The organism is Burkholderia sp. 4NA327C6 (assembly GCF_005502655.1).
Classification (GTDB): domain Bacteria; phylum Pseudomonadota; class Gammaproteobacteria; order Burkholderiales; family Burkholderiaceae; genus Burkholderia; species Burkholderia contaminans.
Genome location: NZ_SCNZ01000023.1, coordinates 1 through 111,426, shown reverse-complemented (window position 1 = coordinate 111,426; position 111,426 = coordinate 1). Strand labels below are relative to the sequence as shown.

Sequence of the window (111,426 nt, the reverse complement as noted above, 5' to 3'; positions counted from 1 at the left end):
AGGAATATGACTACGACGACTTCCTGCCCGGCCGCCGCGCGGTCGCGAGCTACAACGGCGTCGCGTACTTCGCGCCGCTGATCGGCGGCGGCGACTTCCTGTTCTATCGCCGCGACCTGCTCGACGCCGCGCACATTCCGGTACCGAAGACGCTCGACCAGCTCGTCGCCGCGATCAAGAAGCTCAACGCGCCGCCGAAGCTGTATGGCTGGGTCGCACGCGGCCAGCGCGGCTCCGGGATGAACGTGTGGCGCTGGTCGCCGTTCATGCTCGGCATGGGCGGCGCCTGGACCGACAAGGGCGGCCAGCCCGCATTCAACTCGCCGGGCGCCGTGAAGGCCACGCAGCTCTACAGCGACCTGTTCAAGTACGCGCCGCCGGGCTCGGCGACCTACGACTGGAGCAACGCGCTCGAAGCGTTCCGTTCGGGCAAGGTCGCGTTCATGATCGAATCGACGCCGTTCGCGGACTGGATGGAGGATGCGAGCAAGTCGAGCGTGGCCGGCAAGGTCGGCTACACGCGCCCGCCCGCGCCGCTGCCGTCGGCTGCCTACGGCCACGGCTTCGCGATCTCGGCGGTCGGTGCGAAGGACGACTGCACGCGGACGGCCGCCGGCCGCTTCATCGCGTGGGCGACCAGCAAGGACCAGGAGCAGGCGCGGCTGCGCAACGGCGTGTTCAGCGACTACAACCGGTCGAGCACGATCGCGAGCCCGTACTTCAAGCAGCACGTCGCGCCGCAGATCCAGGCCGGGCTGAACGACACGAACCCGGTCACGCAGGTGACGATCTGGCGCACGCCGCAGTGGCCGGATATCGGCGACAACCTCGGCATCGCGCTCGAGCAGGTGTTCACCGGCACGCAGACGGATATCCGCGGCACGCTCGACGATGCAGACCAGTACGCGAAGGACGCGCTCGAACATGGCGCTCGCAAATGACGGCGCCGACGGACGCGCGCTCGGCGTCCGTCCGGCCTCTCCCGCAACGTCGGCCCGGCGCGGCCGCGCGCGCCGCGACCGCACGAGCCTGCCGTGGGTGTTCCTCGCGCCGACGCTCGCGCTGCTCGCGGTCCTGAGCCTTGTCCCAACGGTCGCCGCGATCAACCTCGCGCTGCGCAACCGCGTGCTGCGCTATCCGGACAGCGAATACGTCGGCCTGCGCAACTTCATCCGGCTCGCGTCGGACCGTCGTTTCCTGAACGCGATCGAGGTGTCGGTGCTGTGGGAAGTCGTCACGGTGGCGGGCGCGGTGCTCGTCGGAATCGCGCTGGCCGTGTTCCTGTTCGAGCGCGTGCATGGCCGCTGGCGCCGTTTTGCATCGCTGGTGCTGATCATGCCGGTGCTGCTGCCGCGCGTATCGGCCGCGTTCATCTGGAAGTTCATGTACGCGCCGCTCACCGGCATCCTGAGCTGGCTGCTCGGCATGCTCGGGATCGAGAACACCGCGTTCCTCGCCGATCCGCATCTCGCGCTGTACGCGGTCGCGCTGGTCGACGTGTGGCAATGGGGGCTGTTCTTCGCGGTCGTGATCCTGAAGCTGCTGGAGACGCTGCCGCCCGAACCGCTCGAAGCCGCGCGGCTCGACTACGCGACGACGTGGCAGGTGCATGCGTACATCGCGCTGCCGATGCTGAAGGCGCCGCTCGTGAGCCTCGTGTTCATCAAGATGGTCGAATCGCTGCGCTCGTTCGACCTGATCTACGTGATGACCAAGGGCGGCCCCGGCATCGCGACCGAAACGCTCGACCTGTACGCGTACCAGCAGGGCATCGGCCTCGCCGGCAAGGTGTCCTACGCGTCGGGCATGGCCGTGCTGATGATGGTCGCGACCACGCTCGTCTTCACGCTCATCTGGAAGAGGGTCAACAAATGGGACGACTGATGGCCCGCCGCGGCCCCGCCGCGACCGTTTCGCACCTGTCCACCGTCGCGATCGCCGGCGCGATCCTGCTCGTCGCCGCGTTCCCGCTGTTCTGGGCCGTGCTCAATTCGCTCAAGCACCTGCTCGACATCGTCACGCCCGTGCCGCGCTTCGTCTTCACGCCGACGCTCGCGAACTACGAGCAGGTACTGTCGAGCCCCGAGGTGGTGATCGGGCTCGGCAACAGCATCGCGATCGTCGGCGCGGCCGTGCTGATCGGCGCGGTGCTCGGCGTGCCGGCCGCGTATGCGATCGCGCGTTACCCGATACGCGGCAAGCGCGACATCCAGTTCTTCCTGCTGTCGCTGCGCTTCCTGCCGCCGGTCGCGGTCGCGCTGCCGCTGATCGCGATCTGGGTCGATCTCGGGCTGTACGACACGAAGCTGTCGATGATCGTCACGTACCTGCTCGTCACGCTGTCGACCATCACGTGGCTGTCGATCCCCGTGTTCCGCCGGCTGCCGCGCGAGATCGAGGAAGCCGCCGCGCTCGACGGCTACGGGCCGTACGCGGTGTTCTGGCACATCGCGCTGCCGGTGTGCGCGAGCACGCTGCTCGGCGGCATCGTGTTCAGCTTCGTGCTGGTGTGGAACGAATTGATGATCGCGCTCGCGCTCACGTCGTCGCGCAGCGCGACGCTGCCGGTGGTCGCGTCCGCGTTCACGTCGCTCGGCCAGGAAGTGCCGTGGGGCGTGATCAACGCGTCGACGGTATTGCTCGCGCTGCCGCCGCTCGTGTTCGTCGGCATGCTGAGCCGCCTGCTCAATTCGATGGTCAAGGGAAAATAAGGAGGATGTGTTGAAAGCACTCGTACTCGAACGCACGCGCGAACTCGCGCTGCGCGACATCGACCTGCCGCAGGCGGTCGGCCCTGGCGACGTCCGGATCAAGGTGCATACGGTCGGCGTCTGCGGCAGCGACGTGCACTACTACGTTCACGGCGGGATCGGCCCGTTCCGCGTCGACGCGCCGATGGTGCTCGGCCACGAGGCATCCGGCACCGTCGTCGAGACCGGCGCCGGCGTCACGCACCTGCGCGTCGGCGATCGCGTGTGCATGGAGCCCGGCGTGCCGCGCCTCGATTCGCCCGCGACGCTGCGCGGCCTCTACAACCTCGATCCCGACGTGCGCTTCTGGGCGACGCCTCCCATACACGGCTGCCTGACGCCGTTCGTCGTGCATCCGGCCGCGTTCACGTACCGGCTGCCCGACAACGTGTCGTTCGCCGAAGGCGCGATCGTCGAGCCGCTGTCGATCGGCCTGCAGGCCGCGAAGAAAGCGGCGATGAAGCCGGGCGACCTCGCGGTCGTGATCGGCGCCGGCACGATCGGCGCGATGACGGCGCTCGCCGCGCTCGCCGGCGGCGCCGCGCGCGTGATCCTCGCCGACGTCGTGCCCGACAAGCTCGCGCTGTTCGCCGACAACCGCGCCGTCACGACCGTCGACGTGCGCACAGAGTCGCTCGCCGACGCGGTGGCCGAAGCAACGGACGGCTGGGGCGCGGACGTCGTGTTCGAAGCGAGCGGCAGCGCGAACGCGTATGCGGGCCTCGTCGACCTGATGTGCCCGGGCGGCTGTGCGGTGCTGATCGGCATGCCGGTCGCGCCGGTGCCGCTCGACGTGGTCGCGCTGCAGGCGAAGGAAGGCCGCATCGAATCGGTGTTCCGCTACGCGAACATCTTTCCGCGCGCGCTCGCGCTGATCGCGTCCGGCGCGATCGACGTGAAGCCGTTCATCTCGCGCACGTTCCCGTTTTCCGAAGGCGTGCGCGCGTTCGAGGAAGCGGCGAGCGGCCACCCGCGCGACGTCAAGATTCAGATCGAAATGGATTGAGCCATGGCACAGATCACCTGCAAGGCTTTGTCGAAGCACTACGACGGCGGCCCCGCCGTGCTGCACCCGCTCGACCTCGAGATCGCCGACGGCGAATTCATCGTGCTGCTCGGCCCGTCCGGTTGCGGCAAGTCGACGATGCTGCGGATGATCGCGGGCCTCGAGGCGATCACCGGCGGCGAGCTCGTGATCGGCGACGCGGTCGTCAACGACCTGCCGTCGCGCGAGCGCAATGTCGCGATGGTGTTCCAGAACTACGCGCTGTATCCGCACATGACCGTGTACGACAACATCGCGTTCGGCCTGCGGCGGCTGAAGGTGCCGGCCGACGAGATCGACCGCCGCGTGCGCGACGTCGCGCGCATCCTGAGCCTCGACGCACTGCTCGACCGCCGCCCGCGCGCGATGTCGGGCGGCCAGCAGCAGCGCGCGGCGATCGCGCGCGCGATGATCAAGACGCCCGCCGTGTTCCTGTTCGACGAGCCGCTATCGAACCTCGACGCGAAGCTGCGCACCCAATTGCGCGGCGACATCAAGCGGCTGCACCGGCGGCTGAAGACGACCACGCTGTACGTCACGCACGACCAGCTGGAGGCGATGACGCTGGCCGACCGCGTCGTGCTGATGCGCGGCGGCCACATCGAGCAGATCGGCACGCCGGCCGAACTGTACGGGCAGCCGCACACGGTGTTCGCCGCCGGCTTCGTCGGCACGCCGGCGATGAACTTCGCGGCGGGCACGATCGAGCGCCTCGGCGAGAACGTGCTGCTCGACTGCAACGGCGCGCGCTGGCCGCTCGCGTCGCCGCGCTTCGCCGGGCTGCACGACGGCCAGAAGGTCAAGGTTGCGATCCGCCCGAACCACCTGCGGCTCGTCACCGAACCGGATCCGACCCCGGGCACGCTCGCGCTGACCGGCACGGTCGAGCTCGTCGAGCTGCTCGGCGCCGAGGCGCTCGTCACGCTGGACTGGCACGGCCATCGGGGCCGGCCCTCGTGCCGGCCCCGATGGCCCCGGCGCCGGGGGCCGTGGTAGCGTTTCGCTTCGACGAAGCAGCCCTGCATCTGTTCGACGCCGGCACCGAGCGCAACGTCACGCTGCCGGACGCGAACCCCATCGCGCACGCGGCACCGCCGGCGGCCGCGACGCGCACCACGCCGCCCGCCGCGACGGGCTGGTCGATGTCCCGTTCGTAGCACGCCGGCACGCCCCCGACGGAGCACACGATGAACCCGGATCTCGAGATCGTTCCCACCCACCGCGACGAATCGTTCCGCGCGTGGATCCACGACTATCCGCACTCGGTCGCGAAGTGGCACTTCCATCCCGAGTACGAGATTCATCTGATCCAGTCGTCGCACGGCAAGATGTTCGTCGGCGATCACATCGGCGATTTCGGCCCCGGCAACCTGATCATCACGGGGCCGAACCTGCCGCACAACTGGGTCAGCGAGCTCCCCGACGGTGAGCGCGTGCCGTCGCGCGACGTCGTGCTGCAGTTCTCGCGCGATGCGATCGAAAAGATGGTCGGCGCGTTCAGCGAGCTGCAGCCGGTGATCGACCTGATCGACGATGCGGCGCGCGGCGTGCAGTTTCCCGACCGCGTCGGCCGCGACGTCGCGCCGCTGATGCTCGAACTCGCGAACGCGCACGGCTGCCGGCGCGTCGAGATCCTGATGTCGCTGTTCGACCGGCTGTCGTCGTGCCGCGAGCGGCGCGTGCTCGCCGGCCCCGGCTACCGCAGTGACGCGCAGCACTACATGTCGTCGACCATCAACCAGGTGCTGTCGTACCTGCAGCAGAACCTGCCCGGCATGCTGCGCGAGACCGACGTCGCCGCGTTCGCCGGGATGAGCGTCAGCACCTTCACGCGGTTTTTCCGGCGCCATACCGGCTCGTCGTTCGTGCGCTACCTGAACCGGCTGCGCATCAACGAGGCCTGCGAGCTGCTGATGTTTTCCGATCTGACGGTGACCGACATCTGCTACCGGGTTGGCTTCAACAACCTGTCGAACTTCAACCGTCAGTTTCTCGCGATGAAGCAGGTGCCGCCGTCGAGGTTCCGCGCGCTGCACCGGCTCAACGAACCGCACGGCCGCGACGACGCGCCGCCGCTTCGGCGTGCGCCGCCGCGCGCCCCAGACAGGATGCTTCACACGTGACATTTCTCGGCATCGATCTCGGCACGTCCGAGGTCAAGGTTCTCCTCACCGATTCCCGTTCGGTCCCGCTCGCGTCCGGCTCGGCCGCGCTGTCGATCAGCCGCCCGCATCCGCACTGGTCGGAACAGAGCCCGCAGGCGTGGTGGCACGCGATGCTCGATGCGATCGCGGCGGTGCGCGCCGCGCATCCGGCCGGCTTCGCCGCGCTGCGCGGCATCGCGCTGTCCGGGCAGATGCACGGCGCGACGCTGATCGATCGCGCGGACCAGGTGCTGCGCCCCGCGATCCTGTGGAACGACACGCGCGCCGGCACCGAGTGCGTCGAACTCGAGGCGCTGGTGCCGGAATCGCGCGCGATCACCGGCAACATGGCGATGCCCGGCTTCACCGCGCCGAAGCTCCTGTGGCTCGCGAAATACGAGCCCGCCGTGTTCCGCGCGGTGCACAAGGTGCTGCTGCCGAAGGACTACCTGATCTGGCGCCTGTCCGGCGAATTCGTATCCGAGATGTCCGATGCATCGGGCACGCTGTGGCTCGACTGCGCGCGCCGCGACTGGTCCGACCGGATGCTCGCCGCGACCGAGCTGTCGCGCGCGCAGATGCCGCGCCTCGTCGAGGGCAACGCCCCCGCCGCGCAGCTGCGCGACACGCTGCGGCGCGAATGGGGCATCGCGGGGCCCGTGACGATCGCCGGCGGCGCCGGCGACAACGCGGCCTCCGCGATCGGCATGGGCGTCACGGGCGCCGGCAGCGGCTTCCTGTCGCTCGGCACGTCGGGCGTGCTGTTCGCCGGCAACGACCGCTTCGCGCCGAACCCGGACGCCGCCGTGCACGCGTTCTGCCACTGCATCGAAGGGCGCTGGCACCAGATGAGCGTGATCCTGTCGGCCGCCGCGAGCCTCGACTGGCTCGCCCGCGCGCACGGCACCTCCGCCGGCGTGCTCGCTGCACGCGCCGAACGCGCGGAGCCGGCCCGCGCGCCGCTGTTCCTCCCGTATCTCGGCGGCGAGCGCACGCCGCACAACGATGCGCACGCGCGCGGCGTGTTCTTCGGGCTGTCCAACGAGCACGATGCGGACGATCTCGCGTATGCGGTGATGGAAGGCGTCGCGTTCGCGATGGCCGACGGCTACGACGCGTTGCGTGCGGCCGGCACGACGCTCGACGCGGTGTCGTTCATCGGCGGCGGTTCGAAGAGCGCGTTCTGGGCGCGGCTGTGCGCGAATGCGACCGGGCTCGCGATGCAGCGCCATGCGGACGGCGCGGTCGGTGCGGCACTCGGCGCGGCACGGCTTGCACGCCTCACCGCAACGGACGACACGCTCGCGGAAGTCTGCGTCGCGCCGCCCGTCACGGAGACGGTCGCGCCCGATGCCGCCACGGCCGATTTGCTGGCGGGGCGGCTCGCCCGCTACCGGCGGCTGTATCGCGTGTTGCGGGAAGAGTTCGCGGCCGCCGACTGACGCGCGGCGCGGCATGCGTCTTCGTCGATTCGCGCGTGGTTGCGCTTGACCCGGCCCTTGGGATCGCCTTTATGCTCGTCGTCACGAATCGACGACCCGAAGGTGACCCATGAACGATGTCACGCGCGGCCTGAGCGCATCGGAAGCCGCTATGCGGCTCGGCGTATCGGCCAAGGCACTGCGGCTGTACGAACGGCAAGGACTGGTTACGCCCGGGCGAACGGTGGCCGGATACCGCGCCTATGGCCCGGACGATCTGGCGCGTGCGGCCGAAATCGCGGCGCTGCGCGCGCTCGGCCTGAGCCTGGCCCAGGTCGCGAACGTGCTGGGCGGCGACGCCCGCAGCCTGAGCGACGCATTGGCCACGCATGAAGCGGCGCTCGAAAGCGGTATTCAGGATCTGGTCGGCAAGGTCGACAGGGTTCGCGCGATCCGCGCCGATCTCGCGCGCGGCCGAATGCCCGGCGACGGCGAATTGACGCGCCTGCTCGCGCCGGCCGCCGCGGGCGTTGCGTTCAGCCTCCCCTGGCCGTGGGACGGCGAATGGTTCGAATTTCGCGATATCCGTCCGCTGAACTACATCATCGGTTCGCTGGGCAGCGGCAAGACGCGGCTCGCGCATCGGCTGGCCGAGGCATTGCCCGGCGCCGCGTTCATCGGGCTGGACCGGCTGGAAGATGGCGGCGCGGCGGCTTTCGCCGCATTGCAGGCCGATCCGGCGCTGAAGGCGCGCGTCGAACGCACGTCGGCATGGCTCGCCGACGAAGGCGCCACGCCGTCCCCGGCGCTGACCATCCTGCTCGCCGGCCTTGAGGCGGACGGCACCGGCGCGTTGGTCGTGGACATGATCGAGCAGGATCTCGACCAGCCCACGCAGGAGGCGCTGATTGCTTGCCTTCGCCAGCGTGCCGGAGCCGGCGGCATGCGGCCGCTGTTCATGCTGACCCGCTCGTCGGCCGTGCTGGACCTGTCGGCCGTCGGGCCCGACGAAGCGATCATTCTGTGTCCCGCGAACCATAGCCCGCCGGCCCGCGTCGCACCGTACCCCGGCGCACCGGGCTACGAAGCGGTGGCCACGTGTCTTGCGTCGCCGGCCACCCGCGCGCGGATCGCACGGCGGCCGGAGGCGGGGTAGCGGCTTCGCCGCGGGTTGGTGTCACGGCCGACGATGGCCGGCGCGTGCGGCTCGGGCTGCCGGTGCGGTGGGGCGCCGGAGTAGTGCCATTTCGTTGCGCCCGATTGACTGCAGCCGACCCTGAAGAAACAGTCAGATCTCCTGCTAGCGGACACCCGGCGCATGTTCATTGGCGCAGTCGCCCGCCATCCACACGAAGGATTCTTTGCTCGCGATCATGGCATGCCGCTAGCTTTAGTCAGCATCTCGCCGAGCCGTATGGAGACTGGGTCTTCCGCTGAACGCCCTTCGAGAAAGCGATCCAACTCTCGACGCGCATCATCAGCGTTGCCTGTCCTCGCGAGCACAAACGCGAGCGCGATCGGATGCTGGACATAGTTGTAAAAACCCAAGCCTCCGCTCGACAGATAGCTTCGCAGCCATTCGAATGCCCCGACGACGTCCTCGACCGAATTGACCCGTCGCCAAAATTCGTCTGCCCGTGCGATCGCATCTTCCACAATCGGCGCCGATTTCTGAGCGACGACCTGTTCTCCACAAATAAGGCTCACGTCTAAATCCTTGTCGCGTGCATCGACAACGAGGTCAAAGATCGCAGTTTTGTTGGTTCGGTGCCAGCGAACAGAACTGCCCGACACATGCGGGACAAAGTCAAAGGACAAGCCCCATCGAGGAGCGATGACGCCGCCTTTCCATGCGGGAAATGCAAATATCTGACGGATGGGTGACCCGTCGTGTCGCACCCACTTCAGAGGCGCTACTGTCTCGAACCCCCGCGCGTTCAAAGCCGCATCGACCACGGGAGACATCACGCGATGCGCAGCCTCCAAGGTCACCATGTTGAATGCTTCGCCATTTTTAGAATCCTTCCGAACGTGCGCTATCCGCTTGCTGATGCTCATCGTCGCAACACCATTGTCAGGCTTGGAAGGCCGCCGCCGTCAGTCTGATTTTGACGGGGCGTGGCCGTGGTTTGGGCTTGCATTGTCGACGATTCAGATCGCCCTGTCGAACGGCCGTTCCTGGCCGAGAACCGCCCTCGGAGTTGCGAGCCAGGCCGGCTACTTCGACTCGGTCGAAAGTCGGAACAGCATGATGTCGGCCGTGCCCCCTACTCGAACACGCAACCGATGACGCATGAATCCGGAAAGCGACATCACGGGGTGTTTTCGACAATGCGCAGAACAGTCGCAGAAATCGGTCCCACAGTCGCAAACCCATGCCACCAGCCGCACGCACTCCAGCCCCCACGGCTGCGTAATCCACCACGCCCGCTTCACCCGCAAACGAGCCGATACAAGCGCCGAACCAGCGTCAACGCCTGCTGCGCCGACGTCAGGTTCGTGAAGCCGAGCAGCATGCCCGGCGGCATCCGGCCGCCCGGGCTCCAGTCGTTCAGCGGCTGAACGGAAAAGCCCTGCACCTCAGCCATACGTGCGACGGCGCGATCGTCGACCGCCGTGCGCCAGTAGGCCACCACATGCAGGCCGCCCGCGCGGGGCGGGATATCCAGCGTATCGCCGAAGACCTTGCCCAGCGCATCGATCAGCCACGCGCGGCGGGTGGCGTAAAGCGCACGCATTTTCTTCAGGTGGCGCGCGAAGTGCCCTTGCTCCATGAAATCGGCGACGACCGATTGCATCAGCATCTGGCCGCTCCCGCCGAGCCATCCGGCGGTATCGCGAAAGGCGGCGACCTGCTCGTCGGGAACGACGAGATACCCCAGCCGCAAGCCCGGATACAGCACCTTGCTGAACGATCCGGTGTAAAGCACGCGGTGGTGGCGATCCAGGCTCTTGAGCGCGGGCAGCGGGCGGCCGTGGTAACGGAACTCGCTGTCGTAATCGTCCTCGACGATCCAGGCCCGCTGCTGACGAGCCCAGTCGAGCAAAGCCAGGCGTCTCGGCAGCGACAGCGCGACACCGAGCGGGCTTTGATGGGTCGGCGTCACCACGGCAAAACGTGCATCGGCCGCCCGGCGCAGCCCCGCTTCCACGCACAGGCCGTCGTCGTCGACCGGCACGGGCACGAGCCGCATCCCCGCGTGCTCGAGCACGCGGCGTGCGTGGATATAACCGGGATCCTCGAACCAGCCGGTGTCGCCGGGGCGCAGCAAGGTCCGGCAGATCAGGTCCAGCGCGCCGCGATACCCCGCGGTGATGAAAATCTGCCCGGCCGAACAGTCGATGCCGCGCGACACGCCGAGGTACGCGGACAGCGCACGCCTGAGCCCGTCATGCCCTTGCGGCGGCGCATAGTCCAGCGACGGGGTCGCCATCGCCCGCACATGACGGCCGGTGAGCCGTATCCACGGCATGCGCGGAAACGCATCGAGCGCGGGAATGCCCATCTGGAACGGCTTCGGCCCGCTCGCCGCCGAATCGCCGCGCGGCGGTTCATCCGGCCGCGGCGCCGCGGCGCGCGGCTGCCGCCCATTCGGCAGCTGGGGTGACACGACGGTGCCCGCCGGCCCGCGTGCGACCAAGTACCCTTCGCCGATGAGGACCTGATAGGCCGCTTCGACGGTGCCGCGTGCCAGATTGAGTTCGCTGGCCAGGCTCCGTACCGACGGCACGCGCTTGCCCGGCGCCAGCTTGCCCGTCTCGATCGCATCGCGGAAGCGCCGGACCAGTTGCCGATAGACCGGCATGTCGAGATGACGGTCCGGCATCAGATCGTCGAATTTCATGTCCCAGTCAAATAGTCACTTTTTGGACCTTCAGGATACGCCATCCGATTCGTACAGTAACGACATTACCGTGGAGCAATCGTGATGCCAGAGATCCATTTGAAACGCGCCGTGACGGACGCGGATTACCGGTCGACGTTCGACGTGATGCGCGAGCTGCGCCCGCACCTGACCGATGCCGATGCGTTCGTGCAGCAGATGCGCCGCCAGGCCGAACAAGGCTATGTGCTGCTGACCGCACGGCACGGCAGCCCGGACGGTGCGGTCGTCGCGCTGGCGGGATACCGTCACCTCGAAAACACGCTGTACGGGCGCTTCGTCTATGTCGACGACCTGGTCGCGACCGCACACGCGCGCAGTCAACGGCTGGGCGAGCGGCTGCTCGATGCGGTGCGCGACGACGCGCGGCAACACGGCTGCGGGCACCTCGTACTCGATACCGGGCTCTCCAACGCGCTCGCACAGCGTTTCTATTTCCGCCAGGGGCTGCTGTCCCGCGGCATGCATTTCAGTCAGTCTCTTCAGGCGCCCTGATGAACAATCTTCTTTTTGTCGATGCCAGTCCGCATGGCAGTGATTCGCTGGGCGCACGCATTGCGCACGAAGCCATCGCGCAATGGCAGGCGGCCCGCCCCGATGCGCGGGTCGTGTCGCGCAGCCTCGGTCAACCCGGCTTGCCCTCGCTATCGGCCGACTATGCGCGTGCGGTGGTCGCGAGGCAGCCGGATTCCGATCCCGCATTGGCGTACTCCGAAAAACTGATCGCGGAAGTGGAACACAGCGACGGCATGTTGATCAGTACACCGATGCACAACTTCACGGTCCCAGCCACGCTGAAGCTGTGGATCGATTTCGTGCTGCGTATCGGCCGCACGTTCACGGCCACGCCGGAAGGCAAGTTCGGCCTGCTCGCCGATCGCCCCGTGCTCGTGCTGGTACGCTCGGGCGGCATCTGCACCGGCGCAGCGGCACGGCAGCCCGATTTCCTGACTCCGTACCTGAAGCAGGTGCTCGCCGTGATCGGCCTGTCGACGGTCGATTTCGTCTACCTCGAAGGCCTTGCGCCGAGCGACGCCGCCATCGATGCGGTACGCGCCCAGTTGGCCACCTCGGCCCTGCTGGCGCGACGCACGATGGAAACGGCATGAATTCGCCACGCCCCGGTACGCATGCGCGGCCCGATGCGTTCCGGGGGCAGCGGATATCGCGCATCCCGAGCCGGGCACGTCGCCGTCAGGATTCCAGCCGCCCCATCCGGCGCGCCATCGCCGGGCTCACCGCATGCGCCGGATCGAACCCGAAGAAGTCGAGCACGTGGCGCGCGACGTCGTCGCGATCGTTGTCCGCGCAGATCATGTGATAGCTGTTCTCGAGCACGATCCCGCGCGCGTCGGGCATTTTCTCGAGCAGGAAATCGGCCGAGCGCAGGCTCGTCAGTTCGTCCTCGCGCGCATGCAGCACGAGCGTCGGGCACGGCGTGCCGGCCGCGGCCTCGAGCGCCCAGTCGCGCATCCGGTCGACCTGCCGCACGCACGAGAGCGGCACCCACGCATAGTGGAAACTGTCCTCGCGCTCGAACTTCTTCTTCACGATCGCGCGGATCGTCGCGTTCTTGATGCCGAACGGATCGCTTTCCTCCACACGCATCCGCTCGGCCACACCCGGCACGCGGTACAGCACGTGCCGCAACGCGCGATACCAGGGCGTCGACCACCCGTCGATGAACACCGGCGTGGCCAGCAGCGCCAGCCGGCCGCGCGCATGCTGCACGCGATGGCATAGCAGCAGCGCGACCAGCGCACCCATGCACATGCCCGCGACATGCAGCGTGTCGTACTCGTGTTCCAGCGCGCGATACTGCTCGGTCACCGCGTCGAGCCACGCTTCCGCGCGCATGCCGACCAGATCCTCGGGGCGCGTGCCGTGCCCCGGCAGCGTGGTCATGTGCGTGTCGGCGCCCGCGCGCCGCATCGCCTTGTGCAGCGAACCGAGATCGTATTGCGTGCCGCCGAGCCCGTGGATCAGCAGGACGCCCGTGCGGCCCGTCATGACGCGCGTCCGCTCATTCGTCCGCCGGCCACACGCGCTCGAGCTGCCAGACGCCCGCCACCACCGTCACGTCGACATTCGAATCGAGCAGCGGCGCGCCATGATCGGTGATCGTCTGGGTGCCGCCGTCGCGCTGCACGATGCGCAGCGACAGCGGCGCACGATCCTCGCCCGCGATCTCCGCATCCCAGTAGTCGCGCAGCGCCTCGCGGTCGCCTGGTTGCACACGTTCGAGCACGAGCGGCACGCTCGCGATCTGCGATGCATCGACGCCGACGCCGAACACGCGCTCGACGTCGCCGCTCCACTCGATCCGCCCCGATTCCGGGTCGAGCACGTACGCGATCTGGCCGGCGCTCGCGAGCGCGAGCTCCATGTTGTTCTGCAAGACCGCCGCATGCTCGTGCACGCGTTCGCGCGTCGTCTTCAGCGTGCTCACCGCCAGCACCAGCAGCGACGCCACCGCCAGATAAAGCTGCGCCTCGAGTAGCGCGTTGCCGTAGTGCTCGTGCAACGACGAGAAGGGACCGTCGCCCTGCGCGGTCTGCTCGATCACGATCAGCGCGAGCACCAGCACCGACGACGAGCCCGCGCGGCCGCCGAGCAGCAGCGTCACCGCGACGGTGAGGAACAGCGGGATATACGTCAGCGCGAAGCCCGCGCCGGTGCCGAATTTCTGCGACGTGTCGCCGTCGAAGATCACGAGCGCGACGCCCACGACCAGCACGAACGAGACCATGCCGAGCACGAGATCGAAGCGCTCATGATCGCCCGAGCGGTGCGCGCGAAAGCGCGACCATGACGCGAGCACCGGCGTGACCAGCAGCACGCCGACGAAATCGGACGCGGCCCACACGAACCACACGTCGAAGAACGGCGCGTCATTGACCACCGTGTACCAGGCCGCGCCGCCGATCGCGCCGACCACGCCCGCGATCAGGCCGGCGAGGATCACCGAGCGCAGGAAATACAGCCCTTCGAGCGAGAAGCGCACGCGCTGGACGAGCCACACCGCGAGCGCGGCTGCACCGACCTCGTCGACGGTGAACAGCACCGCGTTGACCAGGTTGCCGTGTTCGATGCCGCTCAGCGCGAGCTGCCCGACCAGGAACGCGCCGGCCAGCATCAGCCATTCGCGCATCGGCCGCAGCATGAACGCGCCGACGGTCACACCGGCCGGCAGCCAGATGTAACCCGTCAGCCGGACGGGGCCGTTGAACTGGTGCGAGATGTAGCCGGTCGCGAGATACAGCGCCGCCCAGAGCAGCGCGGCGACGAGGCCCGGCCGCGATCGTTTGGTGTCCATCGAGAATCCCTGTGTGCTGCGCCTGCGATCGGCGGGGGCGCGATGTGCGAATGATATGCGGACGGGGCGGCCCGGGGAACACTGGGGCCGGAAGCGCGTACGGGGCGCCGGCGCGCCCGCAAGCTGGCGGTTGTGACCGGGAAGTTATCGAAAAAGTTCGGTGTGTGCCGGGTTCGGCCGGGACACGTCAGCGCGCCGTCCCGGCCGGACGGCCAAAATCGTCAAAGTCCGCACGCAGCAGTGGCAAACCTCGGACGGAGCAAAAACCGGATACGAAGTGACGGATGTCCTCGACCATCGCCCGGCCGGCCTGCAGACTCGGTTGCCGGGGCTTTGACGCCCTCCCGCCTCAATCCACGCGCCGCCACACCGAGATCGGTATGTCGCCGTTCGCACGCGGCGGCACCCGGTAGCTCAGCTCGCCGTCCTTCAATTGATAGCTTCGCGTCTGCGTTTGCCCGATCCAGTTCGGGTACGACGAATCGATGATGTGAAACGCGAGCTTGTGTTTCGCGGGATCGACGGTCAGCGTGCCGTAGTGGGTGCTCGAGCCGAGCACGGCTTCCCGGAATTCGTCCGGCGTGCCGGTCGCCTTGTCGTTCGACGCGAAGCGCGGGCGCTCCGACTTGAAGATCTGCAGCGAGTAGTTCCCGTGCGCGTCGATCAGCAGCATCCCCTTCGGGTCGGCGCCATAGTCGCGGCCGATCGTGCCGTCGGGATGTTGCACGTCGGCCGCGACCAGCGTCCACGTCCCCGCGAGCGACGGCGCGGCCGATGCGTCGCCGGGAATCATCGATGCGGCCAGCAGCATGCCGGGAAAGCCCTGGCGGAATATCGAGCGGATGTTCATTCACTGTCCTCGTGAGAGAAAGAAGGGAAGCAACCTCACGGGCATCCGCAGCTGCGTATCGCGTGCATCCCCGTGAACCGGAACGACCGGTTCACTTGATGGTAGCGACGGGAATGTCCAATAAATACGATAATTCGAAATCGACTTATAAGAAAAACCGAATCATGACGCTTCCGAATCTCGACATGGATGCGCTGCGCACGCTGATCGCCGCGGATCGGCTCGGCAGCCTGAACCGCGCCGCCGACCGGATCGGCCGCTCGCAGTCGGCGGTCAGCCAGCAGATGCGCAAGCTCGAAGCGCAGATCGGGCAGCCGCTGTTTCGCCGCCAGGGGCGCGGCCTCGTGCCGACCGAAGCCGGCGAACTGATGCTGTCCTATGCGCGCCGCATTCTCGAACTGAACGACGAGGCGGTCGGCGCGATCCGCGGCGCGGCGATCGAGGGGGCCGTGCGGTTCGGGCTGCCCGGCGACTTCGCCGAATCGTGGCTGCCCGTCGCGCTCGGCCAGTTCAAGCGCACGCACCCGGGCGTGCGCGTCGACATCGTCGTCGACGGCAACGGCGCGCTGCTCGACCGGCTCGATGGCGGCGAACTCGACATCGTGCTCGCGATGGGCCGCGGCCATCGCACCGACGCCGAACATCTGGTCACGCTGCCGATGGCGTGGATCGGGCCGCCAGGCGTCGACGTGCGCCCGCGCGCCGGCGTGCCGCTGGATCTCGCGTTGTACAAGCCGCCGTGCCTGTTCCGCAAGGCCGGCACCGATGCGCTCGACAAGGCCGGGATCCCGTGGCGGCTCGCTTACACGACCGGCAGCCTGCAAAGCCTGTGGGCCGGCATCGCGGGCGGGCTGGGGATGACGGCGAGAACGATGGTGGGGGTGCCGCCGACGCTGCGCCAGCTTGGCGAGCGCGACGGGCTGCCGCCGCTGCCGTCCGTCGACGTGTGCCTCCATGCGAGCGAAGGCGATGCGCCTGCCGCGCTCGTAAGCCTGAGACGCGTGGTGGTCGACACGCTGACCGCCAATCTCGCCGGTGCGCACCAGGTATCCGGCCGGCACGCCGCATGATCGGCCGCGCGTGCGTGCCGGACTCGGCGCTGCGCCCCTTTTGACCGGCTGCCCGCCATCGGTAATGATTCGCTGCGGGGTTCGACCTTCCCGTCGACGATCCCGCCTTCCTGAACGAACGCCTCCGCACGATGACACACGCAATCCGCCTGCGCGCGGCGTCTGCCGCCGACCTGCCGTTCCTGTTGAACCTGCGCCGGCTCACGATGACCGAGCACCTGCAACGCGCCGGCATGCCGATCGATGACGAAGCGCACGACCAGCGCATCCGCGCGCATTTCGACGATGCGATGATCGTCTGCGAAGGCGACGACGCCATCGGCTTGCTGAAGGTGACACGCGCCACCGACGCGTGGCACGTGCACCAGATCCAGATCCTCCCGGCGCACCAGGGCCGAGGCATCGGTGAAGCCGTGCTGAGCGCGCTGCTGAACGACGCGGCACGCGCGCACGTGCCGGTGTCGCTCAGCGTGCTGCACGGCAACCCGGCGCGGCGGCTCTACGAACGGCTCGGCTTCCGCAGCGAATCGGACACCGAAACGAGCGCGAGCATGGTCTGGCGCGCGTGACGTCCGGCGTTTTGACGCCGCATTACTGCGTGATCTTCGCGTCCTTCAGCAAGTTGCCGATCATCTGCGCACTCGCCTTCTCCACCGCGGCCGCCTGCAGTTGCTGCTGAAGCCCCGGCTTCGCGGTCGCGAAGCCCGGCACCTGCGTCGGCCGCTTCGCGTCCAGCTTCACGATCGCCCGCACGCCGTCGACCGAGATCGAATCGCTCGTCACCGCACCGACCTTCAGTTTCTCGAGCGCCTGCGCGACCGGCAGCGGCAAGCCGGACGTCTTGCCTTCCGTCGCCGGCGTGTGGAAGCTCACCCACGGCAACTCGCCGCCGCTGTCGCGGCTCGGCGCCATGCTGTACTGGCGCGCGAGCCCTTCGAACGACTTGCCCGCCTTCAGCTCGCTGAGCACCGTCGCGGCCGTCACCGGGTCCTGGACGATGATCAGGCGCGGCTTGTACTCGTTCTTGCCGAGCGTGGCCACGAGTTCGTCGTAGCGCGCCTTGACCTGCTCTTCGGTCACCGGCTCGGGCTTCACGTTGTCGCGCAGGTAAAGCTGCACTTCGGCATTCGTTTTCGCCTGCTGCACCGCTGCCTTGACCTCGGGCTTGTCGCCGTAGTTCGCCTTCTCGGCGGCCTGCTGAACCAGCACGCGCGTGATCAGCTGATTCTTGATCGCCTGGCGGATTTGCGGCGAGTCGGGTTGCCCGGACGCGCGCAGCAGCGTATCGACGTCGGCCTGCGTGATCGGCGTGCCGTTGACCGTCGCAACGGTCGCCGTGGTCGCCGCCGTCTCTGCATGGGCAGTCCCGCTCAGCGCGCCGGCGAGCACAGCGATCAGCAACAGGCGGTTCGGTGTGGTTTTCGTCTTCATCTTTTCGTCAATTCGGCTCAAGAAACGCGGCAGGGGTTGCCGCGCAAATTCACCGGCGCGGCAATGCGCCGGTGCAACCATTCAGTCGATTCGGTTCATCGTCGTGAGCACGCGCGGTGCCGCCGACGCCGCTGTCATTGTGCCCGTATCGGGTTTTTCGCGTCGGGAGGTTCAGGACAGCCGCCCGGCGGGCGGTGCGGCGCGCGTTGCGCACGCCGGTCATTACGAACGCGTGATGTGGAAATTGTGTGGAAACGCGATGGAAATCCCGCGGAGTCACGATGAATCACATCATGGCTTCGCGAGCGCGGCCGCCGAACGAGGTCGAGGCGGCCGCGCATGCGTCATCAACGTCAGGGCGCCCACCGGTACACGGTGATGCTGTTCCCTTTCACGTTGTTCTTCATCACCACGTACTCGCCGTTCGACCGGCGGTATGCGCGAATGCTGTACATCGCGTCGATCGCGCTGCTGGTATCGACGGTCGCCGGGCTCGCATTGACCAGCGTGGTGTCGAGATTGCCGGTGGTGAGATTGAACGCGTCGACGTTCGGCCACAGCGGCCCGCTGCTGCTGAACCAGTAGCCGACGAACAGATGGTTGCCCACCGCGTCGATCGATTTCGCGCCGCTGTGCGGCAGCGTGATCACCGGGTCGGGCTTCGTCGTGTTGCCCGCGCTCCAGCCGTGATACACCTCGATGCGCGTGCCGATCGACGTCCAGTCGTTGCTCCCGATGGCGCCCTGCGCGAGCACCATCGTGTCGCTGTCCGCGAGATAGACGATGCGCGTGAGCGGCTGGATGCTGTCGGGCACGCGGGTCGCGACGCCCGGCCCCCACGACGGCTTGCCGCTCGCGTCGAAACCGGCCAGCGGGTAGTGCGTAATCGCGCCGGTCTTGTCGAGGCCGGCCCACACGCCGCCCTTGCTGTCGATGCTGAAGCCGCTCGTCACGCGCCGCGTCGTATTGAACGCGGGGCCCGGGATCGAGCCGTCCGGAATCGCGATATAGCCGTTCGCCGCGTTGAAGTGGAAGAAGGTGACGACGGGCGGATTCTGGCCCGCCGCGACGAGAATCCGGTTCGCGCCCACCGACGTGAGCAGCCCGAAATGCTCGTCGCGCTGCGTATCGCTCATGTTGATGCGCGGATCGGCCGGATACGTGAACGGATCGACGGTGTTCGCGACGAACTTGCCGCCCGCGCTGCCGCTGTACACATGCGTGCCGCCGTAGAACAGCGCGCCGTCCGTAACCGGGTCCGGTGCGGCGATCCCTTCGAAGTTCAGCGACTGCAGCGTCCACCGCAGGCTGCCGGTGCTGCTGTACGCATGAATGTCGGTCGCGCCGTTGCGGCCCAGATCCCAGCTGCCGCCCCAAGGATTGTTGAGCACATAGAGATTGCCGCCGGTGTCCTTGCCGAGCCCGACGATGCGCGTAAAGCGCTGCGCACCGACCTGCCCCTTGATGCCCGTCGTCGTGTCGAGATAGCCGCCGCGCACGCCGAACGTGCCGGCCAGCGCGGGCCGGCCCGCCACCGTATAGCGCTTGATGTTCTGGTCCGGGCCTTCGTCGCCCACCAGCAGCTGGCCGGCCGCCGCATCGAAAACCAGCGCCGACGGCTGCGACCCGGCCGGCATCCGGATCGTGTTCAGCAGCGCACCCTCCGGGCTGAAGCCGACGATCGTGCCCGCGCTCTTCTGCGCGATCCACACGTTGCCCGCGCCATCCACCGCGAGCGCGCCGGGCGCCGATACGCTGATGTCGCGCTGCCACACGCCGTTGGTGGTGAACACGCGCACGCGATTGCCGTAGAAGTCGCTCGCATAGAGCAGCGAGCCGGCCGTCGCAAGCCCGGTGACGACGTCGATGCGCGGCTGATTGGTCGCAGCGCTGACCTGGATGACGAGGTCGCGATACTTCGTCGCGCGGTTGTAGCGCCCCACCGCGCCGCTGCCGTACGTCTTGCCGGGCTGCAGCGCGACGAACAACGACGTCGCGTCACCGGTGATCGCGCTGCCCTGGAACTCCGAGTGCGTGCCGATCGAGCCGACGCTCTTGCCGTTCTGGTAGATCGCGACGCCGCCTTCGTCCTCGTCCCACATCGACGCCGTATAGATCACGCCTTCGGGCGCGACCCACATCGCGCGCGCGACGTTGCCGACGTGGGCCGCGAGCGTGCCGTACGTATTCGCCAGCCAGTCGGTGGTGTTGCCTGCGTGAACGGCGGGGGTCATCGCGGCGATCGCCGCGGCGAGAAGCGCAGCCTTAAATCGTTGTCTGGCGACCATGACGGATGCTCTCCTGAATGGTGCGAACATTCACATGAAGGGCCGGCCGGATGGCTTGAAAACCGTGATGCGTAAATTCTTCCCCTGAATCATCCGGCGCAGTCAGTATTACGTGCAGCATGCGTTCGATAATGCGCAGCGCGAGAATAGCGTTATATAAATGGAAAAAAATTGCGAATCGTTCGCGCCATTGCGCTTTTCTCGGATTCAGCTTTGATGGTATCGACCGTCGCACCCAAGCACGCCTATGGCAAGCGCGACTGCGCGACAGTGAATGGTCACTTACACGTCGAATCGGAGATCGGGAAAATCAGGCGCGTGCCCGTTTGCGGGAATATCGCCGCGTGTTCAACGGCGACGGATTGAAACGGCGAGCGCCAAGTATCAATCGGGGAATCAGGGAATCGAGGGAAAACGCCCGAATTCAAGGCGAAATCATCGCCCCAAAACAAATCGCCGGCCTGAATCCGTTTCGAATCCAGGCCGGCGATTATTCACTACCGGGAAGCAGGCAACGCGCCACTATCGTGGCGCTGCCGCACTGCTGCACCTCATGCCGATGCCGAGGTCTCCGGCACCTTCACCTTCATCGCGCGCCCATTGTCCGGATCGTTGTCGTCGCGCGGATCGTCGAGCTGCCCTTCCCACTTCGCGACCACGGCCGCCGCGATCGAGTTGCCGACCGCATTGGTGGCCGAGCGCCCCATGTCGAGGAACATGTCGACGCCCATGATCAGCAGCAACCCGGCTTCGGGCATGTTGAACTGGTTGAGCGTCGCCGCGATCACGACCAGCGACGCGCGCGGCACGCCCGCCATCCCCTTCGACGTGACCATCAGCATCAGCAGCATCGTGATCTGCGTGCCCAGCGGCAGATGAATGCCGTACACCTGCGCGATGAACAGCACCGCGAACGTGCAGTACATCATCGAACCGTCGAGGTTGAACGAATAGCCGATCGGCAGCACGAAGCTCGAGATCTTGCGGTTCACGCCGAAGCGGTCGAGCGCGTCCAGCAGCTTCGGATACGCGGCTTCGGAACTCGCCGTCGCGAACGACAGCAGGAACGGCTCGCGGATCAGCCGGATCAGCGTGAACGCACGCTTGCCGAGGAACGTCACGCCGGCGAGCGTCAGCACGCCCCACAGCAGCGCCAGGGCCAGATAGAAGCTCGCCATGAACTTCGCGAACGTGAGCAGGATGCCGAGCCCCTGGGTCGTGATCGTCGACGCCAGCGCCGCGAACACCGCGACCGGCGCGAACCACATCACCGCGCCCGTTACCTTCAGCATCACCTGCGCGAGATCGTCGATCACGCCGGTCAGGCGCTTGCCCGACTCGCCGAGCGCGGACAGCGCCGTGCCGAAGAAGATGGAGAAGACGACGATCTGCAGGATTTCGTTGTTCGCCATCGCTTCCGCGATCGACTTCGGCACCAGGTGGACCACGAAATCCTTCAGCGTGAAGGCGCCCGTCTTCAGGCCGAGGGACGCATCGGACGCCGGCAGCGGCAGGCTCAGATGGCTGCCCGGTTGCAGGATCGTGGCGGTCAGCAGGCCGAGCAGCAACGACGTGAACGACGCGATGAAAAACCAGCCGAACGCCTTGACGCCGACGCGGCCGACCGCGCTGCCGTCGCCCATCTGCGCAATGCCGACGGTCAGCGTCGCGAATACCAGCGGCGCGATGATCATCTTGATCAGGCGCAGGAATATGTCGGACAGCAACGATACGTAGCCGGCGACCTCCTTCGCCATGTTCGGGTCGGGAAACGCGCTATGACAGGCGTAACCCACTGCGATTCCAAGAATCATCGCGACAACGATGTACTTGGTGATGTTGTGCTTCTTCTTCATTAGTAATCCAAATCACAAAGCGTATGTTGCTAACGGCTGGCACATCTTCCGCGCCCGGCTACGAATCGAAACCCACGTCTCTCTGGGTGCGACGAGCCCGCCTTTGGCGATCGCCACGGCGGACAAGGGGGGGCATTCTAACGCAAATGGCCTCCCTGCTTTCAAATCTGAAAGTCGCCCGAGTTGATCTCCGTCCGGATGTCGTCGAAAAGTCGGGTTTTGTCGCGATCCAGCCCGCTTCCTGCGCGACCAGGCGGGTAATCGGGCCACATTGCCGGTCGCGCCGGGCTTGCCACGTTTCACGCGCCGCCCGGCGACGGCAAACCGCGCCACCGGCCCCCTCCTCCCCGGCGACACCGCATTGCGTGACGAGACCGTGAACGATCGCGACACATCCTCACAAAGATGCGCAGACATTGACACTACGGCACGTAATGCTTCTGTAATATTTTGAAACGATTCGCGGTGACGCCCTGCCCGGGCGTCGATGCGCGATCCCGCATCGAGAACGCGGGACCAGGTTCGAGTCATTGCTTTCAACAGGCGGACGCACTCATTTTCTCAGCAGTCCTGCCCAATGAATGATCGAGGAAAGGCGGCATCGTGATGAACATTCTGTATACCAACTTCCACGGCGACTACGGCGGCGGCCAGGACACCTACGTCCGCGATCTCGCCGCCGCGATGAGCCGGCATCATCGCGTGACCGTCGCGTCGCCGGAAGGCAGCCGCCTGTCGCGGCTGTTGAAGGACAGCCCCGACGTGGCCATCTTCGACATGGAATTCAAGCCGCGCTGGAACCGGCTGTGGCAGGAAATCGTCCGGCTGCGCCAGCGGATCGTCGCCGAGCGCTTCGACGTCATCCACGTGAACGGCTCCGCCGATCACCGGCAGGTGATGCTCGCGCTGCTCGGCTGCCGGTATCGGCCCGCCGTCGTGCTCACCAAGCACAACACCTATCGCGCCGACAGCTTCGGCAACGTGCTGCGCGCACGCCTCGCCACCGATCACACGATCGCGGTCAGCGACTACGTGGCGGGCATGCTCGCGCTGCGGTCACCGTACGGAAACGTCACGGTCGTGAAGCACGGCGTGCGCCGGCAGGCCGCGGAGCGTCTCGCCAGTGACGAAATCCGGCGCCGCAAGATCGCGTTGTTCGGGCCGTCCGCCGCGGACGCGATCGTGCTGGGCAGCAGCGCCGGCACCGCGCCGGAAAAAGGCTGGATGGACCTGATCGCGGCGCTGGGCCGCCTGCCCGAACACGAGCGCGAGCGGTTTCGCGTGCTGCTGGTCGGCGCGGAGCCGACCGCCGAGCAGCGCGAGCAGATCGCGCTGCACCGCATGGCCGCGCGCACCGCGTTCACCGGCCGCCTCGACGACGTGCGGGCGCCGTTCTCGATCATCGACGTGTCGTTCGTGCTGTCGTACCACGAGAGCCTGTCGTATGCGTGCCGCGAAGCGATGTCGCTCGGCTGCCCCGCGATCGTCACGCGCGTGGGCGGGCTGCCCGAGAACGTCGAGCCGGGCGTGGACGGCTGGGTCGTCCCGCCGCGCGAGCCCGAAGCGATCGGGGAAATCCTGCGCGCGATCGTGCGCGAGCCCGCGTGCGTGCGCGCGATGGGACGCAGCGCGCGGCTGAAGGGCAAGCGCGAATTCTCGTTCGAACGATTCATCGACGCGACGCTGTCCGTTTATCAGAAATCGATTCGCCACAACCCCAATCGTCGGGTGACATCCTTGAGGTCCGTTTAATGGCAATGAACATCTGGAAGAAGTACTGGGATCTGCGCACGCAGGAGTGCCCGTGTGACGTGCACTTCGTCGAATGGCTGGAAGCCGCGCGCCTAAACGGCATCCGCATCTATCACTTCGGCACCGGCGGCCATCATCATGTCGGCGTGGAATGCGCGCGGCCGCACCTGAACAACACAGTCTTCGGCGTGACGGCGTCGCCGAAGGAATACAAGTCGTACGTCGATCTCGTCACGCGGCAACCGGAGGTGAGCAAGACCTATCTGGCCTATTTCGGCGATATCTATACGAGCAACTCGGACCTGCTGCCGGCCTTCGACGTCGTCACGCTGTTCCATCTGTGCGAATTCCGCGACGAGACGAACAGCCGCTACGGCGCGAAGACCGACGCCGAAGTGCTCGACCTGTTCGCACGACACACCGCACGCGAAGGCCACCTGCTGTTCTACAAGGGCTCGTCGGCGTACCGGAAGGCCGAGCCGATCATCGAGCAATGGGCGGCGAATGCCGACTTCGTCGAAATCGGCGACTTCAAGACCCTGCGGATCTTCCGCAAGGCCGCGTAACTTCCCGTTCCCGCGACCCGCTCATGCTACTGCCCGCCACGCGCTACCCGATCCTGATGTACCACCAGGTCCGCACGCTGCCGCCGCCGACCGACCGGCTGCGCAGCCTGAGCGTGGCGCCCGATGCGTTCCGCCGCCAGATGATGCTGTTCAGGCGGCTCGGCTATCGCGGCGTGAGCGTGCGTGAACTGCAGCCGTACCTGCGCGGCCAGCGCAGCGGGAAGGTCTTCGGCATTACGTTCGACGACGGCTTTCTCAACGTGCTGACGCATGCGATGCCCGTGCTCGACGCGCTCGGCTTCACCGCGACCTGCTACTTCGTCGCCGGCCGGTTCGGCCGCGAGAACGACTGGGATGCGGGTGCCGATACAGCCCGCTCGCCGCTGATGACGTGCGCGGACATGCTCGCCTGGCGCGATCACGGCCATGAAATCGGCTCGCATACGCTCGATCACGTCGCGCTGTCGCACGTGCCGGCGCATGTGGCGGAAGTTCAGATCATCGAATCGAAGCGGCGGCTCGAGGCGTTCGGCGGCCAGCCGGTCGAATCGTTCTGCTACCCGTACGGCGACCTGGATTCGCGCGTGCGCGATCAGGTCGCCGCCGCGGGTTACGGCAACGCGACGACGACCCGGCGCGGCTGCGCGGATGCGTACGACGATCGGTTCCTGTTGCCGCGGATTCCGGTCGCGGGCGGGGTCGGGGCGATGCGGCTGTGGTTCAAGTGTGCGAAGGCGCGGGTTCAGCAGCGCGGGTAGCCTTGGCTATTCCGGCCGCTGCAGACGGAATGCCAACAGACCAGCCAGCGCAATTCCCATAAACAGGATCCATCCCTGCGCGAGCGTGGTCCAGCCTGCGGCGATGCTTCCGATGAAGTTGCCGAGCATCCCGCCGATCGCCCATGAAATCGCCGATGCGCCGAAATAGCTGCCGGCATTGCCGTCCGCCGTCAGGTCGGCGAGCGCGATATTCGACGCGGGAAGAATCAGGCTTTCGCCGAACGTGAAGACGATCGCGATCACGACCAGGATCACGAGCGACGCATCTGCGCCCCGATCGCGGGCGAACAGCAGTGCCCCAACCGCAAAGCTGGCGCACAACGCGACATGCCCGATCACCATCATCGATCGCCAGTTCGTGCGCTGAAACCAGCCCATGCCAAGCCACGCCGTGGCGATTCCGATCAGCGCATTCGTGACGTAGAACGATCGCACGCCGTTGTAGCCATGCGCGCCATGCGAAAAGGTCAACGGAATGAATACGTAAATCTGCGTGTACACGGTCCAGAACGGGACAAGTGCCCAGCACAGCCGGCGAAACCGCCGGTCACCGAATGCGACCAGCACGCCGCGCAGCGGGTGTGCGGCGACTGCGTTGTGCGTGCTTCGTCCCGCGATCCACGGCGCAATCAGTGCGAGCGCCGTGAATACCGCGCCGCTCACCAGAAACGGCAGCGCCCCGTTCGCGTTCGGCACGACCATCAGCAGCGCGGGGCCGATCAACGCGCCGAGATTGAGCGCCAGATTGTTCAGCGCAAATACCTTGGGACGCACGGAGCCATCGAGCGAGCCAAAGATCGAATACGCGGTCGTTTCGTAAAGCGCGGCCCCGAGCCCGGACACGCACGCCCACATCAACAGGCCCGGTAGCGACAGCGCAAATGCGAATCCGGCGAACCCCGCCGCACGGCAAAGCAGGCCGAGTGTGGTCAGCAGGCGACTGCTGACGCGATCCGTCGACGCCCCCAGCACCAGCGGCAGCAACCGGCTCGCCAGCAGGTTCACCGTCAGCACGCTGGCAACGCTGCCCGCGTCCAGACGGCGCTCCGTGGCGAGGAACGCGGCAAGCAACGGCAGCGAGCCGAACACCGACAGGTTCACGAGGAACTGGAAGATCAGCAGGATCCGCGTCGAGGTTGGCACGCCTTCCGCGATGCCGGCAAGCCAGGCGGCCGGATGATTGTGCTTCTGGCGAAACGAGTCGACTCTGTCGCCGGACACCCGGCGATCGCAATCATCCATCATGTTCTCCGCTGACGTTCGATGCCGGCCGGACGAAGCATGAAAAAAGCCCCGTCCGTTTCCGGCGGGGCTTGGGGTGGGTTCGACGCACTGACCTACGACGCGCAACCTCCTCCCGGCCCGCCATTGGCGGTCGTGGTGGTAGTCGTGGTCGTGACGAAAAGTGCGTTCATGTGAGGAATCTAGTCAACCTGCTGTCGGGCGTCAATACGTCGACTGCGTGGCCGGCGAGACGGGAAGTTCGTCGAATCCACTTAAAACGCGTCGGTCTTCCCGATCTCGTGCGGCCGTCAGGCCGTACATCCCCGTCGTGCCGTGCGCTCCCCGCTGAAACACCCCGCGTATCCACGCGCCGGCCATGTCGAACACCTGGCAGGCTGCCGGCGTCACCGCGCCCATATGGATGCACGCATGGATCATCCCGGGCAGCACGACGCAATCGACCGGCATGATCAGCGGCTCCGTTCCAGGAACGGCAGCAGATGGCCGATGAATGCGTCGGGGGCCTCTTCCATGATGAAGTGGCCGCAATCGGGCACGACCGCGCCCTGCAGATCCGTCGCGTTGTCACGCATCGTGACGAGCGGTGCATCGCCGGTCGCATGTTCTGCACCAATGGCGAGCACCGGCATCGTCAGCTTGCGCTGCGCCCGCGCCTGGTTCTGCCGGATCGTCTCCGGAATCGCGCGGTAATAGGCGAAGCCGCCGCGCAAGCCACCCGGTGCCGAATAGGCGTCGATATACACATCGACAGCCACGCAATCGCGCCGGAACGACCACCGGTTGAACATGAACTCCAGATAGGCCCGTTCACGTCCCGCAATCAGCGTCTCGGGCAGATCGGCCAGCTGGTTGAACATGAAATGCCACAGGAAGATGTTCTCTTCCGGCGGAGCGAAGATCGACGGTGCGGGCGCCAGCCCTGGAATCACCGCCTCCGTGAGCGCCAGCGACTTCACGGCCTCGGGGTGATCGCTCGCCAGTGCATAGGCCACCCACATGCCGACGTCGTGGCCGGCCACCTGGTACACATCGAAGCCAAGCTGCACCATCACGCGATGCAACGTGGCCGCCGTGCGGCCCGTGTCGTAACCCGCATCCGGCCGGTCGGAATAGCCGGTGCCGGGCGGATCGACCGCGATGGCCATGAAGCCGTGCGCGGCGAGCGCCTGCATCACGTGACGCCAGGCGTACCACGTTTGCGGCCAACCCGGAATCAGCAGGACCGGGGTGCCCGCGCCGGCCGTGACACAGTGAATGCGCTGGCCGTCGATGCGCACGTATTGATGATCGAAGCGTTGAGCGTCGGCCGACGACGACTGAAGTTGAGCGGACATATCGATGGTTCCTTGCAGTGGGGCCGGCTCAGGCGATGCCGAGCATGTCGTGGATCTGCTGTTGATTGACCGCCGCACCGGCGAAGTCGTCGAAGGTGCGCTCCGTCACCCGGATGATGTGGTCGTTGATAAACGCAACCCCTTCGCGCGCGCCGTCCTCCTGGTCCTTGAGGCAGCATTCCCACTCGAGGGTCGCCCACCCTGCATAGTCATACTGAGCAAATTTCGAAAAAATTGCCTTGAAGTCGACCTGACCGTCACCGAGCGAACGGAAACGGCCGGCACGTTCGAGCCACGAACTGTAGCCGCCGTAAATGCCTTGACGCCCCGAAGGCAGAAATTCGGCATCCTTCACATGAAACATGCGGATGTGGTCGCGGTAGATATCGATGTACGCGAGATAGTCCAGCTGCTGCAGCACGAAATGGCTCGGATCGAACAGCATCTTGCAGCGCGCGTGCTCGCCGACCAGCGCATGGAAACGCTCGAAGCTGACCCCGTCGTGCAGGTCTTCGCTGGGGTGGATCTCGTAGCAAAGGTTGACGCCGTTTTCATCGCAGACATCGAGAATCGGGCGCCAGCGGCGCGCCAGTTCATCGAAAGCCGTCTCGATGAGGCCGGCGGGCCGTTGCGGGAACGGAAACAGGTAGGGCCACGCGAACGAACCCGAAAACGTGCCCATGTCGGTCAGCCCCAGGCGGCGTGAAGCCCGCGCCGCCAGCTTGAGCCGATCCAGCGCCCACGCGGTGCGCGCGGCCGGATGGCCGCGCACGGCTTCCGGCGCGAAGTTGTCGCACATCGCGTCGTACGCCGGATGCACGGCGACCAGTTGCCCGAAGATGTGCGTCGTCAGTTCGCTGATCTCCAGCCCGTGATCGGCCAGCATGCCCTTCATGTCATCGCAATAGGCCTGGCTTTCCGCGGCCGTCTCCACGTCGAACAGCCGGCCGTCCCATGCGGGAATCTGCAGCGCCTTGAAGCCGACGCCGGACGCCCATTGCGCGATGTTCGGCAAGCTGTTGAACGGTGCAGCATCGTCGGCGAACTGGGCGAGATGGAGACTGGGGCCTCGGAGGGTACGCATGATCGACTCCTATTGTTTGTTGATCGACAAAGAATAGGATAGCGGGACGGCGCGTGTCAACTCGGCGCGCGATAAAATCGGCGCACGACGTGACGACGGACGAAAGGGATATGGCGGGACGACCGAGAGAATTTGATCGCGACATGGCGCTGAAACGCGCGATGCTCGCGTTCTGGCGACACGGCTACGAAGGCACGTCGATGTCCGACCTGGTCGAAGCGATGGGCATTGCGTCAGCGCGCATCTATGCCGCCTTCGGCAGCAAGGAAGCGTTGTTCCAGGAAGCCGTGGCGCTCTATGAGCAGGGCGAAGGCGGCTTCGCCGATCGCGCGCTCGGCGAGGAAACCGATGTGCGCGCGGCCGTCGAACGCATGCTGCGCGACGCCGTTGCCGCCTATACCAGGCGTGGCCAGCCGCATGGCTGCATGGTGGTGTCTGCCGCCACCAACTACTCGGCAGAAAACGAAGGGATCATGGAATGGCTGGCCGCTCATCGGCGCGCACGCACGCAGTCGATCGTCGAGCGCCTGCAGCTCGCAGCCGAGCAGGGGCAACTCGCGCGGGGCACCGACATCAAGGCGCTGGCCGATTTCTATGCGACACAGCTGCACGGCATTTCCGTTCAATCCCGCGATGGCGTATCGAAGGAGCGGCTGCTCGCCTCCATCGGGCCGGCGATGATGCCGCTCGCGATGGCCGTGCGGGACGGGGCGTGAGGCGGCGCGACTGACGGGGATATCCGCGTACACGGAATCACGCCTCGACAACGCCGTTTCGGTCGAACGATGCGCGTCGACGATCAGGTGCATGACCGCAATGGACGACGAAATTCAGAACATACTCCACCGCTACCGCGAACGGGAAATCGACCTGAATCAATTGCGCGCGTGGCTCGACAGCGAACGAGCGCGTGCGGACGCACAAGTCCCGCGCGGCGAATGGCTGAAACTCATGCGAGGGAGCGAAGCGCAAAGCAACGGTGCGATTGCGCGCCTGCTTCCGGCGTGCATGCACTGCCTCGGTGTCGGCGAGCCTAAAAAGCATTCGCGTCACATCAGGAGTATCAGCAATACACCGATCGTCGCGACGCAGCCGTCGCAAGCGGCGTCCTCTCCGAAATTCCGCAGCCGCATTTTTCTTCCGAAGGGCCCGATTCGGCAGGTTCGGTCATGTACTGTCGCTGCTCCTGCTGCCGCGCGATCTGGGCATTCGTCGAGCCCGAGAAAGCGGAACGTGGTTCATGGCATCGAATCATCTGTGGGCTCTCAGAAAAGTTGTCTTTGGCACCCTATACGAATCAAGGACTTGGACATCTTTTCTGAGACGACTGCATGGCGCTCGTCTCAGAAAAAGTGTCCTTGGGCACGGGAATTCTCAGAAAAGTTGTCTTCGGGATGTTGCCCGCTTCCGACCACGTGTCTCGGCGGCGCTTGGCAACAAGCATCGGCGCAGAAGTGCGTATCAGATCCAACCAGACTGATCAGCATGTGCCATAAATGTGCATACAGTGTGCGTTGAATCTGCTATGGATCCAAACGCCGACTACGACCCAACGCCATCCGGTGGTTTCGACCAGTTCATGGAGTTGTTGAGGGACCGTGATAGCGGGTCGCCGATCGTCTCAGCTCGCCGGTTCGCGGCCGCCTTGTATATCGATATGCAAACGCTCTCACGGCTGGCCCATGTCCATCGCAATACCGTGAGCCGACTGGCGGGCTCTGAACGCGTGCAGAAGTTCCTTCGGGACGCACTTCGGATCATCCGAGCGGCTACCGATATCTCCGGCGACGTTCAGAGGGCGCTCTTCTGGTATCGCAATGAACCGTTGCCGACCCTTGATTGCAAGACTGCTGAGCAGCTCGTTTCAGAAGGGCGTACTGAAGACCTGCTGCGTTACGTTACATCGCTCGAGACCGGCGCGGCCAGATAGGGTCGGGTACATCCGTTGCCGATCTGCAAAATAGCGACTACTTTCACGTCATAGCCAACCTATGTTCGGTAAAAGAAAACAGGGAGCGGGGCTTACCGGCTTGGACGTGGTTCCGCGGCATGTTCTCGCCCCACCTCCTCAAATGCCCGCTTGATGAGCGGGCATTTTCTTTTTCGCTCCCATTCGTCCGTATGTCCGCGCGAAAGTGTGTATTTCGCACCGGCTCGCACACAACGAACGGTAGTTTGCGGACCTCAACATCGGGTGACGGCGTCGCGAACGGCGTCTGTATCGGGCAGATGCGCATGCTGCGCTGCCAGGCTCGCCGCCTTGGCTTCGAGCGCTTCACGCAATGAGTACAGTTCTATAACACTCGGCATGGCGCAGGACTTGTGAATCCTTCCCCCAAGACGCCTAGAATTCAGTCATGGCTGCATTCCACAAGGAGGCTGTCATGACTCAGTCGATGATTGGTTGGGTGGTTGGTTTTGCGGTGGTCGCGGTGGTTGCAGTCGCGTTGGCGCGCCGTTACCGGAGCGAGCATTCAAGTATGGAAGTCGTTCAGTGGTTGGATTCCCATCACTTGGGGTGGATGCACCGCAAACATTGACTTCTCCGCGCTGCCGGCGATAGCCCCGCCTCACTGAAGTTTGCCGGGGACCAAACGCGCCGATGCAGGCGAGTGGATGAAGTCGGCTATGTCGTTGTCTCGCCAAGGGGGCTTGGCAAGGAAGGCATCATGGATGATGAAGTGTGTACAACCCACACGCACGTGGCACGCCTTCGCGTGATGAAGACGATGTGTGGGCGCTATCGCGGAATCGTCCACTTGCACCACATCGGAGAGGATCCAGGCTCCTCTGAGCAACACGATACCGAAGAGGATTTTGCGACAGACGTGGAAGCGCGCGACGCCGCTCGAGCGCTCGCGCGCACTTTGCTAGAAGAACAAATCCAGGGGCACGAAAAGACGCAACGAACCGATTGAACCTGCGTCGGCGGCTTGGTCGTTACGCAGCGTCGCTTGGCAACACGACGCCCATTAGCGCGTAGCGCGGCAGTTGCATAATGCGGCCGCTCACCCGCTGATCTGCTTTGAGAGCGCTGGACAGAAAGGAATGTTGGTTTTTCGTCGCGAGTTTTCCGTTGACCGGCAGCATGGCGTCGGCTTGCCCAATTTCAGTTCGGGACGCGCATCTCCGATTGTCGCGTGCTCCCATGCATTGCTGCACATCAGAGATCCGCATCAACGTACTGCGTCGAGCATCCAATGTTCACCTTGGTTCTGGTCGATGATGTCGTCTGCATAACGTTGCGAAGCCCGACGTGCGTCACCGGCACTGACAAACGGCGAACCGTCGACAAGCTTGAAGGTCTGGCTCCGGGTCAGCGTGGTGTCAGTGCCGCGAAGGCAAACCTTGACCGGCGCGTCGAAACGAGCTTCGTAGTTGTGCGTGCGGACAGCGCCTGCTTGAAAGTGAGGGTACCGTCAGCGCACCATTTCCCCGCGTATCGGCGATTGTTCGCACGCGGCTGAGCCGGTCCGTCCCGCGCCCAATCGGGGCGGCATGCCATGCAGCGGTTCGCGCAGAACTTTCGCTGTACAAGTTCGCCAATGGGCGTAGGATGGATTTGCTGACTGACTCGCTACCGATTCCCGCGCCACTCAAGGCGCCCCCCTCCGAACGTGATCGGGCCTCTCATCGAAACCGCGCAATGCGGACGAGCGCGCCGCATATCGGCTGCGTATGCGAATCGCCTGATCGATGCATGTCTACAGGACACGAGCGCGTTGGATAACGCGTCCTGATCTCTTCCTCGGTCCATCCTGTTTCTGCGTCCGCGGCGCCGCCAAAGACTCAAACACGCCTCGCGCATGGCGCACCGGCAACGTCGGGAGGCTGGATATGAACAGAAAAGACTTGTTGAAATGGATTCGACGCGATGGTTCTGGTGTCATCGAACAGTTCCTGCCGTATGACGCTCGTGCCGAGATGGACGGCGTCATTCTCGATCGTCGTCATGAAATCGATGAGGATGCGTTCCTGATGTTTTTCTCGATTCGCGCGCTGTTGCGCAAAGGCGGAATGGCGAGCTGCGAATCGGACCAGGAAGCAGGCCAGATCATGGCACTCCTCAAGCTTTGACTGTTCTGGTCGCGACGATACACTTCGCGGTGGCCACGGGCCCCGCAGCAATTGAAGGAGGAAAAAAAATGCAAGTCGACCCAACCCGATTCCATATCGATCCGACACCGCGCAGGGCCGACGGGGAATACATGGCACACGTGCGGATCAGCATCGATCGTGCAGACGGCAGTGAGTGCGACGTTCAACTGAGCGGAGATCTGGCTGGCTTCGACGTGCGCGAGGATGCGATTGCCTTTGCGAAAAACTGGGCGCTCGAATGGCTCGACGCACATTTGGCCGACGATCTCCCCGCGTCGATGAATTGAAATTCGGGTGGCACGCCAGCCGCCCGAGCAATCAGGGCGTCGCCGGGATCGAGGCCGACGGCAATACATGCTGCTGCCAAAGCAGGCTGACGCGGTGTCGAAGGTCGGTCGAGAGGATGGCCATCCTTGGAGGGCCACAGACCAAGGCAGCAAGCACGCCCTTTAACGGGCTCATCATCACCAGATCGGGCCGCATGCGTTCCGCATCCTCGAAGTCCGCGACTCTCGTGAGCCGAACTTCCTCCCAAGTGCGGCGCGTCGCGTCGGGATATCATTCCAGTCGGTCGAAGGCACCAGCTTCAAGATCTTTCCTGAAATGCTGTAGCCAGTCGCTTTCGTCGCCGATCACGTATTCCTTCGTAATCTGCGTCGAGAGCCTGGTGATGGTGACATAGCCCTGTAGACCGAGGTTCTCATCACCCTTCGGGTCGGTCGTATCCGTTTCCTGAAGATCGAAATCACCCTCTGCCAAGCCACGGCGCTCCAAGGTCGCCAGAAAGTCTCTGTATTCATCCGATTCGATCAGCCGCATATCCGGCCCCCTCGTGTTCAGCAGAGATGTCGCGCGGCTCGATGTCACGGGGCCGACGGCACGCGTTCGAGCGTTGAAATCATGCACACCGAACTCACACGGAGTACCTCACGATCCCTCACATACGGCGCTACCGGGAAGCAAGCGTCATCGCCTGCAGTTTTATCGTCTGGGTCCTTTCATGCTTTCCGACTCCATGGCCGCATTCCGCTCCTCGCTCGCCTCGACAGGGTCCATCGCTTCGTCAACCGACGCCGTTGCGCGCTCGGCGGCCGCTTTAGTTTCGTCTTCCGGGGAGCCGACATCGCTGTTGCCGTCACCCGGGGGTAGCAGCATGTCTTTGAGCATCGCGCTCAGCTCCGGCGTGTCCCATGGCAGGCCACGCCGGGTTCGGACCTTTATGTAGTGTTTCACTTCCGCGTCCTGCTCTGCGGTTAGCGGCAGCCCCTGGAAGGTGCTTTGGGGGTCAGAGTCTCTCATCGCTGTCTCCTCCTGCAATAGCGTCTTCAGTGTAGTCCCGTTGCGACCACGAGAGTCGTGACCGAAGCGCTCATTCGTCGAATCAAATGCCGTGCGTCGCTGCGGCAGGCAACAGCTGGCCGTCGGCTGTCGTTGGCTGCCTACGTCACCATTACATTCGATCGGCCGATTCCGTCAGTCAAAGGAGATTCCGTCCGTTCAGGACCGACTTATCATGTAGGAATGCGAATTGATGTGACCATGCCCTCAGACGATATTCGAGCGAAGCGGACCAGCGACGGCCCATGGCTGTAACTGACCGCCCCGGTTCACGGGATGCATCGGCGATGCGGGGAATGACATGGCTCACGCAGGCCTTAACCGATCCATATGTTCGTAGCATGTTAACGTCGACGGAACAGGACACCAGGTCGAACCGCTACTGGCCGGCTTCGGCTTGTGGCTGCGGGCACGCCGGAGAGCGAACATCGAGCGTGCGAAGGAGTAGGGGCGGACGCCACCGATCGCCTATGCTGGAAGCTCACGAGGAGCCGACTATGACGCCACATGACGTGATGATGATCTTCGAGCGGATGAACGCAGAGGGCAAGGCGGCCGCCGATCTGGACCATGCTTGTGCCGGATTCGCTGGCTGGTTGGCGGAGGCATGGAGTCGATTGAGTAAGGATGAGATCGCAGTTCTGACGTCGATCGGCGCCTCGCTGTATCGCGAGGGGTATGCGAGGCGGTACTAGGCAGGCTCGGGGGCCAGCGTGAATATATGGGCGGGGCGGACCGAAAGGGCGTATAAAGTCCGAATGACTATCCCCTCCGTTACCGCCGAATCGGTCCTGGGCCTGTTCCGGCTCATTGCCGGGAGGGAGGAGCGCCGGACTTCCGGCGAGTCAGCAAGGATGGCGGCGCTCCTGGCTCTTGCCGAGCAGCTTGCACGCAACCATCAGGCAATGACAGAAGATAGTTGGGATGCAGCCGTCCGTGTTGGCGGCCTGCTGTTGCGAGCGGAAATGATCAACAACGACGCTGACACGGTGGCGCTTGAGCTGCTAAGCCGGTTGCGGCAGCGGAAATGAAAAGCGCGTTCGAGCGTATTGCGAGTCGCCCCTGTGGAGTGGCCAACATGTCGACACACCTGCTTCTTCTCTACAAGGGGTACGAACTTCATCCCCTCGTCTTCGCGCGTACATTCAGTCGCTTTGACGGACATTCCCGTTACGCCGAAGGGTATGACATCGCGGTACGGATATGCCGCCCGGGCGCGATAGCAACCTCCGCCGCGAGCCGTATTTTCAGGCTGGACAAACCGCATGCATACTCCGACTTTGGTATGGCAAGGCGTGCCGCCCGGCAGCAGGGAAAGGACATCATCGACGGAAAGGTGGGTGGAGCTTCGGTCATCGACATGTAGTTCGGTCAATCGCAGCGGTCGGCCACGACGACGCGAGAAGCTGAACGCACGCATTCTTCCTCACCGGTATCGCCACCATGCTAAGTGATCGCAATGCGATCCCGTACTACCTCGTCTTACGGACTGACTGTCCACCGTATGTTCTGAACGCTGACCGCCGCGTGCTGCGCCGCGAGGCAAGCCCTCTCCTGCGAGCGTTCGCGAGAGCCCGCGGCGCGCCGACCTCGATCGCGGACGACGCATGGAGCGTCTTTTCCGGCTCGGAATCCATTTCGCTCTTTGAGCGCGTGGAGATGCGGGCCTATGCACTGGTTCGCGGGGCCGAAAGCGAACATCAACTCCGGTTACTGGCTGCTCTCTGACTGCACCAACGTGCGCATTCCTTGCGGACAGCGAGCTCAGCAGCCTATTCGAAACGAGGTCTGTTTGCGAAGGCATCCAGTCCGAAAAATCGTCGATGGCGGCGCGACTGGAGGTGCGCACATCTCCGATCGACCAACCCGAGTGGTGGACGGCCTCGCGGCGGAGCATCACGTGGTCACGTTCGACAATCGTGGTGTCGGAGCTTCCAGTGGCGCACCATCGAATTCGATTGAGCAGATGGCAGACGATGCCATCAACTTCATCAAGGCCATGGGGTTCACGAAGGTCGATCTTTTTGGCTTTTCGATGGGCGGCATGGTTGCCCAGGGAGTCATGCTGAAGCAGCCGCAACTCGTCCGCAAGATTATTCTCGCGGGAACGGGTCCTGCCGGTGGGGAAGGCATCAGTGCCGTGACCAGCGTTCCCTTTTGCGACATGCTTCGAGGTTTCCTCACCGGCCAGGATCCGAAGCAATATCTGTTCTTCGCTCGTACGCCAAACGGTGTCGAAGCCCGGTGTCAATTTGACTTAGCGGAGCTGTCGTTACCATGATTGCGGCCCGGTTCGCGCGCTGTCGCCGATGGGCCCAGGGTGGCGAGAATCTTGTCGCGGCATACCGTCAGGATTTCGTCTGCGAGCGGAGAATCATCCGGGCACGCGCGCGACAACACAATGGCGCCGACCGCATGCGCCATGATGTCTAGGCAGTTGGCTCGCGCCTCCGCCGAGGCTGCACCCTCTGACGAACCACGTTCTTGGCTTAGCGCCGCCAGCAGCCTTTCGATACCGTCCGCGAATGTGGCCCGGACCGCTTCGGGTTGACGCGCGGCATCCCCACCCAGCGCAGCCATCGTGCAGCCGGTTGCGCGCGAGTCGCGGTGCTCGCGCGAGAGATACAGTCGCACGAACTCCGATGCGTCCACCCCGGCCGACAGCGCAACAGTCTGCGCCATGCCGCAGGCCGCCGATTCCGCCATCAGATCGGCCTTTGAGCTGAAGTGTTTGTAGAAGCCGCCGTGGGTGAACCCAGCTGCACCCATCAGATCCGCCACTCCGACCCCATCAAAACCGCGCTCCCTGAATAGCGTCGACGCTGTTTCGACAACGTGGGCCCGGTTGGCCTGTGCCTGTGCCTTGGTGACTTTCACTTTCCTCTCCGTACGCGTTCCTGTCTGATGGCCTGACTATACATTGATGTTGATCATCATCAAAGTATTGACACGTTAGATTATGATCGTCATCATTACGCCATTCCCACCACCAAACGCTGGAACGACATGTCAGAGAAAACGCTTTTCGAGCCGTACGCCCTAGGTGGCCTGACGCTCGCCAATCGCATCGTCATGGCACCGCTGACCCGCAACCGTGCCGGCGCCGGGCTGGTGCCCAGCGAGCTTGCCGCGACCTACTACGCCCAGCGCGCGTCGGCCGGCCTGATCATCACCGAGGCCACCCAGGTTTCGGCCCAGGCCCAGGGCTATCAGGACACGCCCGGCCTGTACACGTCCGAGCAGATCGCTGGCTGGCGGAGGGTCACGGACGCCGTACATGCGAAGGGTGGACGCATCTTCGTGCAGCTCTGGCATGTGGGCCGCGTCTCGCACACTGACCTGCAACCTGGCGGTACGGCGCCGGTCGCACCGTCCGCCATCCGCGCCGAGACGAAGACTTTCGTCAACAACGGCTTTGCCGACGTGTCCGAGCCGCGCGCCCTGGAACTCGCCGAGCTGCCGGGCATCGTGAGCGACTTTCGACAGGCTGCGGCCAACGCTATTGCCGCCGGTTTCGACGGCGTGGAAATTCACGGCGCCAACGGATATCTGCTGGAGCAGTTCATCAAGGACGGGGCCAACCATCGCACCGACGACTACGGCGGCTCGATCGAGAACCGTGCGCGCCTGCTGCTCGAAGTGGTCGCCGCAGTGGTCAAGGAAATCGGCGCCGAACGCACTGGCGTGCGCATCTCGCCCGTTTCGCCGGCCAACGGCATTTCCTGCAGCGATCCGCAAGCGCAGTACGACTACATCGCCGAACAGCTCAGCGCGCAGGGCATCGTCTATCTGCACGTAGTCGAAGGTGCGACTGGCGGCCCACGTGATGTGGCGGCATTCGACTATGACGCGCTGCGCCGCCGTTTCAAGCAGACCTATCTGGCCAACAACGGCTACGACCTGGAATTCGCCACGACTCAACTCAATGAGGGCAGAGCCGACCTGTTCGCGTTCGGCCGTCCGTTTATCAGCAACCCGGACCTGGTCGAACGCCTGAAGCACGGCGCACCCCTGACGCAGCTCAACCCGGCGACGCTCTATGGCGGCGGCGCTGTGGGCTACATCGATTACCCGACGATCTCCGGCTAAGGCCCGCCCCTTGACTGAGCCTCCGCCAGACGAACCTTTGCAAAGGAAAGTACCCATGACCACGCTCCCGACTGTCCTCATCACCGGCGCCTCCAGCGGCATCGGTGCCACCTACGCCGAGCGCTTCGCTCGGCGTGGCCATGACCTCGTCCTTGTCGCCCGTGACAAGGCGCGACTCGATGCCTTGGCAGCGCGCCTGCGTGAGGAAAGCGGTGTGGCCGTAGAAGTGCTGCAGGCCGACCTGACCCAGTCCACCGATCTGTCCGCGCTCGAGGCGCGTCTGCGCGATGACGATCGAATAGGAATTCTGATCAACAATGCCGGCGTGGCTCAGTCGGGCGGCTTCCTGCAGCAAACCCCTGAGAGCATCGAACGCCTGATCACGCTCAATACGACGGCGCTGACGAGGCTTGCAGCCGCGGTCGCTCCACGCTTTGTGCAGTCCGGTAATGGCTCGATCGTCAACATTGGCTCGGTGGTAGGTTTCGCGCCCGAGTTCGGCATGTCGATCTACGGCGCGACCAAGGCATTCGTGCTGTTCCTGTCGCAGGGCCTGAACCTCGAGTTGTCGCCCAAGGGCGTTTACGTGCAAGCCGTCCTGCCGGCGGCGACGCGCACGGAGATCTGGGAGCGCGCCGGCATCGACGTGAACACGCTTCCCGAGGTGATGGAAGTGGGCGAGCTGGTCGATGCGGCACTGGTCGGGTTCGACCGTCGCGAACTGGTCACGATCCCACCGCTGCACGTAGCCGGGCGGTGGGACGCGCTGGATGGCGCTCGCCAGGGACTGCTGTCGGACATTCGACAAGCACACGCGGCCGAGCGTTATCAGCTCCGCGCCTGACTATTCATTGCTGCAAACGGCGGAACGACGGATACCACGATGACCGACAACCATATCACTACGCCCACGCGCTTCGTGGATGTCAACGGGACTCGATTCGCCTACCGCCGCTGGGGTAACGCAGATTCTTCGCAGCCGCCGTTACTGTTCCTGCAGCACTTCCGCGGTGGGATGGACAACTGGGACCCACTGATGACGGATGGGCTTGCCCAGAGCCGCGAAGTCATTCTCTACAACGGTCGCGGCGTCGCTTCCTCCGGCGGGCAACCACGAACGCGCATCGAGGACATGGCCGATGATGCAGCGGCCTTCGTTCGGGAACTCGGCTTGCGACAAATCGACGTTCTGGGTTTTTCGTTGGGCGGGTTTCAGGCGCTCGACCTGACCTGGCGCCATCCCGAGCTCGTGCGCAAGCTGATGCTGCTGGGCACCGGGCCGCGCGGGGGTAATCCGGAAATGGAACAGCGCGTCTTGACCACCGCGGTCAATCCGGTCCCGGTGTTCGAAGACTTCCTCTATCTGTTCTTCGGACGATCAGCAGAAGCCGGGCAGGCGGCAAGAGCTTTCTGGGAGCGGCGTCATATGCGAGCCGACCAGGATCCGCCATCCTCGCCGGAGGTCTCGATCGCACAGATCGAGGCCAACCTGCTGTATATGCCGAGGCTCTCGGATGACGATCCCTTCGCGTATCTGCGCGGCATCCGGCAGCCTACGTTCATCCTCAATGGCGTGAACGACGTGATGGTCCCGACGATTAACTCCTTCTACATGGCACGCAACCTGCCAAATGCGCAGTTGTTCATTTACCCGGACGCCGGCCACGCCGCGCAGTTCCAGTACCCGCAACGCTTCCTGGGTCACGCAGTTCAGTTCCTGAGCGAGTGACGCGACGGTCGTCATGGTCCGAATGCACTTTTCTCAGGTCAAAGGGATGCCCGAAATGCTTAAGTTCAAGTTCCTGTTGTGGGCATTCGCCCAGATGCTGAGACGCAAGGTCAGGAGCGACGCCAACGCCGCAAGCTACGTCGCGTCCAAGAGCCTGGTATTCCAGATTCGTACGGTTTCGGGTGCCGGGCGCTACTTTGTGATCAAAGATGGCACCGTCCGATCGTTTTCGGGACTGGCAGAGACTCCTCGATTCACGCTCACCTTTACGAGTGCCGCCAAAGGCTTCGAGATTCTGTCGGCAAAGGATGCGCAAGCGGCTTTCCTCAGGGGGGTGGGCAGTAAAGATCTGACCATCAGTGGCGACTTCCGGGAAGTGATGTGGTTCCAGGGCCTTACGGCGTTCCTGCAGCCTCCGAAAGTCGTCTTGCCTTACGACCGCACTGTCTTCTGAGTTGCCATGAAAACGGATCTGCTGAACCAGCCGTTGCGCCTGCCCAGTGGCAGCGCTCTGCGTAACCGGCTCGCCAAGGCCGCCATGAGCGAGACCCTGGGCACCTACGATAATCGACCAACGCTGGACCTGGTGCAGTTGTACCGACGCTGGGCTGCGTCGGGGCTCGGACTGGTTTTGACGGGGAACGTGATGATCGACCGCCGCGCCTTAGGCGAGCCCGGGAATGTCGTGATCGAAGACGAGGCAGACTTGCCCGTGCTGCGCCAGTGGGCGGAGGCTGCAACCGCGCAAGGGGCATCGATCTGGGTGCAGCTCAACCATCCCGGAAAGCAATCGACCAAGGGTTTGAACGCCTTCAACCTGGCGCCGTCCGCGGTTCCTTTCCGCGAGGACATGGCGGCATTCTTCGAGACACCGCGCGAAGCGACCACGTCCGAGATTCAGGACATCATCGAGCGCTTCGGGCGCAGCGCGGCCATTTGCAAGAAGGCCGGGTTCAGTGGCGTCGAGATCCACGGAGCACATGGTTATCTGATCAGCCAATTTCTTTCTCCGCACCACAACCGCCGCAGCGACGAATGGGGCGGCAGTCCCGAGAAACGGCGCCGCTTCGTACTGGCCGTCTATGCGGAAATCCGCCGGCAGGTCGGCCCGGACTTCCCGGTTGGAATCAAGCTCAATTCGGCCGACTTCCAGCGCGGTGGTTTTACGGAAGAAGAATCGATCGAGACAATCCGCGCGTTGAGCGATGCGGGGATCGACCTGATCGAGATTTCTGGCGGTACCTATGAGGCGCCTGCCATGAGCGGGGCGATGCAAGAGCCGAAGAAGGAATCTACCGCGGCGCGGGAGGCCTACTTTCTGGAATTTGCCCAGAAGGTGCGCGCAGCAGTCAAAGTGCCACTCATGGTGACCGGTGGTTTTCGCACCGCTGCCGGCATGAACGCGGCGCTGCACTCCAGCGCGCTGGATGTGGTGGGCTTGGCGCGGTTGCTCGCGATCGATCCCGATGCCCCCGCCGCCTTGCTTCAAGGGCGCGATAGCCTGCAGCAGGTGCACCCAATCAGTACCGGCCTCAAGGCTGTCGATCGCCTCGGAATCATGGAGGTGCTGTGGTACACGCGCCAGCTCAAGCGCATTGCGAGGGGTAGAAGACCGCGCCCCGACGAGGGCGGGCTTGCAGCATTCCTGAAGTCTGCTTTCAGCAGCGGCTGGGGAACGTTTCGCACGCGGCGTCTGCGGGCGCGCAATTGAGTGGCGAGGGCTTGCGATCAGAAACTCATCGCCGATGAACGTCATATAAAACGATCTACCACCCGGTCCAGGGAAGTCACGCACAAGCGCATCGTCGACGTTGGCGCGCGCCGTCGACGAAGCGCTGTTGTCCGAATCGATGCTTGAGGCCACACTCGAGTTTCTGGTTTGCGGCGCGGATTGAAGTCCCACCTTTTCCCCGTCAGCATGAGGCTCGACATATGAAAGCAGCGCCCAAGGAGTCAATGATGCAGAGCATCAACGCGGACACCCAATCGACAACGTCGTATGCGCGGGCACCGAACAAGTTCGTCAACGCGGCTGGAACCCGCTTCGCCTACCGTGAACTGGGGCCGCACGGCGGCATTCCTTTAGTTTTGCTGAACCATTGGGGCGCCGTGCTGGATAACTTCGACCCGCGCATCGTCGATGGCTTGGCTCACAAACATCGCGTCATCGCCATTGACTATCGGGGAATTGGCTTATCCGGTGGCATCGCGCCCGTGACCGTGGACGAGATGGCGCGCGACACCATCGCGCTGATTCGCGCAAGGGGTTTCGATCAAGTCGATCTGCTCGGCTTCTCGCTTGGCGGCTTCGTGGCGCAGGACGTGGCGCTCAAGGCGCCGGGCCTGGTGCGTAAACTTATCCTCACTGGCACGGGCCCTGCCGGCGGTCACGGTATCGATCGTGTCGGTGCCGTGTCCTGGCCGCTCATGCTCAAAGGCCTGCTAACGCTGCGCGATCCGAAGGCGTATCTGTTCTTCACGTCCACAACCAACGGCCAGCAGGCGGCAAGCGCCTTCTTGAAACGGTTGAAGGAGCGTGAGGCCGGCCGCGACAAGGGGCCGACACCTCGCGCCTTCCTTCATCAACTCAAGGCGATCAAGGCGTGGGGCCAGCAGGCGCCGCAGGACCTCGCGAGTCTGCCCATGCCCGTCCTGATCGCCAATGGGGATAACGACATCATGGTGCCCACCGCGCTCAGCCGCGATATGGCCCGCCGCATCCCCCGGGCGCAGCTCGTCATTTATCAGGACGCCGGCCACGGTGGAATCTTCCAGCATCACACCAACTTCGTACCCGCGGCACTGGAATTTCTATCGCAATGAATACTTTGCGGACCAGAACGTATGAAGTTTTTCGCGAATACAACGCAGCATCGGAGCAAGCGCAACATGAAAGCACTCACATTCAAACGCTATGGCAAATCACCCGAGATCGGGTTCGCCGAAGTGCCACGCCCCACACTAAAACCCGATGAACTGCTGGTTGAGGTTCATGCCGCGGGGGTGAACCCGATCGACAACATGATTCCAACGGGAATGTTCAAACCCGTCTTGAAGTTCCAACTGCCCGCCATCATGGGTAGCGACCTGGCTGGCATTGTGATCGATGTTGGTAGCCGCGTCACTCGCTTCAAGAAAGGCGACGCCATCTTTGCAAATCTGTTCGACCTTGGAAGAGGATCTATCGCCGAGTATGCAGTGGTACCGGAGAGCGCTGCAGCCCCGAAACCGGCTAATCTGGACTTCGTGCAGGCCGCCTCGGTTCCAATGGTCGGGCTCACTTCATGGCAAGCACTGAAGGAGCGTGCCAATCTTCAGCCAGGTCAGAAGGTGTTCATTCCTGCGGGGTCCGGCGGTATTGGAACATTTGCGATCCAACTGGCCAAATATTTTGGCGCTAAGGTGGGGACCAATACCAGCACGGGTAATATCCCGCTGGTGACTAGCCTGGGCGCGGACGAGGCAATCGACTACAAGAAGCAAGCGTTCGAGAAGGTGCTGCGTGACTACGATGTGGTGCTTGGCACGATCAGGGGTGACGCGGTTGAAAAATCGGTAGGAATCCTGAGGCCGGGAGGGAAGATCGTCTCTCTTATCGGGCCGCTGGACGCAGCGTTCGCCCGCGCTCGCGGGCTGAACTTCGTCCTGAAGTTTGTGTTCGGCCTAATGAGCCGCAAGATCATGCGTCTTGCGGGACCTATCCGTCATTTTGTGGGCGGGGCATATCATGAGGTGTAAAAGCCATGGATATGCCGATGAAGAAGAAAAGACAAACCGTAGCGCGTCAGGCAGCGGCCCGCGGGCCGCTGCCTGAGTTGCCCAAGGAACTGCTGGACCAACTGGTCAAGGGGCCGATGACGCCGACCGAGGTCCAGGATCTGATGCTGGCGTTCAACAAAGCGATCATCGAACGCGCAATGGGCGCCGAGATGAATCTGCATTTGGGCTACCCGTCCGGCCAGTCCAAGCCTACCGGGCAAGCCAACGAGCGCAACGGCGCCAGCGGCAAGACGGTCATCACCGATCGTGGCCCGGTTCGGGTCGAAGTCCCCCGCGATCGCGACGGCAGCTTCGAGCCGATTCTGATTCCCAAGCACGAGCGCCGCTTCACCGGCTTCGACGAACGCATCATCGCGATGTACGCCCGCGGCATGAGTGTGCGCGAGATTCAAGGGTTTCTGGCCGAGCACTACGGCACCGAAGTGTCGCCCGACTTCATCAGCTCGGTCACCGACGAGGTGATGGCCGAGGCGCTGAGCTGGCAGAACCGCCCGCTCGAGCCAATGTACCCGGTGGTGTTCTTCGATGCGCTGCGGGTCAAGATCCGCGACGACGGCGTGGTCAGCAACAAGGCCGTCTATCTGGCCTTGGGCATCCAGGCCGACGGCCAGCGCGACGTGCTGGGCCTCTGGATCGAGCAGACCGAGGGCGCCAAGTTCTGGCTCAAGGTGTTCAACGAACTCAAGACGCGCGGCTGCCAGGACATCCTGATCGCCGTGGTCGATGGCCTGAAGGGGCTGACCGAGGCCATCAGTGCAGCCTATCCGCGGACAACCGTTCAGACCTGCATCGTGCATCTGATCCGCAACAGCCTCGAGTACGCCAGCTACAAGGACCGTAAGGCGCTCGCCACAGCCCTGCGCCCGATCTACGCAGCCGCTAGCGAAGAGGCGGCAAGGCAGGCGTTACAGGACTTCGCCGACGGCCCGTGGGGCGAGAAATATCCGACCATCGTGCAATCGTGGCAGCGCGCCTGGGAGCACGTCATACCGTTCTTCGTGTTTCCGCCGGAGATTCGACGGGTCGTGTACACAACGAATGCCATTGAAAGTCTGAACATGCAACTGCGCAAGATCATCAAGACCCGTGGTCACTTCCCCAATGACGAGGCGGCGATCAAGCTGCTCTGGCTGGCGCTGCGCAACGTGCTGGCCAAGACCGTGCGGGCCGCCTTCGACTGGAAATCAGCGATGAACCAGTTTGCTATCCTGTTCGGCGAGCGATTCACGCAGGCGCGTGGATAACCTGTTGTTCAACCGCCTCGCCCACAAAAATGCGGACAGGTTCCATAGAACTGGTAGCAGTTCTTGCCGGCATCCTTCGCGCTGTACATCGCGAGATCGGCCTTCTTCAGCAGGTCGATTTCGCTCTCGTTCGCCACCGTGTGCAGCGCGATGCCGATGCTCGCATGCAGCACGAACGAGCTGCCGCGCACGTCGAACGGTTCGCCGAACATCCGGATGATCGCTTCCGCGAGCCGCACCGCGCGCCGCTCGACGTCGTCGCCCTTCATCACCACGACGAACTCGTCGCCGCCGATGCGCGCGAGCGAGCCTTCGTCGCCGACCGCATCGGACAGGCGCGACGCGGTCATCTGCAGCACGATGTCGCCGGCGTTGTGGCCGAGCGTGTCGTTGACGGTCTTGAAGTTGTCGAGGTCGATGAACAGCAGCCCGAGCCGCGACAGGCTCGCCGGCATCGACACGTCGTTGCGCAGCCCGCGCAGCGTCGCATAGCGGTTCGCGAGGCCGGTGAGCAGGTCGTATTCGGCGAGCTGCGTCATTTCGCGCTCACGGCCGAGCAGCTTCCCGATCAGGCCCGTTGCGACGCCGAAGAACGCGAGCATCGCGAGCGTGATGAAGCTCGTCATCAGCAGGTAGACGTTGCGCGTATGGTAGTAGTCCGCGAATTCCTCGGTTTGCGACAGCCCGACCATCACCGCGAGCGGGTAGCCGTCGAGGTGGCGGTACGACACGATGCGCGTCACGCCGTCGATCGGGTCGATGATCGTGCCCGTCACGCGCTCGGCGATCGGGTAAACACCCGACGCGGAAAACGCGCCGGGCGCGTTGCTCACCGAGCCCGTGCGCCGCGCGAGCACCGTGCCGGTATCCGACACGACCGCGATCACGCCTTCCTTGCCAATCGCCGCGTTGTTGTAGAAGTCGTTGGTGAAGTAGCTCGGGTCTTCCGACACGACGACGATGCCCGCGAAGCTGCCGTCCGGGTTGTTCAGGCGCCGCGTCATCTGCAGCGTCCAGTGGCTCGACACGCGGCCGAGTACGGGCTTGCTGATGAACAGGCGGTCGTCGTTGTGCGCGAGGTGGACCTTGAAGTGCTCGCGGTCGGACAGGTTGATCGGCTGCGGATGCAGCTCGGCCGTGTTCGCGAACAGGATGCCCTTCGCGTTGACGAGCGACACCTGGATCAGCGTGTCGCTCGGCACGACGCCTTTCTCGACGGCGCTGGCGAGGTTGAAGCGGGCGGGCGCTTTCTCGAATTCGAACTTGACGAAGCGGGTGATCTGGTCGACCTGGTGGATCGCCTTGACCGTATGCTGCTCGAGCGCGGAGGACAGGATCGCGGCGGAAGCCGCTGCTTCCTTGTACGCGCTGTCCTTTTCCACCGACAGACGCGCGATGATCACGGCCCACAGCAGCGCGAGCGCCAGCATCCCGAGCAGCGGGATCGCAAATAGCGCACGCCGGCGCGATTTGCGCGGCGCGCGTAGCGGCCGGGTCGGCGGCGTGTGGTTGGACCGGGCGGAGCTCATCGAAGAGGGTGGCGTCCTGCTCGCGTGCGTCATCCGTCTGGATGGCTGACTATGGTTGGGATTGTCCCGACGTCTGTTCGTTCGCGGGACACGCAACCATGGACAGACCTCCGAAACAACGGATTAGGCCCGATATTACTGGCTGGAACGTTTTTGCGATAGTTGGGCGAATCGTAGGGGCGCCGGGCGGCCCGGCGCCATCGCACATCGCGAAATGTCAGGCGGGTGACAGGAAGGTGCCGTCGACGACGGTGACGACATGGCCGCCGATCCACGTGGTGCCGTCTTCGTCATAGCTGACGAAGATGCGGCCGTCGCGGCCGATCGCCGTACCCTGGCGGGCCGTGTACGACCGACCGGGGCGGCGCTCCTGCCGCGTCAGCAGCCCGGCGAGCGCGGCGTTTGCGCTGCCGGTGACGGGATCTTCGCCGAAGCCGAAATTGCCGCCCGTCATCAGGCAGCGGATTTCGAACGTCGCGGGGCCGCCTTCGGCGTGCGGCGCGTAGACCGCGACGCCGTCCGTGCCGTAGCGGCGCGTGAGTGCCGCCAGTGCGGCCGGATCGGGCGTCAGGCCGATGCAGGCATCGGCCGACTTCAGCCGCACGACCAGCCATGGCGCGCCGTTGTCGACCGCGCACGGCTCGGCATCGAGATCGAGCGCGTCGCTGCGCAATGCGGCAGCCAGCGCCGCATAGTCCGAACGGTCGAGCGGTGTGACGCGAGCCGGCGGCGCGGCGAACGCCCAGCCGTCGGCCTGCTCGCGCAGCGCGACCCGGCCGACCCCGCACTGCTGGATCAGCCGGCCCGGCGTACGCGGCTGTGCGCCGCTTTCCAGGAACGCATGCGCGGTGCCCAGTGTCGGATGGCCGGCAAACGGCAGTTCGCCCTCCGTCGTGAAGATCCGGACGCGGTAGTCGGCTTCCGGATCGGTCGGCGTGCAGAGGAACGTCGTCTCCGACAGGTTCGTCCAGCGGGCGATCGCGAGCATGTCGTCGTCGCCGAGCGAATCGGCGTCGAACACCACGGCGAGCGCGTTGCCCTTGAACGGCACCGACGTGAACACGTCGACCTGCCTGAAACGGACGAGACGGCCGGGCATCGTGCTGCGTTCGTTAAGCAACTTCGGCGATCAGCTCGATCTCGACGCACGCGCCGAGCGGGATCTGCGCCACGCCGAATGCCGAGCGCGCGTGCTTGCCGGCGTCGCCGAACACTTCCGCGATCAGTTCCGACGCGCCGTTCGTCACGACGTGCTGTTCGGTGAAGTCGAGCGTCGAGTTGACGAGGCTCATCAGCTTGACGATGCGCGTGACCTTGTTCAGGTCGCCGGTATGCGCGTGCAGCGTCGCGAGCAGGTCGATCGCGATCGAGCGGGCGGCGGCCTTGCCGTCTTCCGTCTGCAGATCCGCGCCGAGCTTGCCGGCCCAGACCTTGCCGTCCTTCTTCGCGATGTGACCCGACAGGAAGACCGTGTTGCCGGTCTGCGCGCTCATCACGTAGGCGGCGGCCGGGGCGCCGGCGGTCGGGAGCTCGATGCCGAGCGACTTCAGCTTGTCGTAGACGTTAGCCATGGATTCGATTCCTCGTAGAGAGTCGTGACAGGAAAAAAGGGATCAGAGACGTTCGCGCAGCAGCTTGCCGAGGCGCGCGACGCCTTCCTCGATCTTGTCGGGCGGCACCGTCACGAACGACAGGCGCAGCGTGTTCTGCTGTGCGTTGTCCGCGAAGAATGGTGCGCCCGGCACGAACGCGACGTGATTGTCGACGGCCGCGGCGAGCAGCTTCATGCTGTCGATCTGCGCGGGCAGGTTCACCCAGATGAACATCCCGCCTTCCGGGCGGTTCCACGTGACGCCTTCCGGCATGTGGCGCTCGAGCGCGCCGAGCATCGCGTCGCACTGCGCGCTGTACAGCTCGCGGATCGTCGGGATGTGCTCGTCGAGGAAGCCGTCCTTGATCACTTCGTGCGCGATGCGCTGCGTGAGCGTCGGCGTGTGCAGGTCGGTGGCCTGCTTGGCCTGCACGAGCTTGAAGTGGAGTTCCTCGGGCGCAATGATGTAGCCGATCCGCAGGCCCGGTGCGAGCACCTTCGAGAACGTGCCGAGGTGCACGATGTGATCGGGCGCCATCGACAGCATCGTCGGCAGCGGCTCGCCGCGGTAGTTCAGCGCGCCGTACGGATCGTCTTCCAGCACCGGGAACGGGCTCGACTGCGCGAACGCGGCGAGCGCGCGGCGGCGCTCGACGGGCAGGCGGCGGCCGGTCGGGTTCTGGAAGTTCGGCTGTGCGTACAGCAGGCGCGCGCCTTGCGTGAGTTCGGGCGTCAGACCGGCCGGCAGCAGGCCCTGCTCGTCGGTCGGCACCTGCACGTAGCGCGGCTCGTACAGCGAGAACGACTGCAGCGCGCCGAGGTAGGTCGGGGTTTCGACGAGGATCGGGCTGCCCGGATCGACGAGCACCTTGCCGAGCAGGTCGAGCGCCTGCTGCGAACCGGTCGTGATCAGCACCTGCGACACGCGCACGCTGTAGCGTTCGGCGATCCATTCGCGCAGCGGCAGGTAGCCTTCGGTCGCGCTGTACTGGAGCGCGGCGGCCGGCGCGTCGCGCAGCACGCGATCGGCGGCGGCGCGCATGCGTTCGGCCGGGAACGTGGCAGGGGCGGGCAGGCCGCCGGCGAACGAGATGACCTCGGGGCGCTCCGTGACCTTCAGGATTTCGCGGATCGCAGAGCTCGTCAGCTTGCGTGCGCGTTCGGAAAGCTGCCAGTGCGGCGGATGCAGGTCGCTCGGATTCATAGTCTCCTCGTTCGGATATCGTGGTCAGTCAAGAAAGGTCGCTCGGGCAAATCGCTTCGACGCCGCCGGGTGGGCGGGCGCGAGCGCGATCGAGCCTTCGCGGCTGGGTGGGCAAACCGATCAGGCAAAACGCCCATTATGGCGCAGCTGTTCAGCCGGCGCGAGCCGGTTGCGCGGCGGTGGCGACCGCCGAGCGGCGCCCGAGCACCACGGTGGCGATCACCGCGGCTGCGAACAGCCACGTCGACGGCGTCACCGTTTCGCCAAACAGCAGCGCGGAAAAGGCGATCGTGAAGAAAATCTGCAGCAATTGCACCTGGCCGACGCGCGCGATGCCGCCCATCGCGAGCCCCGCATACCACGCGAAAAAGCCGATGAATTGCGAAAAGAGGGTCACGTAGCCGAAGGCGAGCCACGTGCGCAACGCGAGCGGGCCCGGATGCGCGGCATGCTGCGTCCACGCGAGCCAGCCGACCGGCAGCACGAGGAACGGCGCGGACACGACGAGCGCCCAGCAGATCACCTGCCAGCCGCCGATCTGGCGCGCGAGGCGCGCGCCTTCCGCATAGCCCAACGCGCCGATGCCGACCGCGACGAGCATCAGCGCGTCGCCGGCCTGCACGGTGCCGCCGCCGTCGCGCAGCGCGAACGCGATCACGAGCGCGCTGCCGGCCACCGCGCTGGCCCAGAACGCCTTCGACGGCCGCTCGTGCGACAGCCAGGCCGCATACAGCGCGACGAACAGCGGTTGCAGCCCGTTGACCACCGCGCCGTGCGAGGCCGGGACCGATTTCATCGCCCACGCGGAGAACACCGGGTACGCGATGATCACGCCGAGCGACGTGATCGCGAGGCTTTTCAGTTGCGCGCGGGTCGGCAGCGGCTCGCGGCGCCACCACAGCAGCAGGCCGGCCGGTACCGCGGCGGCAAGCGCGCGGCCGAGCCCGTTGAGCAGCGGATGGAGTTCGGAGACGACGATCCGCGTCATCGGCAGCGTCAGGCTGAAGATCATCACGCCGATGAGGCCGAGCAGCATGCCCCGGGTTTCGCGCGAATTCATGTGAGGGTTGTCTCCGTGTTGCCGGTATTGATGTCGTTCAGGGGGGGGCGGGGTGTTCAGCGCAGCGTGCGCGCGCCCTGCGGCGTGTCGAATTCGGCGACCAGCGCGGGCGGGCCGTCGGCGGTATCGAGGTCGAGCAGGTGGGCGGCGCCGAGCCAGTCGAGCTGCTCGCGGATCGTGTCCGCACGCGGGTGGGTGCCCTTGAGTGCCTTCAGCGCGACGCCGTCGCCCGGCAGCGATTCGGCCGGATGGTGCGCGCTGTCCCACTGGATCAGCGACGGCAGGAGGCCGTCGCCCGCGCCTTGCCATGCGGGGAACGTGCCGTCGTCCGGCACGGTGAGGCCCCAGCTCAGGTCGCCGCGCCGCATCGCGACGACCGGCGGGATGCGCGCCGGGTATTGGCGCTGCCAGAGCGCGAGCTGGCGCGGACGGTCGACGCGCGCGACCCAGTGCGCGAGAAACGGGCCCTGCGCGAGCCGCGCGTGCATGGCCGGGTCGTCGAGCCCGAACAGGCGCGCGCGCGGCGGCTGCGCGCCGTCGTTCGGCACCGGCGCATCGGGATCGACCGCGATCACTTCGAGGTAGAGCCCGCCCCACGCGCCGAACAGCGCATTGTGGGTCCGCATCAGCGGATGGCGGCCGCCGCCGGCCGGTTCGATGCCGAGGGCGTCGGCGACATGGCGGACGCCTTCGTCGAGGGTGCGCGCGGCGATCACGAGATGGTCGAGTGTCAGGGAGCGGGCTGGCATGAACGTCGGTCGGGAAGCGAAAGTGTCATGGTGGGCAGGCGATGCGCCCGGCGGTAGCCGGACCGGCCGGCGTACCGGCCGCGATGCGGGCCGGCGGGCACGGGGCCAGGTGCGGCGGAGCCGGAACGGTGGCCGCACGGCCGCCATTCCGGTCAACTGTAATCGTCGCTACCGGCACAGTAACGGTACAATCGGCGCGATAGCCTTCGGTACAGTTGGAGCTGCCGCCCATGTCCACCGTTCCACTCGCCCAGATTCCCGCGCCGCACGACACGGCCACGCTCACGCTCGTCGACCAGCTTGTCCAGTGGGCGCGACGGCGCATCGACGAGCGCGTGTTCCGGCCCGGCATGCGGATGCCGTCGATCCGCAAGCTCGCGCTCGACAAGAGCGTGTCGCGCTTCACCGTCGTCGAGGCGTACGAGCGCCTCGTCGCACAGGGTTATCTCGACTCGCGGCGCGGCTCCGGCTTCTACGTGCGCGAGCGCACGGCCGCCGGCCCGCAGCCGGCCGACAGCGTCGCCCGTGTGGCCGAGGCCGCGCCCGTGCACAACACGATCGACGTCGTCTGGCTGCTGCGCAACATGCTGCACACCGTCAGCCCGGAGAAGGGCCCGGGCCTCGGCTACCTGCCGGGCCGCTGGCTCGACGGCGAGCTGATCACCGGCGCGCTGCGCGCGCTCGGGCGCCAGTCGGGCGCGCAGATGCTCGGCTTCGGCACCGCGCAGGGCTTCCTGCCGCTGCGCCAGCAACTGCAGACGCGCCTCGCCGAAGTCGAGATCGGCGCGAAGCCCGAACAGATCGTGCTGGTGTCCGGCATCACGCAGGCGATCGACCTGATCTCGCGGATCTACATGCGGCCGGGCGATGCGGTGATCGTCGGCGATCCCGCGTGGTTCCAGATGTTCGGCCGTTTCGCGGCGCAGGGCGCGCAGCTGGTCGGGATGCCGTACACGCCCGACGGCCCCGACCTCGACGCGCTCGAAACCCTGGTGCAGATGTGGCGGCCGAAGATGCTCGTGATCAATTCGGTGCTGCAGAACCCGACCGGCACGTCGCTGTCGGCCGCGCAGGCGTTCCGGATCCTGAAGCTCGCGGAGGCGTACGATTTCCTCGTCGTCGAGGACGACGTGTACGGCGACCTGTGCCCGCCCAGCTATCCGGCCACGCGCCTCGCGAGCCTCGACCAGTTGAAGCGCGTGATCTATCTCGGCAGCTATTCGAAGACGCTCGCGGCGAACCTGCGGGTCGGCTACGTGGCCTGCGCGCCGGAGATCGCGAAGGCGGTCACCGACCAGAAGATGCTGGTCGGGATGACGACACCCGAGCTCAACGAGCGCGTGCTGTACAAGATCCTGACCGAAGGGCATTACCGGCGCCACGTCGAGCGGCTGCGCGCGCGGCTCGACGGCGTGCGCGACAAGACCGCGCGGATGCTCGAGCGCACGGGGCTCGGGCTCTTCACGATGCCGGCGGCCGGGATGTTCCTGTGGGCCGACACGGGCGTCGATTCGGACGCGCTCGCGGCGGTCGCGCACGAAGCCGGCTTCCTGCTGACGCCGGGCAGCCTGTTCTCGCCGCAGCAATCGCCGTCCACGTGGATGCGCTTCAACGTCGCGAATTGCGGCGATCCGGCGCTCCCCGGGCTGCTCGCGCGCTATATCGATTCGGCGGTGCGGCGCGCGTCGTGACGCGGCGCGGCAGGCCGGCTCTTGAAATGCCGCGCGCCGTCCCCAGATACGCGCGCAAACCGCTGGCGCCAGGCGGTCGTCCTTCATGGGGCCGCCGGCATCGCGCGCCGGGCGCCGGCGTCACCCCTTTCCAGTTCAAGTAAGAGGAAACAGCATCCATGGCACACGAAACGATGAGCTTTCAGGCAGAGGTCAAGCAACTCCTCCACCTGATGATCCATTCGCTCTACAGCAACAAGGAAATTTTCCTGCGCGAACTGGTGTCGAATGCGTCCGACGCGGCCGACAAGCTGCGTTTCGAAGGGCTCGCGGACAACGCGCTGTACGAGAACGATCCGAACCTGCGCATCCGCATCGGCTACGACAAGGCCGCGCGCACGATCACGATCGACGACAACGGCATCGGCATGAGCCGCGACGAGGCGATCGCGAACCTCGGCACGATCGCGCGTTCGGGCACCAAGGAATTCTTCACTAAGCTGTCCGGCGACCAGCAGAAGGATGCGGCGCTGATCGGCCAGTTCGGCGTCGGCTTCTACTCGGGCTTCATCGTCGCGGACAAGATCACCGTCGAGACGCGCCGCGCCGGCCTGCCGGCGAGCGAAGCCGTGCGCTGGGAAAGCGCGGGCGAGGGCGATTTCACGATCGACGCGATCGAGCGCGCGCAGCGCGGCACCACGATCACGCTGCACCTGCGCGAAGGCGAGGACGAACTGCTGTCGTCGCATCGCCTTAAGTCGATCATCCAGAAGTATTCCGACCACATCGCGCTGCCGATCCTGATGCAGAAGGAAGAATGGGATCAGGAAAAGGGCGAGATGGTGCTGAAGGACGAGGACGAGACCGTCAACCAGGCGAGCGCGCTGTGGACGCGTTCGAAGAGCGACGTCACCGACGAGCAGTACACGCAGTTCTATCAGCACATCGCGCACGATCACCAGGATCCGCTCACGTGGACGCATAACCGTGTCGAAGGTCGCAGCGAATACACGCAGCTGCTGTTCGTCCCGGCGCACGCGCCGTTCGACCTGTGGAACCGCGACTACCGCGGCGGCCTGAAGCTGTACGTGAAGCGCGTGTTCATCATGGACGACGCCGAGCAGCTGCTGCCGCAGTACCTGCGTTTCGTGAAGGGCGTCGTCGACTCGGCCGACCTGCCGCTGAACGTGTCGCGTGAAATCCTGCAGGAAAGCCGCGACGTGAAGGCGATCCGCGAAGGGGTGACGAAGCGCGCGCTGTCGATGCTCGAAGAGCTCGCGAACGCGGAAGACGATGCCGGCAAGGAGAAGTACAAGACGTTCTGGGGGGCGTTCGGCCAGGTGCTGAAGGAAGGCCTCGGCGAGGATCACGCGAACCGCGAGCGCATCGCGAAGCTGCTGCGCTTCGCATCGACGCACGGCGACACCGACGCGCAGGACGTGTCGCTCGCCGATTACGTGTCGCGCATGAAGCCCGAGCAGAGCAAGATCTACTACGTGACCGCCGATACGTGGCAGGCCGCGAAGAACAGCCCGCACCTGGAAGTGTTCCGCAAGAAGGGCGTCGAGGTGCTGCTGCTGACCGATCGCGTCGACGAATGGATGCTGTCGTTCCTGCACGAATTCGACGGCAAGCCGCTCGCGAGCGTGGCGCGTGGCGATCTCGATCTCGGCGAGCTGAACGACGAAGAGAAGAAGGCGCAGGAACAGGCGGGCGAGGCGATCAAGCCGGTCGTCGAGAAGATGAAGGAAGCGCTCGGCGACAAGGTGAAGGAAGTGCGTGTCACGTTCCGCCTGACCGATTCGCCGTCGTGCCTCGTTGCCGACGACAACGACATGAGCGGCTACCTGCAGCGCATGCTGAAGGCGGCCGGCCAGAACGCGCCGGCGATGCAGCCGATCCTCGAGATCAACCCGGAGCACGCGCTCGTGAAGCAGCTGAACGCCGACAGCGCCGATTTCGGCGACTGGTGCCACCTGCTGTTCGATCAGGCACTGCTCGCCGAAGGCGGCATGCTCGACGATCCGGCAAGCTTCGTGAAGCGGACCAACGCGCTGCTGCTGTCGCGCGCCGCGTGAACGCGCGGATGCGATTCGACGGCGGTCAGGCCGGCTGGCGCGAGACGCCGCGGCCTGGCTGCACGCTCGACCAGCGCGACTGGCTGACGCGCGGCGGATCGCTCACCGCGCACCTCGCGCGGCTCGGCCGTGTGAATGTGCGCGTGACGCGCGAGGCCGTCGATTGCCCGTGGTTCGACGAGCCGGACGCGCTCGCCAGTGCGCCGCGCGCACCGATGTGGGTGCGCGAGGTGATCCTGTCGGTCGACGGCACGCCGTTCGTCGCCGCGCACAGCATCGCGCCGCTCGCGGCGAGCAAAGGCGTGTGGCAGGCGATGCGGCGGCTGCGCACGCGGCCGCTGGCGGAATTGTTGTACAGCGATCCGCAGGTGGAGCGTTCGGCGCTCGTCAGCCGGCGCGTGATCGCTGGCCATCCGCTGTATGCGCTGGCGACCCATGCGCTTGGCGGGGCGCGCGCGCCGCATTCGTTCGCCGCGCGGCGCTCGGTGTTCCAGCGTCACGGCAAGCCGTTGATGGTCACCGAGTGCATGCTGCCGGCGCTGTGGCGCCATCTCGATGCGCACGGCGACGGGCCGGGATCCGTCGGGCCGCGCGGAGCAGTGTGATGCTGCAAGGCTTTCCGCCGGTCGTCGCGCCGAATACGCACACGATGATCCTCGGCAGTTTTCCGGGCGAGGCGTCGCTCGATGCCGCGCAGTATTACGCGCATCCGCGCAACCAGTTCTGGCGATTGTTGGGTGCGGTGCTCGGCGAGCCGGGGCTGCATGAGCTCGCGTATGACGCGCGGCTCGAGCACGTGTTGAAGCACGGCATCGGCATCTGGGACGTGCTCGATGCGTGCCATCGGCAAGGCAGTCTCGATTCCGCGATCCGCAATGCGAAGCCGAACGACTTCGCGTCGTTGCGCGAGCATGCGCCGTTGCTGAAGAAAGTGTGTTTCAACGGGAAGACGGCGGGGCGGTTTGCCGAGGTGATCGGTCAGGCCGGGTACGACACGCTCGTGCTGCCATCGTCGAGCCCGGCGAATGCGATGCTGTCTTTCGATCAGAAGCTCGCGCAGTGGCGCGGAATCCTTTCCTGAAGGATCGGGCCCTTGCGGCATCTGCCATCGGCCTCCCGACGCGATCGGCCAGGCGCGGCCGTCACGCTGCGAAGACGACTTCGATGTGCCCTTCGACTTCCGATTGACGATCGGGCCCGACGACGATGTGCACGTCGCGTCCGAGCTTCGCCAGACATTCGAGCATCTTCGTTTCGCTGACGCCGCGAAACTGCCCGCGCAGCATGTTCGACAGCTTCGGCTGCGTGATGCCGAGCAACCGGGCCGCGTGCTGCTGCGTCCATTGGCGCGCCTTGATGATTTCCGCGATCTTCGCGGCGAGCTGCGCTTTCACCCGCATTTCGGCGGCATCGTGCATGCCGAGATCGGCGTAGACGTTGCCGCTGCCCTGTTCGATTTCGATCATCGCCTTACTCCTTGTGCGTGTGCTTCGGCCGCTTTCAGACGTTCGCGGACGAGATCGCTGTCCGGCCTCGGTGTTGCGATACCGATCGACGACTTCTTCTGGAAACAGTGCAGCACGTACACGCTGCTGCCGAGCTTCACCGTATAGACCGCGCGATACGTGCCGTTGTCTTCCGATTCAACGATCTCGAGCACGCCGGCCGAGCCGAATCCTTTCAACGGCTTGGCCTGATCGTGCTTGCGTCCCGTCTGCGCCAGATACAGCGCATAGCCGAACGTGTCCTGCACGGCTTGCGGCATCGCTTTCAAATCCTTGCGCGCTGAGCCGAGCCAGTACAGCGGTTTGATGTATGGATCCATCGACGAATTTATCCCTATTTGGGTATATTTTCAAGCGGTGCGCACGAACGCCGTGCGGCCGCTCAAATGCGGCATCGCGAGCGGGCAGGGCGGGGTGGTAGGGGCAGCAGTCGACAGATCGAGCAGCACCGACGGGTGACGCCGGTTCAGTACCGGATGCGGGCGTGGCGAAGGCGAATGCGAATGCGCATGTGACCTGCCGAGCAGGGCCGATTCGTCACATTCTTGCGTTGCGCGGGACCCGAGACAATTCAGCCGTTCGACAGAGCGCTGTCACGGCGTATCGATGATGGAAGGCGGACAGGTGTTTCTTCCCGGCCCGCCCTTGCAGCAGCGGGGCGAGCGAAGCTCAATCGTCCCTGCCCCATCGCCACCGCGGCTTCTCGCCCTTTACCCAGCACACCGCGGTGAGCAGCGTGACCAGCACGACGATGCAGGCGCCATACGCGAACGGCGACTCGCGCGGCGGCACGAGCCAAGCGCTCGCGACGATCCCGATCGCGAACAGAAGCAGCACGACCCACCCTTGCCAGGCCACGGGCAGCCCCCATCCCCAGCCGTAGCGTTTGGCCGGAAACCAGATCTTCCTTTCGTTCGACGTCATGTGTTCTCCAGTGATCCGCGAATGCAGCGTAGCGCCGACGCGATTCAACGTCACGCGAGGCCGCGCGTGGGTCGCGGTCTCCGTTCTCCCACCAATGCTATCCTCTCGTCCGCCAAAACCAGCTTCACCCAGCGAGATTCACACATGACCCGACTGATCAAGCGCGCGTCCGCCGAGGCGCGCGCGTCCAAGCGCAGCAAGCCGTCCGCGTACAACGGCTCCGAAAAACTCCACCCGCCGCGCGTGAAGCGCCGTCCGGAGATCGACGAACACGACGACGTGCCGGTGCTCGAAGCGCCGCGCAAGCCGCGCTTCGCACCCGTCACGTTCTCGGAAGAGGGCGGCGTGCGCTTCCTGCACTTCGGCACCGAGTGGGTACAGGGCGCGATGCGGATCTCGAAGCCGCTGCGTATCGAGCTCGAATACGCACAGCAGATGATGGCGTGGCTGCTGTTCCTCGAAACGCCCGAGCGGATCGTCCAGCTCGGGCTCGGTACCGGCGCGCTGACCAAGTTTGCGCACCGCTTCCTGTCGCACGCGAAGGTCGAGGCCGTCGAGCTGAACCCGGCCGTGATCGTCGCCGCGCGCACGATGTTCGCGCTGCCGCCCGACGATGCACGTCTCGCCGTGCATGAAGCCGACGCGTGGGATTTCGTCAACGACCCTGCCAACCGCGGCACGACGGGCGCGATCCAGATCGACCTGTACGACGCGACCGCGCGCGGCCCCGTGCTCGACAGCGTCGCGTTCTACCGCGCGGTGCGCGGCTGCCTCGCCGACGCGGGCATCGCGACGATCAACCTGTTCGGCGATCATCCGAGCTTCGTGCGCAACATGAAGCACCTGAACGCGGCGTTCGATCACCGCGTGATCGCGCTGCCGGAAGTGCATGACGGCAACCGGATCGCGATCGCGTTCTCGGGCCCCGCGCTCGACGTGTCGTTCGCGCAGCTCGACGAACGCGCGAAGCTGATCGAGGACACGCTGAAGCTGCCCGCGCGCAAGTGGGTGAAAGCCTTGAAAGAAACGACCGGCGCACGCGACACCTCGTTCGCGATCTGACGCTTCATGCACCGGTGGCATGCCGGTGCAACCACGCGACAAGGGGCGGATCACCTCGGGTTCGCCCCTGCTTGACCGCGTGCCCGCGGCTCCTATACTGGCGCGAAGCCAGGGGAGCCGCAGCCTACCCGTTTTGCGCTCCTCTCGGCGCCGTACCCGCTCAACAAGATCGATAACCGGGAAAGATGAGGAGACGTCATGGCTCACGATGCCGACGCCAACCGGGCCGCGAAGCGCTGGCTCTGGCTGCTGGTACTGCCGCTGATTGCGATGGTCTGGGTACCGTCGTACAGCAAGATCGAACCGCAATGGCTGGGTTTTCCGTTTTTCTACTGGTACCAGCTGCTTTGGGTCTTCATTAGCGCGGTGATCACCGCGTTCGTGTACTTCAAGACCAAGAACGCGTGGAAGGCGAGCGGCCCGCAGGGAGGTGCGCGATGAATCTCGGCGCAACCTTCGTCTTCGTCCTGCTGTTCATCGGCGTCACGATCATCGGTTTCCTGGCCGCGAACTGGCGGCGCGGCGATCTCGCCCATCTCGACGAATGGGGCCTCGGCGGCCGCCGCTTCGGCACGATCGTCACGTGGTTCCTGCTCGGCGGCGACCTCTACACCGCCTACACGTTCGTTGCGGTGCCCGCGCTCGTGTTCGGCGCCGGCGCGATGGGCTTTTTCGCGTTGCCGTACACGATCCTGATCTATCCGTTCGCGTTCGTCGTATTTCCGAAGCTGTGGAGCATCGCGAAGCGGCACGGCTACGTGACGGCCGCCGACTTCGTCAACGCACGCTACGGCAGCCGGATGCTCGCGCTGGCGATCGCGGTGACGGGCATCGTCGCGACGATGCCGTACATCGCGCTGCAGCTCGTCGGCATCGAGGTGGTGATAGGCGCGCTCGGCTTCGACACGACCGGCTTCGTCGGCGACCTGCCGCTCATCATCGCGTTCGCGATCCTCGCCGCGTACACGTACACGTCGGGCCTGCGCGCGCCTGCGATGATCGCGATCGTCAAGGACATCCTGATCTACATCACGATCGCCGCGGCGGTCATCGTGATTCCCGCGAAGCTCGGCGGCTTCGGGCACATCTTCGCGAGCGTGCCGCCTGCGAAGCTGCTGCTGAAGGCGCCCGACGCGATGAGCCTGAACGGCTACAGCGCGTACGCGACGCTCGCGATCGGCTCCGCGCTCGCGCTGTTCCTGTATCCGCACTCGGTGACGGCGATCCTGTCGTCGTCGTCCGGCAACTCGATCCGCCGCAACATGGCGATGCTGCCCGCGTATTCGTTCGTGCTCGGCCTGCTCGCGCTGCTCGGCTACATGGCGCTCGCGTCGGGCGTGAAGGACATGCCGCAGTACGCGCCGTACTTCAAGGCGTTCGGCCCGAACTTCGCGGTGCCCGCGCTGTTCCTCCAGTATTTCCCGTCGTGGTTCGTCGGCGTCGCGTTCGCGGCGATCGGCATCGGCGCGCTGGTGCCGGCGGCCATCATGTCGATCGCGGCCGCGAACCTGTACACGCGCAACATTCACCGCGAGTTCGTGAACCGCAACATGTCGCACGATCAGGAAACGCACGTCGCGAAGCTCGTATCGCTGATCGTGAAGGTCGGTGCGGTCGCGTTCATCCTCGGGCTGCCGCTGACCTATGCGATCCAGCTGCAGCTGCTCGGCGGGATCTGGATCATCCAGACGCTGCCCGCGATCGTGCTCGGCCTGTACACGCGCGTGCTCGACCATCGCGGCCTGCTGGCCGGCTGGGCGGCCGGCATCGTGTGCGGCACGTGGATGGCGATCTCGCTGAAGCTGGCCAGCTCGATCTTCACGATCCACCTGTTCGGCCTCGCGATTCCCGGCTATGCGGCCGTGTGGTCGCTGGTCGTGAACCTGGTGGTGGCGGTGGTGGTGAGCGTGCTGGTGCGCGTGATGGGCATCGCGCATGCGGAGGATCGCACGCGGCCGGAGGACTATCTCGACGTGGTGGAAGGCTGACGCTGCCTGCACGGCCACGCAATGAAAAAGCCCGCCACCGGCAAGGTGGCGGGCTTTGTCTTTCGTGTTATCCCTGCGCGCGCTCCGCGAGGCTCTCGCGCTGCGAGAGATCCTCGACGTTGACCATCCAGTGCACGCCGAAACGATCCTTCGCCATCCCGAAGCCGAGCGCCCAGAACGTCTTGCCGAACGGCATCGTCACTTCGCCGCCGTCGGCGAGCGCATTGAACAGCTTCTGGCCTTCCTCGACCGTCGCCGGGTTCAGCGACAGCGAATAGCCGGCGTGCATGCCGCCGCCGGGCTGGCTGCAGTCGCCATCCGAGCACATGATCATCGAGTCGCCGATCGTGAAGCTCGCGTGCATCACCTTGTCGGCCATCTCCGGCGTAATCGTGTAGTCGGGATTCGGCGGCGCGTCCTTGAAGTGCATCTTGAACATCGTCTTCGCACCGAGCGCCTTTTCGTAGAACTGAAGGGCTTCGTCGGCGCGACCGTAGAACGTCAGGTACGGTTGGACTTGCATCGTTGTCTCCTGTATTGAGGGCGCCGCCCTGCGCATCCGCGCGGGTTCGGCGTCGAGCAAGACTGACTGGGAAAGGGCGCGTCGGGAAGCGGCCGACGCACCCGTGACGTGGATTGTAGTGCGCGTGCTTGACGATGGAATGAAAATAAAAAACGGCCGCGAACATGACGTTCGCGGCCGTGTGCGGCGTGCGTGCTGACGGCTGTTGCCAGTGTTGCTGACAGCCGCTGACGCTTGTCGTGGCTCAGCGGCTCAGCGGCTCAGCGCAGCGAGTCGATCAGCTTCTCGAGCTTCACCGCATCGGCGGCGAATACGCGGATGCCTTCGGCGAGCTTTTCGGTTGCCATCGCGTCGTCGTTCAGCTGGAAGCGGAACGCGGCCTCGTCGATCGCGACGCGCGAAGCGGGCTTGTCCTGCAGCGCTTCCGGCGACAGCTTGCGCGTGACGGTCTCGTTGCTGTCCTGCAGCTTCTGCAGCAAATCGGGACTGATCGTCAGCAGGTCGCAGCCGGCGAGTTCGGTGATCTGGCTGGTCGTGCGGAAGCTCGCGCCCATCACTTCGGTCGTGTAGCCGAACGTCTTGTAGTACGTGTAGATGCGGCGCACCGACTGCACGCCCGGATCGTTCGCGCCACCGTCCTTCTCTTCATTCCACTCGGCGCCGGCCTGCTTCTTGTACCAGTCGTAGATGCGGCCGACGAACGGCGAGATCAGCTGTGCGCCGGCTTCCGCGCATGCGGCGGCCTGCACGAGCGAGAAAAGCAGGGTCATGTTGCACTTGATCCCTTCCTTCTGCAGCACTTCGGCCGCGCGGATGCCTTCCCACGTGGAGGCGAGCTTGATCAGGATGCGCTCGCGGCCGATACCGGCTGCTTCGTACAGCTTGATGAGTTCGCGGCCCTTGTCGATCGAGCGCTGCGTGTCGAACGACAGGCGCGCGTCGACCTCGGTCGACACGCGGCCCGGGATCAGCTTCAGGATCTCGGTGCCGAATGCGATCAGCAGGCGGTCGATGATGAAATCGGTGCTTTCGTTGCGATGATCGCGGACGGTTTTCTCGAGGATCGGCTTGTACGCATCCTTCTGGACGGCCTTCAGGATCAGCGACGGATTCGTGGTCGCGTCCTGCGGCTGGTATTGCGCAAGCTGCTGGAAATCGCCCGTGTCGGCGACGACGGTCGTGTACTGCTTCAGCTGGTCGAGTGCGGTAGTCATGGCGATTCGGAAGAAGGGCGCAAGGCGCCGGGTTCTCACGGGCCGCGCGAACGCGGCGGCGAAGCGAGGCGGCGCCGGGCACCGCCTCCGATCCGCTATTCTAGGCCCGATTCGTGTCGGGCACGTTCTGGCGTGTCCGATGGACGCAGCGGCGGCCGCCGTGCCGCGTCACGCGGGGCGGCGCGCGTTCAGGATCACCTGCGTGACGATCCCCGCCACGAGCCCCCAGAATGCCGGGCCGATCGACAGCAGCGTCAGGCCCGACGCGGTGACCATGAACGTGACGAGTGCTGCTTCGCGCTGCTTCACGTCCTGCATTGCGTTCGCGAGGCCGCTCATGATCGAGCCGAACAGCGCGAGTGCGGCGACCGACACGACGAGCGCTTTCGGCAGCGCCGCGAACAGCGCGGCGATCGTCGCGCCGAAGATCCCCGCGACCAGGTAGAACGTGCCGCACCACACGGCGGCCGTGTAGCGCTTCTCGCGATCCTCGTGCGCTTCCGGGCCCGTGCAGATCGCGGCCGTGATCGCCGCGAGGTTGACGCCGTGCGAGCCGAACGGCGCGAGCAGCAGCGACGCGAGGCCGGTGGTCGCGATCAGCGGCGACGACGGGGTCCGATAGCCGTCCGCGCGCAGCACCGCGATGCCCGGCACGTTCTGGGACGCCATCGCGACGACGAACAGCGGGATGCCGATGCTGACGATCGACGCGATCGAGAACGCGGGCATCGTGAACACGGGTTTCGCGAACGCGATGTGAAAGCCGCTGAAGTCGAGCAGGCCGAGACCGCCGGCCGCCGCCGTGCCGACGATCAGCGTCGTGACGATCGCATAGCGCGGCGCGAGCCGCTTGATGATCAGGTACGTGAAGAACATCGCGAGCACGAGCGCCGTCTGGAACTGCGCGGCGCGGAAGATCTCGATGCCGATCTCGAACAGGATGCCCGCGAGCAGGGCGGCGGCGATGCCGGCCGGAATCTTGCGCATCAGCGTGTCGAACAGCCCGCTCACGCCGACGGCCGTCAGCAGCACCGCGCAGACGACGAACGCGCCGATCGCCTCGGGGTACGGCACGCCGGGCAGCGATGCGATCAGCAGCGCGGCGCCGGGCGTCGACCATGCGACGACGACGGGCGCGCGAAAGCGCAGCGACAGGCCGATCGTCGTCAGCGCCATGCCGATCGACAGCGCCCAGATCCACGACGAGATCTGCGCATCGGTGAGGTGGGCGGCGCGGCCGGCCTGGAACATCAGCACGAGCGAGCTCGTGTAGCCCGTCATCATCGCGACGAAGCCGGCGACGAGTGCCGACACGGAGGTATCGGCGAAAAAGCGGCGGCCGCCGGCGCGGCTGGCGCTCGCGGTGGGCGAGGGGTTCATGCTATCTCCGGGGGGGAGGCCGCTCGGACGCGGCCTTCGTGCGTGGTGGGTGTCGTTACTTGCTGAGTGCGCGCATCGCGGTTTCGAGGCCCGCGAGCGTGAGTGGATACATGCGATGGCCGAGCAGGTCGCGGATCACCGCGACCGATTGCCGGTATTCCCATAGCCGCTCGGGCTCGGGATTCAGCCACGCATGATGGGGGAACTGGTCGGCGAGGCGGCGCAGCCATACGGCGCCAGCTTCCGGGTTGTTGTATTCGACCGAGCCGCCGGGCTGCAGCACTTCGTACGGGCTCATCGTGGCATCGCCGACGAAGATCAGCTTGTAGTCGGGCGTGAACTTGTGCAGCACGTCCCACGTCGCGGTGCGCTCCGAGTGACGGCGGCGGTTGTTCTTCCACAGGTGGTCGTACACGCAGTTGTGGAAGTAGAAGAATTCGAGGTGCTTGAACTCGGCCTTCGCGGCGGAGAACAGCTCTTCGGTGCGCTTGATGTGATCATCCATCGAGCCGCCGACGTCGAGCAGCATCAGCACCTTCACGTTGTTGTGGCGCTCGGGCACCATGCGCAGGTCGAGCCAGCCCGCGTTGGCAGCGGTGCTGCGGATCGTGCCGGGCAGGTCGAGCTCCTCGGCGGCGCCTTCGCGGGCGAAGCGGCGCAGCCGCCGCAGCGCGACCTTGATGTTGCGCGTGCCGATCTCGACCGAATCGTCGTAGTCGCGATACGCGCGCGCCTCCCACACCTTCACCGCGGTGCGGTTGCCATTCGACGGGCCGCCGATGCGCACGCCTTCCGGGTTGTAGCCGCCGTGCCCGAACGGCGACGTGCCGCCGGTGCCGATCCACTTGTTGCCGCCTTCGTGGCGCTCCTTCTGCTCGTCGAGCAGTGCCTTCAGGCGCTCCATCAGCTTGTCGAGCCCGCCCATCGCCTCGATCTGCGCCTTTTCCTCGGGTGACAGCTCGCGCTCGAGGCGCTTCTCGAGCCAGTCGAGCGGAATGTCGAATGCTTCGGACGGCAGCGCGGACACGCCGTGGAAATACGCGCCGAACGCCTGGTCGAACTTGTCGAAGTACTGCTCGTCCTTGACGAGCGTCATCCGCGCGAGGAAGTAGAACGCGTCGATCGACGGCGAGATCAGGCCGGCCTTCAGCGATTCGAGCAGCGTCAGGTATTCCTTCACCGAGACGGGCAGCTTGGCTGCGCGCAGCGCGTAAAAGAAATTGAGCAGCATGGCCGGGCCTTCGCGGGTGAGGGAGGATTACCGGTTGTGCCGGTTCATGTAGACGAGCCGTTCGAGCAGGCTCAGGTCCTGCTCGTTCTTCAGCAGCGCGCCCGCGAGCGGCGGCACGATCTGCTTCGCATCCACGCCGCGCAGCTGGTCGGCCGGGATGTTCTCGGCGAGCAGCAGCTTCAGCCAGTCGAGCAGCTCGGACGTCGACGGCTTCTTCTTCAGGCCCGACACGCCGCGCAATTCGAAGAAGCTCTCGAGCGCCGCGCGCAGCAGTTCCTCGCGGATGTCCGGGAAATGGACCGCGACGATCTTCTGCATCGTCGCCGGGTCGGGAAACTGGATGTAGTGGAAGAAGCAGCGGCGCAAGAACGCGTCGGGCAGCTCCTTCTCGTTATTCGACGTGATGATGACGAGCGGGCGGTGCTTCGCGCGGACCGTTTCCCGTGTTTCGTACACGTGGAACTCCATCCGGTCGAGCTCGCGCAACAGGTCGTTCGGGAATTCGATGTCGGCCTTGTCGATCTCGTCGATCAGCAGCACGCTCGGGTGCTCGGCATCGAACGCCTGCCACAGCACGCCCTTGACGATGTAGTTCGAGATGTCCTTCACGCGCTCGTCGCCGAGCTGCGAATCGCGCAGCCGCGATACGGCGTCGTATTCGTACAGGCCCTGCTGCGCTTTCGTGGTCGACTTGATGTGCCACTGCAGCAGCGGCATGTCGAGCGCGGCGGCCACTTCCTCGGCGAGCATGGTCTTGCCGGTGCCGGGCTCGCCCTTGATCAGCAGCGGGCGTTGCAGCGTCAGCGCGGCATTGACCGCGAGCTTCAGATCGTCGGTGGCGACGTAGTGCGAGGACCCTTCGAAACGCATGGCGGCGCTCTTCTCAATCGGGGGAAAAAACCCAGTATAAGTCAGAAGGGCTGTCCGGTTGGGCCGCGCCCGCGTATCGTTGCGGGGCTGTGGCGGGGAGAACCGGGGCGCCTTGTGGACGGGTTCCCCGCCGACGCGGTACAATCTGGCCGTTTTTTTTGGCCTGCGTGGCGACCTGACAAGCATAACGGCGCGGGCCGTTGCCGCTTCGGCGCCAGTTTCCCCTCAAGCTAGGTTACAAGAGCTATGAACAAATTCGTCGGCAAACACGTCGTTGTCGCAGCGCTCGTGGCGCTCGCGGGCAGCGCGCAGGCGGCCGGTGTGGTCGGCAACCCGAAGGACGGGGCGAGCAAGGCCGCCATGTGCATCGGTTGCCACGGCATCCAGGACTACCGCGCGGCGTATCCGGAGGTCTACCGGGTGCCTGTCCTCGGCGGCCAGAACCAGCAATACCTCGAGAACGCGCTGAAGGCCTATCGCAAGAAGGATCGTCACTTCCCGTCGATGAATGCGATCGCCGGTTCGCTGACGGACCAGGACATCGCGGATCTGGCGGCGTACTACGCCGTCCAGAAGGCCGACACGAAGGACAATCCCTACAAGTAAAGCGCGCGCCGCCGATTCTTACCGGCGGGACAGGAGCATTCATGAACAACGCATTCAAGACGGCGGCGGTTGCACTGGCGGCCGGCCTCGCGATCGGTACCGCACATGCGGCGGACATCACGAAGGGCAAGGAACTGGTCGAATCGCACAACTGCGCCGCCTGCCACGGCGCGCAGATGAACAAGCCGATCAACGCCGAATATCCGCGCCTCGCCGGCCAGCACGCCGACTACCTCGTATGGGCGATGCGCCAGTACCAGATGGGCCTGACGAATCCGCTGCTCGGTCGCAACAACGCGATCATGCAGGCGCAGGTGCAGAGCCTGTCGGTCAGCGACATGAAGGACATCGCGGCCTACATCGAGTCGCTGAAAGAAACCGACCTCGTGTTCAAGAAGTAAGCGCGCCGGGCCCGACGGGCTCGCGCAGTAAAATACCCCGCCTCGGCGGGGTATTTTTTTGTCCGCGCGCCGGCGCTGCGGCACTCAGTCGCGCGATGCGCGACGCAGGATGCGCTGCAGGTACGCGTCGGTATCGGGCGGCGTGCTGGTGCGCTGCGCTTCCCAGATCGTCTCGCCGAGGCATTCCATGATCACGTGCTGCGCGTCGTGGGTCGAGTCGAGCTTGGCCGCCAGCTTGTCGTGCGCGGCGCGGATGCCGGGCGGCTGGTCGATCGACAGCTGCTCGCTGATCGCGAGGTGCATCGACAGGTGCAGGAACGGGTTCGTGCGGCCTTCCTCGGGCGTGTACTCGCGCGCGGTCGCGCCATTGGCGTCGGCGAGTTCGTCGTGGTATTCGGGATGCTCGACGATCCAGTCGGCTGCCATCGCTTCCAGCGGCGTCAGGATCTCGCCGGCGCGCTGCTTGCGCCAGGTCTCGGTGAAAAAGCGACGCACTTCGTCGCGGCTTGGATTGAACATGGTGGGGAAACGTCGTGATTCGGACGGCGTGATGCCGCGTCGCGCATTGTACGCCGGGTCGGCGGACGGCGCTGGCGGCGGGCGGGTGCGGGGTGGCAGTGCCGGTCGCCCGCGGGCCGCTCCGGTACGCCGTGCCGGCCGGTTTCCACAGTGCCCGGCCAGCGCCCGGGAACGGGTAAGCGCGGGCTAGGCTCGCCGCCGCCGCACCGTTAAACTCCGACGATTTCCGGCGCCACGCCGATCGTCCCGATTCCATCATGACCGACACCGCCCGCCCGTCGTCCGCCGCCCTGCAGGGCACGCTCTATGTCGCGCTGTCCGCCGCCGCATTCGGCGCGATGGCGATCTTCGGCCGCTACGCATACGCGGCCGGCGTCGACGTGCTCGGGCTGCTGATCGTGCGCTTCGCGATCGGCGGCGCGGTGCTCGCCGCGATCGCTCGGCATCGCCGCGTCGCATGGCCGCGCGGGCGTGCGCTCGTGCCGCTCGTGGCGATGGGCGCGCTCGGCTACGTCGGGCAGTCGTTCTGCTATTTCAGCGCGCTGCAGCACGCGCAGGCGAGCCTCGTCGCGCTGTTGCTTTACCTGTATCCGGCCTTCGTCACGCTGCTGGCCGCATGGTGGCTCGGCGAGCGCCTCACGCGCGCGAAGGCCGTTGCACTCGTGCTGTGCGTCGCGGGTTCGGCGCTGATGGTCGGCGGCGGGCATGGCGAGCCGCTCGGGATTGCGCTCGCGCTGGCCGCCGCGGTGATCTATTCGCTGTACATCGTCGGCGGGACGAAGGCCACGCGCGGCGTCGATCCGCTCGCGACCACCGCGATCATCTGCCTGTCGGCAACCGCGACGCTCGTGGCGATCGCCGTGGTGCGGACCGCCGCGTTCGGCGCGCCGCCGCGCTGGCCCGCGACGGCCGGCGGCTGGGCGTCGATGCTCGCGATCGCGCTCGTGTCGACGGTCGCGGCGATGCTCGCGTTCTTTGCCGGGCTCGAACGGCTTGGGGCCGCGCGCACGTCGATGCTGTCGACGCTCGAACCGGTCGTGACGGTCGCGCTTGCGGCGCTGCTGTTCGGCGAAGCGCTGTCGCCGCTGCAGTGGGCGGGCGGCGTGGCGATTCTGGCTGCCGTGCTGGCGCTGGTGCGTGCGGGCGGCGCGGCGGCAGACGACGCGACGGCGACGTCCAACGCGTAGTCCGGACGGGGAAAGCGGGGCGATGGCGCGGGTGGCGACGCGCTATCGCGGTTGCGGCTGCGGTTGGACGGCCGGCCGACGGCCTACGGCCGGCGCGGCGCGCATCGTGCGCCCGGCCGCCCGGCGCCGGGCGGCTTGCGGCACGTCAGCGGTGGCGCGTCACTCGTTGGGCGGCGGCGTCTTCGGCCGGAATTCGCACAGCGGCTCGATCGCGCAGTGCCAGCATTCGGGCTTGCGGGCCTTGCACACGTAGCGCCCGTGCAGGATCAGCCAGTGATGCGCGTCCTGCAGGAATTCCTTCGGCGTGAACTTCTCGAGCGCGGACTCGACGGCGCGCACGTCCTTGCCCGGCGCGAGGCCGGTGCGGTTCGCGACGCGGAAGATATGCGTGTCGACCGCGATCGTCGGCTGGCCGAACGCGGTGTTCAGCACGACGTTCGCGGTCTTGCGGCCGACGCCCGGCAGCCCTTCGAGCGCTTCGCGATCGGCCGGCACCTCGCCGTCGTAGCGGTCCAGCAGGATCCGGCACGTCGCGACCACATTTTTCGCCTTGGTCCGGTACAGGCCGATCGTCTTGATGTACTCGGTGACGCCTTCTTCGCCGAGTGCGACGATTTGTCGCGGGGTGTTCGCGACCGGAAACATCTTCCGCATCGCCTTGTTGACCGATACGTCGGTCGCCTGCGCGGACAGCATCACGGCGATCAGCAACTCGAACGGCGTCGAGTATTCGAGCTCGGTGGTCGGATGCGGATTGAGGCTCTGCAGCGTTTCGTAGATCGCGCGTCGTTTGCTGGCGTTCATGGAGCGTTCTGGTCGGGCGGTGCGGACGGCCCGCCCGGGCCGTCGTTGCCTGCGTCGTTCTCGTCGTCGTTGCCGCTCGCGGCCGCGGCTTCGGCGTCGCGCCGGGCCTGTTGTTCGGCGAGCCGCTTGCGGCGCGCCTCGGCCGCGTCGATCTGCGCCTGGACGGCCGCGCTCACGCCTTCGGTGTTCTTCGGTCCGGCGCCTTGCCCGGACAGCTCTTCCTTCTTCTTGCGCGCCCGTTCGAGCGCGGCGGCGATGATCGCGCGCTTCTTCGCTTCGGCGTCGTCCGCGGCCGGTGCGGCGGATTGGGTTTCCGCTTGTGCCGCAGCCGGCTTCGCGGCACTGGCCGCGCGGCGGGCGGCCGCGCGCGCTTCGGCGGCCTCGCGTTCGCGGCGCTGGCGCGCGAGCCGCAGGTCATGGTGCTCGCGTGCGGCATCGGCCTGTTCCTGCGACCACGCATCCCAGCCGGTGCGTTCGCCGGTCACCGGCAGCATCGCGATACAGTCGACCGGGCAGGGCGGCACGCACAGGTCGCAACCGGTGCACTGCGACTCGATGATCGTGTGCATCTGCTTCGGCGCGCCGACGATCGCGTCGACCGGGCACGCCTGCATGCACAGCGTGCAGCCGATGCACAGGCTTTCGTCGATGAAGGCGACCGCGCGCGGATGCTCGCTGCCGTTGACGGGGTTCAGCGGAATCACCGGTTTGCCGAGCAGGCTCGACAGGCGCGCGATGCCTTCGGCGCCGCCGGGCGGGCACTGGTTGTAGTTCGCGTCGCCGGCGGCGATCGCCTCGGCGTACGGGCGGCAGCCGTTATAGCCGCACTTCGTGCATTGCGTCTGGGGAAGCAGATCTTCGATGCGATCTGCGAGTGTTCTGGAATCGGTCACGGTGACAACGGGCGCTGCGGCGCCGAATGGCTCTCGGCCGCGTGAGGCGCGGCCGGAAAGGTTTGCCAAAGCTCGATTATCGCCGATTTCCCGCATTGCGCTGGACGCCGTCTGTGCGCATAATCGAACCGCTTTTTTGCAGGGGCTCAGCAGGAGGGCGGCCGCCCGCGGCGCGCTCGTTCCAGGGTGCGCCGGCGCCGAGGCGGTGGGGGTGCCGGTCCGGATCACGCGGCTCACATAGCAAAACGCCACCATGAATCAGCCAAAAATCAAAAGAGATCCTGAAGGTACGCGCCGCCGCATCCTGATGGCGGCAGCCGAAGAGTTCGCGAGTGGAGGGCTGTTCGGCGCGCGCGTCGATCAGATCGCGCGCCGGGCCGAAACCAACGAGCGCATGCTCTATTACTATTTCGGCAGCAAGGAGCAGTTGTTCACGGCCGTGCTCGAACACGCGTTCTCCGCGCTGACCGAGGCCGAGCGGGAGCTCGATCTCGACGGCGTCGCGCCGGTCGAAGCCGTCACGCGGCTCGCGCATTTCGTTTGGGACTACTACCGCGACCATCCGGAACTGCTCAGGCTCATCAACAACGAGAACCTGCACGAAGCGCGCTACCTGCACAAGTCGACGCGGATCCGCGAGATGATGTCGCCGATCGTCGCGAAGCTCGGCAACGTGCTGACGCGCGGCCAGAAGGCCGGGTTGTTCCGCACCGACGTCGATCCGCTGCGCTTCTACGTGACGCTGTCGGGGCTCGGCTACTACATCGTGTCGAACCGCTTCACGCTCGCCGCGACGCTCGGCCGCGACTTCACCGACGCCGACGAGCGCGCGGAGATGGTCAGGATGAACACCGAAGTGCTGCTCGCGTATCTGCTGCGGCGCTGATGCGCTGACCGCGCCGAAGCGGCCGCCGGATGCAAAAACGCCGCCGTGCGCAGGCAACGGCGGCGTTTTTTCGTCGGAACGCTGTGCGTCAGGCGGCCTTGCGCGTGCGCACGGCCTTTGCGCGCGGGCTGCCGGCGGCGGCGCGTTTCGCGGCCGGAGCAGCCTTGACGGGAGCCGGTGCGGCGGCCTTCGCCGGCGTCTTCGCGCGCGTGCGCTTCGCTGCCGTGGCGCGCGTCGTTTCGGCCGGTGCGTCGCCTGCCGGCACGGCGGAGAGCGTCTTGGCGGCCCGCGCTTCCGGGGCATCCTTCGTCGCACCGTGCTTCGGCTCCGGTGCATGCTCGCGGATGAAATCGCGCAGCTGCGGATAGATGATCGTTCGCCAGCGGCGGCCCGAGAAAATCCCGTAGTGACCGCACTTCTCGGCGGTCAGGCTGCGGCGCTGGTCCTGCGGGATGCCCGTGCACAGCTCGTGCGCGACGTGCGTCTGGCCGCTGCCCGAGATGTCGTCGAGTTCGCCCTCGATCGTCATCAGCGCGGTATGCCGGATGTCCTGCGGACGCACGCGCTCGCCTTCGACATCCCACGTGCCTTCGGCCAGGCGGAATTCCTGGAACACGACGCGGATCGTCTCGAGGTAATACTCGGCGGCCATGTCGAGCACCGCGTTGTATTCGTCATAGAAGCGGCGATGCGCTTCGGCGTCGTCCTCGTCGCCGCGCAGCAGGCTCTGGTAGAAATCCCAGTGCGATTGCGCGTGCCGTTCCGGGTTCATCGCGACGAAGCCCGTGTGCTGCAGGAAGCCCGGATACACCTGGCGGCCTTCGCCCGGATAGTTCGCCGGCACCGTGTGGATCACGTTGTTCTCGAACCACGCGGTCGAGTGCTGCGTGGCGAGCGAATTCACCGACGTCGGGCTGCGGCGCGCGTCGATCGGGCCGCCCATCATCGTCATCGTGAGCGGCGTGTCCTCGCCGCGGCTCGCCATCAGCGAGATCGCCGCGAGCACCGGCACCGTCGGCTGGCACACCGAGATCACGTGCAGGTTGCGCGCGCCGATGTGACGGATGAACTCCTGGATGTACGCGATGTAGTCGTGCAGGTGGAACGGGCCGGTCTCGACCGGCACCATCCGCGCGTCGATCCAGTCGGTGATGTAGACCTTGTGATCCTGCAGCAGCGTGCGCACGGTGTCGCGCAGCAGCGTCGAGTGGTGGCCCGACAGCGGCGCGCAGACCAGCACGACCGGTTCGTCCTTCAGTTGCGTGACGGCGTCGGCGTCGTCCGAATAGCGCTTGAAGCGCAGCAGCCGGCAGAACGGCTTCTCGACGATCGTCTGCTCGACGATCGGGATGTTGTGGCCGTCCTTGACGATCTGATGAATGTTGAATTCGGGCTTCTCGTAATCCTTGCCGAGCCGGTACATCAGCTCGTACGCGGCGGCCATCCGCGTCGCGCCCGGCATCAGCGAGAACGGGCTGGACGGATTGGCGAACGATTTGGAAGCGGCCTGGGCCCAGGCCGTCAGCGGGCTCAGCATGGCGCGCTGGAATTCGTGCAGTTGGTAAAGCATGCAGACTACTCCCGCGTGGGGGACGGTGCGCAAGGGCGGCGTGGGGCGTCGCGGCGTGCCGTGTGGGTCAGCGACCGGCCATGTTGCACTGCAGCCGGACAATCGCGTCGATCATATCGGACAACGATGGGTGGTGCAATGCAACATTTCCCCGATTTTTCATCAAAGTTTTGCGATTTGACGATCTCTGACCAAGCCGCTCGCGCCCCCGTTCAACGCCCCGTCGCCACGGCCGGCGCGGGCTGGCCGGCTGCGCGCGCCATCGCGTCCTCGTGGTGCATCAGGTTCATCGCGGTATGCACGAGCGCCACGTGCGAGAACGCTTGCGGGAAGTTGCCGACGAGCCGCCCGGCCACCGGGTCGTACTCCTCCGCGAGCAGCCCGAGGTCGTTCGACAGCGCGAGCAGCCGGCTGAACAGGCGATGCGCGTCGTCGATCCGGCCCAGCAGCGCATAGTTGTCGACCAGCCAGAAGCTGCACGCGAGAAACGTGCCTTCGCCGGGCGGCAGGCCGTCGTCGTAGTCGGTCGTGCGGTAGCGCATCACGAGCCCGTCGTGCAGCAATTCCCGCTCGATCGCCTCGACCGTGCCGACGATGCGCGGATCTTCCGGCGGCAGGAAGCCGAGCAGCGGCATCAGCAGCACGCTGGCGTCGAGCTCGTCGCTGCCGTAGCTCTGCGCAAACGCCTGTTTGCTTTCATGCCATGCGTTGTTGCACACGTCGGCATGGATCTGGTCGCGCAGCGCGCGCCAGCGATCGAGCGAGCCGGGCAGCCGGAACATCTCCGCCGACTTGATCGCGCGGTCGAACGCGACCCACGCCATCACCTTCGAGAACGTGAAATGGCGGCGGCCGCCGCGCGTTTCCCAGATCCCTTCGTCGGGTTCCTGCCAGATCTTCTCGAGATGGTCGAGGAGCGCACATTGCACGGACCAGACCGTGTCGTCGGCCTGCAGGCCGCCCACCCGGGCGAGGTGCAGCGCGGCCATCACCTCGCCGAACACGTCGAGCTGGAGCTGGTTCGCGGCGCCGTTGCCGATGCGCACCGGCTTCGAGTCCTGGTAGCCGGGCAGCCAGTCGAGCTCCATTTCCGGCAGCCGGCGTTCGCCGGCGATCCCGTACATGATCTGGATCTGTTCGGGCGAGCCGGCCATCACGCGGCCGAGCCACGTGCGCCACGCGCGCGCCTCGTCGTAGTAGCCGCCGCGCATCAGCGCGAGCAGCGTGATCGTCGCGTCGCGCAGCCAGCAGTAGCGGTAGTCCCAGTTGCGGTTGCCGCCGATCTTCTCGGGCAGCGACGTGGTCGGCGCCGCGACGATGCCGCCGGTCGGCTCGTATGCGAGCGCCTTCAGCGTGATCAGCGAGCGGCGCACGGCGGCCGCGTAGCGGCCCTGCACCTGACAGCGGCCCGACCATTCGAGCCAGTAGTTCTCGGTGCGCGCGAGCATCGACAGCGGATCGCGCGCGGGCGGCAGCCGCAGGTGCGAGGCCGCGTAGCTGAGCGAGAACGGCACGCGCTCGTCGGCGCTCACCGTGAATTCCGCGAGCGTGTGGAGATTCTTGCCGGTGAGCGGCACCGGCGTGCGCAGCACGACGGTGTCGGGGCCCGCGATCGCCTTCATGCCGTCCTCGCGGGTCAGCTGCGTGACCCACGGGATCGAGAATCCGTAGTCGAAGCGCAACACGAGCTCCATGCGCATCTTCATCGTGCCGTGGCGGCCGACGACGATCCGCACCAGCTCGGACCAGCCGTTGCCGGGCGGCATGAAGTCGACCACGGTGACGGCGCCGTCGGCGCTTTCGTAGTCGGTTTCGAGAATCAGCGTGTCGCCGCGGTAGCGGCGCGTCGTGTGCGTGATCGCGGCGTCGGCGGCCGGTGCGAGCAGCCAGCGGCCGTGCTCGGGGGTGCCGAGAAGCGCCGCGAAGCAGGCGCCCGAATCGAAGCGGGGCCAGCACAGCCAGTCGACGGAGCCGTCTTTAGCGATCAGCGCGGCGGTGTGGCCGTCGCCGACGAGGGCGTAGTCTTCGATCAGGGCAGGCATGGGCAGGCGATCCTTGGGTATTCGAGTTCACAATGCGGACGGCGGCGGCCAAGGCTTCACGCGCTGGCACCGCGCCCCGTATACTCGGCCGGGCGGCGGAGCGCATGAACGGCCGGCGTTTCGTCCTATCTCAACACTTGAAGCGACTCGATGCAAGGAGGATTCAATGCCCAACCGTTTACGCGAGCATGACGCACGCGCTTCGACACGAGGGTTCCCGCTTAGGCTCGCTCACTGGATGAAAGGTTTCGCGCTCGTGCTTTCCCTTTCCGCGACCCATGCATTTGCGCAGCAATCGCCCGCCCCGGCCGACGGCGTCTACAACCTGCTCGTCGGCACCTATACGGGAGGCGGCAGCGACGGCATCTATGTTTACCGCTTCGATACGAAAACCGGCAGCGTCGCGCCCGTGTCGTCGGCGAAGACCGTGAATCCGTCGTACCTGTTGCCGAGCCGCGACGGTCGCACCGTCTACGCGGTCAACGAACTGCCCGGCGACGACGGGCCGGCGACGACGCGCGGCGGTGTCAGCGCATTCCGCTTCGACGCGAAGACGGGCGCGCTGAGTTTCATCGACCGCGTGTCGTCGGAAGGGAACGATCCTTGCTATCTCGCGCTGTCGCCCGACGGCAAGTACCTCGTGACCGCCAACTACTCGGTCGCGAAGGATCCGGGCGGCAGCTTTTCGGTGTTTCCGCTGCGCGACGACGGCGCGGTCGGCCAGGCCGCGCTGACCGTGCACCATGAAGGCACGGGGCCCGTGAAGGGCCGCCAGGACGGCGCGCACGTGCATTCGACGGTATTTTCGCCGGACGGCCGTTATCTGTTCGTACAGGATCTCGGCGCGGACAAGCTCTACGGCTACCGCTACACGGTGGACGGCAGCCGCGGGCTGATCAGCCCGACCGACACGCGCTACACGCCGGTGAAGGCGGGCTCGGGCCCGCGTCACATGGTGTTCGGCGCCGATGGCCGGTACGCGTACGTGACGAGCGAGCTCAACGCGTCGGTCGAGGTGTTCGGCTACCACGACGGCAAGCTGGCGCCGGTCGAGACGGTGCCGATGACCGCGCCGGGCTTCAAGGGCAAGGTCGGCGGCGGCGCGATCCACCTGTCGCCGGACGGCCGCTTCCTGTACGTGAGCAACCGCGGCGACGCGAACGAGCTGGTGATCTACGCGGTGAACCAGGCCGACGGCCGGCTGAAGCACGTCGGCCGCCAGTCGAGCCTCGGCAAGACGCCGCGCGAGTTCCTGATCGATCCGACCGGCAAGTGGCTGATCGTCGGCAACCAGGACAGCGATACGTTCTACGTGTTCAGCCGTAATGTCGAAACGGGGCAGCTCGGCCCGAATCCGCAGAAGGTGGAGGTCGGCAAGCCGGTCGACTTCAAGCTGGTGCCGGTCGCGTTGTAAATCGCGGCCGATTTCCGGTCGATGCAAGAAGGGCGCTGCCGATGCAGCGCCCTTCGTATGTCGGGCAGCCGCTTGCGCGGCGCGCCCGTATCGATGCCGGCAGCCGTGCTGCCGGCTTGCTCAGTCGGCAGCGGCCGGCACGAGCACCTCGCGGCTGCCGTTGATGCCCATCGCCGACACGAGGCCCGCGGCTTCCATCTGCTCGACGAGCCGCGCCGCGCGGTTGTAACCGATGCGCAACTGCCGCTGCACCGACGAGATCGACGCGCGCCGGGTGCGCACGACGAACGCGACGGCTTCGTCGTACAGCGGATCGGCTTCCGCATCCGGTGCATCGCCGAACAGGTCCTGCGTCGCGCCGTCGGCGGCCGGGCCGTCGAGAATCCCTTCCTCGTACTGCGGCTCGCCGAACTGCTTCAGGTACTCGACGACCCGATGCACTTCTTCGTCCGCGACGAACGCGCCGTGCACGCGCTGCGGGTAACCGGTGCCCGGCGGCAGGAACAGCATGTCGCCCATCCCGAGCAGCGATTCGGCGCCCATCTGGTCGAGGATCGTGCGCGAGTCGATCTTCGACGACACCTGGAACGCGACGCGCGTCGGGATGTTCGCCTTGATCAGGCCCGTGATCACGTCGACGGACGGACGCTGCGTCGCGAGGATCAGGTGGATGCCGGCCGCACGCGCCTTCTGCGCGAGGCGGGCGATCAGCTCTTCGATCTTCTTGCCGGCGACCATCATCAGGTCGGCCAGCTCGTCGATCACGACGACGATCAGCGGCAGCGTCGACAGCGGCTCCGGATCCTCGGGCGTCAGCGAGAACGGGTTGCCGATCTTCTTTTCCTTCGCCTCGGCATCGCGGATCTTCTGGTTGAAGCTCGCGAGGTTGCGCACGCCGACGGCCGACATCAGCCGATAGCGCTTTTCCATCTCGCCGACGCACCAGTTCAGTGCGTTCGCCGCGAGCTTCATGTCGGTGACGACGGGCGCGAGCAGGTGCGGGATGCCTTCGTAGACCGACAGTTCCAGCATCTTCGGGTCGATCATGATGAGCCGCACGTCCTCGGGTGTCGCCTTGTACAGCAGCGACAGGATCATCGCGTTGATCGCGACCGACTTGCCCGAGCCCGTCGTGCCCGCGACGAGCATGTGCGGCGCCTTCGCGAGATCGGTGACGACCGGGTGGCCGGTGATGTCCTTGCCCATCGCGATCGTCAGCTGCGAGGCCGAGTGCTCGTACTGGCGCGACTCGAGAATTTCCGACAGGCGGATCATCTGGCGCTTCGCGTTCGGCAGTTCGAGGCCCATGCAGGTTTTGCCGGGAATCGTCTCGACGACGCGGATCGACGTGAGGCCGAGGCCGCGCGACAGGTCCTTCATCAGCCCGACGATCTGGCTGCCGCGCACGCCGAGCGCGGGCTCGATCTCGAAGCGCGTGATCACGGGGCCGGCGGACGCGCCGACCACCGTCACCGGCACCTTGAATTCCTGCAGCCGCTGTTCGATCACCTGCGCTGTTTGCGCGAGGTGTTCGTCGGTGATCGTTTCGATGTCGCCCGACGCGGACGCGCGCTCGAGCAGGTCGAGCGTCGGCAGTTCGACGCTGAACGACGCGGGTGCGTGGAATTCGAAGGCGTTCGGGCGCGGCTGGCGCGCCGGGGTGTCGGGGGCCGGGGAGCCGGCTGCGGCAGGTGCGGCCGGTTCGGTTGCCGGGGTGGTTGCTTCGGCCAGCGGGGCAGCGGGGATCGCCGGTGCGGACAGGCTCGCGCCGGCGATCGTTGCTGCGGGTTGCGGCGGTACCACGGGCGATGTGGCTGACGGTGCCGCGGAGACATTCGGCACGGACCAGCTTGCCGGCGACGAGGTCGGGGCGGCCGGGGAGGCGAACGTCGCGGCTTCGATGGCAGCAGGTGCGGAAGCGATCGACGGAGCCAGCGCCGCGGTGGTTGCGCCGAAGGACGTCAGTGAGCCGGAGATCGGTTGTGCCGGAGTTGCCGCGGCGGTGGTGATCGGTGCGACTGCGCCGGAGGACGTTGCCGTCGTGGCGGCAGGGGCCGGCGGCACGGGCAGGCTCGCGGCCGGCTGCGATGCGGTTGTGCCGGACGGGCTGAATGTGCCGAATGCCGTACCCGTCGACGAGGATGCCGGGGTGGTCGGATATGTCGGGGCCGGCGCGGCGGACGGAGCAGCGACCGAGCCGGATGTGACATTCACGGGCGCCGAGGTCGAGGCGGCCGGCGCGCTCGAACCGGATGTCGAGGCCGTCGGGCTGGCCGTCGACGGCGTCACGGCAGGCACAACGGGCGATGCGGCTGCTGATGCCCTGGAGAACGCACCGTCAGTCGTGTCCGCCACGGTCGATGCCGATGCGGTCGGCTGCGACAGCGGTGCCGACGTGGCGCCGGTCACGACGCGGGAAGACTCAACCGTGTATGCCGAAGCGGCCGGCTGCGACAGCGAAGCCGACGTAGTGCCGGTGACGCCGATCGGGGATGCCGGCGAGACGGATGCAGCGTTCGAAGCCGAAGCGGCCGGCTGCGACAGCGAAGCCGACGTAGTGCCGGTGACGCCGATCGGGGATGCCGGCGAGACGGATGCAGCGTTCGATGCCGAAGCGGCCGGCTGCGACAGCGAAGCCGACGCAGCGCCGGTTACGCCGATCGGAGATGCCGGCGGAACAACGGCAAAAGTCGGCGCAACCGGTTGAGCCAGCGAGCCGGATGCCGTGCCGATCACCCCATCCGACGAGGCGGAAACGGTGACTGGCGCAATGCCCGACGCGAATGCAGGCGCTTGCGTGGTCGAACCGTGGGCGGCGCCGACGAGCGGTGACGCAGTCCCTGCCGAAGCCGCTTGCGTGGCGGCAAACGATTGGGCGGCAACCGGCGATTTCGGCAATTCCTCGGTGACAGGCGTCTTTATCGTGGCCGGTTGTGTCGTCGAAGGCGTCCACGTCCATGCTGTCGCTGGTACGGTGCCTCGAGCGATTGCCGCCGGCGGCGCTGCAGGTTCCACCGTGTCCGGCTTGGCAGCTTCCTGTGCGGCGCTCGACGCGGCCGGTGCCGCCGCCGCAAACGGCCCGATTTCGGCACTTGCGCGCGGCGTCGTTTCGGCGATCGGCGAAGCGGGCAGGGCCGCGAACGGCGGGATGTTCCCGGCGGGCTTCACGTCGGCGTGCGCATCAGCGATGCCCTGCGGCACGCTGGCCGATGCGGTGCGATCGATTGCAGGAGCGGGTTGCGCGGTGGACTTGTCGTCGGCATCGAACGATGCCGGCGGGTTGCTCGTGGCGAGGTCCTGGGCCGCCTCGGTCCTTGCTTGCGCGAAGGCGGCGTGGGCCGGTTCCGATCCTGTCACATTCGTCGATGACTCGGCGACCGGGTTCCATGCGGACGCGTCGAACGCGGGAACCGGCGGGCTGGCGAGGTCTTCCCACGGTGCGAGGTCGATGGGCGCGTCGAACGACGGCACGGGCGCGATCCCCGATGCCGGCGTGGCAGCGACATCGTTGGCGTGCCGGGTCTCGTCATTGGCGTGATTAGGGAACGCGCCGTCGTCGCCGGTATTCGACAGCGCGTACGGTGCGGCGGCGTCGAATGCCGCGGCTCCCGCATCGGCGACCGGTGCATGGACGGCCGGCGCTGCCGGCATGAATGCGTCAAGCACGATCGGTGCGTTGTCGTCCGCCGGCGCGCGGGCGAGCGGAGCACTGGCGTCATGCGCTGCGGCGAGGCCGTGGGCCGCGGAGGCGATCCCGGTCGGCACGGCCGCTGCTGCCGGCGCTGCCATGCCGGTAGCCGCCGCGGTTACACCGGCCACGGTTGCCGCTGCCGCCGCGTGCCCGGCATCGTCCTGCGCACCGGCCAGCGTCGCCCACTGGGCGGTGCTGGCTTCGATCGAGCGCAGCGTGTCGTGCACGCTCGGCGCCGGCGTGATCGGCGCGGCAGGTTTTTCCGTCCACGCATAGAGCGGTGCACGCGCCGGCGTCGGCTGCGCCGGGCGACGTCGTGCCGCATCGGGTGGCAGGCCGGCCGAACCGGCACCTGCGGCGGCACGTACCGGCGGGCGCTGCGGCTGCGTGGCGGCCGGCCGCGGCGCGACCGTGGTACGCGGCGGGGTCGGCTTCAATGCGGCGGTGGCCGGCCGCGCGGCAGTCGGCCGCGGGCGCACAGGTTGGAATCCGGCAGGAAGTGGGGCCGGATCGGGGCGCGGGACTTGCGAGTTCGCGGCTGCGCGCGCGAGGCTGGCGGTGCTGCCGGTCGTCGGCGGCGGCATCGCGGTGGCCGGTGTGATCGGCGCGGGCGGTGTCGGCATGCTGCGCTGGGGTGCGGTCGGTTTCAACCAGCCCGATGGCGCGACAGGTTCCACGTGCGGGCGCGCAGGCGTGCTGCTGCGCGGTTTCGGCCGCGCCTGCGGGTCGGGTTTCCACAGCGTCGGGCGCGAATACCGGCCATTCTGGCGCGGCGCCATCGAATTGACGGTATGCGCGGTGGTCGGCTGGACGATGTCGTCGTCGCGATGCAACGCGCTGCGCGGCAGGTCGGCGATGCCGCGCGCTTCGTCATCACCGCCGTCGCGCGCCAGCTTGACGCCGAACGACGTGTCGACCCACGCGGCGAACTGGCGCCAGCCGATGCCGGTCAGCCAGGGCAGCCCGGCGAAGAACAGCACGACCATCGCGACCGGCGTGCCGATCGGGCCGAGCACGTGGGCGAAGCCTGCCGAGAACGCATGGCCGAGCGCGTTCGTGTCGGGGCCCGACAGCGGGCTCGTCAGCGTGCAGCTCGCCACGAACACCGCGGCGAAGCCGAGCCACAGACGGATCGAGCCGCGGCCGGCAAGCCCGACACCGCCAGGCAGCATCGCCTGCACGAGACGCCAGAAGAGAAGGAGGAACCAGACGGCGGAGATGCCGAACCAGCCGAAGACTACCGTGTGCATGCTTTGAAACAGGAGTGGGGAGGGGCGCGCGGGGCGCGACCCGCCGAGTTTAACCGGCCGGCGGACAAGACTCTAACGCGGCGTGCATTCGAATTCACGCCGCGCGACGCGTGGCGCGGCACACGCGCGTGGCGCGCCACGCGAAGGCGGTCGGTCGGCCTTCGCGCGCGCCGTGCATCAGGGGCTCCGGTGCGTGAAGGTGAGCGTTGCGCCGGACGTGGTCACGATCTGCAATTGCTGCGGCTCGCGCATCTGCACGCCGGTCTTGTCGACGTGGGCGAGCGCGTCGAGGTACGCGGTTTCGAGCTGGCCGCCGAGCGTATTCGGGCAGGCCATCCGCGTGCCGGCGAGCGGCCCGAAGCTCAGCAGGCCGTTCTTGATCGCGTAGGTGCCCATATAGCGATTGCAGCCCGAGAACCCGCTGGCGCGCCGGATGCCCGAGTCGGTCGACAGTGCGAGCTTGATCGGCTCGCCGTTGTCGCCGTGCGGGATCGCGCGCTGCGTGCCGTCGGCATTCAGCCAGCTGGTGAGTTCCCAGCTCGTGTCGTCGAGCAGCTGGACGGCGGCCGGGTTGTACGGGTCGGGCGCGGGGGCGGCGGAGTCGGGATGGGTCGGCATCGCGCAGGCGGCGAGAAGCGTGGCAAGCGTCAACGCACAGAGCGGCGCGCGCAACGGGCGAAGCAGGCCGTTGCGAGCGCGTGCGGCGGCGGACAGGTGGGACATGAGCCTCGTTCCTCATCGGATTCTGATCAAGGCGTAAGAGTAACGCACCCGTGCCGCGGCAGGCGAGCCGACACTTCACGCGTGAAAACGTTCGCAGCCCGCTCGCGAGCGGCCCGCGGCCGGTTGCCGGCGCGGCGAAACGCGCAAAACCGGCGCCGTGGCGCGTGTTAACATCGGAGCCGTTTTCGTCCTCCACCAGAAGCGGGTAATCACATGCAGATCGGTCAGCGGCTCGGTACGCCGCTCTCACCCTCGGCCACGCGCGTCATGCTGCTTGGCGCCGGCGAACTCGGCAAGGAAGTCATCATCGCGTTGCAGCGGCTCGGCGTCGAAGTCGTCGCGGTCGACCGCTATCCCGATGCCCCGGGCCACCAGGTCGCGCATCGCGCGCACGTGATCGACATGACGGACGCCGCCGCGCTGCGCGCGCTCGTCGAGGCGGAGCGCCCGCACCTGATCGTGCCCGAGATCGAGGCGATCGCGACCGACGCGCTCGCGGCGATCGAGGCGGCCGGCCTCGCCGAGGTGATCCCGACCGCGCGCGCGACGCAGCTCACGATGAATCGCGAAGGAATCCGCCGGCTCGCGGCCGAGGAGCTCGGCCTGCCGACCTCGCCGTATGCGTTCGCGGATTCGTTCGAGGCGTTCAGCGCGGCGATCGCGAAGATCGGCATGCCGTGCGTCGTCAAGCCCGTGATGTCGTCGTCGGGCAAGGGGCAGTCGGTCGTGAAGACCGAGGCTGACGTGAAGCCGGCGTGGGACTACGCGATGGCGGGCGGGCGTGTGAACCACGGCCGCGTGATCGTCGAGGGCTTCGTCGATTTCGACTACGAGATCACGCAGCTCACCGTGCGCGCGATCGACCCGGCGACGAACGCCACCCGCACCTATTTCTGCGAGCCGGTCGGCCACGTGCAGGTCGCAGGCGACTACGTCGAATCGTGGCAGCCGCAGCCGATGAGCGCGGTGGCGCTCGAGAAGTCGCGCGAGATCGCGCACAAGGTCACCGAGGCGCTCGGCGGGCGCGGGATGTTCGGCGTCGAGCTGTTCGTGCGCGGCGACGACGTGTGGTTCTCCGAGGTGAGCCCGCGGCCGCACGATACGGGCCTCGTCACGCTCGCGTCGCAGCGCCAGTCGGAATTCGAGCTGCACGCGCGTGCCATTCTCGGGCTGCCGGTCGATCCGGCGCTCGGTACGCCGGCCGCGTCGGCCGTGATCTACGGCGGGCTCGACGAGCGGGGGATCGCGTTCGAGGGCGTGCGCGACGCGCTCGCGGTGCCGGGCACCGACCTGCGCCTGTTCGGCAAGCCGGAAAGTTTCGCGAAGCGGCGCATGGGCGTCGCGCTGGCGACCGGCGCGACCGTCGACGAAGCCCGCGAACGCGCGAAGCGTGCCGCCGCGGCCGTCCGGCCGGTGTCGGCCCGCTGACGTAACCAGGAGAGGACGATGACGCCGAACTGGCTGCGTATCGGTAAGCTGGCCGCCGCGCTGGCGCTTGCAGTGAGCCTCGCGGGTTGCGGGCTCGCGGCCGCACCGTGCCGGGTGGCCTCGGCCGGGCTCAAGATCGTGCCGCTCGTCGGCCATGTCGCGGCCGCACCGACCGACGCGTGTGCCGACGTCATCGATCCCTGATCACGACCCGCTCGCCAACAACAATCACGCGCCCCGCGGGGGCGCGTTTCCACCCGTCTCGTGAGAGGACCTGCATGATTCGCCAAACCCTCGCCGCGCTCGCGCTCGCCGGCACGGCCGTTTCCGTCGCGCATGCCGCGCAGCTGACCGTCGAGGAGATCGACGCCGATTCGCGCCAGTCCACCGTCTACCAGTGCGCGAACCAGAAGCAGCCGGTGCGCGTGTCGTACTGGCTCGCGGGCAACGGCCAGAGCTTCGCGCTCGTGCCGGTCAACGGGAAGCAGATGCTGTTCGTCGACACCGTGTCGGCGTCGGGCGCGCGCTACCAGGCCGGCCGCTACACGTGGTGGACGAAGGGCAAGGAAGCGACGCTGCGCGACGAGATCGCCGACCAGAGCTCGCCGCCGCTGCTGGGCGACTGCGTGCAGGTCGAGAAGAAAAAGAAGAAGGGCTGAGCGCGGGGCGGGAACGTGGATCGTGCCGCCGGTGGCGGCCAGCGGCCGGTTTCCGGGCCTGACAGATCGGCACGCCGGCTGGCAGCGGGAGATTGGGCAAGACGATACGCGATCGGGCCCCTTAAGTCGTCCACTGGCCGATTCGGATAGCCCGATCGGGGCGTTCCTCCGGCCGCGCGGGCCTGCCCGGGCACGCCGCGCGAACCGCCGTTGTGGCCGTTCGCCGCGTTGTCACGGACAGATGGCCGCGCAGTGCTACAATACGCCCCTTTCCGCCGGCATTCGCGCCGAACGGAGTCCGCACGGCCTGGCGTCCAGCGTTCACATTGAACCGGTCCCAAGCGCCAGAGCGGCGCCGCGCGGCGCGCCGCGGCTCCGTCTATTTCCGAATTGTGATGAGCGCAGGCCCGGCTGGCCTGACGCACGATGTCCCCGCCGCGCCTTTTGAGCGAAACGCCACCATGTCCGATTCTGTCGCCAAGCCCGTCGACGCAACCTTCGATCAATTCGGCCTTGCCGCCGATATCCTGAAAGCCATTGCGGAGCAGGGCTATACGACGCCGACGCCGATCCAGGCGCAGGCCATTCCGGTCGTGCTCGCCGGCCGCGACGTCATGGGCGCCGCGCAAACGGGCACCGGCAAGACCGCGAGCTTCTCGCTGCCGATCATCCAGCGCCTGCTGCCGCAGGCCAACACGAGCGCGTCTCCTGCGCGCCACCCGGTGCGCGCGCTGATCCTCACGCCGACCCGCGAACTCGCCGACCAGGTCGCCGCGAACGTGCACGCGTATGCGAAGCACACGCCGCTGCGCAGCGCGGTGGTGTTCGGCGGCGTTGACATGAACCCGCAATCGGCCGAACTGCGCCGTGGCGTCGAGATCCTGATCGCGACGCCGGGCCGCCTGCTCGACCACGTGCAGCAGAAGACGGCGAATCTCGGCCAGGTGCAGATCCTCGTGCTCGACGAAGCCGACCGGATGCTCGACATGGGCTTCCTGCCGGATCTGCAGCGCATCCTGAACCTGCTGCCGAAGGAGCGCCAGACGCTGCTGTTCTCGGCCACCTTCTCGGGCGAAATCAAGAAGCTCGCGTCGACCTACCTGCGCAACCCGCAGACGATCGAAGTCGCGCGCAGCAACTCGACGAACGCGAACGTCACGCAGATCGTCTACGACGTCGCCGAAGGCGACAAGCAGGCGGCCGTCGTGCAACTGCTGCGCGATCGCGGCCTCAAGCAGGTGATCGTGTTCTGCAACAGCAAGATCGGCGCAAGCCGGCTTGCGCGCAATCTCGAGCGCGATGGCGTGGTCGCGTCGGCGATCCACGGCGACAAGACGCAGATCGAGCGGATGCAGGCACTCGACGCGTTCAAGCGCGGCGAGATCGAGGCGCTGGTCGCGACCGACGTGGCCGCGCGCGGCCTCGACATCGCCGAACTGCCGGCCGTGATCAACTTCGACCTGCCGTTCAGCGCGGAAGACTACGTGCACCGGATCGGCCGTACCGGCCGTGCGGGTGCGACGGGCGACGCGCTGTCGCTGTGCAGCCCGAACGAGCGCAAGCAGCTCGCCGATATCGAGAAGCTGATCAAGCGCCCGCTCGAAGTGCAGACGCTCGCGCTCGACAAGCCGGCGCGCCATCGTCACGACGAGCGCGGCAGTGAGCGCGGCGGCGATCGCAACAGCGAGCGCGGTGGCGAACGGGGCGGTGAGCGAGGCGGCCGTCGCGATCGCGACGAGCATCGCGGCGCAGCGGGGCGCCGGCCGGCCGGCGCCGAGCGCGGTCATCACCGTCGCCACGAAGCGCCGGTCGACGATTTCTTCCTGAAGCCGTACGAGCCGTCGGCGCCGGCGAAGCAGCGCGACGACGCGCAGCCTGCGCAGCAGCCCGAGAAGAAGGGGCCGAAGCGTCAGGTCGCCGCACTGCTCGGCGGGTTCGGGATGCCGCGCAAGCCGTCGGCATAAGCCGGGCGGACGTGACGGCGCAGCGCGCGAGCGCTGCAGGAGAAGCGGGTGCATGCGATGAGCATGTGCCCGTTTTTCATTGGGGCTGCGGTTCGAGGGGGGAAGCCGGAACGCGGCATCGGCGGCGGTGATGCAGTCGGCATCCGCCTCAATCCCGGTCGCCGCGAAATCGGCGCACTGCGTGCGTCAGCCGGCCTGCGGCCCGAAGCGCATCGCCCATGCGGCCGTGGCGGCGGCGTAGAACGTGTCGAGTGTGGTGCCTGCGAGCGTGCCGTCGGGGGCAAGACCCAGGTGCGCGGCCGCGGCCTGCAGCGCCGGCAGCGGATCGTCGCGTTCGAGCGCGGTCGCGCCCGTCTGCTTGCTGAGCTTCTCGCCGTTGGCATCGACGACGACGGGCACGTGCAGGTATTGCGGCGTCGGCACGCCGAGGCAGCGCTGCAGGTGAATCTGGCGTGCGGTCGAGTCGAGCAGGTCGGCGCCACGCACGACGTGCGTGATGTGCGCGTCGGCATCGTCGACGACGACCGCGAGTTGGTAGGCCCATTGGCCGTCCGCGCGCTTCAGCACGAAATCGCCGACTTCCGTCGCGAGGTTCTGCGATTGCGTGTGCTGCCAGCGATCGTCGAACGTGACGATCGCGTCGTCGCCGTCCGGCACGCGCAGCCGCCAGGCGCGCGCGGGCTTGCCGTGCAGCCCGGTGCGGCAGGTGCCCGGGTAGGCGAGCGTCGTGTGGCGCTCGTGCGCGGCGCGCAGCGAATCGGCGATTTCCTTGCGCGTGCAGCCGCACGGATAGACGAGCCCGGCCGAGATGAGCCGCTCGAGCGCAGCCGTATACGCGGCATCGCGCGTGCTTTGCCAGACGGGCGGCTCGTCGGGCGTCATGCCGAAATGCGCGAGCGTCGCGAGGATGTCGTCGGCGGCGCCGGGCACCGTGCGCGGGCCGTCGAGATCCTCGATGCGCACGAGCCATGCGCCGCCGTGCGCGCGTGCATCGAGCCAGCTCGCGAGGGCGCCGACCAGCGAGCCGAAATGCAGCGGGCCGGTGGGCGACGGCGCGAAGCGGCCGCGATAGCCGGTCATCGGGGTGCGGGGCAGTGCGCGCTTACGCGGCGCTGGCCGCCGCCGGTGCGCAGGCCGGGCACGACTTGCCGGGCACGTAGCTCGGCGACTGTTGCGCTTCCGGCGTGACGACCGCGCGGCACGCGAAGCATGTGACGTTCTCGGTGGGCTGGAGCTGCGGGTTCAGCGCGGTGCGGTAGTCGAACACGAAGCAGTCGCCGTGATAGTGCGCGCCGCCGACTTCCTCGAAGTACTTCAGGATCCCGCCTTCGAGCTGGTACACGTTCTCGATGCCGATTTCCTTCATGTGGATCGCGGCCTTCTCGCAGCGGATGCCGCCCGTGCAGAACGACACGACCGTCTTGCCTTCGAGGTCGGCGCGGTTCGCGTCGATCACTTCCGGGAATTCGCTGAACTTGTCGATCCGGTAGTCGAGCGCGTCGTCGAACGTGCCGACGTCGACTTCGAAGGCGTTGCGCGTGTCGAGCATCACGACCGGGCGGCCGGTGTCGTCGTGGCCGCGGTCGAGCCAGGTCTTCAGCGTGCGCGCGTCGACGAACGGCGCGCGGCCGAGTTCCGGCTTGATCGCCGGCTTCTTCATCGTGATGATTTCGCGCTTCAGGCGCACGAGCATGCGGCGGAACGGCTGCGAGTCGGACAGGCTTTCCTTGAACTGCAGCGTCGCGAACTTGCCTTCGAACAGCGGATCGTGGCGGATGTAAGCAATGAACGCGTCGGCGGCTTCGCGCGTGCCGGCGATGAACAGGTTGATGCCTTCCGGTGCGAGCAGGATCGTGCCGCGCAGGCCGAGTTCGTTGCAGCGGGCGGTGACGAGCGGGCGCCATTGCTCGATCGTGTCGAGCGACACGAAGTGGTAGGCGGCGAGGTTGACGATGGTCATGATGGTCCGACGGGAAAACGGCCGCACGGCGGCCCGCAAAAAAGGGTGCGAAGCCGTGGCGTTGATTCGAAAAACCGTATTATCCCGCAAACCGCGCCCCGGCCGGCACCCTGCCGTTTGGCCAGCCATGCGACGGGCGGTCGCGCACATCGGCCGAACGGCCAGCGCGGGGATTTTTTGGGCAGCCTGCGCGGCGAGGCGGCTACAATAGCGCCCATGTCAGATCCCCGCTTCGTCCATCTTCGCGTTCACTCCGAATTCTCGATTGCCGACGGCATCGTGCGCATTGACGACATCGTCAAGGCGGCGGCCGCAGACGGTCAGGGCGCGCTCGCGCTCACCGATCTCGGCAACGCATTCGGCCTCGTCCGTTTCTACCAGGAAGCCCGCGGCAAGGGCATCAAGCCGATCGCCGGCTGCGACGTCTGGATCGCCAATCCGGACGACCGCGACAAGCCGTCGCGGCTGCTGCTGCTCGTCAAGGACAAGGTCGGCTACCTGAATCTGTGCGAGCTGCTGTCGAAGGCGTGGCTCACGAACCAGTATCGCGGCCGTGCGGAGCTTGACGCGAGCTGGCTCGACGGCGAGCTGTCGCAAGGGCTGCTCGCGCTGTCGGGCGCGCAACAGGGCGATATCGGGCTCGCGCTTGCCGCGGGCAACGAAGACGCCGCGCGCCGTCACGCCGAGCGCTGGGCGAAGGTGTTCCCGGGCGGCTTCTACATCGAGCTGCAACGTTACGGCCAGCCGGGCGCCGAGGCCTACATCCAGCAGGCCGCGACGCTCGCCGCGGCGCTGAAGCTGCCGGTCGTCGCGACGCACCCGACGCAGTTCATGACCGACGACGATTTCACCGCGCACGAGGCGCGCGTGTGTATCTCGGAAGGCGACATCCTCGCGAACCCGCGGCGCCAGAAGCGTTTCACGACCGACCAGTATTTCCGTACGCAGGACGACATGGTCGCGCTGTTCGCCGACCTGCCGTCGGCGATCGCGAACACGGTCGAAATCGCGAAGCGCTGCAACCTCAAGCTCGAGCTCGGCAAGCCGAAGCTGCCGCTGTTCCCGACGCCGGACGGCATGTCGCTCGACGACTACCTGGTCCAGCTGTCGAAGGAAGGGCTCGAGACCCGTCTCGCGCAGCTGTATCCGGTCGAAGCCGAGCGCAACGCGCAGCGCGACACGTATTACAAGCGGCTCGAATTCGAGTGCGGGACCATCACGAAGATGGGCTTTCCGGGCTACTTCCTGATCGTCGCGGACTTCATCAACTGGGCGAAGAACAACGGCGTGCCGGTCGGCCCGGGCCGCGGCTCGGGCGCCGGTTCGCTGGTCGCGTACGCGCTCGGCATTACCGACCTCGACCCGCTGCGCTACAACCTGCTGTTCGAGCGTTTCCTGAACCCGGAACGCGTGTCGATGCCCGACTTCGACATCGACTTCTGCCAGCACGGCCGCGACCGCGTGATCCAGTACGTGAAGGAGAAGTACGGCGCGGACGCCGTGTCGCAGATCGCCACGTTCGGCACGATGGCCGCGAAGGCGGCCGTGCGCGACATCGGCCGCGTGCTCGACCTCGGCTACATGTTCACCGATGGCATCGCGAAGCTGATCCCGTTCAAGCCGGGCAAGCACGTGACGATCGCCGACGCGATGAAGGAAGAGCCGCAGCTGCAGGAGCGCTACGACCACGAGGACGAAGTGCACCAGCTGCTCGATCTCGCGCAGCGCGTCGAGGGCCTCACGCGTAACGTCGGGATGCACGCGGGCGGCGTGCTGATCGCGCCCGGCAAGCTGACCGATTTCTGCCCGCTGTACACGCAGGGCGACGACGGCGGCGTGGTCAGCCAGTACGACAAGGACGACGTCGAAGCCGTCGGCCTCGTGAAGTTCGACTTTCTGGGTCTCACGACGCTGACGATCCTCGACTGGGCCGAGCGCTACATCCGCCGCCTCGATCCGTCGAAGGCCGACTGGTCGCTCGCGCAGGTGCCGCTCGACGATCCCGCGTCGTTCCAGATCCTGAAGAAGGCCAACACGGTCGCGGTGTTCCAGCTGGAAAGCCGCGGGATGCAGGGCATGCTGAAGGATGCGCAGCCCGACCGCTTCGAGGACATCATCGCGCTCGTGTCGTTGTACCGTCCGGGCCCGATGGACCTGATCCCGAGCTTCTGCGCACGGAAGCACGGCCGCGAGAAGGTCGAGTATCCGGATCCCCGCGTCGAACCCGTCCTGAAAGAGACCTACGGCATCATGGTCTATCAGGAGCAGGTGATGCAGATGGCGCAGATCATCGGCGGCTACTCGCTCGGCGGCGCGGATTTGTTGCGTCGCGCGATGGGCAAGAAGAAGCCCGAGGAGATGGCCAAGCACCGTGAGATCTTCGCCGAGGGTGCGGCGAAGAACGGCCTCACGCGCGAGAAGTCCGACGAGATCTTCGACTTGATGGAGAAGTTCGCGGGCTACGGCTTCAACAAGTCGCACGCGGCGGCCTACGCGCTGCTCGCGTATTACACCGCGTGGCTGAAGGCGCACCATCCGGCCGAATTCATGGCGGCCAACATGACGCTCGCGATGGACGACACCGACAAGGTGAAGATCCTGTTCGACGACTGCGTCGTGAACAACCTCGTCGTGCTGCCGCCGGACATCAACGCTTCGCATTACCGGTTCGAGCCGGTCGCCGAAGCCGACGGCAAGCGCTCGCGCACGATCCGCTACGGCCTCGGCGCGGTGAAGGGCAGCGGCCAGAACGCGATCGAGGAAATCCTGCGCGCCCGCGAGGAAAAACCGTTCACCGATCTGTTCGACTTCTGCGAGCGGATCGACCGGCGCATCGTCAACCGCCGCACGGTCGAGGCGCTGATCCGCGCCGGCGCGTTCGATTCGCTGAACACGAACCGTGCGCAGCTGATCGCATCGGTGCCGCTGGCGATGGAAGCGGCCGACCAGGCCGAGGCGAACGCGATGCAGGCCGGCCTGTTCGACATGGGCGCCGAGTCGCCGCACGCGCATGCGCTCGTCGACGAGCCCGCGTGGGACGACAAGCGCCGCCTGCAGGAAGAAAAGGGTGCGCTTGGCTTCTACCTGTCCGGCCACCTGTTCGACGCGTATCGCGACGAGGTGCGCCGCTTCGTGCGGCAGAAGGTCGGCGACCTGAAGGAAGGGCGCGACAAGCTCGTCGCGGGCATCATCGCGTCGCTGCGCACGCAGATGACCCAGCGCGGCAAGATGCTGATCGCATTGCTCGACGACGGTTCGGGCCAGTGCGAGATCACGATCTTCAACGAGCAGTTCGAGGCGAACAAGACGCTGTTCAAGGAAGACGAACTGCTGATCGTGCAGGGGCAGGCGCGCAACGATGCGTTCACGGGCGGTATCCGCTTCACGGCCGATACCGTGATGGATCTCGAGCGCGCGCGCAGCCGCTATGCGCAGGCTGTCCGGCTGACGATGAACGGCAACGCCGACGCGGCCGCATTGCGCCGCGTGCTCGAGCCGCACGTGTCGAAGGACGATCCGGCGGCGAACGTGGTTGAAGCACCGGCGCCGCGCGGCGGCGGGCGCGATGGCGGTCGTCGCCCGCAGGCGCCGCTGCCGAACGGGCTCGCGGTGCAGGTCCACTACAGCAACGCGCGGGCACAGGGTGAAATGCGACTCGGCGACGCATGGCGCGTGAAGCCGAGCGACGTGCTGCTCGCGGAGCTGCGTGCGACGTTCGACGGCAGCGTCGTCGAAATCACGTACTGATCGCGGCTTCGCCGGGGGGCTGTCACGCCATGCGGCCCGTCGCATCGCCATCGCGCGGTGCGGCGGGCCGTTTTTGCATGTTCATGCAAACGGGTATTGGGCTGGCCATCCGGACGCTATACAATCCGGCGCTAGCCGCACGAACGCGGCGCTGACCGCCGCTTGCCCGGCGGATTGCGCCGGCATCGCGCACATAAACGGGGGCGGATCCGTGCGGCGAGCGGCGACATGCGACGAGGCCGCCCCGGAACCGGATGCCGTGATATGGCCCGTCGCGACGACAAAAAACGGACAGTCTCCACATGACCATGGCCAATGTGAACCCGACGCAGCGAATCCTCGTGATCCGGATCGATTTTCTGGGCGACATGCTGTGCACAACGGCGTTTCTCCGTGCGCTGAAGGAGCGCTGGCCCGGCGCGGAACTCCATGTGGTCGCGAACCGCTACAACGCGGCCGCGCTGGCCGGAAACCCGGACGTCGACGCGATCCACACCTACGTCTATAGCCGTCAATGCGAGCGCAACGACCGTCCCGGGCGGATGCGCGCGTTCTTCGACAGGCTGCGGCTGGTGCGTCGCCTGCGTCGCCTGCGGTTCGACCTCGTGGTCGTGCCGAACGGCGGCATGCATCGCAGCAGCATGCAGTTCGCGCGCCAGATCGGCGCGAAGGATTGCCGCTGGCACGATGCCGGGACCGAATTCGACGATCGCAAGCCCGAGCACGTCGCCGAGCGGCCGATGTGCCACGAGGCGTTGTCGGGTTTCCGGCTCGTACCCGAGCTCGGCCGCGCCGATGTCGACCGCCTCGCGTTGTCGGTTCATCCCGACCGCGCGCTGCAGGATGCGTGGCACCGGCTGCTCGGCGCGCGCACGAAGCCGCGCGTCGGGCTGTTCGTCACGAACAAGGCGCTCGAGCGCCGCTGGCCGGCCGATCGCTGGCGCGACCTCGCCGAGCGGCTCGCGCCGCATGCCGACGTGATCGTATTCCGCGATCCGGCCGTGGGCCATGCTCCCGAGGACGACTCGTGGCGCGACGTGTGTGCGCGCCATGTTGCGCCGTCGTCGGTCGCCGATCTGGTGGCCGCGGCAAGCCTGCTCGATGTGATCGTCTCGGCCGACAGTGCCCCCGTGCATCTCGCGTCGGCGCTCGGCGTGCCCGTCGCCGCGCTGTTCCAGGACCGTCCCGAGAAATATCTGCGCTGGCATCCGCTCGGTGTGCCGCACGTGATCCTGCGCGCCGGCGCGACCGTCGATGCGATCGGCGTCGACGCGGTCGAGCGTGCGGTGAATCACCTGCTGCCGCAGGCCGCCCATCGCGACGAACCGTCGGCAGACGCCGTACACGCGGAGCCGGCGTCTGCGGCTGCGACGCCGGCGATCGTGACCATCGCTTCGTAGCGCCACGGGCATCGCAGGCACCGCGTACGCCACCGGCGCGCGGTGCGCCTGCCGCGCCGCACCTCGCGAGCGGGGCCGCATCAGGCTAGCCGCACGGCCGATTCGCGATGTCGCGCCGGCTGCTGCAAAATCCTGTACATTGCCAGCCTTGTTCAGCCAGCCAGACACACCCGCCGTGGCCCTGTTTTCTTCTGCCCGCCCGCCCAGAACCATCCTCGTGGCAGCCCCCCGCCGTATCGGCGATGTGCTGCTGACGACGCCGCTCGTCCGTTCGCTGAAAGCCCGTTGGCCGGAAGCACAGATCGACATGCTGGTGTTTCGCGGCACCGAAGGCGTGCTCGAGCACAATCCGGACGTGCGGCGTGTGATCGTCGTCGCGCAACGCGCGGGCTTCCGCGAGCGGCTGCGCGACGCGCTGTCGATGTGGCGTCGCTACGATCTCGCGTGCGCGGCGCTGAGTTCCGACCGGCCGCGCTTCTACAGCTGGTTTGCGGGCCGCAAGCGGGTCGGCCTCGTCGATCCGGACCGCGTGACGTGGCTCACGCGGATGATGTTGAACGGGATCGCGATCAATCACCACGAATCCGCGCATACGGTCGTCAGCACGCTGGCGCTTGCCCCCGTGATCGGCATCGAGCCGGTGTCCGAGGTCGTTGCACCCGGTATCGGCGACGATCCGGCGCGGCGCGCGCACTTCGACGCGTGGCTGGCCGAATCGCCGGCGATCCGTGCCGGCAAGCCGCTGGTCGTCCTGCATCCGTATCCGATGTTCCGTTACAAGCAATGGCGGCTCGACGGCTGGGTCGAGATGATCGGCTGGTTGCGCGAGCACGGCTTCGCGGTCGCGCTGTCGGGCGGCCCGGCAGACAGCGAGCGCGAGTACGCGGAGCAGGTCGCGGCCGAAGCGGGCGGCGATGTACTGAACCTGGTCGGTCGCCTGACGTTCGGCGAAAGCGCCGAACTCGTGCGGCGCGCACGGCTTTTCATCGGGCCCGACACCGGCGCGACGCACGTTGCGGCCGCGACCGGCACCGACACGATCGCGCTGTTCGGCCCGTCCGACCCCGTGCGCTGGGGGCCGTGGCCGCAGCACTGGCCGGCGACCGAGAATCCGTGGCCGCTACGCGGCTCGGGGCGGCACGGGAACGTGTGGCTGCTGCAGGGGGAGGGTGATTGCGTGCCGTGCCGGCACGAAGGCTGCGAGCGCAAGGTCGACAGCCGCAGCGACTGCCTCGTCAATCTCGGTGCGCAGCGCGTGAAAGCCGCGGCGGCCGAGATGCTTGGACTGAATCCGCCTGGCCCGGCCGAAGCCGTCGTCGATACGTCGCGACTGCACCGGACTTCATCCGACTGACGCGCGGGCGACGCACGTTTCCTGCCGGTTGCCGGCGGCTTGTTTGGCGACGAGCCGGCCGCCCGGCCCGCTTCCGTCGAAGATCGATCGTGAACGCCGCGGTGCCCGAAGCGACCGCCGGCGGCGCGCAGGCCGCTGCGCGTTACGCGCTGCGCCGGATCGCCGACGTTTCGCGCGGCAGCGCCTCGGCGCGCTCGCCGCAGCCGAGCAGGATGCCGGCCAGCAGCACGATCAGGTGCCCTTCGGCGAAATCGAGCAGCAGCGAATTCGCGAGACTGCCGATCGCGAAGATCGCGAGCCAGCCGAGCAGCAGATGCCGCGAGCGCGGATCGAGCGTACGGCTGCCGCGCGCAATCTGCACGATCAGGTTGACGAACAGCACCAGGCCGAGCGTGCCGAGCTGCACGGCCATCAGCAGGTATTCGTTGTGCGGGTTCGACGTGAGCTGGCCTTCGGCCGCCGTCTTGCCGGCCGTGAGCTTCTCGAATTCGGATTCGAGGCCGCCCGCGCCATAGCCGATCAACGGGCGCTGGCGATACAGCTCGAGCCCCTTCTTGTACCACTCGAGGCGCAGCCCGGTCGACGTGACCGCGTCGCTTTGCCGGTATTGCTGCACTTCCGTCACGACCTTCGTCAGCCGGCCGTTGTGAACCGTGCACGCGGCGACCACGAGCGCGATGCCGGCCAGCACGAACACGCCGGCGGCGAGCCCCGCGCGCAGCGCCGATTGCCGGCGCAGCAACAGCACGAAACGCACGGCGACGACGAAGATCAGCAGCAGCGCGATGACCTGCCCGGTGCGCCCCTGCAGCATCACGAACACGTTGACGAGCGACCACGCGGCGACGCCCGCATACGCGGCGCGCGCCAGCGCCGTGCGGGCCGCCAGCGCGAGATCGGCCGCCTGGTAGAACAGCAGCGCGCCGAACATGCCGGCCGCGATATGGTTCTTGAACACCCAGGCGCGTGACAGCGGCAGTTCGGTCGCGTGCGCGGGCCCGATCGCGGTCAGGCCGAGATAGTTGGTGGTCGACAGCAGCAGGATCACGCACAGCGTGCCGAACCAGCAACGCCGCACGATCGGCGCCCAGTTCGAATGACGGAAGGCGAGCGCGGCGAACGGCAGCAGCAGCAGCTTGTCGTACTTGGCCACCCAGTTCCACGCCTTGTTGTGCGGCGCGACCGTATAAGTGACGCTGGCGGCCAGCGCGGCCAGGATCAGCAGCGCCGCGAGCGAGGCCGGGTCGGTGACGAACGAGCGCAGATCGCGCCAGAATTCGGGAGAAATCACGAGCGCGGCGGCGAACAGCCCGCAGAACACGTTGGTCAGCGCGGTCGAGACGGGCACCATGCAGAGCGCGGCGACGGCGAATGCGCGGGCGGCGGTCAGGCGCCGCGAGGCAGGAGCGGAAAACGAAAGCATCGGAACCTGTCGAATGGACGAATGCGGCTTGCGTACGTCGTGCGCGCCGCGCGCCCCGGCGGGAGATCCGGGACGAACGGCGCAGAGTATACGCGAAGCAGCGCGCGTTTCCGTGTCGTTTACGGGGCCGGGTCAGGCGAATCCGATCCCCGGGGCGCGATCAGCTGAACGCGCGCTTGATCCGCGAGCGCAGCAGCGCGCGCTTCAGACGGCCAACGACGGCCGGCGTGTCGAGTGCGACGCGCGTGCCGGCCGGCTCGCCGCGATGCAGGAAATAGCGGTCGAACGTCGCCTGGGTCATGCCCCATTTGTTCAGAAACTGGCGGCGGCCATCGTTCTTGACGATCTTGCCCGTGCTCTTCTGCTGGAAGTGGTAGACGAGGCTGTCGCCGACCCCGATGAAGATCCGGCAGCCGGCGTCCCAGAATTTCATCGAGAAGTCGTTGTCGCTGCTCATGCCGGGCGACAGCTCGCTGCTGTAGCCGCCGATCCGGTTCCACCAGTCGCGGTGCACGAGCGTCGGCGGCCAGGTCGAGCCGAGCCAGTCCGCGCGCGCAAGCTTCGGAGCCGCCGCGACGAGGCCCGCCGCGTCGAAATGTTCGGCGTCGCGGCCGAAATTGCTGACCACGACGCACGGGTTGCGCGTGTCGATCGGCTCGACCATCGTGCCCGACAGCATGAAGAGGTCGGTCGGCATCTGTTCGATGCGGCGCACGAGCGCCGTGTCCCAGCCGGGGCAGCAGAACATGTCGTCGTTCATGTAGACGACGTAGTCGCGCGTGGCGCGCGCGGCGGCCCAGTTCACCGCGTGGCAGATGCCGATGTTGGTCGCCGATGCGGTGTGCTCGATTCCTTCACTGCGCACCCAGTCGAGCGTGCCGTCCGAGCCGTCGTTCACGTGCACGATGATCTGGTGGTCGTATGCGGAGTGGCGGCGCAGGCTGTCGACGACGAGCTTGAGGTACGGCAGGTTGTTCCAGGTCGGAATGATGATGGAGAACATGGCGGTCGGATTCGGTAGTCGTCGTGGCGGGCGGCGCGTGGCGCCGCCGGTCGGGCGCGCGCGGCGCGGGCAGCCCGGCATTGTAACGCCGGGCCGGCTGCATGCCGGGCGGGCGCCTAGCGCGCCCGTTCGTGGCCGAGCTTCAGGAAGCGGTAGTACACGGTTTCCGCGTTGAACACGGCGATCATGAAACCGGCGCGGCCGTCGAGGAAGCCGCGGCGCAGCACGTAGGTGCGCACGAATGCCCAGGCGCCGCGTGCGAGCGCCTTGCCGAAGCCGCCGCGCTGGCCGGCGGCGCGGCGCTGGCGCGCGCCGGCCGTCGAATAGGCGTCGAGCTTGCGCACGACGGTTTCGAAATCCTCGTACGAGTAGTGCATCAGCTTGCCGGACAGCCGCTGCGCGGCGCCGTCGAACACGAGGCGTTCGTGCACGAGATCGTCCGAGAAGCGCGCGGCGCCGCGGCGGAACAGGCGCGGGATCCAGTCGGGATACCAGCCGCTGTGATGGATCCATTGGCCGCAGAAGCTCGACAGACGGTCGACCGCATAGACTTGCGCGGCCGGCGCGCGGATCGTGTCGCGGATCGACTGCGCGAGTTCCGGGGTGACGACTTCGTCGGTATCGAGGGACAGGATCCAGTCGGTGTCGAGCGCGTCGAGCGCGCGGTTCTTCTGCGGGCCGAAGCCCGGCCAGTCGCGCTCGACGATCACGCGCGCGCCGTGCGCCTGCGCGATGGCAACGGTATCGTCGGTGCTGCCGCCGTCGATGACGACGACGTCGTCGGCGAACGACAGCGCGGCCAGGCACTGTGCGAGCCGCGCAGACGCGTTGAGGGCGATGAGGGCGACGCCGAGGGAGGGTTCAGCCATGAAATCGTCGGAAAAGGCGGAGAAAACGGTGAGCGGCAGTATACCCGCGGCCCGGCCGCCGCCCGCAGCCGCCATGACCGTGCCGGCGGGGGCGGTGCGGCTATAATGTTGAGCCCTTTTCGGCACCCGCCCGACAGGGCGACATCCCGGGCGGCCACGTCCGGGCGCCGCTTCGCGGCTCAAGAAGGATTGCCTTGGAAACCCAGAACACTCTTCGCAAACCGATGGACGGCACGGGCACCTCGCCCGTGACGGTCCTCAAGCGCCTGTGGCCGTACATCCGGCCGCTGATCGGCATCGTGGTGCTCGCCGTGATGACGATGGGCGTCGTCGCGGCCACCGAGGCCGGTATCCCGGCGCTGCTCAAGCCGCTGCTCGACCACGGCTTCGGCTCGCACGGCAGCGACCGCGCGAAATGGTATGTGCCGATGGCCGTGATCGGGCTCGCGCTCGTGCGCGGCGTATCGCAGTACGCGTCGAATTACCTGCTCAACTACGTGTCGAACCGCATCCTGCTGCAGCTGCGGCTCGAGATGTTCCAGCGGATGCTGCACACGGGCGCGTCGTTCTTCCAGCGCGAGACGGCGAGCACGGTGATCAACGCGATCGTGTTCGAGGTCAACCAGATCCTGTCGGTGCTGACCGGCGTGATGGTCACGCTCGTGCGCGATTCGCTGACGGTGATCTTCCTGCTCGGCTACCTGTTCTACCTGAACTGGCGGCTCACGCTGATCGTCGCGGTGATCCTGCCGGGCATCGGCTGGCTCGTCAGCAAGATCAACCGGCGCCTGCGCCGCCTGAACCGCGAGCACCAGACGTTGACCAACGAGCTGTCGTACATCGTCGAGGAGACGGTCGGCGGCTACAAGGTCGTGAAGGTGCACAACGGCGAAGCGTACGAGATGGACCGCTTCACGCAGATGAGCAAGCGCCTGCGCGGCTACGCGATGCGCATGACGATCTCCGGCGGCCTCGCGCAGCCGCTCACGCAGTTCCTCGCGTCGATCGCGCTCGCGGTCGTGATCACGATCGCGGTCGTGCAGTCGTCGAACGACCAGACGACGGTCGGCGGCTTCGTCGCGTTCGTCACGTCGATGCTGCTCGTGATCTCGCCGCTCAAGCACCTGATCGACGTCAACCAGCCGCTGCAGCGCGGGATGACGGCGGCCGAGCTGATCTTCGGGCTGATCGACGAACCGGCCGAGCCGCAGGGCGGCGGCCGGCCGCTGGAACATGCGCGCGGCGACATCGAGTTCCGCAACGTGACGTTCGACTACGGCACGGCCGAGCGACCGACGCTCGACCGCATCTCGTTCAAGGTCGCGCCCGGTGAAATGATCGCGCTCGCGGGCCCGTCCGGCAGCGGCAAGACGACGCTCGTGAACCTGCTGCCGCGCTTCTTCGACCCGACCGACGGGGCGATCCTGGTCGACGGCGTGCCGGTCGCCGACTACGACCTCCATGCGCTGCGCGGCCAGATGGCGATGGTCAGCCAGGACGTCGTGCTGTTCAACGACACGATCGCCGCGAACGTCGCATACGGGCAGACGCCCGACCGCGCGCGCGTGCAGGCCGCGCTCGAGGCCGCGAACCTCGCCGATGCGGTCGCCGCGATGCCCGACGGGCTCGACACGCTCGTCGGCGGCAACGGGATGCGGTTGTCCGGCGGCCAGCGCCAGCGGCTCGCGATCGCGCGCGCGATCTACAAGGACGCGCCGATCCTGATCCTCGACGAAGCGACGTCGGCGCTCGACTCGGAATCGGAGCGCCACGTGCAGGCGGCGCTCGAACGGCTGATGGAGGGCCGCACGACGCTCGTGATCGCGCACCGGCTGTCGACGATCGAGCGTGCGGACCGCATCCTCGTGCTCGAGGCCGGCAAGATCGTGGAGGAGGGCAGCCACGACGAGTTGCTGCGCCACGGCGGCCTCTACGCGCACCTGCACCGGATCCAGTACCAGCAGCAGGCGGCTTGACGCGCTGTCATATGCGTGGTCATGTGCGCGGTCATGTGGCCCCGCGATACCGTGTGCTAGTCTTCATCGGGCAGTCCGAGTGGTTTCGTTCGACGTGACAACACGGAGGGAAGGCACGATGAAGAAGATGCACGGGATGATGCTGGCCGCGCTGATCGCGGCGGGTTTCGCCGCGCCGGCCGCGATGGCGCAGGACCACGACCACCACGACGACCAGGGCGGCCACGGCATGCAGCGCGGCCATGGCCCGAAACACATGCCGCCCGGCCAGATGCGCCATGAGGACGACGTGCCGCCGCGCTGGGCCGACCAGCCGCGCCGCGAGTGGCACAAGGGCGACCGGCTTCCGCCCGAGTTCCGCGATCGCCAGTACGTGATCGACGACTGGCGCGGCTATCGCCTGAGCCCGCCGCCGCGCGGCTATCAATGGGTCGGCGTCGGCGGGGATCACCTGCTGGTGCAGATCGGTTCCGGCATCGTGCTGCGAATCGGCGACTGACCTGACCTGACCGACGGCCCGGCCCGGATCGCGATGCCGGGATGCGCGCCGGGCAGCCGGATCAATGCGTCACTTTGCCGCCGCGTGGCGGAACCAGCGGCGCTCGATTTTCGACATCACCCAGCACACGCCCAGCGCACACACGGTGCCGAGCGTCACCTCGCCGAGCCGCATCAGCGGAATGTCCCACAGCGGGCCGTTGCCCGGAAACAGCAGCACGATCGTCGCGGTTACGCCGCCGAGCCGTGCGGCGCTGCCGACGTTCAGGCACCAGCAGCAGACGATCACGACCGCGACGGTAATCGCATACGCGACGAGGCGGTCGCCGCCGAGCGCCGCGCCGGCGAAGCCGAGCACGCCGCCGACCATCGCGCCGACGAACTGGTCGCGCGACAGCGACATCGTGTCCGAGTAGTTGTGCTGCGTCACGGCGATCGCGGTGATCGCCGCCCATACGGCCTGCTCGGTGTGCAGCGCGCGGCCGATCACGTACGCGAGGCATGCGCCGCACACGGCCTGCAGCGCCATCAGTCCGCCTTGCGCGAGCCGTTCGCTGAATGACAGCCCCTTGAACAGATCGAAGATCGACTGCTGGATCTGCTGGCGGGCTTCGTTGAGTGTCCTGATCGTATCCATCGTGCGTTGGCCAAGAAGCAGGTGACGGCGGCGCGCCGGTGTCAGCGCGCCTGTTCGGGCGATGCGGCGGCCGGTTCGTCGGCGGCAGCATCACCGTTCGCGACGCGCGTTTCGGGCATCACGAGCCAGACCAGCAGCACCGCGAGCGCACCGGCGCCCGCGAGCCCGAAGAAGCTCACGGCGTTGCCGAAGTGATCTGCGACGTAACCGGCCGCAGCAGTGCTGAGCGTCGCGCCGATCCCGGCTGCGAGCCCGAAGAGCCCGATGCACAGGTTGTAGCGGCCCTTGCCGCCCGCGACGTCGGCCGCGATCAGCGGCAGCATCACGCCGAACACGGCCGCGCTGATGCCGTCGAGCATCTGCACCGGTACCAGCAGGTACGGGCTGCTCACGCCGGCGAACAGCAGCGCGCGCACCGGCAGCGCCGAGAAGCCGAGCAGCAGGATCGGCCGGCGCCCCCAGCGTTGCGCGGAGCGGCCGACCCATGGCGACAGCATCGCGACGATCGCTTGCGGCACGATGATGCACGCGGCGATCACGAGCTGCACGTTCTCGCCCATTCCGGCCGTGACTTCGCCGGCCGCAAGGTTCAGCATTGCGGCGTTCGACAGATGGAACAGCACGACGCACGCCGCGAAGATCAGCATCCGGCGGTCGCGCAGCAGCTCGAGCAGCGTTTCGCGTTCGCCGGCTTCGTCGCGATCGTCGGGCTTCGACGACTGCGGGATCACCTCGTGTGTCGGCTGGATCATCGCGAGTGCGAACAGCGCGGGCAGCGCGAGCACGGCGGTCAGCCAGAACACCGCGCGCGCGGAGAAGTATTCGCCGGTGAGCCCCATCAGGCCCGCGGCGACCGCGCTGCCGATCGATGCCCAGCGCGCGTTGCGGCCAAGCCGGTCGCCGAGGTCGGCGCGGCCGACGAGCGAGAACGAGATCGCGGCCATGGCCGGCACGAGCATGCAGCTCGCGAAGCCGTGGAACACCTCGGCGGCGATCACCGGCACGATCGTCGGGCTCGACGCGAGCAGCACCGCGGACAGGATGATGGCCGCGATCGCCCACGCGGCCGCGCCTTTCTTGTTCTTCAGCGCATCGACGGCCGCGCCGCCCGGCACCTGGCTGACCATCGCGCTGATCGTGCCGATCGACAGCACCATTCCGATCTCGCCCTGCGTCCACTTGTGCGACGCGAGGTAGGACGCGATGAACGGACCGAACCCTGTTTGAACGTTTGCAACGAAGAAGTTGAGCCAGTCGAGGGACCGGAGACTGCGTGCGCTGACGGAATGCTTGATCGTCATCGGGTCGCGCTCGCAGACGAAGCCGGTGCCGGGGCAACGGGCGGGAAAACCGCGACGATCGGCTTGTCGGCCGCGTAGGGCGGCGACGCCTTGATCTGTGCGTCGTTCAGGTCGAGCTGCGGATGCAGCGCCTTGTCGCGTGTGACGAAGCGCAGCGCGCCCCAGCTCGCGGCGATCGAACGGCGGTCGGTATTGACGAGGCCGCCGAGGTCGAGCACGACCGCCTGCGGCTGCGACGCGCGGTCGATCAGCACGTCGACGATCCGGCCGATCTTCGTGCCGTTCGGGCGCTCGACGTCGCTGTCGAGCATCGGCAGCCGCGTCGCGGGCGAGGCCGCTGCCGAGCCGGACAGCGGCACGGCCTTGGGCCGCGCGGCCGGCGGCAGGTCGCCCGACGGCACGTCGAGCACGATCGGCTCCTGTTTGCCGCCCGGCGTGAAGCGGAACACGTTCCACGGGAAGATGACCTTGCGGTCGCCCACGCCCATGAAGCCCTGCAGGTTGACGATCATCTCGCGCGGCTTGCCGCTCGCGTCGGTCACCATGTCGACCGCGCGGCCGATCACCTTGCCGTTGCGGCGCGCGACTTCGCTGTCGAGCAGCGCATGGATCTGGGTGCGGTCGAGCGGGCGCGTCGCGACGATCGGCGGCGGCGGAGGCGGCGGCGGTGTCGGCGATTCCGGGCGTTGCACGGGCTTCGGCCGCGGGACTTCGCGGTGCGGCTTCTTCGGCGCTTCCGGTTCTTCCGGGTGCGTCAGTGCCGGCATGGGCGGCATCGTCAGCGGCTTGCCGGCGGTTTCCTCGACGGGCTCGACGAGCGCCTCGCTGATCGGCGCGGGCGGATTCTGCACCGGCAGCAGCCCGCAGCCGGACAGCAGCGCGGCGGCGGCGAGGATCAGGAAGACCGTCGAGGACGGCAACGACTTGCTGCGGGATGCGGGAAACGGAAGTCCGCCGCTCATTGACACTCACTCCATGGGTCGGGGGCGGCCCGAGGGCACGCGGCTGGCGATGGATGGCGGGTGCGGGCGGCGCACCACGCGAGGTGAGATTTTAACGTGTCTTGCTTTCAGGTCCGATTTCGACGGCTGGATGGAGGCAGACTGTCGGGAAAAGGAAGGGATCGCGGGGCGATGCAAACGGGTGACCGGCGGTGAGATGCGAGGCGTGCCCGCGGCACGCCTCGCGTGGGTCCGGCGCGCGCGCCGGACGAAGCAGGGGAAACCGGAAACTCAGGCTTCCGGGTACCACGCGTCGGTGAATTCGCTGACCTTGACGTCCGACAGTTCCGGCCGTGCGGCCAGCCAGCCGCGCACGAGCTCGCGGTCGGCGTCGGTCGTCGTGCCGCGCGGCGCGCCGGAAATCACGTAAGCGCCGATGCCTTCGTCCGCCGACGCGACGGTCAGCAGCCCGTTCGCCTCGACGAAGTCGATGAACGCATCGATCAGTTCGCCGCGCTCGAGGTCGGTCATTTCGTTGCGGTAATGCGCGGTGGCATTGAACGCGAGTTCCTGGAATTCGCCGATGTGGAGTTTCTTGCGCTGGCGGCGGTTGTGGCCTTGGCTCATGGTGTGTGGTGAATGCGAAATGGGTCGGGTGAAAGGGCGGCGGCGGGTGCCGGCGCGACATGCGCGGGCGGCCCGGACGCCGCATCGAAGTGCCGCGCGGCGATGCCGGCGGCGGATGGACGGAACGTTACATCAGCACGATATCGTACTGCTCCTGGCTCAGGTTCGACTCGACCTGCAGCGACACCGGCTTGCCGATGAAGTCGATCAGCATCGCGAGATGCTGCGACTCCTCGTCGAGGAACAGGTCGATCACCTGCTGCGCGGCGATCACGCGGAATTCGCGCGGGTTGAACTGCCGCGACTCGCGCAGGATCTCGCGCAGGATGTCGTAGCACACGGTGCGCGACGTCTTCACCTGGCCCTTGCCCTGGCAGGTCGGGCACGGCTCGCACAGCACGTGCGCGAGCGATTCTCGCGTGCGCTTGCGCGTCATCTCGACGAGCCCGAGCTGCGAGAAGCCGTTGACCGTCACGCGCGTGCGGTCGCGCGACAGCGCCTTCTTCAACTCGGACAGCACCGCGTCGCGATGCTCGGCGTTCTCCATGTCGATGAAGTCGATGATGATGATCCCGCCGAGGTTGCGCAGCCGCAGCTGCCGCGCGATCGTGTGCGCGGCCTCGAGGTTGGTCTTGAAGATCGTGTCGTCGAAGTTGCGTGCGCCGACATAGCCGCCCGTGTTCACGTCGATCGTCGTCATCGCCTCGGTCTGGTCGATCATCAGGTAACCGCCCGACTTCAGGTCGACGCGGCGCGACAGCGCGCGCTGGATCTCCGTCTCGATGTTGTACAGGTCGAACAGCGGACGCTCGCCCGTGTAATGGTGCAGCTTCGGGCTCACGGCCGGCGTGAATTCGCCCGCGAATTCCGAGAGGCGCTGGTACGTCTCGCGCGAATCGACCTGGATGCGCGTCGTGTCGTCGTTCGCGAAATCGCGCAGCACGCGCTGCGCGAGATCGAGATCCTGGTACAGCAGGCTCGTTGCCGGCAGCCGCTGCGCCTGGGCGACGATCGTCGCCCACGTCTTGCGCAGGTACGTGACGTCGCCGGCGAGCTCGTCGGAGGTGGCATCCTCGGCGATCGTGCGAACGATGTAGCCGCCTTTCTCGTCCGCCGGGATCACCGCCGTCAGGCGTGCGCGCACGGCCTCGCGTTCGGCCTCGCTCTCGATCTTCTGCGAGATGCCGATATGCGGCTCCTGCGGCAGGTAGACGAGCGTGCGGCCCGCGATGCTGACCTGCGTCGACAGCCGCGCGCCCTTCGTGCCGATCGGATCCTTGATCACCTGGACCATCAGCGTCTGGCCTTCGAACACGATTTTCTCGATCGGCTGGTGCGGCGTGCCCGACTGCGGCTCGCCCGCGAGGCGCGGATGCCAGATGTCGGCGACGTGCAGGAATGCCGCGCGTTCGAGGCCGATGTCGATGAACGCCGACTGCATGCCGGGCAGCACGCGCACGACCTTGCCGAGATAGATGTTGCCGACCCGCCCGCGCGACAGCGTGCGCTCGACGTGAAGCTCCTGCACCGCGCCTTGCTGGACGAGTGCGACCCGCGTTTCCTGCGGCGTGAGGTTGATCAGGATTTCTTCGTTCATGGTGGGTTCAGAAGGCGACGCGCGCGGTGCGTAGCAGCGCGGCAGTCTCAAAAAGGGGCAGACCCATGATACCTGAATGGGAACCGTCGATTCGCTCGATGAATTCGGCCGCGCGCCCCTGGATCGCGTACGCGCCGGCCTTGCCGAACGGCTCGCCCGATTCGACGTAGCGCGCGTATGCGTCGCGCGACGCGGCCGCGAAACGCACCGACGAGCGCGACAGCGCGGGCGGCAGCAGTTCGCCGTCGGCATCGATCACGGCGACGGCGGTCAGCACCGCGTGTTCGCGGCCCGCGAGGCGCGTCAGCATCGCGAGCGCGTCATCGGCGTCGGCCGGCTTGCCGAGGATCGCGCCGTCGATCGTGACGGTCGTATCGGCGACCAGCACCGGCGAGGCCGGCTTGCCGCTTGCGACGAGGCGCGCACGCGCAGCCTCGGCCTTGGCGATGGTCACGCGCCGCACGTACGCATCGGCGGCTTCGCCGGGCAGCTCGGCCTCGAGCGCCTCGGCATCCTCGTCGGGGCGCGGCAGCAGCAGCTCGAAGCGTACGCCGATCTGCTGCAGCAGCTCCTGGCGGCGCGGGCTTTGCGAAGCGAGGTAGAGGAACGGGAAAAGCGCGGGGGACGTGCTGGACGGCATGGTGTCGTTATCTCGGTATGCGCGCGTGGCGCGCGTCTCGAGGACGACACGTCATGCGCGGTGGTAGGGGTGATTCTGCGTGATGCTCCACGCCCGGTAAAGCTGTTCGGCGAGCAGCACGCGCACCATCCCGTGCGGCAGCGTCATGCTCGAGATGCGCAGCAGTGTATCGGCACGCGCTTTCAGCTCCGGATCGAGCCCGTCGGCACCGCCGATCACGAACGCGACGTCGCGGCCGTCCTGCTGCCAGCCGGGCAGCGCCTGCGCGAGCTGCATCGTGGTCCAGTCGCGGCCGCGCTCGTCGAGCGCGACGAGACGCGCGCCCTTCGGCAACGCGGCCTCGATCTTCTGCCGCTCGGCCGCCATCACGCTTTCGGCGCTGCGGCCGCCCGAACGCAATTCGGGCTTGATCTCGCGCAACTCGATGCGCAGCTCGGGCGGCATCCGCTTCGTGTATTCGTCGAAGCCGGATGCGATCCAGCCCGGCATCTTGTGGCCGACCGCAAGGATGAAAAGCTTCATCGGAAGACGCGTAACGACTCGAAGCTCAACGGCGGCGAGCGGCCGTCTTGCGCGCCGGGCGTGCGGGCGCGGCTTCCTCTTCTTCGTCATCGCTCTCGCTGGCCGTGGCGAAGCCGTTCCCCTTGCCGCCGCCGAGCTTCATCCGCACGGGCTTGTCGCCCCAGATTTCCTCGAGGTTGTAGTACTGGCGCAGGGCCGGCTGCAGGATGTGCACGACCGCGTCGCCGCAGTCGACCAGCACCCATTCGCCCGTGTCTTCGCCCTCGGAGCTGACGATGTCGCCGCCGGCTTCCTTGACCTTGTCACGCACGCTCGACGCGAGCGCCTTGGTCTGGCGGTTGGAGGTGCCCGAAGCGACGACCACGCGGTCGAACAGTTCGGTCAGGTGGCTGGTGTTGAACACCTTGATGTCTTGCGCCTTGACGTCTTCGAGGGCGTCGACGATCACGCGCTGCAGTTTGCGAATATCCATGGATTCAGGAATGGTAGAGGCGATGTTGAAGAATATAGGCCCATACGGCGGCCGGCACATGTTCGGCCGATGCGTCGGGCATTTGCGCATGGCGTGCGATGCATTCGCGTAGGTGGGCGCGGATGTCGGTCGCGGCAATGTCGAACGAAAGGGTCGTATCGATCAGCAGGTGGCCTGCCGGCGTGGCCTTGAGCACGTCGGCGCCGGCCTGCCGCGCGGCGATTTCCTGCGCGACCTCCGGCGGCGCTGCGCCGAGGTCGAACCCCGGGCGCGTCGACACACAGATGTGCGCGTAGTCGAACAGCGTGCGCCAGTCGCGCCACGTGTCGAGGCGCACGAGCTGGTCGGCGCCGATCAGCAGCGACAGCGATGCGCCCGGGCCGATCAGCTCGCGCCAGCGCGCGAGCGTCTCGACCGTGTAGGTCGGGCCGGCGTGCTCGATCTCGTCGGTGGCGACGGTCACGGTCACGCCCGGCACGGACAGCGAGCCGGCGGCCGCGCGCGTCATCGCGAGCCGATGCTCGGCGGCCGACACGTCGCGCTTCTGGTACGGCTGCCCGGCGGGCAGCAGCACGAGTTCGGTCAGGCCGAGCAGCTCGGCGAACCGGCGCGCGAGCGCGAGATGGCCGTCGTGGATCGGGTCGAAAGTGCCGCCCAGCAAGCCGATACGACGCGGCAGCGGGGTGGGGCTGGCGGTGGTGTCCAGAAACGCGTCCTTGTCTTGAAGCAGGGGTCAGACCCAGTCGCGCGGCACGATGAAGTCGCTGTACAGGCGCGCTTCCGGCGAACCCGGTTCGGGTTGCCAGTTGTAGCGCCAGTTCGCGACCGGCGGCATCGACATCAGGATCGACTCGGTCCGGCCGCCGCTTTGCAGGCCGAACAGCGTGCCGCGGTCGAACACGAGGTTGAATTCGACGTAGCGGCCGCGGCGGTACGCCTGGAAATCGCGCTCGCGCTCGCCGTACGGCAGCTCGGCGCGCCGCTCGACGATCGGCAGGTAGGCCTGCAGGAACGCGTCGCCGACGCTTTGCATCATCTCAAACGATCGTTCGAAACCGGGCTCCGAGAAATCGTCGAAGAAGATCCCGCCGATGCCGCGCATCTCGTTGCGGTGCTTCAGGAAGAAATATTCGTCGCACCATTTCTTGAAGCGCGGGTAGAGCTCGACGCCGAACGGGTCGAGCGCATCCTTGCAGGTCTGGTGGAAATGGCGGGCGTCGTCCTCGAAACCGTAAACCGGTGTCAGATCCATGCCGCCGCCGAACCAGAACACGGGCTCCTCGCCCGGTTTCGTCGCGATCAGCATCCGCACGTTCATGTGTACGGTCGGGCAGTACGGATTGCGCGGATGCAGCACCAGCGACACGCCGAGCGCCTCGAAGCCGCGGCCCGCGAGTTGCGGGCGCGCCGCGCTCGCCGACGGCGGCAGCGCATCGCCCGCGACGTCGGAAAAGCCGATCCCCGCGCGTTCGAACACGCGGCCGCCTTCGAGAATCCGCGTGCAGCCGCCGCCGCGCAGGCGGTCGGCCGGACCGCGCTGCCATGCGTCGGTCGCGAGCGGCGTGCCGTCGAGCGCGCCGAGCGCGTCGGCGATGCGTGTCTGCAGGCCCTGGAGGTACGTGCGCACGCGCGCTACGTCGTAGGTCGAATCGGTCATGTCTGGACTGGGTGCCCCCGCCCGAAGCGAGGGCCGTAAAAAAGGCTTCTGCCGGGCATTCTAACGAACCCCGACAGAGGGGCCGCCGCCGCGTGCGGGCGGGGCGGCAATTGCAACGTCACGCGCTCTTGCGGTTGAGCGCGCGGAAGCCGATGTCACGGCGGTATTGCATGCCTTCGAAATTGATCTGGTTGATCGTCTCGTACGCATGCTGCTGCGCTTCGCGTACCGAATCGGCGAGGCCGACCACGCACAGTACGCGGCCGCCGGACGTCGTCAGCTTGTCGCCGTCGAGCGTCGTGCCTGCATGGAACGTGACGGCCTGTTCGGTCTCGGCCGGGATGCCGTTGATGCGGTCGCCCTTGCGCGGCGCGTCCGGATAACCGTGCGCGGCCAGCACGACGCCCAGCGCGGTGCGGCGGTCCCAGTCGAGCTCGACCGTGTCGAGCGTGCCCGCGATCGCCTGCTCGACGACCTTCGAGAAATCGCTCTTCAGGCGTGCCATGATCGGCTGCGTTTCAGGGTCGCCCATCCGGCAGTTGAACTCGAGCGTGCGCGGATTGCCTTCCTTGTCGATCATCAGGCCCGCATACAGGAAGCCCGTGAAGCGGATGCCGTCCTTCTCCATGCCGCGCACGGTCGGCATGATGATCTCGCGCATCACGCGTGCGTGCATCTGCGGCGTGACGATCGGCGCGGGCGAATACGCACCCATGCCGCCGGTGTTCGGGCCGCGATCTTCGTCGAGCAGGCGCTTGTGGTCCTGGCTGGACGCCAGCGCCAGCGCGTGCTTGCCGTCGACCATCACGATGAAGCTCGCTTCCTCGCCATCGAGGAATTCCTCGATCACGACGCGCGCGCCCGCATCGCCGAGCTTGTTGCCCGACAGCATCATGTCGACCGCTTCGTGCGCTTCTTCGAGCGTCATCGCGACGACGACGCCCTTGCCGGCCGCGAGGCCGTCGGCCTTCACGACGATCGGCGCACCCTTCGCGTCGATGTACGCGTGCGCGGCAGCCACGTCGGAGAACGTTTCGTACTCGGCGGTCGGGATGCCGTGGCGCTTCATGAACGCCTTCGCGAAATCCTTCGAGCTCTCGAGCTGCGCGGCTTCGCGAGTCGGCCCGAAGACCTTCAGGCCGCGCGCGCGGAACAGGTTGACGATGCCGGCCGCGAGCGGTGCTTCCGGCCCGACGAGCGTGAACGCGACGCCTTCGCGTTCCGCGAAATCGGCGAGTTCGTCGAGCGCCGTGATGTCGACGTTCTTCAGACGCTCGTCCTGCGCCGTGCCGCCATTGCCGGGCGCGACGTAGACCATCTGGACGCGCGGCGACTGCGCGAGCTTCCACGCCAGCGCATGTTCGCGGCCGCCGGAACCGACGACGAGTAGTTTCATGGGATTCCCCGCAGACTAGAAAACAGGGCGGCCGGCACGCTCAGGCGCGCCGGCCGCGGATTCGGTCGGGCCGCCGCCGCGACAGGAACACGGCGGCCGGCACATCATTCCTCGACGATGACGGCGTTCGTATACACGTCCTGCACGTCGTCGAGGTTCTCGAGCGCGTCGAGGAGCTTCTGCATCTTCGCCGCGTCGTCGCCGGTGAATTCGACTTCGTTCTGCGGCTTCATCGTCACTTCGGCGAGTTCGGCCTTGAAGCCCGCGGCTTCGAGCGCGTCCTTCACCGCCGAGAATGCCTGCCAGTCGCACAGCACTTCGATCGAACCATCGTCGTTCGTGTTCACGTCGTTCGCGCCGGCTTCGAGCGCGGCTTCCATCAGCGCGTCTTCCGACGTGCCCGGTGCGAACAGGAACTGGCCGACGTGATCGAACATGAACGCGACCGAACCGTCGGTGCCCATGTTGCCGCCGAACTTCGAGAACGCATGGCGGACTTCCGCGACCGTGCGGGTGCGGTTGTCGGTCAGCGTGTCGACGATGATCGCCGCGCCGCTGATGCCGTAGCCTTCGTAACGGATTTCCTCGTAGTTCGCGCCATCCGCGCCGCCCACACCGCGATCGATCGCGCGCTTGACGTTGTCCTTCGGCATGTTCGCGTCGGCCGCCTTGTCGACCGCCAGACGCAGGCGCGGGTTCGAGTTGACGTCACCGCCGCCGAGGCGCGCCGCGACCTGGATTTCCTTGATCAGGCGGGTCCAGATCTTGCCGCGCTTCGCGTCGGCCGCTGCCTTCTTATGCTTGATGTTGGCCCATTTCGAATGACCAGCCATACCTTTCTCCGTGCCCGGGCGCACAGCGCGGGCGATTGTTTCAATGTGTCGTTGAATCGGCGGCCGTTTCGGCGGGCATGAAGCCGCGGGGCCGCGCGTGTCGAGTGGATCGAGATTTTATCACGCGGCGACCGCCGGATCGGGGCCGCCGCGCATGGCCGGACGGCCAGGCGGGCCGTCGCGGGCCGGGCCGCGCGCCGCGCGGCCGTACAGGGGCTCAGTTCTTGGTGCCGAACAGGCGGTCGCCCGCGTCGCCGAGGCCCGGCACGATGTACGCGTGCTCGTTCAGGTGCGAATCGAGCGACGCGACGAACAGCTTCACGTCCGGGTGCGCGTCCTGGAACACCTGCACGCCTTCGGGCGCGGCGACCAGCGCGACGAACATGATGTTCGCGGCCGGCACGTTGCGGCGCTTCAGCACGTCGACCGCGTGGACGGCCGAGTAGCCGGTCGCGACCATCGGGTCGCACAGGATGAAGATGCGGTCTTCGAGATCCGGCAGGCGCACCAGGTATTCGACCGGGCGATGGTCGTCTGCGCGGTATACGCCGATGTGGCCGACGCGGGCGGACGGAACCAGGTCGAGCAGGCCGTCCGACATCCCGATACCCGCGCGCAGCACCGGCACGATCGCCAGCTTCTTGCCCGCGATCACCGGCGCGTCGACCTCGACGAGCGGGGTTTCGACCCGCTTGGTCGTGATCGGCAGGTTGCGGGTGATCTCGTAGCCCATCAGCAGCGTGATTTCGCGCAGCAGCTCGCGGAACGTGCGTGTGGACGTGTCCTTGTCGCGCATGTGCGTGAGCTTGTGCTGGATCAGCGGATGATCGGTGATGAAGAGATTCGGGAAGCGGCTGTCCTGTTT

Annotated in this window: 109 protein-coding genes and 5 pseudogenes (1 of these 114 only partly in view); 57 read left to right on the top strand and 57 right to left on the bottom strand. The window is 66.6% G+C overall.

Annotation, left to right across the window (positions count from 1 at the left end; all coding sequences use genetic code 11):
* The 8 genes and pseudogenes from FFS49_RS23140 to FFS49_RS23105 all read left to right on the top strand — a co-directional run.
* A protein-coding gene (locus FFS49_RS23140; protein WP_046548892.1) for a sugar ABC transporter substrate-binding protein crosses the window boundary here: on the top strand, positions 1-941 show its 3' portion. It extends 334 nt beyond the left edge of the window; the window shows 941 of its 1,275 coding nt (coding positions 335-1,275); its start codon lies off the left edge, out of view; it ends in the stop codon at positions 939-941.
* Complete coding sequence (locus FFS49_RS23135; RefSeq protein WP_224755780.1) at positions 925-1,884, top strand: sugar ABC transporter permease; 960 nt, start codon at positions 925-927, stop codon at positions 1,882-1,884. Before FFS49_RS23140 ends, FFS49_RS23135 begins: the two co-directional genes overlap by 17 nt.
* Positions 1,872-2,711, top strand: a complete 840-nt coding sequence (locus FFS49_RS23130; RefSeq protein WP_105815144.1) for a carbohydrate ABC transporter permease — start codon at positions 1,872-1,874, stop codon at positions 2,709-2,711. The genes FFS49_RS23135 and FFS49_RS23130 overlap by 13 nt, the downstream gene beginning before the upstream one ends.
* A gap of 10 nt (positions 2,712-2,721) precedes the next feature.
* Positions 2,722-3,756 (top strand): NAD(P)-dependent alcohol dehydrogenase, encoded by a 1,035-nt coding sequence (locus FFS49_RS23125; protein ID WP_105815145.1) that lies wholly within the window; start codon positions 2,722-2,724, stop codon positions 3,754-3,756.
* A gap of 3 nt (positions 3,757-3,759) precedes the next feature.
* Positions 3,760-4,952: pseudogene (gene ugpC, locus FFS49_RS23120) on the top strand (sn-glycerol-3-phosphate ABC transporter ATP-binding protein UgpC).
* Positions 4,953-4,982: 30 nt separating this feature from the next.
* Positions 4,983-5,918: an AraC family transcriptional regulator gene (locus FFS49_RS23115; RefSeq protein WP_047852046.1), complete on the top strand. Its 936-nt coding sequence runs from the start codon at positions 4,983-4,985 to the stop codon at positions 5,916-5,918.
* Positions 5,915-7,381, top strand: coding sequence for a xylulokinase (gene xylB / locus FFS49_RS23110; protein WP_105815146.1), 1,467 nt, complete (start codon positions 5,915-5,917; stop codon positions 7,379-7,381). The genes FFS49_RS23115 and xylB overlap by 4 nt, the downstream gene beginning before the upstream one ends.
* A 109-nt stretch (positions 7,382-7,490) precedes the next feature.
* Positions 7,491-8,516: a MerR family transcriptional regulator gene (locus FFS49_RS23105; RefSeq protein WP_105815147.1), complete on the top strand. Its 1,026-nt coding sequence runs from the start codon at positions 7,491-7,493 to the stop codon at positions 8,514-8,516.
* Positions 8,517-8,731: 215 nt separating this feature from the next.
* Here FFS49_RS23105 and FFS49_RS23100 read toward each other — a convergent pair whose 3' ends face one another.
* Positions 8,732-9,418 (bottom strand): hypothetical protein, encoded by a 687-nt coding sequence (locus tag FFS49_RS23100; RefSeq protein ID WP_137910329.1) that lies wholly within the window; start codon positions 9,416-9,418, stop codon positions 8,732-8,734.
* A 374-nt stretch (positions 9,419-9,792) separates the two neighbouring features.
* Positions 9,793-11,205 carry a PLP-dependent aminotransferase family protein gene (locus FFS49_RS23095; RefSeq protein ID WP_105815149.1) on the bottom strand — a complete coding sequence of 471 codons (1,413 nt, stop codon included), beginning with the start codon at positions 11,203-11,205 and terminating at the stop codon, positions 9,793-9,795.
* Positions 11,206-11,289: 84 nt separating this feature from the next.
* On the opposite strand from FFS49_RS23095, the gene FFS49_RS23090 reads away from it, so the two are divergent.
* Both FFS49_RS23090 and FFS49_RS23085 read left to right on the top strand, forming a co-directional pair.
* Complete coding sequence (locus tag FFS49_RS23090; protein ID WP_105815150.1) at positions 11,290-11,739, top strand: GNAT family N-acetyltransferase; 450 nt, start codon at positions 11,290-11,292, stop codon at positions 11,737-11,739.
* On the top strand, positions 11,739-12,353 hold the full coding sequence (locus FFS49_RS23085) for an NAD(P)H-dependent oxidoreductase (protein WP_105815151.1): 615 nt from the start codon (positions 11,739-11,741) through the stop codon (positions 12,351-12,353). Before FFS49_RS23090 ends, FFS49_RS23085 begins: the two co-directional genes overlap by 1 nt.
* An 85-nt stretch (positions 12,354-12,438) precedes the next feature.
* Here FFS49_RS23085 and FFS49_RS23080 read toward each other — a convergent pair whose 3' ends face one another.
* The 3 genes from FFS49_RS23080 to FFS49_RS23070 all read right to left on the bottom strand — a co-directional run bounded on the left by FFS49_RS23080 (position 12,439) and on the right by FFS49_RS23070 (position 15,410).
* On the bottom strand, positions 12,439-13,254 hold the full coding sequence (locus FFS49_RS23080) for an alpha/beta fold hydrolase (RefSeq protein WP_105815152.1): 816 nt from the start codon (positions 13,252-13,254) through the stop codon (positions 12,439-12,441).
* A 13-nt stretch (positions 13,255-13,267) separates the two neighbouring features.
* Positions 13,268-14,560 carry an MASE1 domain-containing protein gene (locus FFS49_RS23075; RefSeq protein ID WP_105815153.1) on the bottom strand — a complete coding sequence of 431 codons (1,293 nt, stop codon included), beginning with the start codon at positions 14,558-14,560 and terminating at the stop codon, positions 13,268-13,270.
* A gap of 349 nt (positions 14,561-14,909) precedes the next feature.
* The gene (locus FFS49_RS23070; RefSeq protein WP_039344416.1) at positions 14,910-15,410 is read right to left on the bottom strand and encodes a lipocalin-like domain-containing protein; all 501 of its coding nucleotides are present in this window, start codon (positions 15,408-15,410) and stop codon (positions 14,910-14,912) included.
* A 164-nt stretch (positions 15,411-15,574) separates the two neighbouring features.
* Between FFS49_RS23070 and FFS49_RS23065 the strand changes: the two genes are divergently transcribed.
* Both FFS49_RS23065 and FFS49_RS23060 read left to right on the top strand, forming a co-directional pair.
* Complete coding sequence (locus FFS49_RS23065) at positions 15,575-16,480, top strand: LysR substrate-binding domain-containing protein (RefSeq protein ID WP_105815154.1); 906 nt, start codon at positions 15,575-15,577, stop codon at positions 16,478-16,480.
* Positions 16,481-16,611: 131 nt separating this feature from the next.
* Positions 16,612-17,049, top strand: a complete 438-nt coding sequence (locus tag FFS49_RS23060) for a GNAT family N-acetyltransferase (RefSeq protein ID WP_105815155.1) — start codon at positions 16,612-16,614, stop codon at positions 17,047-17,049.
* A 22-nt stretch (positions 17,050-17,071) separates the two neighbouring features.
* Here the strand turns inward: FFS49_RS23060 and FFS49_RS23055 are convergent, their stop codons facing one another.
* From FFS49_RS23055 to FFS49_RS23045, 3 genes are all read right to left on the bottom strand, one after another.
* The gene (locus FFS49_RS23055) at positions 17,072-17,911 is read right to left on the bottom strand and encodes a peptidyl-prolyl cis-trans isomerase (RefSeq protein ID WP_105815180.1); all 840 of its coding nucleotides are present in this window, start codon (positions 17,909-17,911) and stop codon (positions 17,072-17,074) included.
* Positions 17,912-18,264: 353 nt separating this feature from the next.
* Complete coding sequence (locus tag FFS49_RS23050; RefSeq protein ID WP_105815156.1) at positions 18,265-20,199, bottom strand: SMP-30/gluconolactonase/LRE family protein; 1,935 nt, start codon at positions 20,197-20,199, stop codon at positions 18,265-18,267.
* A gap of 551 nt (positions 20,200-20,750) precedes the next feature.
* Positions 20,751-22,055: a dicarboxylate/amino acid:cation symporter gene (locus FFS49_RS23045; protein WP_039344431.1), complete on the bottom strand. Its 1,305-nt coding sequence runs from the start codon at positions 22,053-22,055 to the stop codon at positions 20,751-20,753.
* Between the two features lie 606 nt (positions 22,056-22,661).
* Here FFS49_RS23045 and FFS49_RS23040 point away from each other — a divergent pair.
* Genes FFS49_RS23040 through FFS49_RS23030 form a run of 3 tightly spaced genes read left to right on the top strand, consistent with a single transcriptional unit; the run spans position 22,662 to position 25,131 of the window.
* On the top strand, positions 22,662-23,807 hold the full coding sequence (locus FFS49_RS23040) for a glycosyltransferase (RefSeq protein WP_071333466.1): 1,146 nt from the start codon (positions 22,662-22,664) through the stop codon (positions 23,805-23,807).
* Complete coding sequence (locus FFS49_RS23035; RefSeq protein ID WP_224755781.1) at positions 23,807-24,373, top strand: hypothetical protein; 567 nt, start codon at positions 23,807-23,809, stop codon at positions 24,371-24,373. Before FFS49_RS23040 ends, FFS49_RS23035 begins: the two co-directional genes overlap by 1 nt.
* A gap of 23 nt (positions 24,374-24,396) precedes the next feature.
* A complete protein-coding gene (locus FFS49_RS23030; protein ID WP_105815157.1) occupies positions 24,397-25,131 on the top strand; it encodes a polysaccharide deacetylase family protein in 735 nt (244 codons plus the stop codon).
* A 6-nt stretch (positions 25,132-25,137) separates the two neighbouring features.
* Here FFS49_RS23030 and FFS49_RS23025 read toward each other — a convergent pair whose 3' ends face one another.
* Entirely contained in the window at positions 25,138-26,373 is a 1,236-nt protein-coding gene (locus FFS49_RS23025; protein ID WP_171026819.1) for an MFS transporter, read from the bottom strand.
* Positions 26,374-26,433: 60 nt separating this feature from the next.
* Between FFS49_RS23025 and FFS49_RS42080 the strand changes: the two genes are divergently transcribed.
* Positions 26,434-26,571: a hypothetical protein gene (locus FFS49_RS42080; RefSeq protein WP_171026818.1), complete on the top strand. Its 138-nt coding sequence runs from the start codon at positions 26,434-26,436 to the stop codon at positions 26,569-26,571.
* Between the two features lie 27 nt (positions 26,572-26,598).
* Here FFS49_RS42080 and FFS49_RS42410 read toward each other — a convergent pair whose 3' ends face one another.
* The 3 genes from FFS49_RS42410 to FFS49_RS23010 are packed head-to-tail and all read right to left on the bottom strand — an operon-like array spanning position 26,599 to position 28,815.
* Positions 26,599-26,844, bottom strand: coding sequence for a hypothetical protein (locus tag FFS49_RS42410; RefSeq protein WP_175918227.1), 246 nt, complete (start codon positions 26,842-26,844; stop codon positions 26,599-26,601).
* A 2-nt stretch (positions 26,845-26,846) separates the two neighbouring features.
* A complete protein-coding gene (locus FFS49_RS23015; protein WP_105815159.1) occupies positions 26,847-27,731 on the bottom strand; it encodes an alpha/beta hydrolase in 885 nt (294 codons plus the stop codon).
* 28 nt (positions 27,732-27,759) lie between these two features.
* Entirely contained in the window at positions 27,760-28,815 is a 1,056-nt protein-coding gene (locus FFS49_RS23010; RefSeq protein WP_071333471.1) for a sugar phosphate isomerase/epimerase family protein, read from the bottom strand.
* A 110-nt stretch (positions 28,816-28,925) separates the two neighbouring features.
* Here FFS49_RS23010 and FFS49_RS23005 point away from each other — a divergent pair, with 110 nt between their 5' ends.
* The gene (locus FFS49_RS23005; RefSeq protein WP_071333472.1) at positions 28,926-29,531 is read left to right on the top strand and encodes a TetR/AcrR family transcriptional regulator; all 606 of its coding nucleotides are present in this window, start codon (positions 28,926-28,928) and stop codon (positions 29,529-29,531) included.
* A gap of 37 nt (positions 29,532-29,568) precedes the next feature.
* Here FFS49_RS23005 and FFS49_RS42075 read toward each other — a convergent pair whose 3' ends face one another.
* Entirely contained in the window at positions 29,569-29,859 is a 291-nt protein-coding gene (locus tag FFS49_RS42075) for a hypothetical protein (RefSeq protein ID WP_171026817.1), read from the bottom strand.
* A gap of 481 nt (positions 29,860-30,340) precedes the next feature.
* Between FFS49_RS42075 and FFS49_RS22995 the strand changes: the two genes are divergently transcribed.
* From FFS49_RS22995 to FFS49_RS42665, 3 genes are all read left to right on the top strand, one after another.
* Positions 30,341-30,745 carry a hypothetical protein gene (locus tag FFS49_RS22995; protein ID WP_046548876.1) on the top strand — a complete coding sequence of 135 codons (405 nt, stop codon included), beginning with the start codon at positions 30,341-30,343 and terminating at the stop codon, positions 30,743-30,745.
* A 454-nt stretch (positions 30,746-31,199) separates the two neighbouring features.
* On the top strand, positions 31,200-31,355 hold the full coding sequence (locus tag FFS49_RS42070; protein WP_171026816.1) for a hypothetical protein: 156 nt from the start codon (positions 31,200-31,202) through the stop codon (positions 31,353-31,355).
* Positions 31,356-31,427: 72 nt separating this feature from the next.
* Positions 31,428-31,733 carry a hypothetical protein gene (locus FFS49_RS42665; RefSeq protein ID WP_224755783.1) on the top strand — a complete coding sequence of 102 codons (306 nt, stop codon included), beginning with the start codon at positions 31,428-31,430 and terminating at the stop codon, positions 31,731-31,733.
* Positions 31,734-31,755: 22 nt separating this feature from the next.
* Here the strand turns inward: FFS49_RS42665 and FFS49_RS42065 are convergent, their stop codons facing one another.
* The gene (locus FFS49_RS42065; RefSeq protein WP_156814593.1) at positions 31,756-31,905 is read right to left on the bottom strand and encodes a hypothetical protein; all 150 of its coding nucleotides are present in this window, start codon (positions 31,903-31,905) and stop codon (positions 31,756-31,758) included.
* Positions 31,906-31,991: 86 nt separating this feature from the next.
* Positions 31,992-32,231: pseudogene (locus tag FFS49_RS42660) on the bottom strand (hypothetical protein); the annotation flags it as partial.
* Between the two features lie 421 nt (positions 32,232-32,652).
* Between FFS49_RS42660 and FFS49_RS22980 the strand changes: the two are divergent.
* Together FFS49_RS22980 and FFS49_RS22975 are read left to right on the top strand one after the other, a co-directional pair.
* Complete coding sequence (locus FFS49_RS22980) at positions 32,653-32,892, top strand: hypothetical protein (RefSeq protein WP_046548875.1); 240 nt, start codon at positions 32,653-32,655, stop codon at positions 32,890-32,892.
* Positions 32,893-32,960: 68 nt separating this feature from the next.
* Positions 32,961-33,200 carry a hypothetical protein gene (locus FFS49_RS22975; protein WP_046548874.1) on the top strand — a complete coding sequence of 80 codons (240 nt, stop codon included), beginning with the start codon at positions 32,961-32,963 and terminating at the stop codon, positions 33,198-33,200.
* Positions 33,201-33,471: 271 nt separating this feature from the next.
* Here the strand turns inward: FFS49_RS22975 and FFS49_RS22965 are convergent, their stop codons facing one another.
* Complete coding sequence (locus FFS49_RS22965; RefSeq protein WP_046548873.1) at positions 33,472-33,732, bottom strand: hypothetical protein; 261 nt, start codon at positions 33,730-33,732, stop codon at positions 33,472-33,474.
* A gap of 162 nt (positions 33,733-33,894) precedes the next feature.
* Positions 33,895-34,212, bottom strand: a complete 318-nt coding sequence (locus FFS49_RS22960) for a hypothetical protein (RefSeq protein ID WP_046549492.1) — start codon at positions 34,210-34,212, stop codon at positions 33,895-33,897.
* 388 nt (positions 34,213-34,600) lie between these two features.
* On the opposite strand from FFS49_RS22960, the pseudogene FFS49_RS42655 reads away from it, so the two are divergent.
* From FFS49_RS42655 to FFS49_RS22930, 6 genes and pseudogenes are all read left to right on the top strand, one after another.
* Positions 34,601-34,696, top strand: a pseudogene (locus tag FFS49_RS42655) (DUF159 family protein); the annotation flags it as partial.
* A gap of 52 nt (positions 34,697-34,748) precedes the next feature.
* Positions 34,749-34,946, top strand: coding sequence for a hypothetical protein (locus tag FFS49_RS22950; protein WP_046549491.1), 198 nt, complete (start codon positions 34,749-34,751; stop codon positions 34,944-34,946).
* 63 nt (positions 34,947-35,009) lie between these two features.
* A complete protein-coding gene (locus tag FFS49_RS22945) occupies positions 35,010-35,282 on the top strand; it encodes a hypothetical protein (protein ID WP_046548872.1) in 273 nt (90 codons plus the stop codon).
* 47 nt (positions 35,283-35,329) lie between these two features.
* Entirely contained in the window at positions 35,330-35,617 is a 288-nt protein-coding gene (locus FFS49_RS22940; RefSeq protein WP_046549490.1) for a hypothetical protein, read from the top strand.
* A 77-nt stretch (positions 35,618-35,694) separates the two neighbouring features.
* Positions 35,695-35,979: a hypothetical protein gene (locus FFS49_RS42650; protein ID WP_046548871.1), complete on the top strand. Its 285-nt coding sequence runs from the start codon at positions 35,695-35,697 to the stop codon at positions 35,977-35,979.
* Positions 35,921-36,493, top strand: a pseudogene (locus tag FFS49_RS22930) (alpha/beta hydrolase); the annotation flags it as partial. The gene FFS49_RS42650 and the pseudogene FFS49_RS22930, both read left to right, overlap by 59 nt.
* Positions 36,494-36,498: 5 nt before the next feature.
* Here FFS49_RS22930 and FFS49_RS22925 read toward each other — a convergent pair.
* On the bottom strand, positions 36,499-37,128 hold the full coding sequence (locus FFS49_RS22925; RefSeq protein ID WP_046548870.1) for a TetR family transcriptional regulator: 630 nt from the start codon (positions 37,126-37,128) through the stop codon (positions 36,499-36,501).
* A 129-nt stretch (positions 37,129-37,257) separates the two neighbouring features.
* On the opposite strand from FFS49_RS22925, the gene FFS49_RS22920 reads away from it, so the two are divergent.
* The 8 genes from FFS49_RS22920 to FFS49_RS22885 all read left to right on the top strand — a co-directional run bounded on the left by FFS49_RS22920 (position 37,258) and on the right by FFS49_RS22885 (position 45,093).
* Positions 37,258-38,340: an alkene reductase gene (locus tag FFS49_RS22920; RefSeq protein ID WP_105815160.1), complete on the top strand. Its 1,083-nt coding sequence runs from the start codon at positions 37,258-37,260 to the stop codon at positions 38,338-38,340.
* A gap of 55 nt (positions 38,341-38,395) precedes the next feature.
* The gene (locus FFS49_RS22915) at positions 38,396-39,184 is read left to right on the top strand and encodes an SDR family oxidoreductase (RefSeq protein WP_046548868.1); all 789 of its coding nucleotides are present in this window, start codon (positions 38,396-38,398) and stop codon (positions 39,182-39,184) included.
* Between the two features lie 39 nt (positions 39,185-39,223).
* Positions 39,224-40,069: an alpha/beta hydrolase gene (locus FFS49_RS22910; protein WP_046548867.1), complete on the top strand. Its 846-nt coding sequence runs from the start codon at positions 39,224-39,226 to the stop codon at positions 40,067-40,069.
* Positions 40,070-40,124: 55 nt separating this feature from the next.
* Positions 40,125-40,523: a hypothetical protein gene (locus FFS49_RS22905; protein ID WP_046549488.1), complete on the top strand. Its 399-nt coding sequence runs from the start codon at positions 40,125-40,127 to the stop codon at positions 40,521-40,523.
* Positions 40,524-40,529: 6 nt separating this feature from the next.
* Positions 40,530-41,780, top strand: a complete 1,251-nt coding sequence (locus FFS49_RS22900) for an NADH:flavin oxidoreductase/NADH oxidase family protein (protein ID WP_046548866.1) — start codon at positions 40,530-40,532, stop codon at positions 41,778-41,780.
* A 248-nt stretch (positions 41,781-42,028) separates the two neighbouring features.
* Positions 42,029-42,892, top strand: coding sequence for an alpha/beta hydrolase (locus FFS49_RS22895; RefSeq protein WP_046548865.1), 864 nt, complete (start codon positions 42,029-42,031; stop codon positions 42,890-42,892).
* A gap of 66 nt (positions 42,893-42,958) precedes the next feature.
* On the top strand, positions 42,959-43,807 hold the full coding sequence (locus FFS49_RS22890; RefSeq protein ID WP_249362236.1) for an NADP-dependent oxidoreductase: 849 nt from the start codon (positions 42,959-42,961) through the stop codon (positions 43,805-43,807).
* A gap of 17 nt (positions 43,808-43,824) precedes the next feature.
* Positions 43,825-45,093: an IS256 family transposase gene (locus FFS49_RS22885; protein WP_080001177.1), complete on the top strand. Its 1,269-nt coding sequence runs from the start codon at positions 43,825-43,827 to the stop codon at positions 45,091-45,093.
* A 44-nt stretch (positions 45,094-45,137) separates the two neighbouring features.
* On the opposite strand, the pseudogene FFS49_RS22880 reads toward FFS49_RS22885, so the two are convergent.
* The 6 genes and pseudogenes from FFS49_RS22880 to FFS49_RS22850 all read right to left on the bottom strand — a co-directional run.
* Positions 45,138-46,622, bottom strand: a pseudogene (locus tag FFS49_RS22880) (sensor domain-containing diguanylate cyclase); the annotation flags it as partial.
* A 217-nt stretch (positions 46,623-46,839) separates the two neighbouring features.
* Entirely contained in the window at positions 46,840-47,721 is an 882-nt protein-coding gene (locus FFS49_RS22870; protein ID WP_105818693.1) for a PhzF family phenazine biosynthesis protein, read from the bottom strand.
* A 13-nt stretch (positions 47,722-47,734) separates the two neighbouring features.
* Entirely contained in the window at positions 47,735-48,193 is a 459-nt protein-coding gene (locus FFS49_RS22865) for a RidA family protein (RefSeq protein WP_011352811.1), read from the bottom strand.
* Between the two features lie 42 nt (positions 48,194-48,235).
* Complete coding sequence (locus FFS49_RS22860; RefSeq protein ID WP_105818694.1) at positions 48,236-49,417, bottom strand: PLP-dependent aminotransferase family protein; 1,182 nt, start codon at positions 49,415-49,417, stop codon at positions 48,236-48,238.
* A 151-nt stretch (positions 49,418-49,568) separates the two neighbouring features.
* Positions 49,569-50,477 carry a DMT family transporter gene (locus FFS49_RS22855; protein ID WP_071334805.1) on the bottom strand — a complete coding sequence of 303 codons (909 nt, stop codon included), beginning with the start codon at positions 50,475-50,477 and terminating at the stop codon, positions 49,569-49,571.
* A 56-nt stretch (positions 50,478-50,533) separates the two neighbouring features.
* On the bottom strand, positions 50,534-51,226 hold the full coding sequence (locus tag FFS49_RS22850; RefSeq protein ID WP_105818695.1) for a VOC family protein: 693 nt from the start codon (positions 51,224-51,226) through the stop codon (positions 50,534-50,536).
* 230 nt (positions 51,227-51,456) lie between these two features.
* Between FFS49_RS22850 and FFS49_RS22845 the strand changes: the two genes are divergently transcribed.
* The 4 genes from FFS49_RS22845 (at position 51,457) to FFS49_RS22830 (ending at position 56,055) form a co-directional block, all read left to right on the top strand.
* Positions 51,457-52,917, top strand: a complete 1,461-nt coding sequence (locus FFS49_RS22845) for a PLP-dependent aminotransferase family protein (protein ID WP_039370360.1) — start codon at positions 51,457-51,459, stop codon at positions 52,915-52,917.
* Positions 52,918-53,075: 158 nt separating this feature from the next.
* Positions 53,076-54,974, top strand: coding sequence for a molecular chaperone HtpG (gene htpG, locus FFS49_RS22840; protein ID WP_047852434.1), 1,899 nt, complete (start codon positions 53,076-53,078; stop codon positions 54,972-54,974).
* Positions 54,975-54,982: 8 nt separating this feature from the next.
* The gene (locus FFS49_RS22835; RefSeq protein WP_039370667.1) at positions 54,983-55,579 is read left to right on the top strand and encodes a chorismate lyase; all 597 of its coding nucleotides are present in this window, start codon (positions 54,983-54,985) and stop codon (positions 55,577-55,579) included.
* A complete protein-coding gene (locus tag FFS49_RS22830) occupies positions 55,579-56,055 on the top strand; it encodes a DNA-deoxyinosine glycosylase (RefSeq protein WP_105818696.1) in 477 nt (158 codons plus the stop codon). The genes FFS49_RS22835 and FFS49_RS22830 overlap by 1 nt, the downstream gene beginning before the upstream one ends.
* A gap of 61 nt (positions 56,056-56,116) precedes the next feature.
* Here the strand turns inward: FFS49_RS22830 and FFS49_RS22825 are convergent, their stop codons facing one another.
* The 3 genes from FFS49_RS22825 to FFS49_RS22815 form a co-directional block, all read right to left on the bottom strand.
* A complete protein-coding gene (locus tag FFS49_RS22825; RefSeq protein WP_046544689.1) occupies positions 56,117-56,440 on the bottom strand; it encodes a helix-turn-helix transcriptional regulator in 324 nt (107 codons plus the stop codon).
* Positions 56,437-56,799, bottom strand: a complete 363-nt coding sequence (locus FFS49_RS22820) for a type II toxin-antitoxin system RelE/ParE family toxin (protein WP_046544690.1) — start codon at positions 56,797-56,799, stop codon at positions 56,437-56,439. The genes FFS49_RS22825 and FFS49_RS22820 overlap by 4 nt, the downstream gene beginning before the upstream one ends.
* A gap of 349 nt (positions 56,800-57,148) precedes the next feature.
* Positions 57,149-57,403 carry a hypothetical protein gene (locus FFS49_RS22815; RefSeq protein ID WP_071334800.1) on the bottom strand — a complete coding sequence of 85 codons (255 nt, stop codon included), beginning with the start codon at positions 57,401-57,403 and terminating at the stop codon, positions 57,149-57,151.
* 144 nt (positions 57,404-57,547) lie between these two features.
* On the opposite strand from FFS49_RS22815, the gene FFS49_RS22810 reads away from it, so the two are divergent.
* From FFS49_RS22810 to FFS49_RS22800, 3 genes are all read left to right on the top strand, one after another.
* A complete protein-coding gene (locus FFS49_RS22810; protein WP_105818697.1) occupies positions 57,548-58,465 on the top strand; it encodes a spermidine synthase in 918 nt (305 codons plus the stop codon).
* 198 nt (positions 58,466-58,663) lie between these two features.
* A complete protein-coding gene (locus FFS49_RS22805) occupies positions 58,664-58,906 on the top strand; it encodes a DUF3311 domain-containing protein (protein ID WP_011352801.1) in 243 nt (80 codons plus the stop codon).
* Entirely contained in the window at positions 58,903-60,453 is a 1,551-nt protein-coding gene (locus FFS49_RS22800; protein ID WP_039370375.1) for a monocarboxylate uptake permease MctP, read from the top strand. Before FFS49_RS22805 ends, FFS49_RS22800 begins: the two co-directional genes overlap by 4 nt.
* Before the next feature lie 67 nt (positions 60,454-60,520).
* Here FFS49_RS22800 and FFS49_RS22795 read toward each other — a convergent pair whose 3' ends face one another.
* The 5 genes from FFS49_RS22795 to FFS49_RS22775 form a co-directional block, all read right to left on the bottom strand.
* Positions 60,521-60,976, bottom strand: a complete 456-nt coding sequence (locus tag FFS49_RS22795; protein ID WP_105818698.1) for a VOC family protein — start codon at positions 60,974-60,976, stop codon at positions 60,521-60,523.
* A gap of 260 nt (positions 60,977-61,236) precedes the next feature.
* On the bottom strand, positions 61,237-62,190 hold the full coding sequence (gene tal / locus FFS49_RS22790; protein ID WP_039370385.1) for a transaldolase: 954 nt from the start codon (positions 62,188-62,190) through the stop codon (positions 61,237-61,239).
* 168 nt (positions 62,191-62,358) lie between these two features.
* Positions 62,359-63,570 (bottom strand): benzoate/H(+) symporter BenE family transporter, encoded by a 1,212-nt coding sequence (locus FFS49_RS22785; RefSeq protein WP_039370387.1) that lies wholly within the window; start codon positions 63,568-63,570, stop codon positions 62,359-62,361.
* A 55-nt stretch (positions 63,571-63,625) separates the two neighbouring features.
* Entirely contained in the window at positions 63,626-64,801 is a 1,176-nt protein-coding gene (locus FFS49_RS22780; protein ID WP_034190734.1) for a VWA domain-containing protein, read from the bottom strand.
* 27 nt (positions 64,802-64,828) lie between these two features.
* Positions 64,829-65,671, bottom strand: coding sequence for a MoxR family ATPase (locus FFS49_RS22775; protein WP_011352794.1), 843 nt, complete (start codon positions 65,669-65,671; stop codon positions 64,829-64,831).
* A 246-nt stretch (positions 65,672-65,917) separates the two neighbouring features.
* Between FFS49_RS22775 and FFS49_RS22770 the strand changes: the two genes are divergently transcribed.
* Both FFS49_RS22770 and FFS49_RS22765 read left to right on the top strand, forming a co-directional pair.
* Positions 65,918-66,277, top strand: coding sequence for a c-type cytochrome (locus tag FFS49_RS22770; RefSeq protein WP_011352793.1), 360 nt, complete (start codon positions 65,918-65,920; stop codon positions 66,275-66,277).
* Positions 66,278-66,318: 41 nt separating this feature from the next.
* A complete protein-coding gene (locus tag FFS49_RS22765; RefSeq protein WP_027786804.1) occupies positions 66,319-66,678 on the top strand; it encodes a cytochrome c in 360 nt (119 codons plus the stop codon).
* Between the two features lie 84 nt (positions 66,679-66,762).
* Here FFS49_RS22765 and FFS49_RS22760 read toward each other — a convergent pair whose 3' ends face one another.
* The gene (locus FFS49_RS22760; protein ID WP_105818699.1) at positions 66,763-67,197 is read right to left on the bottom strand and encodes a DUF1841 family protein; all 435 of its coding nucleotides are present in this window, start codon (positions 67,195-67,197) and stop codon (positions 66,763-66,765) included.
* Between the two features lie 257 nt (positions 67,198-67,454).
* Between FFS49_RS22760 and FFS49_RS22755 the strand changes: the two genes are divergently transcribed.
* A complete protein-coding gene (locus tag FFS49_RS22755) occupies positions 67,455-68,384 on the top strand; it encodes a DMT family transporter (protein ID WP_105818700.1) in 930 nt (309 codons plus the stop codon).
* A gap of 159 nt (positions 68,385-68,543) precedes the next feature.
* On the opposite strand, the gene nth is transcribed toward FFS49_RS22755, so the two are convergent.
* Complete coding sequence (gene nth, locus FFS49_RS22750) at positions 68,544-69,188, bottom strand: endonuclease III (RefSeq protein WP_039370399.1); 645 nt, start codon at positions 69,186-69,188, stop codon at positions 68,544-68,546.
* Positions 69,185-70,177, bottom strand: a complete 993-nt coding sequence (gene rsxB / locus FFS49_RS22745) for an electron transport complex subunit RsxB (RefSeq protein WP_105818701.1) — start codon at positions 70,175-70,177, stop codon at positions 69,185-69,187. Before rsxB ends, nth begins: the two co-directional genes overlap by 4 nt.
* Before the next feature lie 157 nt (positions 70,178-70,334).
* Here rsxB and FFS49_RS22740 point away from each other — a divergent pair, with 157 nt between their 5' ends.
* Entirely contained in the window at positions 70,335-70,967 is a 633-nt protein-coding gene (locus FFS49_RS22740) for a TetR family transcriptional regulator (RefSeq protein WP_039370405.1), read from the top strand.
* Between the two features lie 88 nt (positions 70,968-71,055).
* Here FFS49_RS22740 and phaZ read toward each other — a convergent pair whose 3' ends face one another.
* Together phaZ and FFS49_RS22725 are read right to left on the bottom strand one after the other, a co-directional pair.
* Positions 71,056-72,537: a polyhydroxyalkanoate depolymerase gene (phaZ, locus tag FFS49_RS22735; protein ID WP_105818702.1), complete on the bottom strand. Its 1,482-nt coding sequence runs from the start codon at positions 72,535-72,537 to the stop codon at positions 71,056-71,058.
* A 212-nt stretch (positions 72,538-72,749) separates the two neighbouring features.
* Complete coding sequence (locus FFS49_RS22725; protein WP_039370411.1) at positions 72,750-74,579, bottom strand: glycoside hydrolase family 15 protein; 1,830 nt, start codon at positions 74,577-74,579, stop codon at positions 72,750-72,752.
* Positions 74,580-74,745: 166 nt separating this feature from the next.
* On the opposite strand from FFS49_RS22725, the gene FFS49_RS22715 reads away from it, so the two are divergent.
* Entirely contained in the window at positions 74,746-75,993 is a 1,248-nt protein-coding gene (locus FFS49_RS22715; RefSeq protein ID WP_105818703.1) for a lactonase family protein, read from the top strand.
* Positions 75,994-76,113: 120 nt separating this feature from the next.
* Here FFS49_RS22715 and FFS49_RS22710 read toward each other — a convergent pair whose 3' ends face one another.
* Both FFS49_RS22710 and FFS49_RS22705 read right to left on the bottom strand, forming a co-directional pair.
* Complete coding sequence (locus tag FFS49_RS22710; RefSeq protein ID WP_137951019.1) at positions 76,114-80,934, bottom strand: DNA translocase FtsK; 4,821 nt, start codon at positions 80,932-80,934, stop codon at positions 76,114-76,116.
* Between the two features lie 177 nt (positions 80,935-81,111).
* Positions 81,112-81,657: an META domain-containing protein gene (locus tag FFS49_RS22705; protein WP_105818705.1), complete on the bottom strand. Its 546-nt coding sequence runs from the start codon at positions 81,655-81,657 to the stop codon at positions 81,112-81,114.
* 213 nt (positions 81,658-81,870) lie between these two features.
* Between FFS49_RS22705 and purT the strand changes: the two genes are divergently transcribed.
* The 4 genes from purT (at position 81,871) to FFS49_RS22680 (ending at position 85,708) form a co-directional block, all read left to right on the top strand.
* Positions 81,871-83,085 (top strand): formate-dependent phosphoribosylglycinamide formyltransferase, encoded by a 1,215-nt coding sequence (purT, locus tag FFS49_RS22700; protein WP_039370421.1) that lies wholly within the window; start codon positions 81,871-81,873, stop codon positions 83,083-83,085.
* An 18-nt stretch (positions 83,086-83,103) separates the two neighbouring features.
* A complete protein-coding gene (locus FFS49_RS22695) occupies positions 83,104-83,289 on the top strand; it encodes a DUF6726 family protein (protein ID WP_039370423.1) in 186 nt (61 codons plus the stop codon).
* A 74-nt stretch (positions 83,290-83,363) separates the two neighbouring features.
* Positions 83,364-83,744: an MliC family protein gene (locus FFS49_RS22690; protein WP_039370427.1), complete on the top strand. Its 381-nt coding sequence runs from the start codon at positions 83,364-83,366 to the stop codon at positions 83,742-83,744.
* Between the two features lie 395 nt (positions 83,745-84,139).
* Positions 84,140-85,708, top strand: a complete 1,569-nt coding sequence (locus FFS49_RS22680) for a DEAD/DEAH box helicase (protein ID WP_039370430.1) — start codon at positions 84,140-84,142, stop codon at positions 85,706-85,708.
* Positions 85,709-85,894: 186 nt separating this feature from the next.
* On the opposite strand, the gene gluQRS is transcribed toward FFS49_RS22680, so the two are convergent.
* The gene (gene gluQRS, locus FFS49_RS22675) at positions 85,895-86,788 is read right to left on the bottom strand and encodes a tRNA glutamyl-Q(34) synthetase GluQRS (protein ID WP_105818706.1); all 894 of its coding nucleotides are present in this window, start codon (positions 86,786-86,788) and stop codon (positions 85,895-85,897) included.
* 22 nt (positions 86,789-86,810) lie between these two features.
* A complete protein-coding gene (locus FFS49_RS22670; RefSeq protein ID WP_039370435.1) occupies positions 86,811-87,668 on the bottom strand; it encodes a sulfurtransferase in 858 nt (285 codons plus the stop codon).
* A 216-nt stretch (positions 87,669-87,884) separates the two neighbouring features.
* On the opposite strand from FFS49_RS22670, the gene dnaE reads away from it, so the two are divergent.
* From dnaE to FFS49_RS22655, 3 genes are all read left to right on the top strand, one after another.
* A complete protein-coding gene (gene dnaE / locus FFS49_RS22665) occupies positions 87,885-91,415 on the top strand; it encodes a DNA polymerase III subunit alpha (protein WP_105818707.1) in 3,531 nt (1,176 codons plus the stop codon).
* Between the two features lie 308 nt (positions 91,416-91,723).
* Entirely contained in the window at positions 91,724-92,815 is a 1,092-nt protein-coding gene (locus FFS49_RS22660) for a glycosyltransferase family 9 protein (RefSeq protein WP_105818740.1), read from the top strand.
* Between the two features lie 175 nt (positions 92,816-92,990).
* Entirely contained in the window at positions 92,991-94,169 is a 1,179-nt protein-coding gene (locus FFS49_RS22655; protein WP_105818708.1) for a glycosyltransferase family 9 protein, read from the top strand.
* Positions 94,170-94,311: 142 nt separating this feature from the next.
* Here the strand turns inward: FFS49_RS22655 and FFS49_RS22650 are convergent, their stop codons facing one another.
* The 3 genes from FFS49_RS22650 to FFS49_RS22640 form a co-directional block, all read right to left on the bottom strand.
* Entirely contained in the window at positions 94,312-95,592 is a 1,281-nt protein-coding gene (locus tag FFS49_RS22650) for an O-antigen ligase family protein (RefSeq protein ID WP_105818709.1), read from the bottom strand.
* Between the two features lie 160 nt (positions 95,593-95,752).
* On the bottom strand, positions 95,753-96,595 hold the full coding sequence (locus FFS49_RS22645) for a glycosyltransferase (protein ID WP_105818710.1): 843 nt from the start codon (positions 96,593-96,595) through the stop codon (positions 95,753-95,755).
* A 116-nt stretch (positions 96,596-96,711) separates the two neighbouring features.
* Positions 96,712-97,464, bottom strand: coding sequence for a glycosyltransferase family 2 protein (locus FFS49_RS22640; protein WP_039370673.1), 753 nt, complete (start codon positions 97,462-97,464; stop codon positions 96,712-96,714).
* 224 nt (positions 97,465-97,688) lie between these two features.
* On the opposite strand from FFS49_RS22640, the gene msbA reads away from it, so the two are divergent.
* Both msbA and FFS49_RS22630 read left to right on the top strand, forming a co-directional pair.
* Positions 97,689-99,440: a lipid A export permease/ATP-binding protein MsbA gene (gene msbA / locus FFS49_RS22635; protein WP_039370450.1), complete on the top strand. Its 1,752-nt coding sequence runs from the start codon at positions 97,689-97,691 to the stop codon at positions 99,438-99,440.
* A 118-nt stretch (positions 99,441-99,558) separates the two neighbouring features.
* Positions 99,559-99,939 carry an RcnB family protein gene (locus FFS49_RS22630; protein WP_071334782.1) on the top strand — a complete coding sequence of 127 codons (381 nt, stop codon included), beginning with the start codon at positions 99,559-99,561 and terminating at the stop codon, positions 99,937-99,939.
* A 69-nt stretch (positions 99,940-100,008) separates the two neighbouring features.
* On the opposite strand, the gene FFS49_RS22625 is transcribed toward FFS49_RS22630, so the two are convergent.
* From FFS49_RS22625 to upp, 13 genes are all read right to left on the bottom strand, one after another.
* The gene (locus FFS49_RS22625) at positions 100,009-100,575 is read right to left on the bottom strand and encodes an FUSC family protein (protein ID WP_105818711.1); all 567 of its coding nucleotides are present in this window, start codon (positions 100,573-100,575) and stop codon (positions 100,009-100,011) included.
* A 41-nt stretch (positions 100,576-100,616) separates the two neighbouring features.
* On the bottom strand, positions 100,617-101,876 hold the full coding sequence (locus FFS49_RS22620) for an MFS transporter (protein ID WP_039370460.1): 1,260 nt from the start codon (positions 101,874-101,876) through the stop codon (positions 100,617-100,619).
* Positions 101,873-102,838, bottom strand: a complete 966-nt coding sequence (locus FFS49_RS22615) for a PRC-barrel domain-containing protein (RefSeq protein WP_039370462.1) — start codon at positions 102,836-102,838, stop codon at positions 101,873-101,875. The genes FFS49_RS22620 and FFS49_RS22615 overlap by 4 nt, the downstream gene beginning before the upstream one ends.
* Positions 102,839-103,108: 270 nt before the next feature.
* Entirely contained in the window at positions 103,109-103,444 is a 336-nt protein-coding gene (locus FFS49_RS22610) for a 50S ribosome-binding protein YggL (protein WP_039370464.1), read from the bottom strand.
* A 127-nt stretch (positions 103,445-103,571) separates the two neighbouring features.
* Complete coding sequence (gene rng, locus FFS49_RS22605; protein ID WP_011352748.1) at positions 103,572-105,041, bottom strand: ribonuclease G; 1,470 nt, start codon at positions 105,039-105,041, stop codon at positions 103,572-103,574.
* 7 nt (positions 105,042-105,048) lie between these two features.
* Positions 105,049-105,681: a Maf family protein gene (locus tag FFS49_RS22600; RefSeq protein ID WP_039370469.1), complete on the bottom strand. Its 633-nt coding sequence runs from the start codon at positions 105,679-105,681 to the stop codon at positions 105,049-105,051.
* A gap of 51 nt (positions 105,682-105,732) precedes the next feature.
* Complete coding sequence (gene rlmH, locus FFS49_RS22595) at positions 105,733-106,203, bottom strand: 23S rRNA (pseudouridine(1915)-N(3))-methyltransferase RlmH (RefSeq protein ID WP_011352746.1); 471 nt, start codon at positions 106,201-106,203, stop codon at positions 105,733-105,735.
* Between the two features lie 25 nt (positions 106,204-106,228).
* Positions 106,229-106,675, bottom strand: a complete 447-nt coding sequence (gene rsfS / locus FFS49_RS22590) for a ribosome silencing factor (RefSeq protein WP_105818712.1) — start codon at positions 106,673-106,675, stop codon at positions 106,229-106,231.
* Positions 106,676-106,679: 4 nt separating this feature from the next.
* The gene (locus FFS49_RS22585) at positions 106,680-107,405 is read right to left on the bottom strand and encodes a nicotinate-nucleotide adenylyltransferase (protein ID WP_224755924.1); all 726 of its coding nucleotides are present in this window, start codon (positions 107,403-107,405) and stop codon (positions 106,680-106,682) included.
* 3 nt (positions 107,406-107,408) lie between these two features.
* On the bottom strand, positions 107,409-108,332 hold the full coding sequence (hemF, locus tag FFS49_RS22580; protein ID WP_105818714.1) for an oxygen-dependent coproporphyrinogen oxidase: 924 nt from the start codon (positions 108,330-108,332) through the stop codon (positions 107,409-107,411).
* Positions 108,333-108,450: 118 nt separating this feature from the next.
* Positions 108,451-109,728, bottom strand: a complete 1,278-nt coding sequence (gene purD / locus FFS49_RS22575; RefSeq protein WP_039370477.1) for a phosphoribosylamine--glycine ligase — start codon at positions 109,726-109,728, stop codon at positions 108,451-108,453.
* A 104-nt stretch (positions 109,729-109,832) separates the two neighbouring features.
* Positions 109,833-110,561 carry a YebC/PmpR family DNA-binding transcriptional regulator gene (locus FFS49_RS22570; RefSeq protein WP_006478227.1) on the bottom strand — a complete coding sequence of 243 codons (729 nt, stop codon included), beginning with the start codon at positions 110,559-110,561 and terminating at the stop codon, positions 109,833-109,835.
* Between the two features lie 217 nt (positions 110,562-110,778).
* Positions 110,779-111,426: uracil phosphoribosyltransferase (upp, locus tag FFS49_RS22565; RefSeq protein ID WP_134319751.1), on the bottom strand; the 648-nt coding region annotated here is incomplete at its 5' end.

Excerpts from the sequence above, each read along its gene's own strand:
- FFS49_RS22975 (WP_046548874.1), top strand. The coding sequence starts at position 32,961 with ATGCAAGTCGACCCAACCCGATTCCATATCGATCCGACACCGCGCAGG.
- FFS49_RS23135 (WP_224755780.1), top strand. The coding sequence starts at position 925 with ATGGCGCTCGCAAATGACGGCGCCGACGGACGCGCGCTCGGCGTCCGT.
- FFS49_RS42410 (WP_175918227.1), bottom strand. The coding sequence starts at position 26,844 with ATGCCGGTCGATTGCGTCGTGCTGCCCGGGATGATCCATGCGTGCATC.
- FFS49_RS22870 (WP_105818693.1), bottom strand. The coding sequence starts at position 47,721 with ATGCCCGGCCGTCTCGTCCGTTTCAGGCAGGTCGACGTGTTCACGTCG.
- FFS49_RS22805 (WP_011352801.1), top strand. The coding sequence starts at position 58,664 with ATGGCTCACGATGCCGACGCCAACCGGGCCGCGAAGCGCTGGCTCTGG.
- FFS49_RS22765 (WP_027786804.1), top strand. The coding sequence starts at position 66,319 with ATGAACAACGCATTCAAGACGGCGGCGGTTGCACTGGCGGCCGGCCTC.
- FFS49_RS23130 (WP_105815144.1), top strand. The coding sequence starts at position 1,872 with ATGGGACGACTGATGGCCCGCCGCGGCCCCGCCGCGACCGTTTCGCAC.
- FFS49_RS23055 (WP_105815180.1), bottom strand. The coding sequence starts at position 17,911 with ATGAAGACGAAAACCACACCGAACCGCCTGTTGCTGATCGCTGTGCTC.
- FFS49_RS22600 (WP_039370469.1), bottom strand. The coding sequence starts at position 105,681 with ATGCCGTCCAGCACGTCCCCCGCGCTTTTCCCGTTCCTCTACCTCGCT.
- FFS49_RS23080 (WP_105815152.1), bottom strand. The coding sequence starts at position 13,254 with ATGACGGGCCGCACGGGCGTCCTGCTGATCCACGGGCTCGGCGGCACG.
- rlmH (WP_011352746.1), bottom strand. The coding sequence starts at position 106,203 with ATGAAGCTTTTCATCCTTGCGGTCGGCCACAAGATGCCGGGCTGGATC.
- FFS49_RS22780 (WP_034190734.1), bottom strand. The coding sequence starts at position 64,801 with ATGCTGCTCAATTTCTTTTACGCGCTGCGCGCAGCCAAGCTGCCCGTC.
- FFS49_RS22625 (WP_105818711.1), bottom strand. The coding sequence starts at position 100,575 with ATGGATACGATCAGGACACTCAACGAAGCCCGCCAGCAGATCCAGCAG.
- FFS49_RS22835 (WP_039370667.1), top strand. The coding sequence starts at position 54,983 with ATGCGATTCGACGGCGGTCAGGCCGGCTGGCGCGAGACGCCGCGGCCT.
- msbA (WP_039370450.1), top strand. The coding sequence starts at position 97,689 with ATGGACGGCACGGGCACCTCGCCCGTGACGGTCCTCAAGCGCCTGTGG.
- FFS49_RS22850 (WP_105818695.1), bottom strand. The coding sequence starts at position 51,226 with ATGCCAGCCCGCTCCCTGACACTCGACCATCTCGTGATCGCCGCGCGC.
- tal (WP_039370385.1), bottom strand. The coding sequence starts at position 62,190 with ATGACTACCGCACTCGACCAGCTGAAGCAGTACACGACCGTCGTCGCC.
- rsxB (WP_105818701.1), bottom strand. The coding sequence starts at position 70,177 with ATGCGGGAAATCGGCGATAATCGAGCTTTGGCAAACCTTTCCGGCCGC.
- FFS49_RS22755 (WP_105818700.1), top strand. The coding sequence starts at position 67,455 with ATGACCGACACCGCCCGCCCGTCGTCCGCCGCCCTGCAGGGCACGCTC.
- FFS49_RS22800 (WP_039370375.1), top strand. The coding sequence starts at position 58,903 with ATGAATCTCGGCGCAACCTTCGTCTTCGTCCTGCTGTTCATCGGCGTC.
- FFS49_RS22965 (WP_046548873.1), bottom strand. The coding sequence starts at position 33,732 with ATGCGGCTGATCGAATCGGATGAATACAGAGACTTTCTGGCGACCTTG.
- FFS49_RS22830 (WP_105818696.1), top strand. The coding sequence starts at position 55,579 with ATGCTGCAAGGCTTTCCGCCGGTCGTCGCGCCGAATACGCACACGATG.
- FFS49_RS22950 (WP_046549491.1), top strand. The coding sequence starts at position 34,749 with ATGACGCCACATGACGTGATGATGATCTTCGAGCGGATGAACGCAGAG.
- purT (WP_039370421.1), top strand. The coding sequence starts at position 81,871 with ATGCAGATCGGTCAGCGGCTCGGTACGCCGCTCTCACCCTCGGCCACG.
- FFS49_RS23060 (WP_105815155.1), top strand. The coding sequence starts at position 16,612 with ATGACACACGCAATCCGCCTGCGCGCGGCGTCTGCCGCCGACCTGCCG.
- phaZ (WP_105818702.1), bottom strand. The coding sequence starts at position 72,537 with ATGCTTTACCAACTGCACGAATTCCAGCGCGCCATGCTGAGCCCGCTG.
- FFS49_RS42075 (WP_171026817.1), bottom strand. The coding sequence starts at position 29,859 with ATGCTTTTTAGGCTCGCCGACACCGAGGCAGTGCATGCACGCCGGAAG.
- htpG (WP_047852434.1), top strand. The coding sequence starts at position 53,076 with ATGGCACACGAAACGATGAGCTTTCAGGCAGAGGTCAAGCAACTCCTC.
- FFS49_RS22660 (WP_105818740.1), top strand. The coding sequence starts at position 91,724 with ATGGCCAATGTGAACCCGACGCAGCGAATCCTCGTGATCCGGATCGAT.
- FFS49_RS22770 (WP_011352793.1), top strand. The coding sequence starts at position 65,918 with ATGAACAAATTCGTCGGCAAACACGTCGTTGTCGCAGCGCTCGTGGCG.
- FFS49_RS22980 (WP_046548875.1), top strand. The coding sequence starts at position 32,653 with ATGAACAGAAAAGACTTGTTGAAATGGATTCGACGCGATGGTTCTGGT.
- FFS49_RS22855 (WP_071334805.1), bottom strand. The coding sequence starts at position 50,477 with ATGAATTCGCGCGAAACCCGGGGCATGCTGCTCGGCCTCATCGGCGTG.
- FFS49_RS22705 (WP_105818705.1), bottom strand. The coding sequence starts at position 81,657 with ATGTCCCACCTGTCCGCCGCCGCACGCGCTCGCAACGGCCTGCTTCGC.
- FFS49_RS22905 (WP_046549488.1), top strand. The coding sequence starts at position 40,125 with ATGCTTAAGTTCAAGTTCCTGTTGTGGGCATTCGCCCAGATGCTGAGA.
- FFS49_RS23050 (WP_105815156.1), bottom strand. The coding sequence starts at position 20,199 with ATGGTCGCCAGACAACGATTTAAGGCTGCGCTTCTCGCCGCGGCGATC.
- gluQRS (WP_105818706.1), bottom strand. The coding sequence starts at position 86,788 with ATGACCGGCTATCGCGGCCGCTTCGCGCCGTCGCCCACCGGCCCGCTG.
- FFS49_RS22715 (WP_105818703.1), top strand. The coding sequence starts at position 74,746 with ATGCCCAACCGTTTACGCGAGCATGACGCACGCGCTTCGACACGAGGG.
- FFS49_RS23070 (WP_039344416.1), bottom strand. The coding sequence starts at position 15,410 with ATGAACATCCGCTCGATATTCCGCCAGGGCTTTCCCGGCATGCTGCTG.
- FFS49_RS22795 (WP_105818698.1), bottom strand. The coding sequence starts at position 60,976 with ATGCAAGTCCAACCGTACCTGACGTTCTACGGTCGCGCCGACGAAGCC.
- FFS49_RS22845 (WP_039370360.1), top strand. The coding sequence starts at position 51,457 with ATGTCCACCGTTCCACTCGCCCAGATTCCCGCGCCGCACGACACGGCC.
- FFS49_RS22890 (WP_249362236.1), top strand. The coding sequence starts at position 42,959 with ATGAAAGCACTCACATTCAAACGCTATGGCAAATCACCCGAGATCGGG.
- FFS49_RS22640 (WP_039370673.1), bottom strand. The coding sequence starts at position 97,464 with ATGGCTGAACCCTCCCTCGGCGTCGCCCTCATCGCCCTCAACGCGTCT.
- hemF (WP_105818714.1), bottom strand. The coding sequence starts at position 108,332 with ATGACCGATTCGACCTACGACGTAGCGCGCGTGCGCACGTACCTCCAG.
- FFS49_RS22885 (WP_080001177.1), top strand. The coding sequence starts at position 43,825 with ATGAAGAAGAAAAGACAAACCGTAGCGCGTCAGGCAGCGGCCCGCGGG.
- FFS49_RS22670 (WP_039370435.1), bottom strand. The coding sequence starts at position 87,668 with ATGACCATCGTCAACCTCGCCGCCTACCACTTCGTGTCGCTCGACACG.
- rng (WP_011352748.1), bottom strand. The coding sequence starts at position 105,041 with ATGAACGAAGAAATCCTGATCAACCTCACGCCGCAGGAAACGCGGGTC.
- FFS49_RS22620 (WP_039370460.1), bottom strand. The coding sequence starts at position 101,876 with ATGACGATCAAGCATTCCGTCAGCGCACGCAGTCTCCGGTCCCTCGAC.
- FFS49_RS22630 (WP_071334782.1), top strand. The coding sequence starts at position 99,559 with ATGAAGAAGATGCACGGGATGATGCTGGCCGCGCTGATCGCGGCGGGT.
- FFS49_RS22650 (WP_105818709.1), bottom strand. The coding sequence starts at position 95,592 with ATGCTTTCGTTTTCCGCTCCTGCCTCGCGGCGCCTGACCGCCGCCCGC.
- FFS49_RS23030 (WP_105815157.1), top strand. The coding sequence starts at position 24,397 with ATGCTACTGCCCGCCACGCGCTACCCGATCCTGATGTACCACCAGGTC.
- FFS49_RS23105 (WP_105815147.1), top strand. The coding sequence starts at position 7,491 with ATGAACGATGTCACGCGCGGCCTGAGCGCATCGGAAGCCGCTATGCGG.
- FFS49_RS42065 (WP_156814593.1), bottom strand. The coding sequence starts at position 31,905 with ATGCTGCCGGTCAACGGAAAACTCGCGACGAAAAACCAACATTCCTTT.
- FFS49_RS23040 (WP_071333466.1), top strand. The coding sequence starts at position 22,662 with ATGAACATTCTGTATACCAACTTCCACGGCGACTACGGCGGCGGCCAG.
- FFS49_RS22810 (WP_105818697.1), top strand. The coding sequence starts at position 57,548 with ATGACCCGACTGATCAAGCGCGCGTCCGCCGAGGCGCGCGCGTCCAAG.
- FFS49_RS23085 (WP_105815151.1), top strand. The coding sequence starts at position 11,739 with ATGAACAATCTTCTTTTTGTCGATGCCAGTCCGCATGGCAGTGATTCG.
- FFS49_RS42650 (WP_046548871.1), top strand. The coding sequence starts at position 35,695 with ATGCTAAGTGATCGCAATGCGATCCCGTACTACCTCGTCTTACGGACT.
- FFS49_RS22995 (WP_046548876.1), top strand. The coding sequence starts at position 30,341 with ATGGATCCAAACGCCGACTACGACCCAACGCCATCCGGTGGTTTCGAC.
- FFS49_RS22775 (WP_011352794.1), bottom strand. The coding sequence starts at position 65,671 with ATGCGTTTCGAAGGGTCCTCGCACTACGTCGCCACCGACGATCTGAAG.
- FFS49_RS22710 (WP_137951019.1), bottom strand. The coding sequence starts at position 80,934 with ATGCACACGGTAGTCTTCGGCTGGTTCGGCATCTCCGCCGTCTGGTTC.
- FFS49_RS23115 (WP_047852046.1), top strand. The coding sequence starts at position 4,983 with ATGAACCCGGATCTCGAGATCGTTCCCACCCACCGCGACGAATCGTTC.
- FFS49_RS22860 (WP_105818694.1), bottom strand. The coding sequence starts at position 49,417 with ATGAATCCGAGCGACCTGCATCCGCCGCACTGGCAGCTTTCCGAACGC.
- FFS49_RS22865 (WP_011352811.1), bottom strand. The coding sequence starts at position 48,193 with ATGGCTAACGTCTACGACAAGCTGAAGTCGCTCGGCATCGAGCTCCCG.
- FFS49_RS22825 (WP_046544689.1), bottom strand. The coding sequence starts at position 56,440 with ATGATCGAAATCGAACAGGGCAGCGGCAACGTCTACGCCGATCTCGGC.
- FFS49_RS22785 (WP_039370387.1), bottom strand. The coding sequence starts at position 63,570 with ATGAACCCCTCGCCCACCGCGAGCGCCAGCCGCGCCGGCGGCCGCCGC.
- FFS49_RS23090 (WP_105815150.1), top strand. The coding sequence starts at position 11,290 with ATGCCAGAGATCCATTTGAAACGCGCCGTGACGGACGCGGATTACCGG.
- FFS49_RS22695 (WP_039370423.1), top strand. The coding sequence starts at position 83,104 with ATGACGCCGAACTGGCTGCGTATCGGTAAGCTGGCCGCCGCGCTGGCG.
- FFS49_RS23015 (WP_105815159.1), bottom strand. The coding sequence starts at position 27,731 with ATGTCCGCTCAACTTCAGTCGTCGTCGGCCGACGCTCAACGCTTCGAT.
- FFS49_RS23035 (WP_224755781.1), top strand. The coding sequence starts at position 23,807 with ATGGCAATGAACATCTGGAAGAAGTACTGGGATCTGCGCACGCAGGAG.
- dnaE (WP_105818707.1), top strand. The coding sequence starts at position 87,885 with ATGTCAGATCCCCGCTTCGTCCATCTTCGCGTTCACTCCGAATTCTCG.
- FFS49_RS23095 (WP_105815149.1), bottom strand. The coding sequence starts at position 11,205 with ATGAAATTCGACGATCTGATGCCGGACCGTCATCTCGACATGCCGGTC.
- FFS49_RS42070 (WP_171026816.1), top strand. The coding sequence starts at position 31,200 with ATGACTCAGTCGATGATTGGTTGGGTGGTTGGTTTTGCGGTGGTCGCG.
- rsfS (WP_105818712.1), bottom strand. The coding sequence starts at position 106,675 with ATGGATATTCGCAAACTGCAGCGCGTGATCGTCGACGCCCTCGAAGAC.
- FFS49_RS22940 (WP_046549490.1), top strand. The coding sequence starts at position 35,330 with ATGTCGACACACCTGCTTCTTCTCTACAAGGGGTACGAACTTCATCCC.
- FFS49_RS22820 (WP_046544690.1), bottom strand. The coding sequence starts at position 56,799 with ATGGATCCATACATCAAACCGCTGTACTGGCTCGGCTCAGCGCGCAAG.
- purD (WP_039370477.1), bottom strand. The coding sequence starts at position 109,728 with ATGAAACTACTCGTCGTCGGTTCCGGCGGCCGCGAACATGCGCTGGCG.
- FFS49_RS22945 (WP_046548872.1), top strand. The coding sequence starts at position 35,010 with ATGACTATCCCCTCCGTTACCGCCGAATCGGTCCTGGGCCTGTTCCGG.
- FFS49_RS22740 (WP_039370405.1), top strand. The coding sequence starts at position 70,335 with ATGAATCAGCCAAAAATCAAAAGAGATCCTGAAGGTACGCGCCGCCGC.
- FFS49_RS23075 (WP_105815153.1), bottom strand. The coding sequence starts at position 14,560 with ATGGACACCAAACGATCGCGGCCGGGCCTCGTCGCCGCGCTGCTCTGG.
- FFS49_RS23065 (WP_105815154.1), top strand. The coding sequence starts at position 15,575 with ATGACGCTTCCGAATCTCGACATGGATGCGCTGCGCACGCTGATCGCC.
- FFS49_RS22960 (WP_046549492.1), bottom strand. The coding sequence starts at position 34,212 with ATGAGAGACTCTGACCCCCAAAGCACCTTCCAGGGGCTGCCGCTAACC.
- FFS49_RS22900 (WP_046548866.1), top strand. The coding sequence starts at position 40,530 with ATGAAAACGGATCTGCTGAACCAGCCGTTGCGCCTGCCCAGTGGCAGC.
- FFS49_RS22680 (WP_039370430.1), top strand. The coding sequence starts at position 84,140 with ATGAGCGCAGGCCCGGCTGGCCTGACGCACGATGTCCCCGCCGCGCCT.
- FFS49_RS23100 (WP_137910329.1), bottom strand. The coding sequence starts at position 9,418 with ATGAGCATCAGCAAGCGGATAGCGCACGTTCGGAAGGATTCTAAAAAT.
- FFS49_RS22815 (WP_071334800.1), bottom strand. The coding sequence starts at position 57,403 with ATGACGTCGAACGAAAGGAAGATCTGGTTTCCGGCCAAACGCTACGGC.
- FFS49_RS23005 (WP_071333472.1), top strand. The coding sequence starts at position 28,926 with ATGGCGGGACGACCGAGAGAATTTGATCGCGACATGGCGCTGAAACGC.
- FFS49_RS22760 (WP_105818699.1), bottom strand. The coding sequence starts at position 67,197 with ATGTTCAATCCAAGCCGCGACGAAGTGCGTCGCTTTTTCACCGAGACC.
- FFS49_RS22690 (WP_039370427.1), top strand. The coding sequence starts at position 83,364 with ATGATTCGCCAAACCCTCGCCGCGCTCGCGCTCGCCGGCACGGCCGTT.
- FFS49_RS22920 (WP_105815160.1), top strand. The coding sequence starts at position 37,258 with ATGTCAGAGAAAACGCTTTTCGAGCCGTACGCCCTAGGTGGCCTGACG.
- FFS49_RS22645 (WP_105818710.1), bottom strand. The coding sequence starts at position 96,595 with ATGTTCTCCATCATCATTCCGACCTGGAACAACCTGCCGTACCTCAAG.
- FFS49_RS22895 (WP_046548865.1), top strand. The coding sequence starts at position 42,029 with ATGCAGAGCATCAACGCGGACACCCAATCGACAACGTCGTATGCGCGG.
- FFS49_RS22570 (WP_006478227.1), bottom strand. The coding sequence starts at position 110,561 with ATGGCTGGTCATTCGAAATGGGCCAACATCAAGCATAAGAAGGCAGCG.
- FFS49_RS23045 (WP_039344431.1), bottom strand. The coding sequence starts at position 22,055 with ATGAAGAAGAAGCACAACATCACCAAGTACATCGTTGTCGCGATGATT.
- FFS49_RS22615 (WP_039370462.1), bottom strand. The coding sequence starts at position 102,838 with ATGAGCGGCGGACTTCCGTTTCCCGCATCCCGCAGCAAGTCGTTGCCG.
- FFS49_RS22910 (WP_046548867.1), top strand. The coding sequence starts at position 39,224 with ATGACCGACAACCATATCACTACGCCCACGCGCTTCGTGGATGTCAAC.
- FFS49_RS22915 (WP_046548868.1), top strand. The coding sequence starts at position 38,396 with ATGACCACGCTCCCGACTGTCCTCATCACCGGCGCCTCCAGCGGCATC.
- nth (WP_039370399.1), bottom strand. The coding sequence starts at position 69,188 with ATGAACGCCAGCAAACGACGCGCGATCTACGAAACGCTGCAGAGCCTC.
- FFS49_RS23010 (WP_071333471.1), bottom strand. The coding sequence starts at position 28,815 with ATGCGTACCCTCCGAGGCCCCAGTCTCCATCTCGCCCAGTTCGCCGAC.
- FFS49_RS42080 (WP_171026818.1), top strand. The coding sequence starts at position 26,434 with ATGAAAAAAGCCCCGTCCGTTTCCGGCGGGGCTTGGGGTGGGTTCGAC.
- FFS49_RS22725 (WP_039370411.1), bottom strand. The coding sequence starts at position 74,579 with ATGCCTGCCCTGATCGAAGACTACGCCCTCGTCGGCGACGGCCACACC.
- FFS49_RS22610 (WP_039370464.1), bottom strand. The coding sequence starts at position 103,444 with ATGAGCCAAGGCCACAACCGCCGCCAGCGCAAGAAACTCCACATCGGC.